This window comes from Pseudorhodoplanes sp. (assembly GCF_059499825.1).
This window is the reverse complement of sequence record NZ_JCABZI010000014.1, coordinates 55,831-168,668: the sequence shown is the minus strand read 5'-3', so window position 1 is coordinate 168,668 and position 112,838 is coordinate 55,831. Positions and strand designations below refer to the sequence as shown.

Genomic DNA, 112,838 nt, shown 5'->3' with positions numbered 1-112,838 from the left:
TCTCATTGTTTCGCTGGCGTAGCGCGTCGTATTCGGCGTCCGAAATTTTCGGCGCGTCTTTTTGATAATACAGCTTGTCGTTCTCGGCGATCAGCTTCGCCAGCCGCGCCAGTTCGCCCGCCGCCTGCTCCTCGGTCAGCTTGTCCGTCGGCGTGAAGGGAGATGCGCGCTTGGCCATGGTACTATCGTCATTCCGGGGCGTTCTTTCTGTCATTGCCCGCGAAAGCGGGCAATCCAGTTTTGCGACAGCGGGACGCCCTCGGATGCCCGGCCTTCGCGAGGCATGACACTGAAGTGCTATCCCGCCGCCTTGATCAGGCGCTCCGCCGCGGCGCGCGCTTCGTCGGTGATCTCGGCGCCAGCCAGCATGCGGGCGATCTCCTCGCGGCGATGGTCGGCGGCAACTTCGCTCACTCGGGTCGCCACGCGCTTGCCCCTGTCGAGCGCGCCCTTGGCAATCACGTAATGGCGGTCGGCCCGCGCTGCGACCTGCGGCGCGTGCGTGACCGCAATTGCCTGGACGCGCGCGGCGAGCTTGGCGAGCCGCACCCCGATTGCATCCGCAACTGCGCCTCCTACGCCGGTATCGATTTCGTCGAACACCAGCGTCGGCGCCGACCCGCGATCGGCGAGCACCACTTTCAAGGCGAGGAGGAAGCGCGCCAGTTCTCCCCCGGACGCCACTTTCATCAGCGGGCCGGGTCTGGTGCCGGGATTGGTCTGCACCCAGAACTCGACGCGGTCGAAACCGTGCGGGCCGGCAGCCTCGGGATCGGTCGCGATCGAGGTGGAAAACACCGCGCGCTCGAGCTTGAGCGGCTTGATCTCGGTATTGACGGCCTTGTCGAGCTTGCCGGCCGCCTTCTTGCGCAGATCCGACAATGCTGCGGCTGCCTTGCGAAAGCGCGCGTCGGTTTCGGCAGCAATCTTTTCCAGCGCGATCAGTTTCTCCGCACCGGCGTCGATCAACGCAAGCGCCACCGCATGGCGCTCGGCGAGCGCAGCAAGCTGGTCCACCGGAGTATTGTACTTGCGGGCCGCCGCGCGCAGCGAAAACAACCGCTCCTCGATCCGCTCGAGTTCGGCGGGATCGTAATTGGCGGCGCGCAATGCGCTTTCGAGGTGCGTCCGCGCCTCGTCGATTGCGGCCAGCGCCGCGTCCAGTGCCTTGATCGCAGGGTCGGCCAGGCCGGGGGCCTGTGCGCTGCGGCGCTCCAGCCGGCGAATCGCCGACGCAAAACCGGGAACTGGCGATGCGTTGCCTGCCACCGCGTCGTAAGCGTCGCGCAGATCGCCGGCAATCTTCTCGGCCTGCATCATGGCGGATCGGCGCTCGGCAAGCGCCGTCTCCTCGCCGGGCTCGGGGCGAAGCTTTCCCAACTCGTCGACCGCATGGCGGAGATAATCGGCCTCACGTTGCGCGCGCTCCACCTCGAGCCGGTGTGTCTCGACCGCCCGCGCTGCGGCATGGCACTCCTCCCACAACTGTGCGACGTCGGCGGCCTTGTCCTCGGCTCCGGCAAAGGCGTCGAGCAGCGCACGATGCGTGGCGGCATCGACCAGCGCGCGGTCATCATGCTGGCCGTGAATTTCGACCAGCGCGGCGCCGAGGCTTCGCAGCGCCTGCACCGATACCGGCTGATCGTTGATGAAGGCCCGGGTCTTGCCGTCGCGCGACTGGATGCGCCGCAGGATCAGATCCTCCTCCGCATCGATGCCGTGTTCACGCAGAAGCGTCCGCGCCGGATGGCGGGCCGGCACATCGAACACCGCAGTGACCTGCCCCTGCTCGGCGCCCTGACGCACGAGACCCGCATCGCCACGCGCGCCGAGCGCGAGCGCGAAGGCATCGAGCAGGATCGACTTGCCGGCTCCGGTCTCGCCCGTGAGCACAGCGAGGCCCTCGGCGAAGTCGAGATCGAGCTTGTCGATCAGGACGATGTCGCGGATGGACAGACGGACGAGCATGCGAAGTCTTTGTGAGAACCGGGTCAGCTGGGCGGCCAACGGCGCACCAAATCAGCACCGTTCTCGTTTTATTCTAGCACGATGCGACGCTTGGACAGCTGGAAAATTATCCAATCGCGCAACCGCTACGAACGGCCGTTTCCGGTCACCGGACGACCGGCGTACCGATCCGCACCTCGCCCGCAGGCTTTGGCTGGAACAACTTGCTGATCCAGGACTGCTTGTTTTCGGCCGGCTGGAGACCGCCGCTCTGAACCAGCTTGTAGGCGCTCTGGTACCATTGACTGTCCGGGAAATTGTGCCCGAGCACGGCGGCTGCGGTCTGCGCCTCCTGGACAATGCCGAGCGCCATATAGGCCTCGGTGAGCCGCATCAGCGCCTCCTCAACGTGGCGCGTGGTCTGATATTGCGTCACCACCAGCTTGAAGCGATTGATGGCGCCGGAAAAATCCTTCTTGGTCAGATAGAAGCGCCCGATCATCATCTCTTTGCCGGCAAGCTGATCGCGCGCAATGTCGAGCTTTTTCTTGGCGCTGGCCGCGTATTCGGTGCTCGGATAGCGGCGGATCACCTGCTCCAGCTCCCGCATCGCCTGTTCGGTACGCTGCTGGTCTCGCGTCACGTCCGGAATCACTTCGTAATAGGACGAACCGATCAGATATTGTGCGTAGGCGGCATCGGGGCTGCCGGGATGCATCGCCACGTAGCGTTTCGCGGCGGTGATTGAGTCGTCATATTCCTTGGCTTCGTAATAGGAATAGGCCTGCATCAGCAGTGCTTTGCGCGCCCAGTCCGAATAAGGGTGCTGACGATCGACCTCTTCGAACTTCTTGGCGGCGTCCTTGTATTGCTGCTTCTGCTGCAGCAGATACAGGCCTTCGTTGTAGAGCTTGTCGGCCGGCTCGTCGGGGATCGTCAGATCCTTGTCGCCGGCGCAGGCAGCCAAAGCAAAGGCAACCAGCGCAAGCGCCAGCGATCGCGACAGCACGCCGCCAGCCAGCCCTGCGGCCGGTCGGAGCCTCGCGAAGATGCCTGAACCCGCTGTCATACTCGCGCAACAATCCTCACAGGGGGCCGGATAGCGCCGATCGTGCAACCGGTCCGCCCTTCCTGACCCGGAATGCGGAGCCCCCCAAAGCAGAAACTCGCAGGCCGACAGTTCGTCGGCCGCTGTTGGTTTTTCTTACGATATTGGGCCGGGATTAAGGCGATGGTTGGCGTGCCAGTCAAGCCGGCGCACCAGTCAGGACGTACCCAAACAATTGCGTGTCAGGACACGTCCGGGCCGTAGGCCGGGGCGACCATCCCGGCCACCTCGGCATGCCCACGCACGCGGCGGGTTTCGCCGGCTTCGACCACCTCGTAAGCGGAGGGATCGGACATCAGCGCGACCAGCACTGCGTGGTTGAGACGGTGCCCGCCCCGGACCGAGCGGTAGGCTCCGATAATCGGGGCGCCGGCAAGCGCCAGATCGCCGACCGCGTCGAGCGCCTTGTGGCGAACGAATTCGTCGGCATACCGCAGACCTTCGCTGTTCAGAATGCGGTTGTCGCTCAGCACCAAGGTGTTTTCGAACGAGGCGCCGAGTGCCTTGCCCGCGCTCCAGAGCGCGGAAACGTCCTTCATGAAACCGAAGGTCCGGGCACGCGACAAGTCGCGGCGGAAGCTGTCGGCGGTGAGATCAATCGAGATCGACTGGCGACCGATCAGAGGCGATTCGAAGTTGATTTCGATGTCGAGTTGAAAGCCGCTGTCCGCGGGACGGAGCTCGCCGAAGGACTCGCCCTTGGCAACGCTGACCGGCTTCAGAATCTTGATATACCGCCGCGCCTTCGACAGCGTCTTGATACCGACCTGATCAATCGCATCGACGAACGAAGCCGCACTGCCGTCCATGATCGGCACTTCGGGACCGTCGATTTCAACGAGGGCATTGTCAACGCCGAGCCCACGGAGGGCGGCGAGAATATGTTCGGCGGTCGAGCAGAGCACACCCGATTCATCGCCCAGAACAGTCGCGAGCTCCGTTGCGGTTACGGCGCGGTAATCGGCGCGAACTTCACGCTCCCCGCCGTCGGCGTCGGTCCGCGAAAACAGGACGCCGGTGTCGGCATCTGCGGGATTGAGAGTAAGGTTAACAGGCAATCCGGAATGAACGCCGATTCCGGAAATCGTTACCTGTTCACGCAGCGTGGTCTGCCTTGCGGCTCTCATACGCTCGTCCCGTCTGTTTTTCGGCTGAACACCGCGCGATATGTTGCGCAGCGCAATCCCCCGAAGTGACCCCAATCGACAGACTTTTGCCCCGATCCCTTCCGGCAGGTAGTCTTAAGGACTATCCCCCCTGCCCGAATCTCCTGAGACGAAAACCTTCGTCGCATTCAGAGCTTAGACCCAGGTCCCCATCCTCCAAAGTCACGCTTTTTTACGTTTTGTTACCTTGATCCGGCCGCATTCGCGTCAGCACCCCGCCTCATTTTCCTACGCTCCGTTGCATTTCTGCAACTGCTTTGGCACGAATGCCATAGTGCAGTTTGCACCGCTTTCGCACCGCAAAATCTTTGATGAAAAATCAGTAACTTAGCTGCACTCGCGGCGACCACGAAAGGAAAAGCCCCGGCCAATGGCCAGGGCTCTCTTCGCATTCGTCCATCCGAAAACTGGTCAGTTGGCTTGCCGACGAAGGAAAGCCGGGATCTCCAGTTGATCGTCCTCTGCAGAATTATTCACAGGGGCCTGCCGACCGTGCATGTCCAAGCCTTGGGGCGCCTGCGGCGGCCGCCGAGCATAGTCGGAGACCGGATCGCGGCCATCCATCGGCCGCGCCGGCGGCCGCTGCGGCATCCGCTGCATCGGCTGCGGCGGTGCCATCGGATGCGGATCCTGACGCATCTGAGGCTCGTCGGACTCGGATTTCAGACCGAGGCCGGCCGAAGCGAGACGCTTCAAAAGCGACATGCGTTGCTTTTCGGGCTCTGGCGCCGCCAATTCCCCCCGCTGAGCCTGGATTTCGCGCTGCGCCTGCGGCGGCAATTCGTCAATCCGCGGCATACGAGGACGCTGAGGCACGCGCTCCGGATGCGGCGGAATGAAGTTGCCGAAGGTTTCCGACTGCGACGGGGGCGGCGGTGCGGACGGCTCGACGAACAGTGTCGGCTTGGGGGGCGTTGGGCGAATCGTGACGTCGTCGTCGAGCTCCGCATCCTGGAAGCCCATATCCTGGCCAAGCGCGGCGGCCACAGCCGCCGTGGCTGCGGCATCGATCGACGACACATTGTGCACGGCGGCCGGAGCCTGAACCGGCGCATGATGCGCTGGCGCCGCCGCGGCGATCGGCCTCGGCCGCTCGATCGGGCGCGGGGTTTCATGCACCACGCGCTTCACGGTCTCGACCGGGGGCTTCGCCGCCGCAGCCGGACGATCGACACCGGTTGCGACGACCGCAACGCGAATGATGCCCTCGAGGCTGTCGTCGAACGTCGCACCGACGATGATATTGGCGTCCTTGTCGACTTCCTCGCGGATACGGGTCGCCGCCTCGTCGACCTCATACAGCGTCAGGTCCTTGCCGCCGGTGATCGAAATCAGCAGGCCCTTGGCACCCTTCATCGTATTGTCGTCGATCAGCGGATTGGCGATCGCCGCTTCCGCCGCTGTGATGGCACGCTTCTCGCCGGAGGCTTCGCCGGTCCCCATCATCGCCTTGCCCATTTCGCGCATCACCGCGCGCACGTCGGCAAAGTCGAGATTGATCAGGCCTTCCTTCACCATCAAGTCGGTGACGCAGGCAACGCCGGAATACAGCACACGGTCCGCCATCGCGAACGCGTCGGCAAAGGTGGTCTTCTCGTTGGCGACCCGGAACAGGTTCTGATTCGGGATGATCAGCAGCGTGTCGACATTCTTCTGCAGTTCGGCGATGCCGGCTTCGGCATAGCGCATGCGCCGGTCGCCCTCGAACTGGAACGGCTTGGTCACGACGCCGACGGTCAGGATGCCCATGTCGCGCGCCACTTTGGCGATGACGGGTGCTGCGCCGGTGCCGGTGCCGCCGCCCATTCCGGCGGTGACGAACACCATGTGCGCACCGCTGAGATGATCCCGGACCTCGTCCATCACCTCTTCGGCCGCGGCCTTTCCGACTTCGGGCTGCGAGCCCGCACCGAGACCCTCGGTGACCTGGACGCCCATCTGGATCTTGCGCGGCGCCCGCGAGGAGGTCAGCGCCTGGGCGTCGGTATTGGCGACGACGAATTCGACGCCCTGGAGCCCGGCAGCGATCATGTTGTTGACCGCATTGCCGCCGGCGCCTCCGACCCCGAAAACGGTGATCCTGGGCCTCAGCTCGCGGATATCGGGAGCTGTGAGTGTCACTGTCATGGCTGCCTCTTCCATACGCGGGCGTGGATGATGTCCCCGCAAGGGCCGGTCCGCCGCCGGCCGTCCCGGAGATCCTGAATTGCTGCCATCAGAAGCTTTCCCGAAGCCATTGATGGACCTTGGTCAAATACCCGCCTGTCATCGCCTGCCGCGTTTTCCGCGGTTCGAAATGTTCGAGATGCGCCGCCTGCGGATAAACCAGAAGCCCCGCGGCGACTGCAAAGGCAGGCCCCTTGGCTGCATCCGGTAGTCCGGACAGACCGAGCGGCCTGCCCACGCGCACCTGCCTTCCAAGAATGCGCGAGGCAATGTCCGGCAAGCCGGCCAGCTGGCTCGCGCCACCGGTCAGAACCACAGTTCCCTGCGGCTCGGCAGCGAACGGAGACGTCGAAAGCCGATCGCGAATCATCTCCAGAATCTCTTCAACGCGCGGCCGGATGAAAGGCACCAGCGCAGCGCGGGAAACGACCTGCGGCGGCTCACGCGACTCCAAACCCACCGCGGGCACGGGAATCATATCGCGCTCGTCGCTCATTCCAGACACAACAGTGCCATAGAACGTCTTGATTCGCTCGGCATCTGCGACCCTCGCATTCAGTCCGCGCGCAAGATCCATGGTGACATGCGTGCCACCCACGGCGAACCCGTCGGCATGGACGAATCGCCCGCCGGAAAACACGGCGATGGTGGTGGTGCCGGCGCCCATATCGACCACCGCGGCCCCGAGATCGGCTTCGTCATCCGCCAAGGCCGATAATCCGGCCATGTACGGCGAGGCCACCATCGCCTCTATCGAGAGCTGACCGCGTTCGATCGCCAGCATCAGGTTGCGCGGCGCCGCCGCATCGGCGCAAACCACGTGCATGTCCAGACCGAATCGTCGCGCCAGCATGCCGCGCGGATCGCGAATGCCGTGCACGCCGTCTATGGCGTAGCCGAGCGGCAACGAATGCAGCACCACCCGCCCGTCACGGCCGGAATGCTGGCTTCCGGCCTGGAGCAGCCGGGCGATGTCGCCATCGCGGATCGAAGGCCCGACGACGTCCACCGACGCGGTGAAGCGCTCGCTGGAAAACCGGCCGGCCGATATCGAGACCGCGACCGATTCCAGATGCACGCCCGCCGCCTGCTCGGCGAGTTCGACCGCATGCCGGATCGCGTGATCCGCGGCCTCCAGATCGGCGACGCTGCCGGCCTTCATGCCGCGCGCCTCGGTATGGCCGAAGCCGATCACCTCGATCGAATGGCTCCTCCGCCGCAGCACATCGTTGCCGCCGCTCGGCTCCAGCCGCGCGATCATGCAGACAACCTTGCTGGTTCCGACATCGAGGGCCGCGACCAGCGCCGCGCGCTTGCGCGAAATCGGCTTCATCTTGGGCGCCACGCCGAATTGCAGGAGACTCATGCGTCGCCTCCCTTGCGCTTGCCGTTCTTGTCCTTCAGCGCCTCTGCGCGGGCGGCAGCGGCCTCGTCCGACAGCCGCACGGTGACGCGGTCACGGATGCGCAGATCGATCGCGGCGACGTCGCGGGACAAAAGCTTCTTGTCGCGATCGAGCGCGAGCAGCGACTCGATCGCTTCGGCCGGCTCGGCTTCCGGCAGCCGGATGTCGATGCCGTTCTTCAGCCGCAGGTTCCAGCGCCGCTCCGCCACCAGCACATAGGCGTAGACCTGGTCGCGCAGCTCGGGGTAGCCGTTCATCACCGTGAGAAAGTCGGCGGCCTTGGTCTGCGCGCCGTTACCGACGACCAGCGGCAGATGCGCGACATGCGGCGCCACGAACGGTTCGACCATGACGCCGTCACGCGAGATCACACCCACCCGGCCGTCCTTCTGCCACAGCGCAAAGGCGCGGCGCTCGGTGACGGCAATATGCAGGCGATCGGGAAACAGCTTCAGGATGGTGGCGTCGGCGATCCAGGCATTGGCCTTCAGCCGCGTCCGGGCCGCCTCGGCGTCGAGAAACAAAAGCGAGGCGCGGCCGGAAATGCTGGCGATATTGAGGATTTCTTCCCGGGTGAGTTGCTTTTCGCCGGTGAGGGCGATCGCGGAAATCTCGAAGCCGACGCTGTTTGCCGCTGCATCGCGAATTTCGGCCAGTTGCGCACCGATCGTCTCGGCGTGGCCGCCGCGGGCAACGCCATATCCAACGCTGGCGATGATGAAGGCAAATGCGGCAAGCGTTCCGGCGCCGCGCGGAAGCGTGCGTTCGAGTTTGGCCAGGAAACGCCGGCCGGGCCGCCCGCCGCGGCGGGCACTCGCCGTCCGCGTCACTGGTGCGAGACGCTGTCGTTCAGCCATTGAGAAACTCTTCAAACCCGATGCCGGCATGCGCCGGACTGGCGCGACTGCGCGACGGCCCGGTCATGCCCGCGATGGCACCGACTCGAAAACACGAAACCAACCTCCGTCCCCTCGCCGCCCCGTGGCGGCGAACCGTTGCGCGCCACGCCGCGACCGCCCGAAAGACAGCCTAGAACGCGTTACGCCAGTCGAGGTCAGTCTTCGGCTCGTTTAGTAAAGTTTTGGTAAAAGTTTAACGGATCGCGTTAAGGAACCTGTGGGTGGTGGGCGCGGATTCGAGGTGCAGAAACGAGCTGCGACCCTCGTTGAGCGCAGCACGCACGCCGAGCCAGTCGGTCCAATGTCTTTCATTCGCGCGGATCGCGTTGTAATCCTCGCTTGTACGCATGCGAAGCAGCGGCCCGGTATTGGCAGGGCCGTTTGGAAACCTGATGACCTTCCTCGACATTTCCTCTGACCTGAAGTCCCGCATGCCGGAATTGCGCGGGCGCCTGCTGGCCAACCAGCCGCTCGCCGAACTCACCTGGTTCCGTGTCGGCGGCCCGGCACAGGTGCTGTTCATGCCGGAGGACGAGACCGATCTTGCCTATTTTCTGAAGCACCTGCCGACCGAAATCCCCGTGATGGTCATCGGACTCGGCTCGAATCTGATCGTCCGCGACGCCGGCGTTCCGGGCGTGGTCATCCGGCTCGGTCGCGGCTTCAACGATGTGAAGGTGGAAGGCACGCGCATCCGCGCCGGCACCGCCGTACCTGATGTGAAAGTTGCGCGCGCAGCGCAGGAGGCCGGTATCGCGGGGCTATCTTTTCTGCGCGGGATCCCCGGCGGCATCGGCGGCGCGCTTCGCATGAATGGCGGCGCCTATGGTGGAGAAACGAAAGATGCACTGATCGAGGCACGGGGGGTCGACCGGCAGGGCAACATCAGCGTCTACAGCAATGCCGACATGCACTACACGTACCGACATTGCGGCGCGCCCGAAGACGTGATTTTCACGGAGGCGCTGTTCGAAGGCCAGCCTGGCGACCGGGCAACGATCGCCGCCGAAATGGAGAAAATCACCGAGTCGCGGGAGGCGACGCAACCGATCAAAAGCCGCACGGGCGGCTCGACCTTCAAGAATCCGCCCGGCAACAAGGCCTGGCAGTTGATTGATGCCGCTGGTTGCCGTGGACTGGCGGTCGGAGACGCGCAGGTGTCGGAATTGCATTGTAACTTTCTGATCAATCGCGGCAACGCGACCGCGGCCGATATCGAGACGCTCGGGGAGACCGTGCGCAGGCGGGTGAAGGAGAATTCGGGCGTGACACTCGAGTGGGAAATCAAGCGGATCGGAGTCGGCGCGTGACTGGCGGCCTTCCCATCATCGTCGTCGGCGGTGGACTGGGCGGCGCGATGACCGCACTGGCGCTTGGGCGCAAGGGCTTCGATGTTCTGCTGCTGGAGGAGGCCGAAGAGTTCGGCGTGATCGGATATGGCATCCAGCTCGGCCCCAATGTGTTCTGGATGCTTGATAGGCTCGGGGTTGCCGATGCGGTCCTCGCTGTTGCGCTACGGCCGAAATCGATGGTGATGTATGACTGGATCGATGGTGGCGTGATCGCACGGATACCTACCGGCGATTCTTTCCTGCGGCGCTTCAAGAAACCCTATGTCGTCATTCATCGCGTCGACCTGCACAAGGTGCTGCTCGATGCCTGCCGCGCCCTTCCCAACGTGCAGATGATCCCGAATACGCCAGTCAAATCGTTCGAGGACCTTGGCGATCGCGTGCGCGTCGACATTTCGGACGGCCGCCACTACGAAGGGGCAGCATTGATCGGCGCGGACGGCATCCGGTCGACCATCCGTCAGCAGATGACAGACGAAGGTCCTCCGCGCTCGCTGGGCTACGTCGCCCACCGCACCATCGTGCCGATGAGCGAGGTGAATTTCGACGTCGATACCGACAATGTGGTGATGTGGTCGGGCGATGGCTTCCATATCGTGCATTACCCGCTACGCGACCACAGTCTGTTCAATGTCGTGACCGTATTCAAGACACTGGATATGGCGCCGACCGACACCGACAGCCCGCATCCTGATCTCGCCCGCGTCTATCGCGACTCGCATCCGACCATGAAGAAACTCTGGGCGATGATGGACCTGTCCCGACGCGGCTGGGTCTCGGGCGATCGCGATCCGATCCGGCGCTGGAGCAGCGGCCGGGTCACGCTGCTCGGCGATGCCGCGCATCCGACGCTGCAGAGCCTGGCTCAGGGCGCCTGCATGGCGATCGAGGATGCGGTCTGCCTCGCTGAATTGCTCGACAGCACATCGGGCGACCGGGTCGAGGCTGCTTTCAAGCAATATGTCGATGCGCGATATCTGCGCACCGCCCGCGTCCAATACGAATCGCGTTATCTCTGGGACAATTGGTATCACGTCGGCGGGATCGAACGCGAAGTGATGCGCTCGACTTGGGAGAACAAGAGCGAGCAGGACATGTTCGATTGCGTCGCCTGGCTCTATGACGGGTTCCAGCTTCCCGCAAAGGCATGATGCCGAAAAGTTTGAAGCGGTTTTCGGACGACATCGTGCTTCTATTGAAACGAGAGACCGTATGACCAAGCATGTCGCATTCCTGATGGGTGGATGGTCGTCGGAACGCGAAGTATCGCTGAACTCCGGGAGGGCCTGCGCGGATGCCGCCGAGCGCGCCGGCTATCGCGTCACCCGCATCGACGTCGCGCGCGACATCGCGACCGTGCTCGACAAGCTCAAGCCGGATGTTGCTTTCAACATCCTGCACGGACGGCCGGGCGAGGACGGCACCATCCAGGGCGTGCTGGAAATCCTCGGCATTCCCTATACCCATTCCGGCGTGCAGGCCTCATCGCTGGCGATGAAAAAGGATGCGGCAAAGGTCATGCTTGCCGCCGGCGGCGTGCCGGTGCCGCAGGGCAAGGTGATCTCGCGGTTCGAGGCCGGCAAGGCGCATGCGCTGCCGCGTCCATATGTCATCAAGCCGATCGCGGAAGGGTCCAGCGTCGGCGTATTCATCGTCACCGACGCTCACGATCATCCGCCGCAGGAATTGTTTCGCGAGGACTGGGCGTTCGGCGAGGTCGTGCTGTGCGAGACCTATATCCCCGGCAAGGAACTGACCTGCGCGGTGGTGAAGGGCGAGGCCACCGCCGTGATCGAAATCGTGCCGAAGGTGAAGTTCTACGATTATGAGGCGAAATACGCGCCCGGCGGTTCGGAGCATGTGCTGCCGGCGGTGATCCCCGACGAGATCACGCGCGAAATCCAGCGGCTCACCGTGATGGCGCATGATGCGCTCGGCTGCCGCGGCGTGACCCGCGCGGATTTCCGCTGGGACGACACGCGCGGTGTCGACGGACTGGTGTGTCTCGAGGTCAATACCATTCCCGGCATGACCCAGACATCGCTGGTACCGGAACTGGCCGCCCATGCCGGAATGTCGTTCGAGCAGCTGGTGAGCTGGATGATCGAGGACGCGTCGCTGAACCGATAACTGCCGGCCCGCGAGCGATCAGCCCAGCGCCTGCAACTCGCCGGGCAGCGCATAGGCCCATTGCGTGATGTTTCCCGCGCCGAGGCACACCACCATGTCACCCGGCTGCGCAATGCCACGGATCATGGTGGCAAGCCGCTCCGAGCTTTCGAGTGCCGACACGTTGCGGTGGCCGCGCGCGCGAATGCCCATCACCAGATGATCGCGGTCGATATCCTTGATCGGCTGTTCGCCTGCCGAATACACATCGGCGACGATCACGGCGTCGGCATCGTTGAAGCAGGTGCAGAACTGCTCGAACAATTCCTTGAGGCGCGTATAGCGATGCGGCTGCACCACCGCGATGACGCGGCCCTCGTTCGACTCGCGGGCGGCACGCAGCACGGCCGAGATTTCAACCGGATGATGGCCGTAATCGTCGATGACGGTGACGCCGTTCCATTCACCGGTGCGGGTAAATCGGCGCTTCACACCACCGAATGAGGCGATGGCTTTGCGGATCTGTTCGTCCGGCACGAGCAGTTCATGCGCAACCGCGATAGCCGCGGTGGCATTGAGCGCGTTGTGGCGCCCCGGCATCGGTAACGTCAGTCCGTCGATCACATGCTCGGCCTGTGCGTCGCGGCCGCGGAACGCCACGGAGAAATGCGAGACGCCACCCTTGTAGTGGAGGCCGACAAGACGTGCATCGGCCTGCGGGTTCTCGCCATAGGTGATGATGCGCCGGTCCTCGATTCGGCCGACCAGCGTCTGCACCTGCGGATGGTCTGTGCACATCACGGCAAAGCCGTAGAACGGCACATTCTCGACAAACGCCTTGAACGCCTCCTTGACGGCCTCGAAGGTCTTGAAGTGATCGAGATGTTCGGGATCGACATTGGTGACGATCGCGACATCGGCCGGCAGCTTCAGGAAGGTGCCGTCGGATTCGTCGGCCTCCACCACCATCCACTCGCCCTCGCCGAGCCGCGCATTGGTTCCGTAGGCGTTGATGATGCCGCCGTTGATCACGGTCGGATCGAGCCCGCCGGCATCGAGCAGCGTTGCCACCATCGACGTCGTGGTGGTCTTGCCGTGAGTGCCGGCAATGGCCACCGCCGATTTCAACCGCATCAATTCGGCCAGCATCTCGGCACGACGCACGATCGGCAGCCGCTTTGCGCGCGCGGCGACCAGTTCCGGGTTATCGCGTTTGATCGCGGATGACACCACGACCACGCTCGCGCCGTCGACATTCTTCGCGTCATGACCGACGGTCACCTGGATGTTCTTCTCCCGCAAGCGCTTAACGTTGGCGCTCTCGGAGACATCGGAGCCGGTGACGGTGTAATCGAGATTGGCCAGCACCTCGGCAATGCCGCTCATGCCGATGCCTCCGATCCCCACGAAATGGATCGAACCAAGATCGCGCGGCAATTTCATGCATGGTCCCCGAGCATTGTTTTTGGCCACGTCACGGCCGAGCTTGTCCCGGCCATCACGTCTTAGCCCTAGACAAGAAAGACGTGGATGCCCGGCACAAGGTCGGGCATGACGGCGTATTCCACCTATGGCTAAGCCGCAACCTGGGCCACTCTCAGTACCAGATCGGCCAGCCGGTCGGCGGCGTCAAGCACCCCGATGCCTTTGGCCCGGGATGCCATGGTGGCAAGCTGGCCGGGATCGGCAGCCAGCGCGTCGATCTCGGAGGCCAGCCGGTCCGGCGTGAAATCCTTCTGCAGAATGCGGATCGCGCCGCCGGCCTTTTCCAGCACCAAGGCGTTGGCTGCCTGATCCTGATCCAGCGCGTGCGGCAGCGGCACGAGGATACCCGGCCGACCGATTGCCGACAGTTCCGCGACGGTCCCCGCGCCCGAACGTGACACCACGAGATGAGCGGCCGCCATCCGCGCCGGCAAATCGGTGAAGAAGGGCGCGATCTCATGGGCTACCTGCGCCCGCGTATAGATATCGCGCACCCGCGTCATATCCTCCTCGCGCACCTGCTGGACGATCTTCAGCCGCATCTGCAGATGCGGCGGCAGTTTCGCCACTGCCGGCGGCACGATATCGGCCATGATGCTGGCACCCTGGCTGCCCCCAAAGACGAGAATGTGGATTGGGCCGTTCGGCTCGATCGCCGGATAGGGCGTATCGGCCGCAGCGATCACCGCCGGACGCAGCGGATTGCCGATGCAGGTGGTCTTGATCTCCAGCGCCTTGTCCTTGTCGGTGACGCCTGCGAACCCGGTTGCGATCGCACTGACACGGGACGCCAGGAACCGATTGGCGCGGCCCATCACCGCGTTCTGCTCGTGCAGCAGGGTCGGGATTTTCATGATGCTCGCCATGAAGACCGGCGGCACCGAGGGATAGCCGCCGAAGCCGACCACGATCGACGGTCTGACCTTGCGCATCAACATCGCTGCCTTGCCGAGACCAACCGTCATCGTGACGGCGGTACGCAGGATAGATATTGGATCGCGTCCGCGCAGGGTGGCGCTCGGCACGACATGCAGCGACTTGAAATGGTCGCCGAACTTCGCCGCGCGATTATCGGTGGCGAGGACGGTACCGATGCCGCGCTTCGCCAACGCCGCGCTCAGAGATTCGGCTGGAAACAGATGTCCGCCGGTGCCCCCGGCGGCCACCATGACGAGAGGAGATGCGGGCGGGATGTTCTGGACGTCGGTCATGCCGCCACTTTAGAGGGCGTTTTGAGAATTCAGAAGCGCCGTCAGCGGATCGGATGGGTCAGGCGCGCGCCGGGCTGGTCGCGCCGAGCGCCTTCCCGCCAAGCGCATTCCCGCCATGCCGGCCGAACTGCTCGGCCTGCGGGCGCTCCCGGGTGAGCGCCAGCACCATCCCCATGCCATAGGCGAGCGAGAGCAGCGAGGAGCCGCCATAGGAGATGAACGGCAGTGTCATGCCCTTGGCCGGAATCAGGTGCAGATTGACAGACATATTGATGGCCGACTGGGTGCCGAACAGGATCGCGAGGCCGGCCGCGGCGTAGCGTGCGAACGGATCCTGCGCCGCCGCCGCGCGCGACAGCACCCGGATCACGATGAAGGCGAACAGCGCGACCACGATCAGGCAGAGCACGATGCCGAATTCTTCGGCCGCGACGGCGAAGATGAAATCGGCATGGCTGTCGGGCAGGATACGCTTCACCGTGCCCTCGCCCGGCCCCTGCCCAATCCACCCGCCGCGCAGGAAAGACTCCACCGCGTTGTCGACCTGGAAAGTATCGCCCGACGACGGGTCCATAAATCGCTTCAGGCGGCGCGCCACATGCGGCACCGTCATGTAGGCGGCGCCGAGACCCGCGACCGCGCCGCCGGCCAGTCCCGCGACCCAGATCAACCGCATGCCAGCCATGAAGAACAGCGAGCCCCAGACCATCGCGATCAGCATGGTCTGGCCGAAATCCGGCTGCATCATCAGAAGCGTGACCACCGCTCCGAGCAGCGCGAGGGCCAGCGTATTGGCGGGCATGTCGGGCTTGCGCGCGGATTCGGCGAACAGCCAGGCGATCAGGATCACGAAGGCGGGCTTGACGAATTCGGACGGCTGGATGTTGACGCCGAACAGGACGATCCAGCGCCGCGCGCCCTTGATCTCGGTGCCGAAAACTAGCGTTCCCGCCAGCATCACCATGCTGATAACAAACACGGCCAGCGCCAACCGCCGGATCTGATGCGGCGACAGCAGCGAGGTGCCGAGCATGATCGCGATCGCCGGCAGCAGGTACATAATCTGCCGGTTCACGAAATGAAACGGATCGAGCCCGAGCTTGCTGGCCACCGGTGAACTTGCCGCCAACAGGAGAATGATGCCGGCCAGCATCAATGCGCCCAGCGCGGCAAGCGTCAGCCGGTCAATCGTCCACCACCAGACCGCAAAAGGCGTCAGTCGCGTGCGCGAGATCATCAGGGCCCCCGAAGGATCAAAGTCCCCCGTCCGGGTTTAGGTTTGATTAATGAAGCGAGCGCGCCGCTTGTTGCTGTCGTCCCGCGAAGGCCGGGACCCATATTCCGGAGCCGTGGCTATGGATCCCCGCTTTCGCGGGGCGACCGAGAGAGAGTTGGAGATAGCTGACGGCTACAGCAGTCCCAGCACCACTTCGCGGAACCGGTCGCCCCGCACCTCGAAATTCGGGAACTGATCGAACGAGGCGCAGGCCGGCGACAGCAGCACAACGGCGGGTTTGCCGGCTTCGGCGGCATCGCGGGCGGCATGCTCCACCGCCACGTCGAGCGCATCGGAGATCTCGTACGGCGCCTTGCCATCGAGCGTGCGGGCGAAGTCCGGCGCTGCCTTGCCGATCAGATAGGCCTTGCGGATGCGCGGAAAGAATTCGGCGAGCCCTGCAATACCGCCCTCTTTCGGCAATCCGCCGGCAATCCAGTAGATGTTGTCGAACGAGGCCAGCGCCTTCGCCGCCGAGTCGGAGTTGGTGGCCTTTGAATCGTTGACGAACAGGACCGCACCTTTTCGGCCGACCTCCTCCATGCGATGCGCGAGACCGGGAAACGTGCGCAGACCCTCCTGCAAGGTCTTGTCGTCGACGCCCAGCGCCGAACACGCCGCGAAAGCGGCGACGGCATTCTGCATGTTGTGGCTGCCGCGCAGCGAACCGATGCCGGTCAGATCGGCGATGTCCTCGGCTTCGCTGGAGCCGGTCCGGTAGATGTTGCGTTCCCCCCCGACATAGCCATGCGGGATGATGCGATCGATCGATATCGGCACCACCGCGCGCTGCATGGCGGCGAGATTTTTTGCCATGCCGCGCCCGTAATCGTCGTCGACCCCGATGATGCGAACCTTCGCGCGACCGAGAATACGGCTCTTTACCGCCGCATAATGCTCGATGGTGCCGTGCCGGTCGATGTGGTCCGGGGTGACGTTGAGCATGATGCCGATGGCCGGATCGATCGAAGGCGCGAGGTCGATCTGGTAGGAGGAGCACTCGATCACGTAGTGACGCGCGGCAGTGAGCGGTTCGAGTTGCAGCACCGGCACACCGATATTCCCGCCCATCTGTACGTCGCGGCCAGCATGCAGCAGCAGATGCGCGATCAGCGCGGTGGTCGTGGATTTGCCGTTAGTACCGGTGATGGCGACGAACGGCGCATCGGGCGCTTGTTTGCGCCGCTCGCGGCAGAACAACTCGACATCGCCGATGATCTCGACGCCGGCCGCAGTCGCAAGCTTCGCCGACCAGTGCGGTTCCGGATGCGTGAACGGCACACCGGGAGTCAGGATCAGCGCAGCAACTTTGGACCAGTCGATGTCGTGCAAGTCGCCGGTGCCGACCTTCGCCTCCGCCGCCTTCGCAACCTTCTTCGCATCGTCGTCGAAGGCGATCACGGTCGCGCCGCCCTCGATCAGCGCGTGGCAGGTGGTAAGCCCGGACCCGCCAAGACCGAATACGGCAACGGTCTTGCCCGCGAAGGTGGTGACCGGGATCATCGCAGTTTCAGCGTCGACAGCCCGATCAGCGCCAGCATGATCGAGATGATCCAGAACCGGATCACGATCTGCGGCTCGGTCCAGCCCTTCTGCTCGTAATGGTGATGGATCGGCGCCATCCGGAACACGCGCTTGCCGAACAGCCGGAACGAGACCACCTGCACGATGACCGATACTGCCTCCAGCACAAACAACCCGCCGATGATCGCAAGAGCAATCTCGTGCTTGGTCGCGACCGCGATGGTGCCGATCAAGCCACCCAGCGCGAGCGAGCCGGTATCGCCCATGAAGATCGAGGCAGGAGGGGCATTGTACCAGAGAAAGCCGATGCCGGCTCCGATCACGGCGCCACACAGCACCGCCAGTTCGCCGGTGCCGGCGACATAATGGATCTGCAGGTAATCGGCGAACAGCGCGTTGCCGGCCAGGTAGGAAATCAGCCCGAAACTGAGCGCAGCAATGATCACCGGCACGATCGCGAGGCCATCGAGGCCGTCAGTAAGATTCACAGCATTGCCGGCGCCGACGATGATGAAGGCACCGAACACAACGAAGAACCAGCCGAGATCGACGATCAGGTCCTTGAAGAAAGGGAACGCCAGCGATGTCGCAAAAGCCGGCCGGCCAAGCTGCGCGATCGCAAGGCAGGCGAGGAGTGCGACGATCGTTTCGGCGGTCAGACGCAGCTTGCCCGAGAAAGCCGTATAGGCCTGCTGCTTCGTCACCTTCAGGTAGTCGTCGTAAAAGCCGATCATGCCGAATGCGACCGTGACGCCGATCACGACCCAGACATACGGGTTGTAGACATTGGCCCACAATATCGTCGACACCGTCACCGCGAAGATGATCATCAGCCCGCCCATGGTCGGCGTGCCGATCTTGCTCTTCAGATGCGATTGCGGACCGTCCTCGCGGATCGGTTGTCCCCTGCCCTGCGCGGCGCGCAGCCAGTCGATGATCGGCGAACCGGCGAGGAACATGAACAGGGCGGCGGTCATCAACGCGCCGCCGGTCCGGAACGAAATGTAGCGGAAAATATTCAGTGCCGGAAACGATTCGGAATAGTCGGCAAGCCAAGTGAGCATGCGGCAATCAACCTTGCGCTGCATCCATCGCGTCACGGTGCGCAAACCTGCGCTGAAGCGCTTTCACGATGGGTGTCATTCTCGAGCCGTTGGAGCCCTTGATCATGATGACATCGCCGCTCGATACCGCTTCGAGAACCCGCGGTTCCAGGGCGCCGGAGTCATTGGCATAGCCGCCCCGGCGATTGGAGGGAAGCGCCTCCCACAGATTTCGCATGCCCGGTCCAGCGCAAAATACCAGATCGACCCCATGATCCACAATCGGCTGCGCCAATACGGCATGCAGTTCAGCCGACCGCTCACCGAGTTCGAGCATGTCGCCCAGCACGGCGATCCGCCGTCCGCTCGAACCCGGTTCGGCCTGCCCGAGCAGCGCAAGGGCGGCGACCATAGAGACGGGATTGGCGTTGTAGCTCTCGTCGATCAGGAGCGCGTGACCACCGGGCATATCGAGCCTGATGCGGGTGCCGCGTCCGCTCGCCGGCTGCAGATCGGAGAGCGCGAGCGCCGAGACGGCCAGATCCGCACCGGCAATTTTCGCTGCAGCCAGTACGGCAAGCGAATTCATGACGAGATGCTTTCCCGGCGCGCCGAGCTTGTAGGTCACGTCATCGCCGAGAATGCTCGCCTGCACGGTGGACGTGTCGGCTTGCAGCATGCATTTGATCAGTCGCGCGTGGGCGCCGGATTCTTCGCCAAACCCCACCACCCGTGATACCCGCGCATCGAGCGCACGGTCACACAGCCGGTTGTACTGGTCGTTGTCGCGGTTGAGGATGGCGACCCCGTTCTCGACCAGCCCCCCGAAGATTTCGGCCTTGGCATCCGCGATGCCGTCGATGGATTCGAAGAACTCGATATGCACCGGCGCGATGGTGGTGATGATCGCGATATCGGGCTGCACCAGGCGCGACAGCGGGCCGATCTCGCCTGCGTGATTCATGCCGAGTTCGAACACGGCAAAATTCGCGTCCGCTGGGCAGCGCGACAATGACAGCGGCACGCCCCAGTGATTGTTGTAAGACGCTGCCGATGCGTGCGTCTTTCCCTGGCGCGACAACACGAGGCGCAGCGCTTCCTTAGTCGAGGTCTTGCCGACCGAGCCGGTCACCGCAATGACCTTGCCGGCAAAGCGCGCGCGCGCTGCGCGTGCAAGATCGCGCAAGCCCTCCAGTACATCGTCGACCACCAGCAGCGGCGCGTCGGCCGCAAACGCATCGCGCTTGGCCGCCGAAACAACCGCAAGGCCGGCGCCCGCTTGAAGAGCCGCATCAACAAAATCGTGACCGTCGCGGTTATCGCCGGCGATTGCAAAGAATGCATCGCCCGCTCCCAGCGTGCGACTGTCGATCGAAATGCCGCCGATCGATGCGGGCAGCGGTCCCTGGCGCCGCGCTTGCATCGCGGATGCCATCGCATCGAGAGCCCACAGGGCCTGCACGCTCATGTTGTCGTCCCCCGCCCGAAGTGTCATCGCCAGACGAAACTGACGTCATTCCTTCCGCGTCATCAACGCCGCCGCGACCGCATCGTGGTCGCTGAACGGCAATACCCGGTCGCCAATGATCTGGCCACTCTCGTGGCCCTTGCCGGCGATCACCAGCACGTCACCGCTCTGGAGTTCCGTAATCGCACTGCGGATGGCCTCGTTGCGGTCGGCAATTTCGATGGCACCGGGCGAGGCTTTGATGATTTCAGCGCGAATTGCGGCTGGATCCTCGTTACGCGGATTGTCGTCGGTGACGATCACACGATCGGCCTTTTCGGCGGCGATGGCCCCCATCATCGGACGCTTGCCGGCATCGCGGTTGCCGCCGCAGCCAAACACCACGAACAGCCGCCCCGTCACATAGGGGCGCAACGCCTCGAGCGTCTTGGCCAGCGCATCCGGCTTGTGCGCGTAATCCACAAAGATAGGCGCCGTACCCTTTCGGCCGACGAATTCCAGCCGGCCTTTAGCGCCTTCAAGGTCTTCCATGGCTTCGAACACGGCGTCCGGCGGCGTCCCGGTGACAATGGCAAGGCCCGCCGCAACCAGCGCATTCTCGATCTGGAATTCGCCGACCAAAGGCAGATGCAGTTCGTGCCGCCGCTGGTCGAATTGCAGCGTGATCTTCTGCGCATAGCCGTCGACTTTGCTTTTCACGACATGCAGATCGTCGCCGTCTCGACCGACCGTGAATACCCGCAAGCCGCGACGGGATGCAGCCTCGATCACGCGCCGCGCCTCGGCATGATCGGCGGACACCACCGCGGCGCCGTCCGGTGCGATCAGCTCCTCGAACAGGCGGAGCTTGGCGCGCAAATACGACTCGAGATCGGGATGGTAATCGAGATGATCGCGGCTGAGATTAGTAAAGCCGCCGGCCGCCACGCGAACGCCGTCGAGCCGGTATTGATCAAGCCCGTGCGAGGAGGCCTCCATCGCCAGATGGGTAACGCCTTCGCCCGCAAGTTGGTCGAGCGTGCGATGCAAGGCCACTGGATCGGGGGTCGTCAGCGACCCGTAGGTCTCGCCCGCCGGCGACACCACGCCGATGGTGCCGATACTGGCGGCCGCGCAACCGGCACTCTCCCAGATCTGCCGGGTGAACGCGGCCACCGACGTCTTGCCGCTGGTGCCGGTGATTGCAGCGATTGTCGCCGGCTGACGCGGATACAATTTAGCCGCCGCCAGCGAGAGAGCCCGGCGTGCATTGGGAACCGCAATCACGGGGATCGCGGCTGTGGCATCGCCGCGTTCGGCCAGGATGGCGGCAGCTCCGGCATTCACCGCATCCCCCGCAAAGCGCAGGCCATCGGCCTTGGCGCCTGAAATCGCCACGAACAGGTCGCCGGGCTTGACCGCGCGGCTATCGGCAGTGACGCCGCCGATGTCGATGGCGCCGGTTGCGGGATCGATGGTGGCGAGGCCGGAGAGGATGTCGGAGAGCTTCATCGCGGCGATGTTTCACGCCCCGGGCGGTGGGGCAAGGGGCCAGCAGAAAGAAATAAAGACGCCCTCTTCATGCCGGCATCAAGGTCTTGCCATGAAAGCGTGGATCGTCCGCCGGCCGTCATGGCGCGGCGAAGTTTCCTACCGCGCCCGGGCAGAGGCGGTCGCGGCCAGGATCTGCCGGTCCGCCGTGGGCAGGTCGAAACGCGGCGCGATTCCCAGCATCGGCGCAATCTTGGCGATAACCTTTCCAGTGGTCGGCGCGGCGTTCCACCCCGACGTGGCGTAGCCCTTGGTTTCCGCCGAGGGCTGCGGCTCATCCAGCATGATCAGGATGAGATAGCGCGGCTTGTCGGCCGGCAACACCGCGGTGAAACTCGTCAATAGCTTGGTCTTGGAATAGCGTCCGTTGATCACCTTCTCGGACGTGCCGGTTTTGCCGCCGACATAAAAGCCCTTTACTTCGGCCTTCTTTGCCGATCCGACCTCGGCGTTGAGCCGCATCAGGTAACGCATGCGCTCCGACGTCTCGGGCTTGATCACATGGCGCGCGAGCTTGTTCGCCTCCTCCTCGCTCCGTTTGAGGAAGGTCGGCGGGATCAGCTTTCCGCCGTTCATCAATGCGGAAATGCCCATCACAGCCTGCAGCGGTGCCACCGACAGGCCGTGGCCGAAAGCGATGGTGACGGTGTTGATCTCGCCCCAGCGTTTCGGCACCAGCGGTTCGGCGCTTTCCGGAATTTCGGTGCGCAGCCGGTCGAGCTGACCCATCTTCTTGAGATACGCCTTGTGATGCTCGACGCCGAGCCCGAGCGCCATTCGCGCGGTGCCGATATTCGAGGAATAAGTAAACACTTCGGGCAGCGACAATACGCGGCGCTGAGCGTGAAAATCATTGATCCGGAAGCGCCCATACTGGAGCGGCGCCCGCGCATCGAGCGCCGAGCCGAGCGTGTATTTGCCGGAATCGAGCGCCATCGCCAGCGTCAACGCCTTAAAGGTCGAACCCATTTCATAGACGCCGGTGGTCAGCCGGTTGATGCGGTCCTTGTCCAGCGCTTCGCGCGGATCGTTCGGATCGTAATCGGGCACCGAGACCATTGAAATGATCTCGCCGGTATTGACGTCGGTGACCAGGCCGGCCGCCGCCTTGGCCTTGTACTTCTCACGCGCGGCGAGCAGTTCGGTACGCACGGCATGCTGCACGCGCAGGTCGACGGCGAGTTCCACCGGCTTCTGCTGGCGGTCATTGGCGAAGCCAAGCGAATGCAGGTCAGCGAGACCGCTGCGGTCGAGCCATTTCTCGATCCCAGCGATGCCTTGGTTGTCGATATTCACATGGCCGATCACATGCGACACCGACGCGCCGTTTGGATAGACCCGCTTGTTCTCGGATCGGAAACCGATGCCGGGAATGCCCAGCCGGTGAATTTGCTCGCGCTGCGCCTTGGTGATTTCACGCTTCAACCAGACGAAGCCCTTCTTCGATGACAGCCGTTCTCGCAATTCGGTCGCGTCCATGTCTGGCATGGTGGCGGTCAGCAATTCCACCGCCTCGTCGACATCGATGATTCTGCGCGGCTCGCCAAAGAGCGAGGGCATGCGCACATCGGTTGCCAGAACTTCGCCGTTACGGTCGAGAATATCGGGCCGCGCGGTGGCAACGATATCGCCGCCGCTGCGTCGCCCGCTCTGCCCGTCCGAGGTCGAGGCGAGATAGACCAGCCGCCCCGAAATCACCATATACACACAGGCGAAGGCGACAATGACCAGTCCCACCCGGGCGCGGCTTTTGACCTCGCGATCGACATTCTGGCCGTAGAGCAGCCGCTGCATCAGCGGCTTTTTCGGTGCGGGAGCCGGAGCTGTTTGCGTCATTGGCCGCCCCGTTCGGTGATAGAGCCGGTCGGAACAGCGTCGCTCTCGCCGATCAGGGCGGCGATCGGATCGAAGGGCACTTCCGGTTCCGGTTTTTTCCGCTCCGGCAGGTTGGCCAGATCGTCGATCTGAGACGCTTCGAGCGGCTTCAGTTGCAGATGGCGCTGTGCGATGTCCTCGATGCGGCTCGGCGAAACGAGTTTCGCCCAGTCCGCACGCAATGCCGCGATCGCATCTCGCTCTCGCCTGATCTCGCCACGCAGCTTCGACAGCTGTTCGGCCTGCATGGTGGCCTCGAACTTGATGTCATAGACATAGCCCGCGGCCAGGATCAGCGCGACGATCACGAACAGATGCAGGATGCGCATGGTCATCGTCCCCGCATCGCCTCCGCAAGCGTGGGAATGCCGCGCACCATGTCGTCGGCCTCTGCATCACGCGCTGGCACATCGTTGCGCCGCGCTGCGCGCAGCTTGGCGGATCGTGCACGCGGATTGTCACTGATTTCCTGATCGCCTGCGACGACTGGCTTCCTTGTCAAAAGTGTGAAGGTTGGCTGCGGGCCCTCCGCCAAGGGGGCATGACGCGAACCGGCCACCATGCGGGTGCGGTCGGCGAAGAAAGACTTGACGATACGATCCTCCAGCGAATGGAACGATACCACCACCAGATTGCCGCCGGACTTGAGAATGCGTTCGGCCGCGGAGAGCGCGCCCGCGAGTTCGGCCAGTTCCTCGTTCACGAAAATGCGCAAAGCCTGAAAGGTGCGCGTGGCTGGATGAATCTGCCCTGGGCGCGCGTGAACGATGCGCTCGACGATCGCGGATAGCTGCCGGGTGGTGAGGATCGGCGCTTCCTCGCGCGCTCGAACGATCGCGCGGGCGATCGGCCGGGCGAACCGTTCTTCACCGAGCCGCGCGATAATGGCTGTGAGATTGCGCTCGGTCGCGACCGCGATCAGGTCGGCGGCACTCGGCCCGCTGCCGCCCATGCGCATATCGAGCGGACCCTCCTGACGGAACGAAAAGCCCCGCCCGGCCTCGTCGAGTTGCATCGACGACACGCCGACATCGAGAACCACACCGTCTACGGTGTCCTGACCAGCGCGCTGCGCCACGACATCGAGATTGGAAAAGCGATCCTCGACCAGCGTCAGGCGGCCGCCCGCGGCTGCAACGAGATCGGCGCCGCGTACAATCGCGCTCGGGTCGCGATCGATGCCGATCACCTTGCAATTGGCCGCATCCAGGATTGCGCGGGTATAGCCACCGGCGCCGAAGGTGCCGTCGATATAAACGCCGCCATCGCGGGGACCGAGATACTGGACCACTTCTGCGGCGAGCACGGGAATGTGCCGGACCAGTCCGCCATCGACGGCGTTTCCGCCGTCGCGGTCGGTCATCATTCCCGTGCCCCTTGCGGGTTCGCCGCACGCTCGGAGCCGAGCCGCTTCTTCAGCGCGCGCATCTTCCCGGTGGCCTCGGAAAGGCGTGTGCTGAAACGGTCCGGCGCCCAGATCTGGAATTTGTGGCCGAGCCCCACGAACGCGACCGCGTCCATGATCCCGGCATGGTCCTTGAGCTGATCGGAGAGGGTCACCCGGCCCTCGCCATCCATCTTCAAAATCTCGCTGGTGGCGTAGAGCGCGGTTGCGAATTGCTCGCGCTCCTCCGAAAACGGCGGAAACCGTTCCATCAGCGCCTCGATTTCCGTCATCAGGCTGCGTCCGCCCGCTTCCACCGCCGGCTGGTCGAGCGCGGGGTAGCAGAACAGACCCTCGCCGCCCTCTCGGGCCAGCACAGCGCGAAAGGATGCCGGCACCGAAACACGCCCCTTGGCGTCCAGCCGCAAAATGAAATGGGAAAAGAATCTGTCCACCGACGGTTCCAGTGTCCGCACTGCCGGACCACCCGTGCGGCCCGCAGCGCCTGTATGGGACGATTTGGGCTATCATGGGACACAATGGGCGTCAATGGAACCGGGATGGCGCGTCGCGAACCCCATTGAGCCTGCTTAACCTTAAGGAAGGTTAAAGCCGGGCGGACAAAAGCGTGCTGCCGGAGTTCGGTTCCGCAACGATATTCATGTGCCGGCGTTCCGGGGTCCGCCCGTTCAATGTCGCCTGCGCAGAGGCGTAAACAAAATTTTCGGAACGTCACCAGCGTCCATGCGTTCTTTTGGCAGTGCGGCTCGCGCCATGCGTTCAAGACCTGCGCAAGCCATTCACGCACACAAGTTTCAACCACAAAGGAGCAACACATGCTGCACAAGCTCATGATGACCACCGCCTTGACCGGCCTGATGATCGGCGGCGCGATGGCGCAGAACCCGACCACACAGCCGACGACTCCGACGCAGCCGCAGGCGGCACAGCCGGCGATGCCCGGTGTGAAAGCCGCCGAGCGCGCCGCGGACTCGAGCCCATCAATGCCTGCGGGTGATGCCAAGTTCATCAACGCGCAGGGTACCGATCAGTGGCTGTCGTCCAACTTCATTGGCGTTGACGTCGTTGGGCCCGATAATGAGAAGATCGGCGATATCACCGATATTCTGTTCGAGAAGAACGGCAATGTCGTCGGCTACGTGGTCGGCGTCGGCGGCTTCCTCGGCATCGGCGCCAAGAACGTGGCGCTGGCACCGACCTCGTTCGAGGTCGTAGCCGATACGGACCGCGCAACCACGGGATCCGCTGCGACCGCGGCGCGCGCCGACGATGTCAAGCTCAAGCTGAACATGACCAAGGATCAGCTCCAGCAGGCAGCCTCGTTCGAATCGAAGCGCGAGCAGGATTCCAAGGCGCGTGCGGCGTCGCAGCCAGCACCAGGCGGAATGAATAACCGCCCGGCGACTCAGCGCTAACAGCGGCATATTCAGCAGATTACGGCGGCCGGTCGATCCCTCGACCGGCCGCTTTTTGCGTGGCCCGTCCGCGGCAATCCAAGCTGATTTGCGTCGCTCGCAGGCGAACCGTTACAACGTCCTGAGCAACAGGGAATTCTGGACGCCGCAATGACTGCATTCGAACCGGACACCATGCTCGTAGACCGCGTGGTGCCCTCCCCTAACCATGGCGAGCGCGCCGGCAACCGTCTGCCGGACATGATCCTGTTGCACTATACCGGCATGCCGGACGCCGATAAGGCGCTGGAGCGACTTTGTTCGCCCGACAGCGAAGTGTCCTGCCATTACTTCATCACCGAAGACGGCCGTATCATCCAGTGCGTCCCGGAGGCGCGCCGCGCCTGGCATGCGGGCGAAGCGAGTTGGGCCGGCGAGACCGATATCAACTCGTGTTCGATCGGCGTTGAGATTGCCAATCCCGGTCATGATCACGGATATCCGGACTTTCCGAAACGGCAGATTGCGGCTGTCGCCGCGTTGTGTCGCGCCATCATGCGTCATCGCTATATCCGGCCCGAACGCGTGTTGGCGCATTCCGACGTCGCGCCCTCGCGCAAGTGCGATCCTGGTGAGAAATTTCCCTGGATGATCCTTCACCGCGCCGGGATCGGCCAATGGGCAAAGCCTGCCCCCATCGTGCCGGGACCGAGTTTCGAGTTCGGCGATTCAGGGGACGCGATCAAGAGTTTCCAGACGGTGCTTCGCGACTACGGCTATGGCATCCAGGCCGACGGCTATTTCGACCAGAATACCCGTGACGTGGTGGCCGCTTTCCAGCGGCACTTCCGCCCGGCCCTGATCGACGGCAAGCTCGATTCGTCTACATTGCTCACCCTGCGCGCCCTGATCGAAGCCTCGCGCTTCGGCCGCGCCTCCCATGCGAACCCGGCGGCGGACACGCAAACAGAACCGCAGACTTGACGTCGCGCGGTTTCGTCCCCATCCCATCGGTTGTCAGTCGACTGGACGGCCGCTCCGCCATTGTCCCGAAAGGGCGGCGGGGAGGAAAGTCCGGGCTCCACGGACGAACGGTGCCGGATAACGTCCGGCGGGGGCGACCCCAGGGAAAGTGCCACAGAAAAGCAGACCGCCGGCTTTTCGTCCCGCTTGCGGGGCAGCGAAGCCGGCAAGGGTGAAACGGTGCGGTAAGAGCGCACCGCGTCTCCGGCGACGGAGACGGCACGGCAAACCCCACCGGGAGCAAAACCGAATAGGAGCGGTGCGGAGCCAAGTCTCCGGGTTCGTCCGAACCAGCCGCTCGGGTAGGTTGCTTGAGGCGCCGGGTAACCGGCGTCCCAGATGAATGGCCGTCACGTCCGTCGCCTCGGCGGCGGGCCATACAGAACCCGGCTTACAGGTCGGCTGATGCGTATGATGAGGGCTCGGGGCGGACACGCTCCGGGCCCTCGCCACGTTATCGCGGCGGGTGCATAATCCGATGCGCGCCTCCTGCCGTCAGCGCCGGAAAACGATCATGAATGACCGGATCGACGACGCCCGCCGGTCAGGGATCCGGAACCTGCTCGGTCCCGGCCTCGTAACCGGCGCCGCCGATGACGATCCTTCGGGCATCGCGACCTATTCGCAAGCGGGTGCGCAATACGGCTACAGCCTGCTGTGGACGGTCTTCCTGACCACTCCGCTCATGATCGCCATTCAAATTGGTGAGCGCCCAAATCGGCCGGGTCACCGGCAAGGGGATCACTGCAAACGCCAGGGAGCTGTACGGCGCTTCCGGGGTTTCGGTGCTGATCGTACTTCTGGTGGTCGCCAATACGATCAATATCGCCGTCGATATCGCGGCCATGGCCGAAGCCCTGTTCCTGGTCGTCGGGGGCTTGAGGCACGAACATGCCCTGATATTTGCCGCGGTGTCCGTGCTGTTGCAGGTTTTCGTGCCCTACCGGCGCTATTCACCGATCCTGAAATGGCTGACCCTTGTCCTGTTCCTCTATGTCGGCGTGGTTTTCACCGTCGATATTCCGTGGCGCGAGGTCGCGGTTAAGACACTGCTTCCACAGGCGCAACTCACCCCGGACTATCTGATGCTTCTGGTCGCCGTACTGGGCACCACGATCAGCCCCTACTTGTTTTTCTGGCAAGCCTCTCAGGAGGTGGAGGAAATGCGACGGCAGAAGAAGTCGCGCCCGCTCAACAGGCTCTCCCGCGGTGGAGGCAGCGAAATGCAGCGCATCAAGTTCGATACAAGCATCGGCATGATTTTCTCGAACACCATTGCCTTTTTCATCATGCTCACCACTGCGGCCACGCTGCATGCAAACGGCGTGACGAATATCCAGACCGCAGCCGATGCCGCGAGCGCGTTGCGGCCGATCGCAGGCGAGTTTGCCTTTCTTTTGTTTGCGCTCGGCATCATCGGGACCGGCCTCCTGGCCATTCCTGTGCTCGCGGGTTCCGCGGCTTATGCGGTCGCCGACCTTTATCATTGGCCATCGTCGCTGGAAGCCAAGGTCCCGCACGCACTGGGCTTTTATGGGATCATTGCCGCGGCGACGCTGATCGGATTCGGCCTCACTTTCACACCATTCGATCCGATCCGCATGCTGATCTGGAGCGCTGTCATCAACGGCGTCGTCGCAGTTCCGATCATGGCGATCATGATGTTGATCGTGACCCGCCGAGAAGTCATGGGCCGCTTCGTCGCCAGCCGCCGCCTGAAGATCGCAGGCTGGGCGGCGACCGGATTCATGGCGACGGCTGTAACGGCGATGCTCGTGGCGATGCTTTGGTAGAAGCGCCGCCGCGCCTGCAACAGGCGCCAGTATTGTTAGTGGTCGGCGGCCCCTACGCCATCCGCCGGATGCCGGGGGGCTGCCAGGTGCCCGAACCCGCCGGCAGGATCGACGGCGCCGCCGTCTTCGGCCAGTACAGGCGCATCACCATGTAAATCGGCCCGTCGGGCGCGGGCAGCCAGTTGGCCTCCTTGTCGGCGCCGGGCGACTTGCTCTGGATGTAAATCGGCAGCGAGCCATCCGGATTGGTCTTCATGCCGGGCAGCATCGGCGAATTGATCAGGTAACGGTCGATCGGATTGTTGATCAGCAATTGCGATCTGCCGTCATACATCGTGATCGACCAGAACGAATTCACCGGCGGCAGCTGGCCCGCCGGGAAGGTCAGCACATAATTGTGCTTGCTGCCGTCGAGAGTCTGACCGTCGGCATCGACACGGGTGAAGGGGTACATCGCTTCTTCAGGACTGTTGCCGTAGATCCCGGCCTTGGCGGCAACCGCGCGCTTCATCCAGTCGCCATTGTAATGCGCAGCATCTCCCGGCAACCCACTCACACGCCAGCCGTTGATGGCTTGGCCGGCGTTAGCGACCGCCTCATCGACCTTTCGCTCGCCTTCCTTCATGCCGAGCCCGACCTCGAGTTTCTCCTCGAGCGTAAGGTCCTTGAAGTCGAAGGTCTTGCCCGGTCCGATGCCCATGCGCGCGAGCTGCGCACGGATCTCCTTCTCGTTCTCCTGCGCCGGTGCGAATTGCAGCGCGAAGTCGAGATAGCGGAAGAAATCCGTCTTCACGAGTTCCTTGTCGAATTTCGGAAAATCGACTTCGGCCGTGGAAGACGCGAGCATTGGCTGCTTCAGATAAGCCGACAATGGCTGAGCATGATAACCGGCCTGAACCTTGCGGACATTACCGATGTCAGCCGCATCGAAGAGCTGGGTGCGGAAGATCGCGAGCGACATTTGCGTGCTCGACCGGAACATCTGTTTGATGCCGGCCGGCATCGTGCCCTTCCAATCCGGGCCGACCACCATGTAATCGCCAGCGGCAATGCCGGTCGCCCGGCTACCGATATAGCCGTAATTGTACGTATTGCCGTCGACGAGTTGCACCGAATAATAGCGCTTGGGATCCATGGCCGGAACGGAAATAACCATCGGCTCGGCCCGCAGGTCGACCCACAGCATCGAATACGGCGTGTCGCTGTTCGGTGTCGGGACCGCCGTATCCTTGTAGGTGAATACGTTCGACTCGTTCTTGATCTGGTTGAACGGCGCCTTGTATTGCGACGAGTTCTTGTCGATGACGAACTCGTACATGACGCCGTAATTCATCACGATCGGCAGGCCGTAGATGAAGCCCTTCTCGGCAATGTCTTTGGCTTCAAGAAAGCGGGGACGGCCGCTTTGCGCGAACGCAAGATAGGGCTTTGCCACGGCGGTGGCGGCGGCGGCGCCTGCAGCCGAGCGCAAGAGGTCGCGTTTGGTCAGCATGAAATGCACTCCCAGGAAGGGTGATTGGATGGCCGGTCGCACGCGTCCCCTGAGTGCGGTGTCGCATCCTACATGACAGTGAGCGGCAGCACAGACCGCCCCATGAGTGTGACTGGCATTCCGCCGAACACATTTTCGCGACCGGCAATCCGGAGCACGGGGGCCGCATCCTGTAGATTAACGCGCCCCTCGGCACCTGCCATTTCGAGACAGAAACGCAAAAATTTCCGAAAGGTGATACCTTCGCAGGAGCCGTAACGGATTTTCCGATGTCGCATTTCGATCTCGCGCTGTCTGTCGCACTTGGCATTGTCCTGGCGGCATCGACAGGTTTCCGCGTCTTCCTGCCGATGCTGATCGCCAGCGGTGCGGCCTATACCGGCTACCTGCCACTGGCTGAAAACTTTGCCTGGCTCGCCACGCCACTCGCATTGACCATGCTCGGCGTGGCCGCGCTGGTCGAGATCGCCGCCTATTACATTCCCGGGATCGACAATTTGCTCGACACGCTGGCCGCGCCCGTGGCGCTGGTCGCAGGAACGGTACTGTCGGCCGCGGTGATGACCGATGTCCCGCCGATGGTGAAATGGACCGCCGCGATCATCGCAGGTGGCGGGGCCGCCAGCGTCACACAGCTGGTCACCACCATGCTGCGCGCGAAATCGACGATCTTCACCGGCGGGATCGGCAATTCGGCGGTTGCGACCGCTGAACTCGGCGGCGCTTTCATTCTGCCGCTGCTGGCACTCGCCGCACCACTGCTCGCCCTCGGACTTGTGTTGTTGTTGCTGTGGATGGCGCTCCGCTTGCTGCGACGGCTGCGCCAGAGCGGCAAAGGTCCGACCACAGCATCGCCGGACGGCAGCGGATGATGGCGTCGGACAGTAGTTTCGGCTGCTTCAACCCGCAGCCGCAAGGCGCTCGGCACGTTCCATGTCGCGGATCAACGTGTCAGCAAGCGCGGACGCGGCTTCGACATGGGCCATACAGGCTTTAGCGGCTGCGTCGCCGTCGCCCCTGCGGATTGCATCGACCACCGCCTGCATCTGGATCGGACCGGACCGCGAGCGCCCTGGCGTCTGGATGGTCAGCGCGCGCAAGTGATTGATGCGTGAATGCAGTGACGAGATGATGGTCCAGGCCACCGGCTTCCCGGCGCACTCAAACAGCAAGCGATAAAAACTGGTCGCCTCCGCGAGCACATCACTGGCCGAGCCCTTCTTATAGCCACGACGCATCCGTGAAAGGATCGTATCCAGAGCGTCAGCGATGTGCGGATCGCGGCTTTCGGCACAGGCGCGCGCGGCAAGGCTCTCCAGCGCACCGCGGATTTCGTAGATCTGCCGGGTCTCGGCGATCGTCGGCCGTGCCACCACCGGACCGCGCTGCCCCTGCGACTGCACCAGGCCTTCGGCTTCAAGGTGGCGCAAGGCTTCGCGCACCACCGTCCGGCTGACGCCAAGTTGCGTGCACAGATCGCGTTCCACCAGCCGGTCGCCCGGCCGGTAGCGCTGGCTCGCGATCGCCTCGCGCAATTTTTCGAGCGTCAATTCACGCAGTGTCTTGGCGCTCCGGTCGACCAGCATCGGTGAGTTCATGGCTCCTCCGCGCTCCTGTTAGCGGATTTCCCCGGCGCTCGCACCGCCCGGGTTGACTCGGTCCCCGCCCAGCCATAATTTTTATATTACGGTATACCAAAACGGATTTTAAGCCTAGATATGACCGACGCTGTCCGCAAGATCGTCACTTATATCGACGAAACCCTGATCGAGGGCGGCCGTACGGCGCCCAAGCCGTTGCAGCTGTTCGCGGTCGCCGCGGTGGTGCGCAATCCCTGGGCGGGCCGCGGCTTTGTCGACGATCTGGCGCCGGAGATCCGCCAACTCGCGCCGGTCCTGGGTGAGATCCTGACGACGCGCATTCTGTCGCTCGCGGGCTCGGGCGACGCGGTGGAAGGTTACGGCAAGGCCGCCATCGTCGGCACCGGCGGCGAAATCGAGCACGCGTCCGCTCTCATCCATACGCTGCGCTTCGGCAACATCTTCCGCAAGGCGGTCGGCGCCAAAAGCTATCTCAGCTTCACCAATGTGCGCGGCGGCCCCGGCTGCGCGCTGGCGATCCCGATGATGCACAAGCACGACGAGGGCATGCGTTCGCACTATCTCACGGTGCAATTCTCGATCGCCGACGCGCCGGCCCCGGACGAGATCGTGGTCGCGCTCGGCGCCTCGATCGGCGGCCGGCCGCATCATCGCATCGGCGACCGCTATCAGGACCTCAAGGAGCTTGGCGCGATCGATGCCTGACACCGTCACTGTCCCGCATACGATCGGCACAGCGCGCGAGCGCGGCACCACGCATGTCCGGCGCAGCGGTAAAGGCAGCCCCATCATCCTGCTGCACGGCCTCGGCATGCAGAACACCGTCTGGCAGCCGCAGATCGAGCTCCTGCAAAGCGAATTCGACGTCGTCACCTTCGATATGCTGGGCCACGGGCAATCGAGCCTGCCGCCGGAGAAGCCACAGCTCTCCGATTACGCCGACCAGGTGCTGAGCGTGATGGATGCGCTCGACATCACGTCCGCGCATCTCGCCGGACATTCGATGGGCGCGCTCATCAGCCTTGAATTCGCGCTCTCGTATCCGGACCGGGTCCGCGGCGTCACGCCGATGAACGGTGTCTATTGCAGATCGCCGCATCTTCAGCAGACTGCGGAGAACCGTGCGCGCGAACTCGAAGCCAATGGCGGCATCACCTCCCCTGATGAGACGCTGAAGCGCTGGTTCGGCGAACCGATCCCTTCCGAACTCGCAGAGGCCGCCACAATTTGCCGCCGCTTTCTCATGTCCGTGAACCCCGTCGGTTACATGCGGACCTACCGGCTGTTCGTCGAGAACGATCGGCGCCATGAGGGCCGGCTCGAAAGCCTGGCCGCGCCTGCGCTGTTCATGACGTCGGAGAACGATCCGCACTCGACGCCGGACATGTCGCGCGCGATGGCTGCGGCCACGCCCGACAGCCGCTGCATCGTGTTGCCGAAGGAACGCCACATGATGACGCTGACCGCGCCCGCCGAGGTCACAAAGCATCTGATTTCGTTTGTCCGGGAAGTCGAGGCGCGGACATCGCGCCAAACCCTCATGACGGAGACTGTGACATGAGCCTGTTCCGCTTTGCGCGACTTATTCCCGCCCTCGCTGCCACGCTCGTTGCGATCACCTTCGCTGCGACCGGCGCGCAGGCGGCCTATCCCGACCGCCCGATCCGACTGATCGTGCCGTATCCCGCAGGCGGCTCCTCCGATATCGTGGCGCGCAGCTTCGCCGAATATTTCGAACGCGCGATGGGACAGCCGATCGTGATCGAGAATGTCGGCGGCGCCGCCGGGCATAACGGCGCGATGCGCGTCGCAGGCGCGGCTCCCGACGGCTACACGCTGCTGATCGGCGCTGGCTCCGAACTGCTGATCCGCAATCTGCTGCAGCCCACGCCGACGGCCGAGCCGATGCGGCCCTATACGCCGATTTCTCTCATCGGCGCGGGTCCGATGGTGATCGTCGGCAAGCCGGACATCAAGGCCGCCGACCTGAAGGCCGTGATCGCACTCGCGGGCCAGCAAGCCGCCGGCCTCAATTACGGCAGCGCCGGTCACGGCTCCTTCATGCATCTGGTCGGCGAAGCCTTTAAATTCCAGACCAAAGCCAAGGTGACCCACGTGCCCTACAAGGGCGCCGCTCCGGTGATGACTGACGTGGTCGGGGGACATGTCGATCTCGGCGTCTCGTCGCTCGCCGCCGCGCTTCCCTTCATCAAGGGCGGCCAGGCACGCGCCTTCGCGGTCACCTCGGCCGGCCGCACCGAGTTTGCACCGGACGTCCCGACTCTTGCCGAAATGCCGGAGATGAAGGACTTCAGTCTCGAACTCTGGATCGGCCTGTTCGGACCGGCCGGCTTGCCCGCCGATGTGGTGACCAAGCTCGAGCAAGCCGCTCGTACCGCACTCGACGAGCCGGAGCTGAAGACCAAGCTTGCGCGAGCGTCGATTTCCGTCCGCAAATTGTCGGGCGCGGAGTTCAAGGCATTCCTCGATGCCGAGAACCAGAAATACAAGACGATCATCACCGATTCCGAAATCAAAGGGCAATGACGGCGGCTGGATTGAATAGAGCTGGCAGCGCCGTCAGAACAGCGTCGGCTGCCGGTCGTCCTTCTTCGCCTTGCGCGCAGGCTTGGCCGGTGGCGGCGTCTCGCTCGCGGGTGGCGCAGCATAGCGCGCGATCAGTTCCGGTCCGTCATGGATGGCGCGGTTGACCGCGGGCGCCACTTCGTAGACTTCCAGCTGATCGTCCTGCGCTGGCGCAATCAGCGCGGCCGCCATGGTCTGATCGACCCGCGCGGTATCGAGCCACATATCCCAGGCCTCCGGAGGCAGGATCACCGGCATCCGGTGATGGATCGACCTGATCAGCGGACTTGCGTCGGTGGTAACAATGGCGGCGGTGTCGAGTTCCTCGCCGTTGGGCCCGATCCAGGTTTCCCATAAGCCCGCAAAGGCCAGCGGGCCGCCATCCTTGCGCTGGATGAAATAGGGCCGGTTCAACGAACCATCGCGCTTCCATTCATAGAAGCCGTTGGCGGGGATCAGGCAGCGCCGCCGCTTCATGGCATTCTTGAACGCGGGGCGCTCGTTGACGGTTTCACCGCGGGCGTTGAACAGAAGCGAGATGGTCTTCGGGTCCTTCACAAAACCCGGGATCAGACCCCAGCGCATCAGCACGAATTGCCGCTCGCCATCGCACAGCCGCACCACCGGGATAGGCTGGCTCGGGGCCACGTTATAGCGCGGTGGAAAATCCGGCATCTCCTTGTACTCGAAGAGCTGCCGCATCGCCTCCGGCGCGGTGGTGATGGCATAGCGTCCGCACATCGTTGCAAGATAGTCTGGATCGGCGCGGGCGGAAGTCGAAACCGCCGCACGGCTGCTACAATTCGGTGGATGACAGTCATGGATGACCGTGCCTACCCGACGCGACCGTTTCTCGCGGCTAGCGCCGCCGTAATTCGTAACGGGAGGGTGCTGATCGTGCGCCGCGGCGGCACCTTCGGCCGCGGCATCTACACCCTGCCGGGCGGGGTGGTGGAAGCGGGCGAGACACTGACCGACGCCGTGATTCGTGAGGTGCGAGAGGAGACTCAGGTCGCGATCGAGCCGGTGGCGCTCGCAGGTTACCGGGAAATGATCATGCGCGACGATGGCGGAAAGACCGCACGGCATTTCGTGATCGTGTGCTTCGCGGCGCGCTGGATCGCCGGCGAGCCGGTGCCGGATGCGACCGAGATCGCCGAAGCCGCCTGGCGGCTGCCGGAGGAACTTGACTGCCTCAAGACCACCGACGGCCTGCGGGAGATCATCGCCGAAGCCATGGGGAAGCTGTGACCTCTGGCGGAGGACAACAGGGGAAATACGCGGGCGGCCGCCTTGCCCTCGCCGCAGAGCCGGCGCATATCAGCCGCGCAATGATCCGATCCCTGATCCTGTGTCTCGCCCTGAGTCTCCCGCTCGCCGCTCCCGCGCGCGCGGTCGACAGCGGCGCGCTGTTCGAAACCGAACTGGAGCGCCTGTCGGAAATTCTGGGCGCCCTCCACTACCTGCGCCCATTGTGCGGGGCGAAGGAAGGTCCGAAATGGCGCAATGAGATGCGGGCCTTGCTGGACGCCGAGGCGCAGGCTCCAGAACGGCGGACCAAGCTGATGGCCAGCTTCAACCGGGGTTACAACGGCTTCCAGCAGACCTACCGGTCCTGCACCGAAGCGGCCGATCTCGCGATCCGCCGGTATCTGGACGAAGGAACCAAGATTTCCCGCGAAATCACCGCGCGTTACACTAATTAGGGGCGAAATCTCCGGTCCCTAGCCGCGCCGGGCACTTGTCCCAGCCACGTTAACCTTTCCTAAAGACGATGGTTTGCTGACGGCACCTGCATGTTAACCTGCCGGCTCCTTGGGGCGGGCGCTGCGAAGCGCGGGAATTCGATTGCAATGACAACATTGACGCGCATGTACGCCGATCGTGATCCAATTCCGGATAACGAGCAGAAACAAGTCGCGCTTGGTTACGTGCACGAAGCCTGGGCGGAGGCCCGGCTCGATGGCGTCGATGGCGATTGCATGGCCCAAGCCTGCTTGTTCGCGGCGCTGATCGAGTTCGTATCGACCTATGGCGAAGATGCCGCCTCCGCCTTCGCGGAAGGGCTGCCCGCCCGCATCCGCAACGGCGAATTCTCGGCCGACCTGTCGCGGCAATAGGTCAGACGCGCGGGATATTCGCGTCCGCCACCACCTTGGTCCATTTGGCGACATCGTCCGCGACACGATCGCGGAAGCCCTGCGGCGTGGTCGGCACCACATCGCTGCCGAGCTTGCGCAAGCGCTCGATCACTTCCGGTTCTGCCAGGATCGCCTTGATCTCCTCGTTCGCCTTGGCAACGAAAGCCGGCGGCAGCCCGGCCGGGCCGGCAACGCCGAGCCATGAGGTGACGGTATAATCGGGTACCGTCTCCCCGATGGTCGGCACGCCGGGCAATAGGAAGAACCCCTTTGGCCCGGTAACCGCGATCGGCCGCAAGCGCCCGTCGGAAATAAACGGCATCAGCACCGCTGGCGTATCGACCTGGAAATCGACGCGCTGCGCTAGCAGGTCAGTGATGCCCTGCGGCGACCCGCGATAGGGAATGTGCTGGATCTTCGCCTTCGCCATCGCGGCGAACAATTCGAACGCCAGATGCATGCCGGTGCCGTTGCCGGCGGTGGCGCAGGTGAGCTTGCCGGGATCGGCCTGCGCCGACTTGATCACGTCCGCCACGGTCTTTGCCGGATGGTCCGGATAGGTCACGAGGATGAACGGGAAATCCGTCAGCATCGAAATAAAGGAGAAGCTGTCGACTGCGTTGTACGGCAGTTGCTTGTAGATCGCGGCCGACACCGCATGCCCGCCTGGCAAAATGGTAAGCGTGGTGCCATCCGGTTCGGCGCGTGCCACGGCGGCAGCCGACGTGGTGCCCCCTGCCCCCGGCCTCGGCTCGACCACGATCTGCCGATTGAGCCGCTTTCCGAGATGATCGGCGATCAGCCGCGCAACGATGTCCACATTCGCGCCCGGGGTGAAGCCGTGCATCATGGTGATGGTGCTGCCACCGCTCTGGGCAAAAGCGGGCACTGCTGCAAAGGCGGACAATCCGGCCAGCGCGGTGCGACGGGTAATCTGCGTGGTCATTCCAGTCTCCAGAACGTTCTGCTGATGCTCAGTGTGGCGCGGTCTCGACCCGATATCCAGCCTCCTTGAGGATGCGCTCGCCGGAGGCTGCCAGTTCTGCGAGACGGCGGCTGAGCACGTCGGCCGGGATGGTCAGCTTGCCATCCTTCTTGCGGACGATGCCATCGATGATCACGGTGTCGACATTGCCCGCGCCGGCAATCTCCACGATCGAGAAGATCGGATCGTAGACCGGCGCCATATTGATGTCGTTTGCGCGCAGCATCACGATATCGGCCTTCTTGCCCGGCGTGAGCGTGCCGATGCTGTCTTCCATCAGGAAGGCGCGGGCGCCCCCGATGGTTGCCCATTCCAGCGCCTCCCGCGAGCGCACCGGCAATTCCTTCAAAGGCGAATTTCCGCGCAGCGCGTTGTTGCGAACTTCCTTGCCGCGCGCGAACAGCAGCGCGGCCTGCATCTCACGGAACATGTGTCCCGAGCAGAATGGCTCGACATCGATGCCAAGCGACGGCAACCCGCCAGCTTCGCGGAACGCCGCAACCTGCGCATCGCCGATATGATGATGCAGTTCGACCAGCACCGTGGAGGTGAGCGAGGCGCCGTTGTCGACGATCAGCCTCAGGTCGGCATGTTTGTAGGTGGTGCCGTGCACCAGATTGTGGTCAGGCCCGAGCAACCCCTCCTTTGCCATCCGCGCATAGCCATCCGGCACCACGCAATGTTCCCGCGGACGCGTATGCGACGACGACACCAGACCGAATTCGCGTGCCATGCGGATATCGTGCTCGACCACTTCCCAGGCGCCCCAGTCCGGGCCGAGGATCGCCATGGCCAACGTGACGCGGCCGTCGTCGCTGGCGAGCCTGCCCTTGCGCAGCGCCTCGATCCGATCGCGCGGATGCGGCACATGGGTGAACGGGACCCCGCCCTCCTTGGTCGGCGGCTTTGCCGTGCCATGCGCGAACACAGCGCGAATGCCGCTGTCGACCAGGCCGTCGACGGCGCGCTCGGCCATCTCGAGGCTGGTGATGTTGTGGCACCAGTCGACCAGCGTGGTGACGCCGGCATCGATCTGCGCCAGCGCGCCGAGCAGATTCCCGAGGTAATTGTCCTCGGCGTTGTAGCGGGTGGCGAGATTGAGATGCATATGTTTGAGGTAATCCGGCGTGGTCCATTCGACGCCGATGCCGCGCAGCGCGGTTTCCCACGTGTGCATATGCGCGTTGACGAGCCCCGGCATCACGATTTTGTCGGTCGCGTCGATGGTTTCGTCAGCGGCGGCGTTCAGACTTTTTCCAACCGCCTCGATGCGATTGCCTTGAAGGAGGATTTCGCCGCCCTTGAAGTCGCCGATCGCCGGATCGAGCGTGACCAGCCAGCCGCATTTGATCAGAACGCGTTTCATCATTTCCATTCCATGCTTGAAATTGTTACGCGGTCAGCGTTTCGAGGAAGCGCACGCGCTCGCCCTGCGAGGGCGTCACGAGTTCGCCGTCCCACATCACGCGGCGGCCCCGCACGATCGTGCCCACTGGCCAGCCGACAACACTGACGCCGTGATACGGCGTCCAGCCGGCCTTCGATGCCATCCATTCGTTGGTGATGGTCTCGCGGCGCTTCATGTCCACAATCGTCAGATCGGCGTCATAGCCGACCGCGATCCGGCCCTTGCGCGCAATTCCGAACAACCGCGCCGGCCCCGCGCTCGACAGATCGACGAAGCGGGCAAGCGACAGCCGCCCGGCATTGACGTGGTCGAGCATCAGCGGCACCAGCGTCTGCACGCCGGTCATGCCGGACGGCGTCGCCGGATAGGATTTCGATTTCTCGTCGAGCGTATGCGGCGCATGATCGGAGCCGAGCACGTCGACGATGCCCTGCTCCAGTCCGTACCAGATGCCGGCCTTGTGCGCGGCGTCGCGGACCGGGGGATTCATCTGCGCTTTGGTCCCGAGCCGCTGGTAGCAATCCGGCGCTTCCAGCGTCAGATGATGCGGCGTCACCTCGACCGAGGCGACGCCCTTGTGATCCTTGAGGAAATCCATCTCCTGCGCGGTCGAGATGTGCAGCACATGCACGCGCGCGCCGGTTTCGCGCGCCACCCGTACCAGCCGCTCCGTCGCCATCATCGCGGCTTCGGCATCGCGCCAGACCGGATGCGACGATGCATCGCCCTCGACCCGCAACGACTTGCGCTCGTTCAGCCGCGCCTCGTCCTCGGCATGGAACGAGGCGCGTCGGCGGATCACCCTGAGGATGTTGCGGAGCCCCACCTCGTTGTCGACCAGCAACGAGCCGGTCGACGACCCCATGAAAACCTTGACGCCGCAGCAGCCCGGCAGCCTCTCCCATTCCGGCAGATGTTTATAATTATCGTAGGTGCCGCCAATGAAAAACGCATAATCGCAATGCATGCGATGGTGGCCGCGCCGGACCTTGTCGGCCAGTGCCTCCGGCGTGATCGTCAACGGATCGGTATTGGGCATCTCGAACACGGCGCTTACGCCGCCCATCACGGCGCTGCGCGACCCCGATTCCAGATCCTCCTTGTGGGTGCCGCCCGGCTCGCGGAAATGCACTTGGGTGTCGATAACGCCGGGCAGAACATGCAGGCCGGTGCAATCGACCACGTCCCCGGCGGAGGCTTTTGACAGGTCGCCCAGAGCGGCAATGCGGCAGCCGGTCACACCGACATCGCGAGCGCCCTCCCCGTCCTGGTTGACCACAATGCCGCCGCGAAAAATCGTGTCGAAGGTCTGTGTCATGGCATGTCCGGTATGAGGCTCTTGAGCGGCCCTGTCGAGCGCCTTACGTTTCGGATCGAAATCTGGCAAGACCCCGGCCATGAAAGCAGCCTTGCTCACAGATCGCGGCGTCCTGCGGGTTTCCGGCGAGCCCGCCCGCGCCTTCCTGCACAACCTGGTCACCGCGAATATCGAGACGCTGACGCCTGGACATGCCCGCTATGCAGCGCTGCTGACCCCCCAAGGCAAAATCCTTGTGGATTTTCTCGTGATAGAAGCGCCGGCCGCGGATGGCGGCGGGTTCTTCATCGATGCGCCAAAGGCACTGGTTCCGGACCTCGTCCAGAAGCTTACATTCTACAAGTTGCGCGCCAAGGTGACGATCGAACCGCTCGACTCGCTCGGCGTGCTCGCAGCGTGGGACGGCGTCGGCGCGACCGAGTACGGCCTCGACTATCGCGACCCACGGCTGCCGGCGCTGGGCCAGCGCCTGCTGGTTCCGGCCGACGTCGTCAGGGAGGCAGCGGCCGATCTCGGCGCCACGCTGGTGAATGAATCCGAATACGATGCGCACCGGATCGCACTCGGTGTGCCACGGGGGGGCGTCGACTTCATCTTCGGCGACGCGTTTCCGCACGATGCCAATCTCGACAAGCTTAGCGGCGTCGATTTCAAGAAGGGATGCTTCATCGGGCAGGAAGTGGTGTCCCGGGTCGAACATCGCGGCACGGCGCGCAACCGGATCGTGCCGGTCGCATTTGACGCGCACGCGGCCGAGGACGGCAGCACGGTCATGGCCGGCGACAAGAACGTCGGCACCATGGGTTCGTCCGCGGGCAATATTGGTTTGGCGATGCTGCGTGTCGATCGCGTTGCCGATGCGCGGGCCGCGGGCGTGCCGCTTCTGGCCGGCGGCATTCCGATGACGCTGCGCGAAGGCCGCATTGCGGATTTCATGAAGGACGCGAAGGGCTGATGAAAGCGATCACGCACGCAGACGGGCTCGTCCGCTGCCCGTGGCCGAAGGACGACCCGCTTTACGTCGCCTATCACGACACTGAATGGGGCGTGCCGGAATATGACGACCGCGCGCTGTTCGAAAAACTGATCCTCGACGGTTTCCAGGCCGGGTTGTCGTGGATCACGATCCTGCGCAAGCGCGACAATTTCAGGAAAGCCTTCGACGATTTCGACCCGCAAAAGATCGCGCGCTACACGCCGCGCAAAGTCGAAACGCTGATGCGGGACGCCGGCATCGTGCGCAACCGGCTGAAGATCGAAGGCACGGTGCGGTCGGCGCAATCCTGGCTCGACATTATGGACAAGGGCGGCGGATTCTCAAACCTGCTCTGGGACCATCTCGACGGACGGCCGAAGGTTAACACCTTCAAGACGCTGAAAGGCGTACCGGCAGAGACGCCGCTGTCGCAAGCGATCTCAAAGGATCTCGCCTCGCGCGGTTTCAAGTTCGTCGGCCCGACCATCGTCTACGCGTTCATGCAGGCGGTGGGGATGGTCAACGACCATCTGGTGACGTGCCACCGGCACGAGGAATGCGTGAAGCTGGCGCGGAAGGTGTGATGGACGTGAAGGCTTCGCGCTCATCCGCCAAACCGCGCGCGTGGCAGCGCATGCTGTCGGGGCGACGGCTGGATCTGCTCGACCCCTCCCCGCTTGATGTCGAAATCGAGGACATCGCGCATGGCCTTGCACGGGTACCGCGCTGGAACGGACAGACCAAGGGCGCACACATCTTTTCGGTCGCGCAACACACGCTGCTGGTCGACACCGTTGCACGCCAGCAGGGACCCCTCGATGACAAGCTGCGGCTTGCGATCATGCTGCACGACGCGCCGGAATATGTGGTCGGAGACATGATTACGCCCTTCAAGGCGGTGATCGGAGATTCCTACAAGGCGGTGGAGGCGCGGCTGCTCGCCGCCATCCATCTGCGGTTCGGCCTGCCGCCGCAGCTTCCCGCCGGGCAGCAAAAGACCATCAAAGCAGCCGACCGGGCCGCCGCCTATCTCGAAGCGACGCGGCTCGCCGGTTTTGCGGAGGATGAGGCGCGCAAGTTTTTCGGGGCGCCGCCGAAGCTTTCTCCGGCGCTGGAACGCGACTATCTCGCACCCTGGCCCGCCGAAACCGCCGAAGCCCGCTATCTGGAGCGGTTCGTGAAGCTTTGCGGGTGACACTTTTCCGTCCGGTACGGTGTGGTTATATCATTCCCGAATCGGACATTGCCCATGATCCACGTCTGTTCACTCGCCCGCCTGCATCCGACCGTCGCCGAGACCGGTGCGAAGCATGTCGTGACGCTGATGAAGGACGTCGCCATGGTGCAACGTCCGCCCTCGATCGAGGAGGCCAATCACCTTCTCCTCGACATGGACGATATCGTCACCGTCATGGACGGTTATGTGCCACCGAACGAAGCTCATATCGCCAGACTGATCGAGTTCGTCACCGGCTGGGACCGGAGCGCCCCGATTGTCGTGCACTGCTATGCCGGCATCAGCCGTTCGACCGCGGGCGCCTTCATCACCGCCTGCACGCTCAATCCGAACCGTGACGAAGAGGTATTTGCGCGCGCCATCCGCTCGTTCTCGCCCACCGCGCAGCCGAACATCCGACTGGTTTCTCTGGCGGACGAAATTCTTGGACGGGGCGGCCGCATGACGAACGCCATCCGCGCGATCGGGCCAGGCATCGCCGCCTATGAGGGCCATCCGTTTCGGCTCGACCTCGAGTGAGCGGCAACTTGCTGACGCCGATCGAAATCGGACTGACCACCGCGATCGTCGCGGTCACCAATGAGGAACCGCAGGTGCTGGTTGCCGGCGAGACCGGCGAAAAGCAGATGCCGGCCGGACTACCATCCGGACCGTTCGACCCGGTCGCGCATCGCACCTTCGAGATCGGCCTGCGTGAATGGGTGGCGGCGCAGACCGCATTGGAGGTCGGGTACGTCGAGCAGCTGTACACATTCGGCGATCGCGGCCGCCATGCGCGCGCCGACGACACCGATCCGCATGTGGTGTCGATTGGCTATCTCGCGCTCACGCGCGTTCCGGATAACGTGGCCGGCCTGCGCGAAGCGGGCGCCGGCTTCAGGCCCTGGTACCGGTTCTTTCCGTGGGAGGACTGGCGCAATGGTCGCCCGGCCATCATCGACGAAACGATCCTGCCGCCCCTGACCGACTGGGCAAAGAAAGGCCCGCGCCGCAGCGAGCGGCTGCGACTGTGTTTCGGGGGCGGTGGGATGAGCTGGGACGAGGAAAAGGTGCTCGAGCGCTATGAATTGCTCTACAGCGCCGGCCTGATCGAGGAAGCGCAGCGCGACGGCAGGGTCAAATCGCTGGAGCCGGTGCTCGGCAAGACGAGGCTTGGCGAATCGATGCGGCTCGATCACCGCCGTATTCTGGCCACCGCCATCGCCAGGCTGCGCGGCAAGCTGAAATACCGGCCGGTGGTGTTCGAACTGATGCCGAACGAGTTCACCCTCACCGAATTGCAGCGTACGGTGGAGGCGATTTCCGGCCGACATCTGCATAAGCAGAATTTCCGCCGGCTGGTGGAAGGCACCGAGTTGGTCGAGCCGACTGGAGAGATGGCGACCGCGACCGGAGGCAGGCCGGCCGCCCTCTTCCGCTTCCGCCGCGAGGTGATGCAGGAGCGGCACGCGCCGGGATTGCGACTGGGCGTGCGGCGCTGAAGGCCGGCGCTCGGGTAAGCTGCGGCGCACCAACAGAGCGGCCCCGGCCGTTTCGCGATTGACCTCATGAGGATAGAGTTCGCCCGCAAATCGGTGGGCGATTCTCATGGACTTCGTCGGCTTCATCGCGCTGGTCGCATTGCTTGTCATCGTCGTGCGAATGCGCAGCAGGCTCACGGCGCTGGAGACGGCGGTGGGCCGGCTCAATGCCTTGATCCCGCAAGCCGCAGCGCCTGCAAGTCCAGCGGTGCTCGAGCCCAAGGAGACGCCGCATCAGCAGAGCACTGCGGCGTCGCCAGTGCAGGCGTCCGGCGAACCGACCGAGGCAGACCGGATCACACCGCCGCCCGCGCAAGACATTGGTGGCCCGCCCGACCCGGCGACGGCATCCGCACCCGCCGGGCCTCGCGAATATGGCGATTTCGAACGCCGCTTCGGCACTCAATGGGTGGTCTGGGTCGGCGGGCTCGCGCTCGCGCTCGGCGGCATCTTCCTGGTGCGCTACAGCATCGAAGCCGGGCTTGTCGGACCCGGCATGCGCATCATTCTGGGCGGGCTGCTCGCGCTCGCGCTGGTCGGACTTGGCGAATTTACCCGGCGGCGCGAAGTCCCGACGGGGCTCGCGCGGTTCAACACCGCCCATATCCCGAGCGTGTTGACCGCGGCTGGAACCACCGTCGCCTATGCGGTGATCTATGCCGCCTTCGCGCTCTACAACTTCCTGTCTCCAGGACTCGCTTTCCTGCTGCTCGGCGCGGTGGCGCTGGCCACGCTCGCGGCAGCGCTGCTGCACGGACCTGCTCTGGCGGGGCTTGGTCTGGTCGGCGCCTTCGTGACGCCGGCCCTGATCGGATCGACGCAGCCGAATTACTGGGCGTTGTATCTCTATCTCACGGTGGTCACCGCAGCCGCCTTTCTGCTGGCCCGCGCCCGGCTGTGGCGCTGGCTGGCGATCACCGCATCGGTCTTCGCTCTGGTCTGGCTGATCCTGCCGCTCGGTGCGGGCGGCGAATTGTATCCGCAAATGGTCTACCTGCTCGCGGGCTTTGCGTTGGCATTGGCGCTGATCGCTAGCGGCGTTCTGTTTGGTCCCGATGCGGAACGCGGACGCTTCGACCTGGTCTCCAGCGGCGTGCTCGCCTGCTATCTGTTTGGCGCATTGCTGGTGGTGATTGCCAATCGCCACGGCAACCCGACGCTGGTGATGCTATTCGTGCTGTGCGCTGCGACCGTTGCCGCCGCCTGGCGCAGCGAAGCGGTCACGCTCGCGCTCGGTGCAGCCGCCCTCGCCGGAGTTCTGGTCGTCGCGCATTGGTCAGTCTCGGATTATTTCGTGCTGATCTCTTCTCCCGGCGGCCCCTATTCCGCCGTTCCGCCGGTCGCCAGACTGGAAGGCCTGCGCGCGCATTTGCTGTTCGGCACGGGTCTCGCACTGATGTTCGGCGCCGCCGGCTTTTTCGCGCAGGGGCGATCGCGTCATCCTTATGCGTCCATCATCTGGGCCGGAATGGCAGTGCTGACGCCGCTGCTGGTGCTGATCGCTCTGAATTTCGGCGTGGCGCAATTCGAGCGCTCGATCCCGTTCGCCGGTCTCGCGCTGTTGCTTGCGGCCGTATTCGGCTTCGCCACCGAAAAGCTGGACCGCCGGACGCTTGCACCCGGGGGCGCTGCGGCGACCGCGGTCTTTGCCTCGGGCACGGTCGCAGCGCTGGCCCTCGCCTTCACTTTCGCGCTCGAACGGGGCTGGCTCACGGTTGCGCTGGCGCTGATGGTACCGGGGATCGCATGGATCTCCGACAAGCGCCCCCTGCCGATGCTGCGCCAGCTTTGCATCGTGCTGGTCGGACTCGTGATCGCGCGCATCCTGTGGGACCCGCGCATTGTCGGCGAGGATGTCGGCACGACGCCGATCATCAACTGGCTGCTCTGGGGCTATGGCGTGCCGGCGCTCGCTTTCTGGACCGGCGCGATGATCCTGCGCAGGCGCAGTGACGACCTCGCCTCCCGCAGCGTGGAATCCGCGGCTATCACATTCACCGTGCTGGCCGTGATGCTGCAGATCCGGCATGTCATGAACGATGGCGACATCTATCGCCCGTCCGCCAGCCTCGCCGAAATCGGCCTTCAGGTCTCGACCCTGCTGGCCATGACAATCGGCCTCGAACATGTCCGCACCCGCACAGGCGGTGTCGTGCACGACGTAGCGGCTCGCGTCCTTGGCGCGCTGGCATTCCTTGGCGCGCTGATCAGTCTCGGCATCCATTTCAATCCGGTCGTAACCGGCGAGCCGACCGGTGGCGTATTCTTCAACGCGTTGCTGCTCGGCTACGGCATCCCGGCGGTGCTGATGGCGGTTCTCGCTCGCATGATCCGCGACTCGCGGCCGGCGCTCGTCTATCGTCTCGCCGCGGTAACAGCGATCGGATTCGCGCTCGTCTATCTCACGCTTGAAGTGCGCCGCATCTTCCAGGGGCCGGTGATTGCAGGCTTTGCGTCAAGCGACGCCGAGCAATACACTTACTCTGCGGTATGGCTCGCATTCGGGGTCGCGCTCCTGCTCGCCGGCATCGCGCTGAAATCGCAACCGGCGCGCTTCGCGTCGGCCGCGGTGGTGATCCTCACCGTCGCCAAGGTTTTCCTGTACGATCTCGCCGGCGTGCAGGGCGTATTCCGCGCGCTTTCGCTGATCTGTCTCGGGCTGACGCTGATGGGGATCGGCTGGCTGTACCAGCGGCTGCTGTTTCCGCCACGGCCGCGCGGGGAAAGCGCTGCCGCGCAGACGACATCATAATCAAGCTGGACTGTCCGGATGAACGACATCACCTACGGCGTCGTACCGATCGAAACGCTGCTGCAATATGACGGGCTCACATTCGTGCGCGGGCTTCTGACCGGGCAATTTCCTGCGCCGCCGATGACGCAAACACTCGGCTTTACGCTGACCGAGGCCGATACGGGCCGCGCGGTGTTTACCGGCGAGCCGCAATCCAGGCATTACAATCCGATCGGCTCAGTGCATGGCGGCTTCGCGATGACGTTGCTCGATTCCGCGCTCGGCTGCGCCATCCATACGACACTGGGCAAGGGCGAGACGTACACCACGCTCGAGATAAAGGTAAATCTGGTCCGTCCGCTGACGAAAGAAACGGGACCGGTTCGTGCAGAAGGCCGTGTGATCCACCGCGGCCGCACGGTTGCCACCTCGGAGGGCGACATCAGGGATTCAGGCGGCAAGCTCTATGCGCATGCCACCACCACCTGCATGATCTTTCCGGCGCGATAAGCGCTTTTGCCAAGAGGACAGAAATCGCCGGCATTGCCCGGCGATCGTGCAGCGCGGCTCAGTCCTTAGTGGAGCGCAATTCCAGCTTCTCGTCAGCAGCGGCTGAAACCTCGGCTTTGACTTCCACCGAGTTCGTGTCGGCGGATTTGATCTCAACCGGCTTGGTCGCGGCCGCGCTTAGTTCGACCGGCTTCGCCGCCAGAGCATTCGTCTCCACCGATGCCTTTGCTTCAATTCCCGCCTTGGCTTCGGCCGGGCTTGCGGCTGCTGCCTTTTCGTCATCCGGATTGTCGTCCACCGGCGGAAGATCGCTGCTATCGATCGGCTTGGGGAAGGCTGCCCGCGCGCTGCCGGTGTGCAATTCCATTGGCGCACCGGCACGGCCGCGCGGTTCCACCGACGCGACCATCGGACGATCGCGGCGCACGAAATCGCAATAGGCGAAGCCCATGCCCGAGACCGATCCGCGGAAGCTGTTATGCGAGGTCTTGATCAGATTGAAGCAGGGCTCGAACGGCACACCCTTGACCGACGCGCAGACACGATCGCCCACGACCCGGATGGTGTTATGCGGCAGCATCGCATAGCGGGTCGCACCGTTGCCACGGAACTGAACGGTTCCCGCGACCGCACCGCTTTCCATGATCCGGCCCGCCCCACGGGTTCCCTCGAAACATTGATAGGTGAAGAGCTTGCCAACGACGAAAGCGCGCGCCTCGCGTGCGCTCATTTGCTGTGCCTGTGCAGGCAGGGCCACGAAGGCCGACGCAGCGATCAAGGCTCCAATACGCAACATGCCGACCCCCAAAACCGAGACCAGGTCCTCTTAACCCGTCTCTTACCATAACAGCTGGTAAATCTGCCCGAACTTCGTAGCCAAATGCTGAAGAAGTTTACCCGATATTGACCACGATCCGCCCCCGGACACCGCCGCCGATGATCGATGGGGCTGTCTCAATAACGGCCTCCAGTGGAATGTCGGTGGTCATTGCGGCCAGTTTCTGGCGATCCAGATCGGTTTCCAGGCGTTTCCAGGCGACCACCCGCTTGTCGAGCGGGCACATCACGGAATCGATGCCCAAAAGCGACACCCCGCGCAAAATAAAGGGAGCGACGCTGGTCGGCAGATCCATACCCGCAGCAAGACCGCAGGCCGCCACTGCGCCGCCGTAGCGGGTCATCGATAGCACGTTGGCCAAAGTGGTGGACCCGACCGAGTCGATGCCGCCCGCAAAGCGTTCCTTGGCGAGCGGTTTCGCCGGACCCGCCAGATCCTTGCGATCGATGATCTCCGTGGCACCGAGGCTCTTGAGATAGTCTGCCTCTTGCGGCCGTCCTGTCGAGGCCGCGACCTCGAAGCCGAGCTTCGACAATAGCGCGACCGCGACCGAGCCCACCCCGCCGGCCGCACCGGTCACGATCACCGGCCCCGAGCCGGGCTTAACGCCCGCCTGTTCCAGCGCCATCACACAAAGCATCGCCGTGTAACCGGCGGTACCGATTGCCATCGCCTCACGCGCACTCATGGTCGGCGGCAGGCGGACCAGCCAGCCACCCTTGACGCGGGCCCTCTTCGCATAGGCGCCAAGATGGGTCTCGCCCAGTCCCCAGCCGTTGCAGATCACCTTGTCCCCGGCGGTCCAGTCCGGATGAGAGGATTGCTCGACGGTTCCGGAGAAATCGACGCCGGCGATCATCGGAAAGCGCCGCACCACCGGCGCCTTGCCGGTGATCGCGAGGCCGTCCTTATAATTGATGGTGGAGTGTTCGACGCGGACGGTGACGTCACCATCCATCAGGTCATTTTCGTCGAAATCCCTGAGCGCGACCTTCTGGCCGGACTCGGCCTTGTCGATCACAATAGCTTTGAATGTGGGCACGGTCTTTCCCCCCGGTCATGCGCGGCATCGTCATAAGGCCTGTCATCCGCGCACTCACCTTCTTGGTTAGAGGATTGTTTGATCGATGGATCGCCGGGTCAAGCCCGGCGGTGACATCAGGCCGCCGCCGGTACCGGACGCGCCACCGGCTGCTCCTTGATCGGCAGGTTGATGATTGCCGACAGGAGACCGAGCAGGATGAACAGCCACCAGATCGCATCGTAGGAACCGGTGCGCTCGAACATGAGGCCGCCGAGCCAGACTCCGAGGAAGCCGCCGACCTGGTGGCTGAAAAACGCAAACCCGGCGAGCATGGTGAGCCAGCGGGTACCGAACATCACCGCCACCAGCGCGTTGGTCGGCGGGATCGTCGACAGCCACATCAGGCCCATCACCGCGCCGAAGACGATCGAGGTGGTCGGGGTCGCCGGGATCGAAATAAAGACGGTGACCGCGACTGCGCGGATGAAATAAATGCCCGCAAGAATATAGCGCTTCGGCATCACGTTGGAGAGATAGCCGGCGGCGATCGAACCGACGATGTTGAACAGCCCGATGGTCGCGATGACGAACGCGCCAAGATCGGCCGACAGACCACGGTCGACCAGATAGGCCGGCAGGTGCACGGTGACGAAGAACACCTGAAATCCGCAACTGAAATAGCCCAGCACCAGCAGCACGAAGCTCGGATGACCGAGCGCCTCGCGCAAAGCGGCGCCGACCGATTGCTGCGCAGCTCGTTGGGCTGGCGTTTCGAGCGATTTCGGCGCCGCCAGCGCAAGCGACAGCGGCATGATCAGAAGCACGACGCCAGCGAAGATCAGCAGCGTCGTGTGCCAGTCAAAGACCGTATTGAGCGCCACCGCGAGTGGCGAAAACAGGAACTGACCGAACGAACTGGCCGCGGTGCCGACACCGAACGAAAATGATCGCCATTCCGGCGGCAGCAGCTTGCCGAACGCTCCGATCACGACCGTGAACGACACACCGGCAAGGCCGAAGCCGACCATCATGCCGCCGGACAGATACATCTCCGTCGGCGACGCGGCGAAGGTCATCCAGGCAAAGCCGAGTGTATACAGCACCGCGCCAATGCTTAGCACCAAGACCGGACCGAAGCGGTCGGCGATGGCGCCGACGAAGGGCTGCGCGGCGCCCCAGACCAGCATCTGGATCGCAATGGCGAGCGCGAACACATCGCGGCCCCAGCCGTTGGCGGTGGACATCGGCGTCAGGAAGAAACCCAGCGTGGAGCGCGGACCGAAACCCAGCATCGCGATCAGACAACCGCAGAGGATGATCAGCGGGATCGACTGCCACGCCGCGCGCTGCAGCCCGGCGCTCATGACGCTGCCCGGGCTTCGGATATTGCTGTTGCTGACGACCGTTTCACCGGCTCCTCCACGATGGGAAGATTGATGATAGCCGATGCTACCCCAAAGGCGATCGAGAGAATCCAGACCGGGGTATAAGAGCCTGTCATCTCATAGGCGATGCCGCCCAGCAGGACTCCCAGGAAGCCGCCGACCTGGTGACTGAAAAACGCGAAACCGAACAGCATCGCAAGCCAGCGCGTCCCGAACATCAGCGCGACCAGCCCCGACGTCGGCGGAACCGTGGATAGCCAGGTCAGCCCCGTCGAGACACCGAACAGGATCGCGGAGGTCGGCGACAGCGGAACCATGATGAAGATCGCAATCGACACCGCACGCGCGAAATACAGGAAGGCGAGAATGTAGCGCTTTGGCATCCTGGATCCGGCCCATCCGGCGGCCAGCGATCCCACGATGTTGAACAGGCCGATGGTCGCAATCACCCAGCCACCGACCTGGACCGTCAGCCCACGGTCGACCAGATAGGCCGGCAGATGCGCGGTGATGAAAGCGAGCTGAAAGCCGCAGGTGAAAAAGCCGAGCACCAGCAGCACATAGGAGCGGTGCGCGAAGGCTTCGGACAAGGCGTGGCGAAGCGATTGCGGCGCATCCGCACCGGGATCGGTCCTGGTGGCGGCGGGCGCGGTCGCCAGCGCAAGCGAGAACGGGATTATCAGCATCACGGCAGCCGCAAACACGAACAGTGCGAAGGCCCAGCCGTAATTCGCGATCAGCGCGGCCCCGAGCGGTGCGAAAAGGAATTGTCCGAACGATCCCGCGGCCGTTCCCGCACCGAAGGCGAGCGAACGCAGGTGATCGGGCACGAGTTTCCCGAGTGCGGCAACCACGAGATTGAAAGAGCAACCCGACAGACCGAAACCGATCATTACGCCGACGGTAATGTTGAACGAGAGCGGCGTGGTCGAATACGTCATCAGCACAAGGCCGACCGCATACAGCAGGGCGCCCCCGCACAGAACGCGCAGCGTGCCGAACCGGTCGGCAATAGCGCCCGCGAATGGCTGGCCCAATCCCCAGAGCAGGTTCTGCACCGCGAAAGCGAGCGCAAACACGTCGCGGCCCCAGCCATTGGCGTCGCTGATCGGCTGCATAAACAATCCGGTCGCTGAGCGCGGACCGAAAGAGATCATCGAGATGACACAGCCGGCCAGGATGACAACGAGCGGCGTGCGCCAGGACATGCGGCCGCCCGGGGCAGCGCGTATTGTATCGTGCATTGCGACCCTTCCGGCGATCGGCGCAAGCCGCGCCATGCCGGCGCGGCGAACGGCGAAAATAGGGCCCGGACGCGCACGGCCCTAACGAAACTTGGTGATGGGAGCGATACACTGGCGGAATGGCTCGGATGGCGTGTCACACCCCGGCGGGATCAGCCGCTTTCGTGATAATCTTGGCGAATCGACAATTGGGGGTCTGAAATGATGACGCATGCCAAATCGCTCCGCCGCGGGATTTTCGTAGCCGCAATGCTGACAGCCGTCGGAACCATGACGCCGGCCGCGGCCCAGGGCACGATTGCCCAGCGTGAGGCATGCGAAGGCGATGCCTTCAAATTCTGCAGCAATTTCATTCCGATGGTGCACGCCATCGAGAATTGCCTGTATCAGAATATGCGCAACCTGACGCCGGCTTGCCGAGTTCAGATGAAGGGCGGCGCTGCCGCCACGACGACGCGGCGGCGGTAGGCGCGACATCGCGCCGCTACTCGCCGGCTTTTATTGCTTCGCCGGGGTGGTCAGCGGCGGCGGAAAGTGCTACATTCTTTTGCTCACGATGAGAATAAAGGTCGCGTAGCCTTGTTCTCATCGTGGAGTGGAATTGACCGGCACCTTGTGCCGGCTAATTTTGTGCCTAGATATGCTCATACTGAGCATATAGTTCGCTCGATAGTCGATCGAGTTTGGGAGGCCGCCATGCCGCTCCTTGAATTGCAGGGTCCTGCGAAGGGATTACCGCCGGTACCGGCTTCACTGCCGCGCAGCTCGGATGCGGCCGCGCGCAAGTTCGGCGTGCTCCCCATCCCCAAGCTCGAATGGAACGACGAGGTCGCACGCGAGACCGCGCATCTCTACGAGCGCATCAAGACCGTCATTCCGGCGGTCGAATGGCCGGTCTTTGCGCCCTACGTGAAGGCGATCAACGAGCTGAAGCGGCAGCGCAATGCCGTCATTCTCGCGCATAACTACCAGACGCCGGAAATCTATAATTGCGTCGCCGATTATGTCGGCGACTCGCTGCAACTCGCGCGCGAAGCCACCAAGGTGAAAGCGGACGTGATCGTGCAGGGCGGCGTGCATTTCATGGCCGAGACCTCGAAGATCCTGAACCCGGAAAAAACCGTGCTGATCCCGGACATGCGCGCCGGCTGCTCGCTTGCCGAAGCCATCACCGGTGAGGATGTCCGCCTGTTGCGCGCGCGCTATCCGGGCGTACCGGTGGTCGCCTATGTCAACACCTCTGCTGAGGTGAAGGCGGAAGTGGATATCTGCTGCACCTCGTCGAACGCACTGCAGGTGGTCGAAAGCCTCGACGCCGACACCGTCATCTTCCTGCCGGATCAGTATCTGGCGAAGTATGTCGCTTCGCAGACCTCGAAAAAGATCATCGCCTGGAAAGGCGCGTGCGAGGTGCATGAGCGTTTCACCGGCGACGAATTGCGCATGTATCGCGAGACCGATCCCAATCTGCAGATCATTGCGCATCCGGAATGCCCGCCGGATGTCATCGCGGAAGCCGACTTTACCGGCTCGACCGCGCATATGATCGACTGGGTCCGCAACAAGCGTCCCAAGCGCGTGGTCATGGTCACCGAATGCTCGATGGCCGACAATGTGCAGGCGGAATTGCCGGACGTCGAGTTCGTGCGGCCGTGTAATCTGTGCCCGCATATGAAGCGGATCACCCTGCCGAAGATCCTCGAAAGCCTCGTCTATATGAAAGAGGAAGTCGTGATCGATCCGATGATCGCCGAGAAGGCGCGTCGCTCGGTCGAACGCATGATCAACCTGAAGAACTAGAGGGCAACCGCGATGCTCAATCCCATGCGCCGCTTCAGCGTCGCGGCTTCTGCGTCGTCGCTCTATTGCCCCGACGCCTTCATCTCGCCGCTCGAGATCGACGATGCGGTGATGCGCGCGCTCGCCGAGGACTTGGGCCGCGCCGGCGACGTCACCTCGGTCGCGACCGTACCGGAGGACGCGCAGGCGCGCGCCATCGTGGTGGCGCGTGCAGCCGGCCGCATCGCCGGTCTGCCGCTGGTCGAGGCGGTGATGCTGAAGCTGGCTCCGGACGCGCAGATCGTTCCGCATGCCCGCGACGGGGATACCGTCGAGAAAAAGACTGCGCTGATGACCATCACCGGCAACGCGCGCGCCGTGCTCGCAGCCGAGCGCACGGCGCTGAACTTTGCCGGGCATCTGTCCGGCGTCGCTACTGCGACCGCCTCGCTGGTCGACAGGCTCAAGGGCACCAGCACCCGCCTGGTCTGCACCCGCAAGACCACGCCGGGGCTGCGGTCTTTGCAGAAATATGCCGTGCGTTGCGGCGGCGGGTTCAACCACCGCTTCGGTCTCGACGATGCGGTGCTGATCAAGGACAACCATATCGCCGTCGCAGGCGGCATCCGGGCCGCGCTGGAGCGCGCCAAGTCGGTCGTCGGACATCTGGTCAAGATCGAGATCGAGGTCGATACCATCGAGCAATTGCGTGAGGTGCTCGCTACCGGCCTGGCCGACGTGCTGCTGGTCGACAACTTTTCAGTGCCGATGCTGAAGGAAGGAGTGGCGCTTGTCGGCGGACGGATGGTGATCGAAGCCTCGGGCGGCATCACCCATGACAACGCGGCGGAGATCGCGGCGACCGGCGTTGACTATGTGTCATCCGGCGCGATTACGCATTCGGCGCCAAATCTCGATATCGCACTCGATATCGAGGTGTGACGGCGCCAGGAGCGCAACGCGCCAACTCTCCCCGCCTGCGGGGAGAGTTATTCAGCCGCCCGGCAAATCAATCGGCTCGACCGGGTCGAAGATCGAACGCCGCGCCGGTGCTGCCGGCTGCGCTTCGGCGCGCTTGTCGTCGTTCTTCTTTTCCGGAATCGCGGGGGAAGCCGCGCGTTTGATCGAACCGGTAACTTCGAGTTTGTCGCCCCAGACCGGAATATCCTCGCCATCGCCCCAGCGCTTCGGCCGATAGAAGATGTGGATGCCAAGCTTGGTGTGCTTGGTCATCGTACGCACCCACCACGGATTGACATAGGTCGCGTGGTAATGGGTCGCCTTGCCTACTTCCGGCAGCCAGAATTTGCCATCGAGTGCGTCGTCGGCAATGCGGGTCGCCACCTCCCAGGCCTTCTGATCGCGTACGACATCCTTGTGGTTGTCGCAGGCAAAGGTGAACTGGCAGGCCAGCTTGCGATGCGCGTTCTGGTAAACCACGTCACAGACGCTACCCGGGTAATAGCCGGTGAAAACGCGATTGAGCACCACCTGCGCCACCGCCATCTGACCGCGCTCGACCTCACCGCGCGCCTCGAAATAGATCGCATTGGCAAGGCATCTCGCATGTTTGGTGCGAGAGGCCCCGACCAGACTGAGCCGCTCGGCCGGCGTGCGCGGACGCTGGCCCTCGCCAGTAACTTCGCCCTTCGGCGCGATGGTCTCGCCGCCCTTTTCGGTCTCGGGGTCGGCGACAGGATCGAGGGCTGCCCGCTTGATTTCGGTATCGACATGCGGAGGCGCGAGAACCGTCGGACCTTCACCGGGGTCCCAGGCTTCCCATTCGTTGCGTCCGACGCCAAGCTCGCGTGTGCCGAAAAACACGCGGTTCTGCGCGGCGGGCTTGGCGAACTGCGCAAGCTGCTCGGCCGCATGCGCGTTGAAGCGATCCGGAGTCTTCTCCGGCGTGGGCGACGCCACCGCTGCAACCTCCGGGGCACCGGCAGGCTCAGCAACCGCAATCGGCGCGCGCGATGGCTGGGACAGGCTCGCCGCAACCTGAACGTCCGGCTCGGGTGCGACAACCGCAAGGTCTGACGTGGGTGATTCGAATGTGGGCTCTTCGAGGCTGGCTCGCTCGGGCTCGGTTGGTTCAGGCTTGGTATCGCGAGGCTGGGGCGCAGGTGCGAGTTGCGCGACGTCGGGAGCCGGCTCCGCCGCGCGCGGAGGCACGATCGGACCTTTGAGATCGGCACGCTGCGATTCGAGGTCGGCCGTTTCCGCCGAAAGCAGGCGCGCACGCCGGGCTTCGCTCTCGACGTGCTTAAGGTACTGGGCCGCAAGACCCGCGCGACGCAGCGTTTTGTCAGCGACCGGTTCAACCGGGGCTGCAATCACCATCGGCATCCGCGGCGTCGTGCGCAGGACGCGCTTCGCCAATGTTTTCTGGCCGGCGGCAAGACCAGCGCGACGCACCCCCTTGTCAGCAACCGGCTCGACCGGGGCCGCAACCACCACCGGCATCCGCGGCATCGTGCCCAGCACGCGCTTGGCCAGCGTGCCCTGCCCCGCCGCAACTCCACCAATGCGGTGGCTCGGGGCGCGCGCCACGTGCGCAATTTCCACGTCGGAAGGCGCAAGACGGTCACCCTTCGGCGCGGGCTGTGACCTGGCGACGTCCGGCACGGATTGTGACCGATCATCAGCGGATGGCGATTCCGGAAACGGCGGACGGCTCGCCATGTCCTTGGACTTGGATGGCCTGGTCAATTGTGGCTGCGGCGACTGAGGCTGAGTTGGCCCCGGCTTCACGGTCAGCCGGTCGCCTTTCAGGCGGCGCTCGACCACCGGAAAATCATAGGTGGGCGCCGCGACCATGGGATCGATCGGAACATTCAACGGGATCGAACCGGTTGCCTCGAGTGCGCGCGGATCGAGTGCTGCAAGCTGCGTGAAATAAGGGTCGGGAATCGATGCGCCGACCAGACGGGGGAAACTCAGCGAGGCAGCGTGGATCGTTCCGAATGTTGAATTGCGCACATGCGCCCGCCACCGCTCGGTCACGGCGGGCTGACGTGCAATCAACGCAGCGAGGTCCTGATGACCGATCGAGTTCGGCATCGCGGTAACCACGCAAAGGACAAGGCCGAAGGGACGGCGAAATGCGCCCTTCGGCCTCTTACGCGAAGCTTTCATACTGACGCTCACGCAACGCAACCGACGCAACGCAACTGAACTCAACGGAACTCAACGAAGCGGCGTGAATCGCCGCTCACGTAAAATTGTCGGAGTATCGTTGCGATCGGGTTAACCTTGCTGGCGCGTTTACACGTGCGTCGGTATCCGCGTGCTTCACCCGGTATTAACGTAAAGAAATGGTCAACGGCTTTTGCACGCGCCTCAAAAGACAACGGCCCCGCATCGGGGCCGTTGAGATTTCAATTTTGCGGTGAGCGTCACTCAACAAGCGTCGTTGTTACATCTTCGCGCCGGCTTCCTTGAAGTACTTTTCCGCACCAGGGTGCCAGGGAATGGTGGTGTTCGCCTTGGTCTGGGTGTCGAGCACGATCGCCTTTGCCTCACCATGCGCGAGGGCGATGTCGTCGCGCTTTTCGAACAGCGTCTTGACGATGTCATAGACCTGCTTCTCCGGCATCTTCGCATCCGCGACCAGAATGTTCTGCACCACCGAAATCTGGTTGTCCTTGTCCTGTCCCGGATAGGTCTTGGCCGGGATCACACCCTTGCTGTACAGACCCGCGCCATATTTCGCATTCATCTTCTCGACCACGTCGGAGTGATCGATCAGCTTCAGTTTGACGCCAGGCGTCGCGCCAAGATCGGTGACCGCCGCGGTCGGCAGTCCGCCGACCCAGAAATACGCGTCGATCTTGCCGTCCTTCAGCGCATTAGTGGATTCGGCGACGCCAAGCCGCTCACGTTTCATGTCCTTGTCGCGATCGAGCCCTGCCGCCTCGATCACGCGGAACGCCATCACCTCGGTCGCGCTGCCGGGCGATCCGGTGGAAACACGCTTGCCTTTCAGGTCTGACATCTTGTCGATGCCCTTGCCCTCGACCGAGACCACATGCATGCGGTTCGGGTAGAGTATCATCAGGGTACGCAGTTCGATCTTGTTGCCCTTGAACTTGTCCTCGCCCTGCAGCGCGTCGCGAGCGGCATCGACCATGGTGAAGGCCACTTCGCTTTGGCCGGAACCGACGAGTTTCAGATTGTCGACCGAGCCGCCGGTCACGCGCGCGGTCGCATTGATCCCGGGCAGATGTTTCGACAGCACGTTCGCCATGCCGCCACCCATCGGATAATAAACGCCGCCGGTCCCGCCGGTGGCGATGGCGATATTTTGCTGCTGCGCCAGCGCAACCCCGCCGACGGCGGCGCCAAGCGCGATCACGGCAAGTGTAAGACCCAGTCGTTTGGACATGCTTGCATTCCTCCCTTTTGTCTTGCGTTCTGTCATATCTATTGACCGGTGGCCTGGATTTGCGGCTCCGGTTGCAGACGCTGTTTCAACAATACTATGGCAAACAGGACGACGCCAATTGCGGCGGTGTAGCTGATGTCGCGGCCGATCGCCGCCTCCAACAGGCCTTCAAGAAGGCTGGGAAAGATCAGGAACAAGCCCGCCAGGATCAGCAAGATGCGCTCCAGCGCCGTGGTCCGCCGGAACGCCCAGCCCTGGGCAGCGCAGGCCAGCGCGCCAAGGCCAACCGTCGCTTTGGCGGTGATCAACACGACATCAACCCAACTGCCGCCGGCCGGAATTTTCAAGAGAAGCCCCAGCCCCTGCGGATCCATCACGAACACGAACGGTACGAGGAAGGCAGGCAGCGTATACTTCCAGGCCTGCAGCGTCGTCTTGTACGGATCGCCGCCGGTGATCGCCGCCGCCGCAAAAGGTGACAACGCGGTCGGGGGAGAAACCTCCGACAGCACCGCGTAGTAGAAGATGAACATATGCGCGGCCACGTCTGGCACGCCGAGCTTGATCATGGCCGGCGCTGCGATCACGGCGCAGATGATGTAGGAGGCGGTGACCGGCACTGCGAGCCCGATGATCCAGACGATCAGCGCCGTGTAGATCGCGGTCAGCAGCAGATTGCCGCCGGCATAGTCGATTACGATCGATGAGAATTTCAGGCCAAGGCCGGTCAGCGTGACCACGCCAACGATGATGCCGGCGGTGGCGCAGGTGGTGGCGGCGGTGAGTGACTGCAGCGAACCGTCAGCCAAGGCGCGCACGAGCTTCTTCGGCGTCAACGCGGTCTCGCGCGTGATGTAGCTCATCAGCGCGGTCATGCCGATGGCGTAGAGGACGGAGGTCGTCGGCGAATAGCCCCAGACCATGAAGATGACGATGGAGACCAGCGAGACGAAATGAAAGCCGTAGCGCCGCGTCAGTTCCCAGAGCGAATATTCGGGAATGAAAGGCTCGCCGCGGACGCCGTAGCGCTTGCCGTCGAGTTCGACCATGAAGAACAGCGACAGGTAATAAAGGATGGTCGGAATTGTCGCCATCCAGATCACGTCGAGATAACTGATCTTTAGGAACTCGGCGATCAGGAAGGCCGCGGCTCCGAGGACCGGCGGCGATATGATGGCGCCCAATCCGCCCGCCGCCAGCAGGCCACCGGCGGCATTCTTCTCGAAGCCGGCTCGCTTCATCATCGGATAGGCGACAGCACCGATCGTCACCGTGGTCGCCACGCCCGAACCCGACGGCCCGCCCAGCAGGAATGACGACAGCACGACCGTGCGTCCGGCCGCATTGGTCGAGCGCCCCATTAGCGTCATTGAGAAGTCGATGAAGAACTTGCCGGCGCCGGATTGCTGCAGGAAGGCGCCGAAGATCGTGAACAGCACGATCAGGGTGGCGGAAACATCGACCGGGATACCGAAAATGCCTTCCAGCGTGATGAACAGATGCCCGACCAGCGCGTCCAGCCCGTAGCCGCGGTGGTTCCATGGCGCAGGCAGCCACGGCCCTGCCCATGCGTAAGCGATGAACAGCAAAGCGATGACCGGTACGATGGGACCGATGGTGCGCCGGGTCGCCTCGATCAGAAGAACGATGAAGATAACGCCAAGGATGACGTCGAGGTGATTGGGCGTGGTGGCCCGGTCGGTGAACTCCTCGCCGCCGGCGATTGCATAGACGAGAATGCCGACACAGGTCAGCCCCGCGATCGCATCCCACCAGCGGATGCGGTCGCGAAATCGAGCGGCGGCCGGAAAAACCAGAAATGCCAGCAGCAGCACGAACGCGACGTGGGTATAGCGAAGTTCCTGCGTCGGAACGATTTCATAGGCGGCGTAGAGATGGAATAGCGACATCGCGACCGCGATGACCGTGACGGTGACCCCGGCCCAGCCGAACAGCCGATTGGCGGCGCCCTCTTCCTGCTCGATGAATTCCTCGGCCTTGCGCAGCCGCTCGGATTCGCTGACGTCCTGGCCGAAATCCGGCTCCGGTTCCCCCGCCATCCGCCCCCCGTAGCTTTTTTATCGGTCCGTCCGCGCTCGACCCGTGCGCGGACAGCCTCCCTCGGTTGAGGCTAGCACGCAAAGCCGGCGCTGGAATACCCGTCGGCGGACAAAACAAGCTTCAGTTAACCATGCGGAAAGCGCCAGCCTTTATGAGTCATGCCGACATTTGTCGAATGGGGTCGGGAATGCTGGACACCATGCTCGGACCAATCGCACCTGCGCTTGGCGTCCCCCTTGCGATTGGCTTGATCGTCATGCTCGGCGTGCTGATGATCGTCGGGCTCAAACTGCGGCGGCAAAACAGGCGGCTGACACTCGCCCTCAGCAATACGCCTCAGGGCCTTTGCATGTGGGATCCGGCCGCGCGCCTGCTCGTCTGCAACGATCGCTATGTCGGCATGTACGGTATGTCGCCGCAGGTCGTGCGACCGGGCCGCACCCTTCGCGACATCCTGAAACACCGGGCCGATATCGGTTTGTTCAACGGCGATGCTGATAAATACATCGCGGATATTCTGAAGCGCGTCGCCGAGGGTCAGGCCACCACGCAGACATTCACCACCCATACCGGCCGGGTGATCTCGATTTCCGAGCAGCCGATGCCGGACGGAAGCTGGGTCGCAACGCATCAGGATGTCACCGAGCAGCATTCAATCGAGAAAGAGCGCGCAACCCATGCCGCGGAGGAGAAGCGGCGCGCGATGATCGAAGGCGCCATCTCCACCTTCCGTCAAAGTATGGAAAGCGTGCTGCGCAGCGTCAACGAAAGCGCGGAGGCGATGAAGCTGACCGCGAGCTCGCTGTTCGCGGCATCGGGCCAGACCTCGCAGCGTGCCGAAAGCGCGGTGCAGGCGTCCAATGAAGCCTCGACCAATGTCGCAACGGCCGCGACGGCTGCCGACGAGATGGCGTCATCGATCGGCGAGATCAGCCGCCAGTTGGTCCAGACCACAAATGCAGTGCGTATTGCCGTTCATGAGGCACAGGCGACGAATGAGGGGATCAAGGGGCTCGCCGACGCAGCGCAGAAGATCGGCGACGTGGTCGAACTGATCCGCACCATCGCCGGCCAAACCAACCTGCTCGCGCTGAATGCAACGATTGAAGCCGCGCGCGCGGGCGAGTCCGGCCGCGGATTCGCAGTGGTGGCGTCCGAGGTCAAGTCGCTTGCGGTGCAAACCGCGAAAGCGACGGAAGAAATCTCCAGTCAGATCATGTCGGTTCAGGCATCCACCGGCAATGCGGTCGACGCGATCGCGCGAATCACCCAGCGCATGCAGGGCATCGAACAATATACGTCAGCGGTGGCAGCGGCCGTCGAACAGCAGAATGCGGTGACCGGCGAGATTTCCCACAACGTCTCGAGCGCGGCGAACGGCACCCAGGACATCGTCGTGGTGCTCGATCAGGTCGCGCGCGCGGCGACCGATACACGCGCGACCGCCGAAACGGTGCTGCGCAATTGCAGCCAGGTCGAGCGCGCGGTCGCCAACATGCGTGACGAAGTCGACAATTTCCTGAAAAAAGTAGCAGTTTGAAATGGCATCTCCCGACCGCAAGTCCGATCGTCCGGCACTCAAGTCCACGGAAGTCTACCGTCCCCGTCTCGGCACCCAGCGCGAGCCGCTGTCGCGAACCACCATGTCGGAAATGCGCGCCTGGCGGGAGGCGTCAGCGCAGACCGCCAACGCCGATCCCGAGCGGCCCCGCCAGACGGCCTAAGCCTGGCTCGCCACTTCCTTGCCGAGCGCCGCCTGCGCCGCGGCAAGCCGCGCGATCGGCGTGCGGAACGGCGAGCAGGATACGTAGTCGAGATTGACCTCGTGGCAGAACGCCACCGAGGCGGGGTCGCCGCCATGCTCGCCGCAAATCCCGACCTTGAGATCGGGGCGTACCCGCCGCCCGCGCTCGACGCCGATGCGCACGAGTTCGCCGACGCCGTCGCGGTCGATCGACACGAACGGATCGACGGCGAGGATCCCCCGCGCGGTGTAGGTCGCAAGGAAGCTCGCCGCATCGTCGCGGCTGATGCCGAAGCAGGTCTGGGTCAGGTCGTTGGTGCCAAACGAGAAGAACTCCGCCCCGCCCTCACCTTCTGCGATCTTGTCCGCCATCAGCGAGGCGCGCGGCAGTTCGATCATGGTGCCAACCTGATAGTCGAGCGTCACGCCCTTTTCCTTCGCCACCGCCTCCGCCATCGCATCGATACGCGCCTTGACGATGTCGAATTCAACGCGCGTGGCAATCAGCGGCACCATCACTTCTGGCACCACCGGCTTGCCGGTCTTCTTGCCCGCCTCGGCCGCGGCTTCGAAGATGGCGCGCGCCTGCATTTCGGCGATCTCCGGATACGCGATCGCGATACGGCAGCCACGGAAGCCGAGCATCGGATTGAATTCGGCAAGCTCCGCCGCGCGATGCTTGATCTTCTGCGGCTCGGTGCCGAGCGCCTTTGCGACGTCGGCAATCTCGGCGTCGCCATGCGGCAGGAACTCGTGCAGCGGCGGATCGAGCAGCCGGATGGTGACCGGCAGGCCCTGCATGATCTCGAACAATTCGGCGAAGTCGCTGCGCTGCATCGGCAGGATCTTCGCCAATGCCGCGCGACGGGCTTTTTCGTTATCGGCGAGGATCATCTCGCGCACCGCGAGAATGCGGTCGGCCTCGAAGAACATATGTTCGGTGCGGCAAAGCCCGATCCCCTCAGCGCCGAACTTCAGCGCAGTGCGGGCATCGGCCGGCGTATCGGCATTGGCCCGCACGCCAAGCTTGCGCACCTTGTCGGCCCAGGACATCAGCGTCCCGAACTCGCCCGACAATTCCGGCTCGATCATGCGCACCTGGCCGAGCAGCACCTGGCCCGTGGAGCCGTCGATGGTGACGATGTCGCCGCGCTTCAGGGTGTTGCCGGCAACCGTCAAGGTTCCAGCATTGTAGTCGATGCGAACCGAGCCCGCGCCCGAGACGCAAGGCTTGCCCATGCCGCGCGCCACCACAGCCGCATGCGAGGTCATGCCGCCGCGGGTGGTGAGAATGCCCTGCGCGGCATGCATCCCATGAATGTCTTCCGGACTGGTTTCGACACGGACCAGGATGACCTTGCGGCCCTTCTCCTTAAGCGCCTCGGCATCCTCGGACGTGAACACGATCTCGCCCGACGCAGCGCCCGGTGAGGCGGGGAGTCCGGTGGCGACGATCTTGCGCTCGGCCTTCGGATCGATGGTCGGATGCAGGAGCTGATCGAGCGAGCCCGGATCGATCCGCATCACGGCTTCTTCCTGGGTGATCAGGCCTTCGCTCGCCAGTTCGACCGCGATCCTCAGCGCGGCCTTGGCGGTGCGCTTGCCGGACCGTGTCTGCAGCATCCACAGCTTGCCCTGCTCGATGGTGAATTCGAGGTCCTGCATGTCGCGGTAGTGCTTTTCAAGCGCGCCATAGATGCGGGTCAGTTCCGCAAACGCCTCCGGCATCGTGCTTTCGAGCGAGGGCTTGTCCGAGCCGGCTTCCTTGCGCGCGGCCTCGGTGATCTCCTGCGGCGTACGGATGCCGGCGACCACGTCTTCGCCCTGGGCGTTGATCAGGAATTCGCCATACAGCGTCTTGTCACCGGTCGAGGGGTTGCGGGTGAAGGCAACGCCGGTCGCAGAGTCGTCGCCCATATTGCCGAACACCATGGCCTGCACATTGACCGCGGTGCCCCAGCCTTCCGGAATATTGTGCAGACGCCGATAGGTCTTGGCGCGGGCATTCATCCAGGAACCGAACACGGCGCCGATCGCCCCCCAGAGCTGCTCTTTCGGGTCCTGCGGAAATGGCTTGCCGGCCTCTTCGTCGACCTTTTGCTTGTAGAGTCCGACGAGCTTTTTCCAGTCTTCTGCGGTCAGTTCGGTGTCAAGACTGTAGGCGTTGGCATCCTTGTGCTCGGCCAGGATGTCCTCGAACAGGTGATGCTCGATGCCGAGCACCACATTCGAATACATGGTGATGAAGCGGCGATAGGAATCGTAGGCGAAACGCGGGTCGCCGGATCGCTTGGCAAGCGCCTCCACGGTCTCGTCATTGAGGCCGAGATTGAGCACGGTATCCATCATGCCGGGCATGGACGCGCGTGCACCCGAGCGAACCGAGACAAGCAGCGGGTTGGTCCTGTCGCCGAAGCCCTTGCCGGTGATCCGGCCGATCTGCGCGAGCGCCGCGTCGACCTCGGCGGCGAGTTCATTCGGATAGCTCTCGCCATTGGCGTAGTAGTACGTGCAGACCTCGGTCGTGATGGTGAAACCGGGGGGCACCGGCAGACCCAGATTGGCCATCTCGGCGAGGTTCGCACCCTTGCCGCCGAGCAGGTTTTTCATCTCCGCCTTGCCTTCGGCCTTGCCACCGCCGAAGCCGTAAACCCATTTCGCCATCTCGACGTCCTAAACAAAAGCCCGAAAACCGGCCCGTGCGGGCCGGCCTGGGCGGGATCTTGGCCGGTTCTTGGCCGGTTTCCGCGTCCGATTCAACCGCGACAAAGGGCTGCCGCGGGACGTGGTCGGGGCGACCGAAAAACCCCTACTTGAACAGGCCGAGCCCAAGCAGGCCGATCGCGATCAGGTAGATCGCCACGATGAAGTTCAACAGCCGCGGCATGATCAGGATCAGAACGCCGGCAATCAGGGCGATGATCGGCTGAAGGTGCCCGATAGTGATCGTCATGTCAGTCTCCGTTGGGTGGCGGAACAAGTCGGATCGTCGAGACCGGTTCCAAAAGATGGCAGTGGGTTACGCAGACGCTTGCCTTGACTCGTCGTGGGTGGCGCGGTCCGCTCCGCGCTTCGCTTCGGCCTGAATCAGGGGAGACATCATGCCGAATCTCAACGCGCCCTCACGGGTGGTGTTTCTTATATCGCTGGCGCTGGCGATTCTCGCCCTGCTCGGCGCCCTGGTCATCATTCCGGTCATCACCCAGTACGCATTCTGGCTGGCGATCCTGGCCTATGTAGTGCTCGCGCTCGGCACCATTATGAAGGGAATGTAGCGCGAGTCGCGTCCGTCAGCCTTCTATCTTGGAAAAATCCGCCACGGTGCGGGTCGCTTCGCGGATCCGGTTTAGCAGGATCAGCCGGTTCTCGCGCAGCGCCTTGTCGTCGGCATTGACGGTGACCTTGTCGAAGAAAGCGTCGACCGCCGGCCGCAGCTTCGCCATCGCCGCCATGGCGCCGGCGAAATCTTCGTTGGCGTAGGCTGCGCCCGCTTCCGGCGCGATTGCGACCATCGCCTCCGCCAACGCCCTTTCTTCCGGCTCCTTCAACAGCGACGGATCAGGATCGCCGTCATAGCTCCGGCCATCCTTCTTCTCCTCGATCCGCAGGATATTGGCCGCGCGCTTGGTGCCGGCGAGCAGGTTCTTGCCGTCGTCGGTTTCGAGGAATTTGGCCAGCGCCTCGACACGCCGTACGATGGTGACGAGATCGTTCTCGCGCTCGACAGCGAGAACCGCATCGGCGAGATCGTGCCGCGCGCCCTGCTCGCGCAACTGCACCTTCAGGCGGTCGGCGAAGAAGTCGCGCAGATCCGAGCCGGTCATCGCGTCATAGCTCAACTTGAGCGCTGACAGGTCATCGGCGCCCTTCGAGGCTTCGCCGACGAATTCCTTCATGAAGGACTTGCCCTGCTCGAGATAGCCCTCGGTCGCGAGGGCAAACAACTCGCTGAGATTGAGACGCAGTTCGTTCGAAAGGATGATGCGGATGACGCCCAGCGCGGCGCGGCGCAGCGCATAGGGGTCCTTCGAGCCGGTGGGCTTTTCGTCGATCGCCCAGAACCCGACCAGGGTATCGATCTTGTCGGCGAGCGCGACGGAAATCGAAACCGGATCGGCGGGAACGAGATCGCCCGGTCCGACCGGCTTGTAATGATCCTCGCAGGCATGGGCGACGGCATCATCTTCGCCTTGCGCCAGCGCGTAATACTTCCCCATCAGCCCCTGCAATTCGGGGAATTCGCCGACCACCTCCGTCAGCAGGTCGGCTTTCGCGAGCGTGGCAGCGCGCTCCGCCTTGACCGGATCGGCATTGATCATCGGCGCGATCAATCCCGCGAGCCGCACGATGCGCGCAATGCGTTCGGCCTGGGTGCCGAGCTTCTGATGGAACACGATCTGCGCGAATTTCGGCAGCCGGTCTTCCAACCGCGTTTTCAGATCGGTCTCGTAGAAGAATTTCGCGTCCGACAGCCGCGCGCGGATCACGCGTTCGTTGCCGGCGACGATTTCCTTGCCACCATCCACCGCTTCCATGTTGGAGACGAGAATAAAGCGCGGCGCGAGTTTCGCGCTTTGCGGATCGCGCACCACGAAGCACTTCTGGTTGTTGCGGATGGTGGTGCGGATCACCTCCGGCGGGATCGCGAGGAAGCTCGGATCGAATGAGCCCATCAGCACCACCGGCCATTCCACCAGACCGGCAGTTTCGGCCAGCAGGCCTTCGTCCTCGATCAGCTCATGGCCCTGCGCGAAGGCGAGATTTTTTGCTTCGGTCGAGATGATTTCGCGGCGCCGCTCCGGATCGACGATGACCTTGCCCTTCTCGAGCTTCGTCATCCAGTCGTCCTGGCGGCGCACTTCGATCGGGCCCGGCGACAGGAAGCGGTGGCCGTAGGTGACATTGCCGGACGTCACATCGCCCAGCGTGAACGGGATGACCTGCGGGTCCTCGGTCTCGGGTCCGAAGGTGGCGACGATGGCATGCAGCGGCCGCACCCAGGTGAGCGCCCCCGGTTGCGCGGATTGCCGCCCCCAGCGCATGGATTTCGGCCAGGGAAACTTGCGGGCGATATCCGGCAGGATATCCGACAGCACCTCGATCGCATCGCGGCCGGGCTTCTCGATCACCGCCACATAGAACTCGCCCTTCTTCGGGTCCTTCTCGATCTTGGCCTGGTCGAGCGAGGTCAGCCCCGCGCTCTTCAGGAAGCCCGCGACTGCCGCCTCCGGCGCACCGACACGCGGCCCCTTCTTCTCCTCGCGGATATCCTTCTGCCGCGCGGGCACACCATGGACCGCCAGCGCAATCCGGCGCGGGGTCGCGAAAGCCTTCGCGCCCTCATAGACGAGGCCTTCCTCGACCAGCCGGTCGGTGACGAGCTTCTTCAAATCCTCCATCGCGCGCTGTTGCATGCGCGCGGGGATTTCTTCGGAAAAGAATTCGAGCAGAAGATCGGGCATGTGACTATTGTTCGCTCGATAAGCGTTTCTGAATCGCGGTCTGATACAGGCCGATCAGTTCTGCGACGCTGATGCTGAAAGCGCCCGCGCCATCGGAAGCGATCGAGGACAGCCAGTTTTTGCGCAGCTGTTCGAAACTCGCGGTGGGCTCCGACGAGCCGACATTTTCCAGAAGGCAGGCATCGAGCCCCTCCGGCATCATCGGCGCATGATCGATCCCAAGTATTTGCGTGCCGCCGCTCGCGGGATCGCGGACCGGCATGCCGGTGACCCAGATCGAGACGATCAGACCGAGTCCCTCCACATCATCCAGCGCCCCGATGATCGTGCGCGATTCCGGAAGCGGCGCATCCGCGAAGGTCCAGACCTGACCGACCGCATAGCGGCTGTCCGTCAGCATTGCGGTCATGCCCCGCCGGCTTCGGTGGCGAGCCAGGCGGCGCCGCAGGCCTTTGCCAGTTCGCGCACGCGCAGGATGTAGCTCTGCCGTTCGGTGACGGAGATCACGCCGCGGGCATCAAGCAGATTGAAGACGTGGCTTGCCTTGATGCATTGGTCATAGGCAGGCAGCGCCATCAGGTGCCGGCTTCGGTCACCGTCCGCCCATCCCGCATCGAGGTATTTCTGACAGGCCGCTTCCGCCATCCTGAATTGCGCGAACAGCATGTCGGTATCGGCGTGTTCGAAATTGTGCCGCGAATATTCCTGCTCGGCCTGCAGGAACACGTCGCCATAGGTGACCTTCTTGTCGCCGCTCTGCCCGTTGAAATTGAGGTCATAGACCCGCTCCACGCCCTGCACATACATGGCAAGCCGTTCGAGCCCGTAGGTCAATTCACCTGCAACGGGTGCGCATTCAAAACCCGCGACTTGCTGGAAGTACGTGAACTGGCTCACCTCCATGCCGTCGCACCAGCATTCCCAGCCCAATCCCCAGGCGCCCAGCGTCGGGCTTTCCCAGTCGTCCTCCACGAAGCGGATGTCGTGGACCTTCGGGTCGATGCCGATGGCATAAAGCGATTTCAGGTAGAGGTCCTGCAGGTCGTCGGGCGACGGCTTCAGGATCACCTGGAACTGGTAATAATGCTGCAGTCGGTTCGGGTTTTCGCCGTAGCGGCCGTCCTTCGGCCGCCGCGACGGCTGCACATAGGCCGCGTTCCAGGGCTTTGGCCCGAGCGCCCGCAGCGTGGTCGCCGGGTGGAAAGTCCCCGCGCCGACTTCCATGTCATAGGGCTGCAGGATCACGCAGCCATGATCGGCCCAGTAACGCTGGAGCGCGAGAATGAGGCCCTGAAAGGAGCGCGTAGGCTCCGAGGCCAAAGCTGTATCGGAGACGGACATTTCGGGCGGAATCCGAGGGGTTTTGTGCTGCGCGGTTGTCCTATCGGCCGGGCCGGAACCGGTCAAGGAATTCACCGGATCAAAGCCGCCAAAGCCAGCCAAATACTGCCGTAAACCATTGAAATAGAGGGTCCGGTTCGTCATGGTGGCGAGCTGGCGGATGTTTGGGGGGCTGCGGCCCGCCGGTGGGGGGTCAATGGCAAAGCCGACTGTCATTATCGTGGGTGCCGACAAGGGTGGCGTGGGCAAAACCACGGTCTCGCGCACCATTCTTGACTATTTTACCGCCCGCAACGTGCCGATCCGGGCCTTCGACACCGAATACCCTAAAGGGACGCTGAAGCGCTTCCACCCCGACATCACCGAGGTTGTGGACGTGACCCAGGTCCCCGACCAGATGAAGATCTTCGACACCCTGTCGGACGCCAAGGTAACGCTGATCGACGTGCGGGCCGGCCTGCTCTCGACCACGCTGGCGGCGCTGCGCGATATCGGCTTCCTTGAAACCGTCAAGCGCGGGCAGATCGCGCTCGGCGTCGCCCACATCGTCGGCCCCTCGATCGCCTCGCTGAACGAGATCGCCGACATCGCGCCGTTCGTGACCGACGGCAAATATTATCTGGTCAAGAACTTCATCAACGAGACCAGCTTCTTCGACTGGGACCAGACCACCTACGACACCTATTTCAAGAAGGTGAAGGACGCGGTCGATATCACGATCCCGAAGCTTAACGAGATGGCCTACGAGCAGGTCGAGCTTGCGTCGGTCCCGTTCGTCACTTTCGTCGCCAATAAGGGTCCGCGCGACGCGCCGGCGAATTACTCCTTCGTGCTGCGTGGCTATGTCCGGCACTGGCTCGGCAATGTGTGGGCCGAATTCGACCGGGTAAAGCTGGCGGACCTTGTGGGTCCGGCCATCACGCCCGCCGGCAAGGCGAACGAAAAAGGGCTTGCCGGCCGCGCCGCAGCGATCCACGACCAGTCACGCAGCGAGCGAAGCTGACGGCGCGCGCTCCTCGCTACAGGGGCGGCACTATCCCGGTACGTCCGCGGTGAGTTCCTTGTCATGTCGTCGCGGCAAAAAGCCATCTATATCGTCTGCTCGCCACGCCAGCGCGTTGGCAAGACGTTGGTCGCACGGGCGCTGACCGAATTCATCCTCGCGGACGGGCGCGCCGCAATCGCCTTCGACGTCAATCCGAACAACACCGCGCTGTACGGCTTCCTGCCGCGCAACACCGCGCGCGCGGACCTCGACACCACCCGCGGCCAGATGGCGCTATTCGACGAACTGATCGCCGAGGACGAGGTGGTCAAGGTCATCGACCTTGGCGATCAGGCGTTCGAGAAGTTCTTCACCCTGCTGCGTCAGATCGGACTCACCGAGGAGGCGCAGCGTCGCGGTATCAACGTGGTGACGCTGTTCATCGGCGATCCCGACCCTCGCTCCGCGAAAAGCTATGCGCGGACCTATGAGAGCCTGCCGCAAATGGCGCTGGTGCCGGTGCACAACGAATTCGTCGCGAACATGCAGGATTACATGCGGGACTTTCCGAGCCCGGTGCCGCGGGAGCGGCCGGTTCGCTTTCCGGTGCTCAGCCCGTTCCTGAAGTCGGTCGTCGAACGGCCGGGCTTTTCATTCGACGATTATCTCGATCGCCACACCGGCCCGCGCACCGAACTGCACGAATGGATCGACCGCGTGTTCGTGGAATTCCGCGAACTGGATTTGCGGCTGCTGCTGCGCGAATTGAAATCGTCGCTCGTGCCGCCGCGATGATCCGGGCGAAGGCCCCTGCCCGCTTTCGATCAATGTCCCTCGAACGAGACCAGCGTGCGCACCGTTACATCGAGCGCGCGCAGCTTCGCGGCGCCGCCGAGATCGGGCAGATCGACCATGAACACTGCGGCGACAACTTCCGCTCCCATCTGGCGCAGCAGCTTCACCGCGCCTTCCGCCGTGCCGCCGGTCGCGATCAGGTCGTCCACGAGAATGACGCGCTCACCCTTCGTCACCGCATCCTCATGCATCTCCATCTCGTCGATGCCGTATTCCAGCGAATAGGCGACGCGCACGCTCTTGTGCGGCAGCTTGCCCTTCTTGCGGATCGGAATGAAGCCGGCGGAAAGCTGATGCGCGATGGCGCCGCCGATGATGAACCCCCGCGCCTCGATGCCGGCGATCTTGTCGATCTTCAGGCCGGCCCAGGGCTGCACCAGTTCGTCGACGGCGCGGCGAAACGCACGCGCGGACCCAAGCAGGGTCGTGATGTCGCGAAACATGATGCCGGGCTTGGGATAATCCGGAATGGTCCGGATCGCGGCCTTGAGGTCATTTTCGAGCACGGGGCTGTTCATGTCGGTATCGGTCTCTTTGAATGGTCTCGGCGGGCGGGCGCAATGTGACCAAGCCGGGCGCCATGCGCAACCGGCTTGATCCGCCGAGACGCCGATGGCTATTCCCGCAACTTGGCCAGGATGGCGCCGATGACGTTGGAATAATCATCGGTCCAGACCCATTGGTCCTCGTCGGCCTCCTGCTCGACCCATTTTTCGTTCTTGGCGAGCGAGCCGAAATCCTCGTCGCGGCGCGCCACCGCCACCACCAGCGAGCCGAAAATGTGGTTCTCGTCGTCATAACCCTCGTCGGAATCGCCGGCGCGGGACACCAGGTCGTTCGCCTCCGCGACCCCGGCGACCACCGGAGCGAGCGTCATATGCTTGTTCGAGATGTGCATCAGGATCATGCCATCCGGCTTGATCTTGTCCTTGAAGATCGCCATCGCTTCCTTGGTCAGGAGATGCGTCGGGATGGCGTCAGACGAAAACGCGTCAATGATCAGGATGTCGTATTGGCCGTCCGGCGAATCCGCGAGCGTGAGCCGCGCGTCGCCGATCACGATTTTCGCGTCCGGCGCGCATTCGGACAGGAACGTGAAGCGCCTGGTGTCCTTCGCGATCTGTACGACCGTCGGATCGATTTCGTAATACGTCAGTTGATCGCCCGGCTTCATCTGGCAGGCCAGCGTGCCAGTGCCGAGGCCCACGACCGCAACATTGATCGGCCCGCCGCGCTTCTCGCGTGCCGCCACGAGGCCCTGCGCCATCGGTGAAAGGTCGTGGTAATAGGTGATCGGCGTCGGTCGTCCGGTTACCGGGCGGCCATCGGGGTGACGGATACGCTGGGCACCGTGCTCGATGGTGCCGTGCTTCAGAATCCGGAACTGGCCGGCGTCCGATTCCATCACCTTGTGCACGCCGAAGAAACTGCGCACGAAATCGCGCTTGCCTGCATCGGCGCCGAACAGCACCACGAACATCAGCGACGCTGCGATCAGTCCGGCAAAGGTCAGCACATAGTGCGAGAAGCCGAATGCCAGCACCAGCAGCGCGGCGACCCAGAGATTGAAGGCGCTTTCGGTGAATTCGTATCGCCAGACATACGAGGCAAACAGTGCGAATGCCGCTCCGGCGATGATCAGCACCCAGGTTACGATCTCTAGCTTGCTGCGCGGCCAAGCGAGGCCCGGCCGGCACAACGCGGCGAGGATGATGAGCAACGGATATTCCGCGACCCATGAGAACAGATGCTGGGCGATCAATCCCGCGAAGATGCCGCCAATCACTCCGCCCAGCGACAGGTAGAGATAGAACGAGGTCAGATAGCGCGCCGGCGGGCGTCGCCGCGCCAGTTCGCCGTGGCACATCAATGCCAGAACGAAGAAGCCGACGAGGTTGAGCGCAATCAGCACCACGATTTGATCGGCGGCCCCGAGCGCAAGCGACACCACCAGCATGATCACCGCAAGCGGCGCGATGAAGGTCACGAACCTGTGCGGCAGGATCGGTCGCGACTGGAACGCGATCACGAAGGTCGCGAGATAGAGCGCCAGAGGTACCACCCACAGGAACGGCGCAGCCGCTACGTCGGTCGATATATGCGCCGTGATGGCGATCAGGAGCGCAGATGGCACCGCGGCAAGCGCGATCCAGATCAGCGCATCGCGGAACGTCGGCGGCGCGGCGTCGTCGGTCGCGATGTCCGGCAGCGCATCGCGCGAGCGCAACAGGAACACGCCACACAGGGCGATCAGCAGGATCAGCGCATAGAAGCCGACCGTCCACCCCATCGTCTGCTGAGGCAGGCGCGTGAACGGCTCGATCGCGAACGGATAGGCCAGCAATGCCAGGAAGCTGCCGACATTGCTCGCGGCGTAAAGGAAGTAAGGGTCTTTCGCCTGCGGATGGCCGGTGCGCGCGAACCAGGCCTGAAGCAGCGGCCCGTTGGCGGACAACGCGAAGAACGGCAATCCGATCGAGGCGGCGAACAGGCCGAGCAGCCAGAATTCCTGGCCGGCGGCCGGCGGGCGGCCCCAGCCCGCGGCGATCCCGAGCGGCAGCGCGAACACCGCCACCACCATCACCACCAGATGCACCGCGACCGAAACCCGGCCCGGCACCAGCCTTGTCAGCGCATGGGCATAGGCATAGCCGGCCAGCAGCATCGCCTGGAAGAAGACCATGGCCACCGACCAGACCGCGGGCGTGCCGCCAAGCTTGGGCAGCACCATCTTGGCGAAGAGCGGCTGGACCGCGAACAACAGCGCGGCGCTGACGAAAATCGCAGCCGTGTAGGTGACAAGCAGAAGCCTGAAGGAGGACGTGTTGGCCGGCATGGGGAATGCTCTGAGACGGGCGAGGGTTCAGTTCCATCCGGGTGTCGCCGGCCGGACGGGGACTTATAGCGTACCGAAACCTGCACGCCTCATGAATTTGCCGTTCACCGGTTCAGGATTCGCGCAGCCACGGCGTCGAGCTTCTTCACGAGTGCCGGATCGCGTGCATCGGGGGCGGTGATGATGGCGGAATCCAGCGCCCGGTCGGAACCGATCGGACAGGGCTCATGCTCACGTGGGAAGTCGCGGGCGAGCCGCCCGACCAGACGTTTCGCCTTCTCCGCATTGGCGGTCAGCACTGCGATGATATCGGACACGGTGACGGCATCGTGGTCGCGATGCCAGCAGTCGAAATCGGTCACCATGGCGACGCTCGCGTAACAAATCTCGGCCTCGCGGGCGAGCTTCGCCTCCGGCATGTTGGTCATGCCGATCACCGAATAGCCGAGTTGCTGATAGGTCAGGCTCTCGGCCAGCGTCGAGAATTGCGGTCCTTCCATGCACAGATAGGTGCCGCCGCTCACCGGTAAGATTCCTTCGGCGCGCGCCGCCGCATCGATCCGGTTGAGCAGGTTCGGCGACACCGGATGCGCCATCGACACATGCGCGACCAGTCCCTTGCCGAAGAAGGAACTCTCGCGCTTGTAGGTCCGGTCGACGAACTGGTCGACCAGCACGAAGGTGCCGGGCGGCAGCGTTTCCTTGAACGATCCGCAGGCGGAGAGCGACACCAGATCGGTCACGCCTACGCGTTTCAGCACGTCGATATTGGCGCGATAGTTTATGTCGGACGGCGACAGCCGGTGACCCTTGTCGTGCCGCGGCAGAAACACCACGGGCAGGCCCTCGATCTCGCCGATCCGCAGCGCGCCGGACGGCTCGCCCCAGGGAGACGCAACACGTTCTTCGCGCGCATTCTCGAGCCCCGGCAGATCATAGATGCCGGAACCGCCGATAATGCCGAGAACGGATTTGGTCATGGTGCTTTCGGAAAAGTGAAAGGCCCCGTTTAGGGGCCTTTCGTCAGGATACCGGGCGCTTGTATTCGGTCGGCGCGCGCTTCTCCTCGAGAATTTCGGGATGCGCCTTCACCGCGGCCCAGACCTTCTTCTTGGTGAAGTACATCAGGCCGGCGAGCACGATCAGGAACAGCATCACCTGCAGACCGATACGCTTGCGCGCTTCCATATGCGGCTCGGCGGCCCACATCATGAAGGCGGTCACGTCTTTCGCATATTGCAAAGCCGTCTGCGGCGAGCCGTCTTCATAGGTGACTTGGTCATCGCTCAACGGGTTCGGCATGCCGATGGCATGTCCAGGGAAATACTTGTTGTAGTGCGTGCCGTCCGGTAGCGCGAAACCCTTCGGCGCCTCGACATATCCGGTCAGCAGCGCCGTAAGGTAATCGGGCCCCTGCTCCTGATATTGCGTGACCAGATCGAGCAGGAACCAGAGACCGCCGCGTTCATAGGTGCGGGCCTTGGCGATCACCGAGAGGTCCGGCGGCAGCGCGCCGCCATTGGCTGCACGGGCGGCATTGTCGTTCGGGAACGGCTTCGGGAAACGGTCGGCGAGACGACCCGCGCGGTCGAACATTTCGCCGGCATCGTTCGGTCCGTCCTTCACCTGGTACTCGGCCGCGATCGCCGCGGCCTGCCGCGTGGTAAAGCCTGGCCCGCCGGGCTCGGCGAGGTTGCGGAAAGACAGCAGGGACAGGCTGTGACAGGCCTGACAAACCTCGCGATAGACCTTGAAGCCGCGCTGCAGCTGACCGCGATCGAATTTGCCGAACGGGCCCGAGAACGACCATTTCTGCTTCGGCGGCATTTCCGCGTCGCCGGCTGCGAAGGCCGGCACCGAAAGACCTGCGACCAGCGCAAGAGCGATGAGAGAGCGTTGTATCGTCATGTGCGTGCGTCTCCTGCCGCTCAATGTCGCGTCGGCGCCGGTGCCTGGGCGCCAATCGGGACGCCCTCCTTCAGCACCGATTCCGCGATCGAGTTCGGCAGCGGCTTCGTTTTCTCGAACCGCGAGAGCAGCGGCAGGATGATCAGGAAGTGCGCGAAATAATAGAAGGTCAGGATCTGCGAGGCGATCACGTAGCCGCCTTCCGCGGGCTTGGCGCCGAGATAGCCCAGACCAAGGCAGACCGCGACGAAGATCCAGAAGAACTGACGGAACAGCGGCCGGTAACGCCCCGAGCGGACCTTCGAGGAGTCCAGCCAGGGCAGGAACACGAGGATCCCGATCGAGGCGAACAGGGCGATCACGCCGAGCAGCTTGTTCGGGATCGCGCGCAGGATCGCGTAGAACGGCAGATAGTACCATTCTGGCACGATGTGAGCCGGGGTCACGGCCGGGTTGGCCGGGATGTAGTTGTCTGCATGGCCGAGATAATTCGGAATGTAGAACACGAAATAGGCGAAGAACAGCATGAAGCAGACCATGCCGAAGCCGTCCTTGATGGTCGCATACGGCGTGAACGGCACTGTGTCCTTGTCGCCCTTGGGCTCGACGCCGGCGGGATTGTTCTGGCCGACCACATGCAGCGCCCAGACGTGAAGGACGACCACGCCGGCGATCACGAAGGGCAGCAGATAATGCAGCGAGAAGAAGCGCTGCAGCGTCGGATTGCCGACCGAATAACCGCCCCAGAGCCAGGTGGTGATGGTCTCACCGACCAGCGGAATCGCCGAGAAGAAGTTGGTGATGACGGTCGCGCCCCAGAAGCTCATCTGGCCCCAGGGCAGCGTGTAGCCGAGGAAGCCGGTCGCCATCATCAGCAGATAGATGATGACGCCGAGGATCCAGAGCACCTCGCGCGGCGCCTTGTAGGAGCCGTAATACATGCCACGGAACATGTGGATGTAGACCGCGATGAAGAACATCGAGGCGCCGTTCTGGTGCAGGTAGCGCAGCAGCCAGCCGTAATTGACGTCGCGCATGATGTGCTCGACGGAATTGAAAGCGAGCGATTCATGCGGCGTGTAATGCATCACCAGCACGATGCCCGTGATGATCTGCACCGCCAGCATGAACGACAGGATGCCGCCGAAGGTCCACCAGTAATTGAGGTTACGCGGCGTCGGATACGCGATGAACGAGGAATGGACCAGACCCGCGATCGGTAGCCGCGCTTCCATCCACTTCATGAATGCGTTTTGCGGCTGGTAGGTCGAATGTCCGCTCATCGGAGAAGCCTTCTAGGGAGAATCTTCAGGGACGTCGTGTTGGCGTCAGCCAATCCTGATTCTGGTGTCGGTGAGAAATTCGTACGGCGGAAGCGCGAGGTTGCTCGGCGCGGGGCCCGAGCGGATGCGGCCCGACGTATCGTAGACCGATCCGTGGCAGGGGCAGAAATACCCATTATACTCGCCGGAATGCGCGATCGGAATGCAGCCGAGATGGGTGCAGATGCCGATCAGGACCTGGAAATTGGCGTGTCCCGCCTTGACCCGCGCGGAGTCCGGTTGCGGGTCCGGCAGGCTCCGCAGATTGACGTCCTCGGCTTCCTTAATCTCTTTCGGCGTGCGGTGATTCACGAAGATCGGCTTGCCGCGCCAGAACACCTTGATCACCTGCCCTTCGGCGATGGGCGTGAGGTCCACTTCCACCGGCGCACCGGCGGCGATTGTGGAGGCGTCGGGGTTCATCTGGAAAATCAGCGGCCATGCCGCGAAGGCGGCGCCGACGGCAGCGACCGACCCTGTCGCCACGTAAAGGAAGTCGCGGCGCGTGTGGGCCGCCGATGATGCAGTTGATGCCACGGTGAAAGTCCCTCTTCCGTCGTGCCGGGAGCCTGCGCGTGCTGCAAACCATCGAGGGCTCTGCCGCTTCGTCCGACCCTCGGGTGGCGAGCAAACCGGCCACGTCCGACCCGTGGGAAGGCCATCAGTGGCGATCCGGCGGCGTGTTATTGGCACCCTTACCGGGGGAGTGCAAGTGTGCCATTGCAACTCTGATAAAAAGTCGCACAAGTCCTTAGCCGAACGTCGTATTTCAGTGCGCTGGAGCACGGATTTTTGATCTGTCTCAATGTCCCCGCCATCGCGCTCTTCGAGCCGGACATCCCGCAGAATACGGGGACGATTCTCCGTCTCTGTGCCTGCTTCGGAATCACCGCCCATCTGATCGAACCGGCCGGCTTCCCGGTCACCGATCGCGCCTTCCGGCGCGCGGGCATGGACTATCTCGATCAGGTGACCATCGAGAGGCATGCCTCGTGGGCCGCATTCGATGCGTGGCGGCGCGAGAACGGGCTCGGGCTCACCCTTTTCACGACACGCGGCGCCGGCAGCTATCTCGACCATGACTACCGTCCGCCGCAGGTGCTTTTGTTCGGGCGGGAATCGGCGGGCGTGCCGAAGCCGGTGGTCCAGGCGGCGGACGCGCGGCTCGTGATCCCGATGCGGGCCGGCATGCGCTCGCTGAATGTGGCGATGACCGTCGCGATGGCCGCAGGCGAGATGCTCCGGCAGCGGCAACCGGTCCCGTAGCGGCTCATGCAGGGCCGAGTTCCGGCACCCACGGCACCTCAAGCACTTAATCCGAACAACCGTCCGCGACCGGCGTTACATTGGACCAAGGTCAACTCGTCATCGGTTCCAGAAGCCTGCCATGCCTTTCAATCCCGACTACACAAGCAACGAGCCGCAACGCGCCGACATCGATGGCCTTGCCGGTCCGGCGGTTCTCGAATTCGGCAGTGCCTATTGCGGTCATTGCCGCCGCGCGGCTCCTCTCATTGAGCAAGCCTTCGACGGGCATGCGGACGTCCGTCACATCAAGATCGAGGATGGCAGTGGGCGCCCGCTCGGCCGCTCGTTCCGGGTGAAGCTGTGGCCGACACTCGTCTTCCTCAGAGACGGCCGGGAGGTCGGCCGGCTGGTCAGACCGGCCGAGGGCCGCGAGATCGCCGCGGCGATGGAAGAGATCGACGCCCGCGATCCGAACCCATCCGCCTAGCGTGTCTCTCGGCCTCGCAACGTTTCTGGGTCTGGCAGCAGCGGCTTTGACGACCATCGCGAACGTGCCGCAGGTCTGGAAGGCGTGGCGCACCGGGGAAACCCGGGATCTTTCGCTCGCGATGACGCTCATTCTCGCCGCCGGGCTCGGATTGTGGGTCGTCTACGGCGTCCTGAAGTCCGACCCGGTCATCATCGTCGCCAACGCCATCGCCATGTTGCTCGCACTGGCCCTAGCCGGGTTGAAGCTGCGCCACGGATGAGACCTGGATGATGACCCTTGGACCGAGCGCTCAATTCATTTTTTGCGGCGCCGCCGTCGCTGTTCTTGTATAGGTTCCGCGGTCAGCGACCGGGCTGCAGGGAGGATGGATGTACGATCTGACGCCGACACGGCGGGCCGTGATGCTTGGGCTGCTCGCCGCACCCTGCGCCGGCGCTTTCCCGCGTGCCATCGCCCAGGACGCGCCCGACCTCTCGACACTGAAACCCGGACAATTCATCTGGGCGCCCGAGCGCGCGCCGACCGGGCCGGTCGTGGTCCTGGTCTCGATCCCTGACCAGCGCGTCGCGGTCTATCGCGACGGCCGCCTGATCGGCGCCTCGACCTGCTCTACCGGCAAGCCGGGGCACACCACTCCGGCCGGCGTGTTCGTGATCCTGCAGAAGGACAAGAACCACCATTCCTCGACCTACAATAACGCTCCGATGCCTTATATGGAGCGCCTCACCTGGCAGGGCGTGGCGCTGCATGCGGGTAACCTGCCCGGCTATCCGGCAAGCCATGGCTGCATCCGTCTGCCGCTGGAATTCGCCAAGCTGCTGTTCGGGGTCACGACCCTCGGCACGCCGGTGATTGTCGCCGACAGCAAGACCGCAACTGCCGATATCCGCCATCCCGGGCTGCTGATCTCCGGCCATCTGGAGGACATGGCGCGCTCTGCCGTGCAGCAGACCGCGGCCAAACCGCATCACCCCGAAACTGCCACCGTGCAGACCCACGAAGCCGCCGCCTTCGTGATTTCGACCGCCGACCGCAAGCTGATGGCGTTCGTCAACGGCAACGAAGTCTTCAGCGCCCCGGTAACCCTGAAGGCACCGGAGGCATCCTACGGAAATCACGCCTTCACCCTGACCGGCCCGGATTCGGATCCGCGACACATGAAGTGGATGGCGATCGGGCTGGACGCGGCGCATACGCGCGACTCCGACCAGATCGTGGCCTCGACCCTCAACCAGGTCGACTTGCCACCCGATGCGGCCAAGCGCGTGCTCGCGCTGATGCATCCCGGCTCGACCATGGTGATCACCAACAGCCCTGCAACCGCCGCGAACCGCACCGGTCCCGGCTTTACGATCATCACCCATGACGACGCCTGACCCCGCACGGATAGACCGCACCGCAGTCACCGGCGCACTCCCGCCGCTCGAGGCCGATCCGGCGCTCGTCGAGGCCCGCAAGGCGAAAGCGCGCGCGTGGTTCGAATCGCTGCGCGATCAGATCTGCGGCGCGTTCGAACGGCTCGAGGACGACCTTCCAGCCGGTCAGCCGCAATCCGGCATGGCGCCCGGGCGGTTCGTCCGCACGCCCTGGAACCGCACCGACCACACCGGTTCGCCGGGCGGTGGCGGCGTCATGTCGATGATGAAGGGTCGCGTTTTCGAGAAGGTCGGCGTTCATTGCTCCACAGTCTTCGGCGAGTTCGCGCCCGAATTCCGCAAGGAAATTCCGGGCGCCGACAGCGACCCGCGGTTCTGGGCCTCCGGCATTTCGCTGATCGCGCATCCGTGGAATCCGAATGTCCCGGCCGTGCATATGAATACCCGCTTCGTGGTCACGACGAAGTCGTGGTTCGGAGGCGGCGCCGACCTGACACCGGTGCTCGATGCGCGCCGCAATCAGCAGGACCCGGACACCGTCGCTTTTCATGCGGCGATGCAGAAGCCTTGCGATGCTCATGCCGCCATCGCGCCCTATGAAAAATACAAGGCGTGGTGCGACGAGTATTTCTTTCTGAAGCATCGCAACGAGCCGCGGGGGATCGGCGGAATTTTCTACGACTGGCACAATAGCGGCGACTGGGATGCCGACTTCGCCTTCACCCAGGATGTCGGCCGCGCCTTCCTTGAGGTCTATCCGCGGCTTGTGCGGGGGAATTTTTCCAAATCCTACGGCGAGGCGCAGCGCGAGGAGCAGCTGGTGCGGCGCGGCCGTTATGTCGAGTACAATCTGCTCTACGACCGCGGCACGATCTTCGGATTGAAGACCGGCGGCAATGTCGAATCGATTCTGTCTTCGCTGCCGCCCATCGTGAAATGGCCCTGACCGCGACGCGTTGTACGAATTACGTGGCGGTCATCGCACGGCCTTGAGGTCGGCCGGCGAAATCAGAACGCCGAAATGCTCGCACCAGATCACGACGCTTGGATATTTGCCGGCGTCTAGCCCCGCTGGAATCGCGTAGCGCTGGCTGCCCTTGAACGAACGCAGCCGCCCCAGATCGACGAACATCGACTTCGTCACCTGCTCTTCCCTTCGCACATTCGCGGCAGGGACGAGATAGACGTGATATTTGGGTCCAGGCCCGACTTCGAAATCCGACTCGAGAAAAACTGCGCTTTCGTAGACGCTCACCTTGCCCCGCCCCCAGTGAATCGGGTCGGCCGGATTCGCGTGGATGAAGGTTCCGTTAGCCACATTTGCAATCCGGTCCGTTTCCAGAAGCATCTCGGCGGCCGGTGGCGGTGGAAAAACATAGGGGAACAGGAAGAAACCAAGCGCGACTCCCGCACCTGTCCCCAGCAAACCGCCGAGCAGAAAAAGAAGCAAACCGGGCGAAAAACCGCGCATTTTAGGCTCCTTTTATTGTTTTTTGGCCGGTTCCCAAAGGGAACCGCTAAGTGTCTGAAGTTCCGACCTTTTTATCGGTATGGTTATGGGTCCGTTATTTGTGACATCTGCGACACACTGGGCAGAGATCGCGCTCCAAGGCACGATTGTGGCAGATTTTTAGACACTTCTGCCGTAATTGGTCCGTACACGCGTTGCGGGACGGCACACTTGGTACGTCTTCGTGACACACACACCCAAGAAGGAAATGGGGGAGCTCATATGCGTAACTTCACAATCGCCGCGATCGCGGCCACCGGCATCGCGCTCGGTGCGGTTCAGTCGGCCTCTGCAGCCGACATCGCCCGTCCGGTCTACAAGGCAGCGCCGGTCGTCATGGCCTACAACTGGAGCGGTTTCTACATCGGCGGCAACGTCGGCTACGGTTGGGGCAAAGGCGACTTCGACAATCTCGGCACTTCGGCGTCCACCTGGAATCAGGATGGCGTCTTCGCCGGCGGCCAGATCGGCTGGAACTGGCAGGCACCCGGTTCGAACTGGGTTTGGGGTATCGAGGTCGATTCGCAGTGGGCCAACCTTGAAGACAGCGTGACCGTCGCCGGTGGCGGCGTTGTTGCTAACGCCTTCTCGGAACTGACCTACTTCGGCACCGCGCGCGGCCGCATCGGCTATGCTTGGGATCGTGCGATGCTCTACGCCACCGGTGGTGTCGCGTGGGGTACCAACGAAGTCGGCGTCAGCATCGCCGCTCCCGGCTTCTTCGCCGCTGGAACGGCTTCCGACACGCATGTCGGCTGGACGGTCGGCGCAGGCCTCGAGTGGGCGCTGCTCGACAACTGGTCGGCCAAGGTTGAGTACCTGTATCTCGACCTCGGCAATGCGCAGTACCTCGGCGGCCCGGCCGCTGGCGGCTTCGATGTCGACCTGACCGCGCACACCGTGAAGGTCGGCCTCAACTACCGTTTCGGATACAGCAAGGCTCCGGTTGTTGCTCGCTACTGATCGGCTCCGAGCTCTCTCCTAAACTCGAAAGCCCCGGCGAAAGCCGGGGCTTTTTTCATGTCCGGCTTCAGGGCTGCTTGATCGTCAATCCCGGTGATTCGCTGCCGCATCGCCTGCGATCGCCGAAACCGCCTCGGGATCGGACGGGAAATCGGCCGCGATCCATGAGGCCTCCGCATCGCGCAGCGCCGCACCGAGCGCCGGGCCCTTCGCCACACCGCGCGACATCATCTCGGCAGCCCCGATGGGAAACGCCGGCGGCTGCCAGCGATCGGGCAAAGCCAGAAGCTCGCGCCAGCGCGAATCGTCCGGCGCGTCCTGCGACCGGCTCCAGGCGAGGAGCACGCGGTCCGCATATCCGGCCGGACCGAGCCAGTAGAGCAGCGCGCGAGCAGCCCGCGGCGTCAGGTCTGCCCCGACACGCCACCACCCGTCCGCCATCACCTGCAACCGGTCCCGCTCCGCATTCGAGAGGCGAAGCCGCTCGAACAGACGTTGCGCATCCTCTTCGACGAGCACGGCAAGCGCACCGATCCTGCGCACGGCGTCGAGCTGCTCGCCGGACGCAGCCTCGATCGCGGTCATTTTTTCGAACGGCCGCAAATGGGGAACCCCGCCCAGAAGCGCCACCAGCAGGCCGGCTTCAGTCATGACGCCGACCGCCGCAGCCGCGCGGCGCGTAACCAGCAGCTTCAGCAGTTCCATCCGCACCCGCTCGCGCGACAGCGAGGCAAGACCGTCGCGCGCGGCGATGCAGGCATGCAGCGCGGCCGGATCGGGTTCGCCGTCGCCATAGGCGGCGTGAAACCGGAAGAAGCGGAGGATACGCAGATAATCCTCGGCGATGCGGGCCGCGGCATCGCCGATGAAGCGAACGCGCCGCAGGTCGAGATCGGCAAGCCCGCCGACATAGTCATGCACCGCCCCGTCTCGCGACGCCGACAGGGCGTTGATGGTGAAATCGCGCCGCTCCGCATCGCGCCGCCAGTCACGGCCGAACGCCACCTTCGCCTTGCGGCCATAGGTTTCGACATCCTCGCGCAAGGTGGTGACTTCGAACGGAACGCCGTCGCAGACGACCGTCACCGTACCGTGCTCGATCCCGGTCGGGACGACGCGCAAATGCGCGGCCTGTGCGCGCCGCACGACCTCATCCGGGCGAGCGGTGGTGGCGATGTCGATTTCGCCGACCGGCTCACCGATCAGCGCATTGCGGACCGCGCCACCGACCACGCGCGCCTCTTCGCCATCGCGATCGAGCAGACCAAGAAGACGGGCCAGCGATCCCCCGGTCAGCCACGCGGCATCCCGAAGATGCGGCCGCTGCCCGCTCATTTGAAATGCCCGGGGATGAGCTTTCCGTCTTCCATGTGAGGCGGGACATAGGTCGAGCCGGCAGGCTGATAGCCGATTTGCCCGAGCATGACGAAGCCCGCGATCATCAGAATCACCGCTGCGGCCGTCAGCCAGCCGACGGTTTTGGCCGGCCAGGATTCCGCCTGCAGAACGCCGGCGCGCGTTGCGTACAGGAACAGCGCGTAGACCGCGAACGGCGTCAGGAAAAGCACGATTTCAGTCAGGATCGGCCGAATCATGCGCCGTACACCTTGTCACGGAGGCTGCGGAAAATGCCCGCAGTCACGCCCCAGATATAGCGCTCTCCGAACGGGATCGCATAATAGCTGCGCATCATGCCCTGCCATTCCCGGCTGTGGGTCTGGTGGTTCGACACTTCCATCATGAACGACAGCGGCACCTCGAAGGCATCCTCGACTTCGCCGGGATTGAGCGTCAGCGTGAAGCCCGGACGAACGCGCGCCACCACCGGCACGATCCGGTAGCCGAGCGTCGTCATGTAGACGTCGAGATATCCGAGCGGTTCGACCTCACTCGGAGCGAGACCGACCTCCTCGTTCGCCTCGCGCAACGCAGCCGTCAGCGGACTCGCATCGGTGGCGTCGATCTTGCCGCCCGGAAACGCGATCTGCCCGGCGTGCTGCTTCAGATGGGCCGTGCGCTGCGTCAGCAGAACCATCGGCTCGTCGCGGTCGATCACCGCGATCAGCACGGCGGCCGGCTTGATCGGCCGCACTGCCGCCATCGCCTTCACCACCGGGTCGGCGTCATGGTCGCCGCGCAGCGGCAGCGAATCGGGATCGGTGAGACCTTGAGGTGGATCGAGCGCCAGAACGGCGCGTGCGCGTTCGAAGAAGTCGCTGCGCGGCATTATCTCTGAAGCGGTATCCGTCATTCGTTCAGCTCAAGTCATCGAGTGCGTCGGCCCGGGTCATCGGAAAGAACGCATCACCCGACGCCACCCCAAACTTACGCTCGCCGCCAATGTCGCGCTCCTCGCCGAGTTCGACCAGATCATAAAACAGGGCGCGCGTGACCTTGGCCCACAGGTCGCGCCGCACGTGAATGTAAGGCTTCAAACCTCCCGAGCCTTCCTCGCGCTCGAAGCGCATCGCATGCGCCGCGTCGCACGCGATCCAATCATCAACATTGGTCCGGAAATGCAAGCGCGGCCCCGACGCCGTGTCTTCACGCCGCATCTCCACGGCAAGGAACGGCGCGTCATCGACCACGATGCCGATCTTCTCGACCGGGGTAACCAGGAAGTACTTTTCGCCTTCGCGCTTCAGCACCGAGGCAAAGAGGCGCACCAGCGCCGCGCGCCCAATCGGCGTGCCGAGGTAGAACCAGGTTCCGTCGGAGGCAATGCGGATATCGAGGTCGCCGCAGAAGGGCGGGTTCCACAGATGCACCGGGGGCGCCCCCTTGTCCGCGGTCTCCAGGACGGCCGCGGCGATACCGTCCAGTCCCAAGGTATTGTCCTGCCTTCGCTTTGCCATGGTTTGAACTGAGCCTGACCGATGATGCCCGATAGCGGGTGTCAACGCGCAATAGTGATCGGGGCACCATAGCCTGACACCGGAAAAAATAGCGTAAGCTCGGCTGGTTTCAGCCTCGCCGTCCGCCGATTCGACGGTGTGTTTACGATCCGCCTGAAGAACACCTTGGCGCAGTTGTTGCATCGGTTTCGATGGATATATGGCCCTTGACGGGCGACGGACGATGGAAGGAACGAAAACAATGCCGGCAGCCGGCGAAAGCATTGAAAAGCTGGAAGACATGATTGTCCGCGCGGCGGAATTGACCGCGAGCCATGCCCGGGCAGCAAAAGATGCGATCGGCTCCGTCATCTTCGGTCAGGAGCGTGTGATCGAGCAGGCGCTGATCACGATTCTGTCAGGCGGCCACGGCCTTCTGGTCGGCGTGCCCGGTCTCGCCAAGACCAAGCTGGTGGAGACCATGGGCACGGTGCTCGGCATGGACGCGCGCCGGATCCAGTTCACCCCGGACCTGATGCCCTCCGATATTCTGGGATCGGAGATTCTGGAGGAAGCAGCCGACGGCAAGCGCAGTTTTCGTTTCCTGCCGGGTCCGATCTTCGCGCAATTGCTGATGGCCGACGAAATCAACCGCGCCAGCCCGCGCACCCAGTCCGCGCTGCTGCAGGCGATGCAGGAATTGCATGTCACCGTCGCGGGCCAGCGCCACGACGTGCCGAAGCCGTTCCATGTGCTCGCGACCCAGAACCCACTCGAGCAGGAAGGCACCTATCCGCTGCCGGAAGCACAGCTCGACCGGTTCCTGATGCAGATCGATGTCGACTACCCGGATCGTGACGCCGAACGGCGCATGCTGTTTGACACCACCGGTGCCGACGAAGCGAAACCGAAAGCGGCCATGAGCGCCGAGGATCTGATTGCAGCGCAGCGGCTCGTGCGGCGCCTGCCGGTCGGCGAGTCGGTGGTCGAAGCCATTCTCGCGCTGGTGCGCTCGGCGCGTCCCGAGAAGGACGACCAGGATGCCACCCGCAAGCTGATCGCATGGGGACCCGGCCCGCGTGCCAGCCAGGCGCTGATGCTCGCGGTGCGCGCCCGCGCGTTGCTCGACGGACGGCTTGCGCCCTCGATCGACGATGTGGTGGCGCTCGCCATTCCGGTGCTCAAACATCGTATGGCCCTGACCTTCCAGGCGCGCGCCGAAGGCGAGACCGTCGATGCCGTGATCGGCCGGCTGCAGTCGCGTCTCGGCTGACGCGATGGCAAGCGAGCCGGACGCCCTCAAGCCAGAAGCCGACGCGGTCCGCCACGCCAGCGGACAATCGCGGACGCTTGCGGCCAGTCTGCCGCGTCTGATGCTCGAGTCGCGCCGGATCGCCGCGACGGTGATCCACGGTTTGCACGGACGTCGCCGCTCCGGCTCCGGCGAGAATTTCTGGCAATATCGCCGTTTCATGTCGGGCGAGCCCGCGCGCCGCGTCGATTGGCGGCGTTCGGCGCGTGACGATAATCTTTATGTGCGTGAGCAGGAATGGGAGGCCGCGCATACGGTCTGGATCTGGCCGGACCGCTCACCGTCGATGACCTTCGCATCCTCGCTGGCAGTCGAAAACAAGCTTGAGCGAACGCTGGTGATCGCGTTCGCGCTGGCGGAAATCCTGGTCGAAGGCGGCGAACGCGTCGGCGTGCCGGGGCTGATGCGGCCGACCGCGAGCCGCAACGTCATCGACAAATTGGCAACGGCGATCCTCCACGACACCGCCGAACGGTCCAGTTTGCCGCCCGGCTTTGCGCCAGCGCCGCTGTCGGAAGTCGTGCTGCTGTCCGACTTCTGGAGCCCGATCTCCGATTTCAGCCAAACGCTCGCGCAATTGTCCGGCGCGCATGCGCGCATCCATGTGGTTCAGGTCGTCGATCCGGCGGAGGAGACCTTCCCCTATTCGGGACGCGTCGAGTTTCTGGAGCCGGAAGGCTCCGGCAGCGTCACCGCCGGCCGCGCCGAGACCTGGCGCAGCGATTACTTCGAAAAACTGACTGCTCATCGCGCCGCAATGCGCGAGGAAGCGCAGCGGGTGCGGGCCAGCTTCATTATCCACCGGACCGACCGTCCAGCCAGCGAACTGGTTCTCGCCTTGCATGCCCGGATGGGCGAAGGCGGCAACGTGCCGGTCGTCGCGGCTTCGCGTGCGGCGCAAGCGGAGGCCGGCGCATGATCGGCGGATTGCCGCTCGGTTTCGCCCAGCCGCTGGTGCTGCTCGGCCTGCTCAGCCTTCCGGCGCTGTGGTGGCTCCTCCGGATGATTCCGCCGCGCCCGCGCCGGATCGAATTTCCGCCGGCCCGTCTGCTGTTCGACATCGCACCGAAGGAAGAGACGCCGTCGCGCACGCCATGGTGGCTGACGCTGCTTCGGCTTTCGCTCGCCGCCCTGCTGATCATCGCGGCGGCCGGACCGATGTGGAACCCGCCGGCCGCAACGTCGGGCGGATCGGGGCCGCTGGTATTGCTGATCGACGATGGGTGGGCCGCGGCCTCGACCTGGGACACCCGCATCCGCACCGGCGACGATCTGCTGGCGCGGGCGGAGGCGGACGGCCGTGCGGTGGCGCTCCTTCCGCTCTCGGAAACAGGCCGCGCCGCAACTCTGCAGACCGCTGCGGCCGCGCGCGTGCAACTCCGCAACATGACCCCGAAGCCACATGCGGTCGAACGGGCCGACGCGCTGCCGGCGCTGACGCGATTTCTGGGCGCGACGCCCAGTGCCGAACTGGTGTGGCTGTCGGACGGGACGCAGCTTGGCCGCGCGGGTGAGTTCGTCACCGGTCTCGCCGGCATTCTGGATAGACGCGCGATCACCGTCATCCAGGGCGGCGTCTCCCAGGCACTGGCATTGAGCGCGGCCGACAACAATGCCGGCGCGCTGACGGTCAAGGTACTGCGCGCCGCCTCCGGCGGAGAACGCGCAGGAAGCGTGCGCGCCTACGATCTCAAGGGATTGCTGCTCGGCGAGGCGCCGTTCGCGCTGAAGGCCAGCGAGCGCGAGACCGAAGCCATGTTCGATCTGCCAGTCGAACTGCGCAACGATATCGCCCGGCTTGAAATTGCCGGCGAACGCTCCGCTGGCGCCGTGCAATTGCTCGACAAGCGCTGGCGCCGCCGCACCGTCGGCGTCATCACCGGCGCCACCGCCGACACCGCCCAGCCCCTGCTCGCCTCCACCTTCTATCTCCAGCGTGCGCTCGGCCCGTTCGCGGACATTCGCATGGGCGAGCGGGTTTCGCCCTCGGACATGGTGGTGCGTTTCATCGACCAGAATGTGCCGATGCTGATCCTCGCCGATGTCGGCAACGTCGTCGGCGCCGCCCGCGAACGCCTGGCCAAATGGGTCGAGGATGGCGGCGTGCTGGTGCGTTTTGCCGGCCCGCGGCTTGCGGCGTCGGATGACGATCTGGTGCCGGTGCGGCTGCGCCGCGGCGGCCGCACGCTCGGCGGCTCGCTATCGTGGGAAAAGCCGCAGCCCCTTGCCGGCTTCTCGCGCGAAAGTCCATTCGGCGGCATGCCGGTGCCGGGCGACGTGACGGTCAACCGTCAGGTGCTGGCGGAACCCGATTCCGGCCTGGCCGAACGCAGCTGGGCCACCCTCGCCGACGGTACGCCGCTGGTGACCGGGACGCGGCGCGGCAAGGGCATGGTGATCCTGTTTCATGTGACCGCCGACACCCGCTGGTCCGACCTGCCGTTGTCAGGCTCTTTCGTCGAAATGTTGAAACGTCTGGTGGCGCTTGCGGGCTCGACCGCAACCGCAGAACAGGCCAGCGCCGAGCGTGACCGCGAAGCACTGGCGCCCGCGCGGACTCTCGACGGCTTTGGCGTTCTCAGCGCGCCGCCCGGCAGCGCCAAGCCGGTACCGGCCAACTACGTCAACCGCGCCACATACGATCACCCGCCCGGCTTTTACGGGCCACCGGAAGGTCTGCTCGTCGTGAACACCCTCACCGCAACCGACAAGCCGGATGCCTTCGACATCTCGCCGCTGAACGCGCGGCGTGACATTTTCCGCCTGAGCGAACCGCTTGATTTGCGCGGCCCGATCTTCCTTGCGGGACTGGCGCTGTTGCTGCTCGATGCGTTGATCGTGTTCTGGCTCGCGGGTGGATTGAGCCGGCTGACACGAACGCGGCGGCGCGCGACAGTTACCGGGCTTGCACTGGTCCTCGCAGTCGCAGGCCTCGGTTTTGATGATGCGGCGCAGGCGCAGACGGTTGTCCAGCAGCAGCGGACCGCGGCAGCTACCGCCGCCACCAACGCGTCCGACGACTTCGCGATGAAGGCCGCAAACGAAACCAAGCTCGCCTATGTGATCACCGGTGACGCGGAGACCGACGCCATCAGCAAGGCCGGCCTGAGCGGACTGACGATCTTCCTCGTGCAGCGCACCGCCCTCGAGGGCGGCGAGCCGATTGGGCTCGACATCACTCGCGACGAACTCAACTTCTTCCCGCTGATCTACTGGCCAATCGTGCCCGGCGCGGCAAAGCCCTCTCCCGAGGCGCTGGCGCGGATCGATGCGTATATGAAACAGGGCGGCACGGTGCTGTTCGATACCCGCGACGCGATCATGGCGCCGCCCGGCCCCGGCGGCGAAGCACGCACGCCCGGCATGCTGGCGCTGCGTGACATCCTGTCGTCGCTCGATATTCCGGAACTCGAGCCGGTGTCGAAAGATCACGTGCTGACCAAGACGTTTTTCCTGTTGCGCGATTTCGCCGGCCGCTTCAACACCGGCCAGCTCTGGGTGGAAGCGCTGCCCGCGCAGCAGGATCTCGACGACGACGAGACAAGGCGTCCGGCGCGCGCTGGCGACGGTGTCTCCTCGCTGCTGATCACATCGAACGATCTGGCCGGCGCCTGGGCGATGCGGCCCGACGGCCAGCAGATGCTTCCGATGGTGTCGACCGAACCGCGCCAGCGCGAAATGGCCTTCCGCGCCGGCGTCAACATCGTGATGTACACCCTGACCGGTAACTACAAGGCCGACCAAGTGCATATTCCGGCCCTGCTGGAGCGGCTGGGACAATGAATTTCGGCATCTCCTTCGCACCCCTCGTTCCCGCCTATCTGATCTGGGCGGCGGTGGCCGTTGCGGTGATCATTTCGGCGCTGCTGCTGTTCATCGGCAGCCGCGGCGCGCTGTTGCGGGCCACGGCGATGGCCTTCCTGATCCTTGCGCTCGCCAACCCCTCCTTCACGCGCGAGGACCGCGAGCCTATTCCGTCCGTCGTCGCGGTCGTGATCGACAAGAGCCCGAGCCAGAATTTCGGCAACCGGGCGAAGCAGACCGAAGAGGCACGCGTGGCGCTGATCGAACGGTTGGCGCGCATTCCCAATCTCGACGTGCGTGTGGTGGATGCCGGAGCGGCCGACGGCGAAACCGACGGCACGCGACTGTTCAGCGCCCTCGGCGCGGCGCTGTCGGACGTGCCACCGGACCGGATCGCAGGCGCCTTCGTGATCACCGACGGGCGCGTGCATGACGTGCCTCCGGACGCCTCGCAACTCGGCTTCTCTGCGCCGCTGCATGCGCTGATCACCGGCGAAGCCAACGAACGCGACCGCCGGGTGGTCCTGACCACCGCACCGCGCTTCGGCATCGTCGGACAGTCGCAGTCCGTCGTATTCCGCGTACAGGATGAGGGCGTCGGGCCCTCGACCGCACGCGTCACCATCCGCCGCGACGGCGAGCAGATCGAAACTCGCAACGTCACCACCAACACTGCGGTTCGCGTCCAGATCCAGATCCCGCATGCGGGCCCGAACATCGTCGAGATCGAGGCGTCTCCGCTGGAGAACGAACTGACGCCGGTCAACAACCGCGCCGTAGTCTCGATTGATGGCGTGCGCGACAAGCTGCGCGTGCTTCTCGTCTCCGGCGAACCGCATGCCGGCGAACGCACCTGGCGCAACCTTCTGAAGTCGGATGCCGCCGTCGACCTGGTTCACTTCACCATCCTGCGGCCGCCGGAAAAGCAGGACGGCACCCCGATCAACGAATTGTCGCTGATCGCCTTTCCGACCCGCGAACTGTTCCAGCAGAAGATCGGCGAATTTCACCTGATCATCTTCGATCGCTATGCGCGCCAGGGCGTGCTGCCGATCGTCTATTTCGACAACATCGCGCGCTACGTGCGTGACGGCGGCGCGGTGCTGATCGCGGCCGGTCCCGATTATGCGAGCCCGACGTCGCTGTGGCGCACGCCGCTCGACGTGGTCCTGCCGGCCGAGCCGAGCGGCAAGATGATCGAGACGCCCTATCACGCGCGGCTGAGCGATCTCGGCAAGCGCCATCCGGTGACCCGCGCGCTCGAGGGTGGCGCCAACGAGCCGCCGCACTGGAGCCGCTGGTTCCGGCTTGTCGACGCCAAGGTCGGCCAGGGCTCCTCGGTCATGGAAGGGCCGGATGGCAAGCCGCTGCTGGTGCTGTCGCGCGAAGGTGAAGGCCGCGTCGCACTGCTGCTGTCAGATCACATCTGGCTGTGGGCACGTGGCTTCGAAGGCGGCGGCCCGCATATCGATCTGTTGCGACGGCTCTCGCATTGGCTGATGAAACAGCCAGATCTTGAAGAAGAGGCGCTCCGCGTCACGACGCGCGGAAGCGACCTGTCGATCGATCGTCAGACCATGGCCGAGGCAGTCGATCCGGTGATCGTGACAACGCCGTCCGGCGAGACCCGAAGCGTGACGCTGCAGCAGGCCGAACCGGGCCTGTGGCGCGGATCGACGCCCGCGAACGAACTTGGATTGTGGCGGGCGAGCGACGGCAAACTGACCACGCTGGTCAATGTCGGACCGATCAACCCGCGCGAATTTGCCGAAGTCACCTCTACTCCGGACGCGCTGCGCTCGGTGACCGCCGCGACCGGTGGCGATGCGCGGCGTCTCGACGATGGCGGCCGCGTCAACGTCCCGCGCATCGTTGGCGTGCGGTCGAGCGAGACATTCCGCGGCGAAGACTGGATGGGGCTGAAGCTGCGAGATGCCAGCGTCCTGCGCGGCATCGGCGTGCTGCCGATCTTTGCAGGCATCCTCGGCCTGCTCTTGCTGATCGGCTCGCTGGCCGCGACCTGGGCGCGCGAGGGACGGTAGGCTTCCGTCGTCCGGATGACCGCGGCGAAATCAGGGACGCCCCTGCATTTCGCTGTGCTCATGCGGGCTACAGCTACGAAACCTCGGCCCAATCGGGCCTGACCGCGCCGCTGACGCCCTCGAATGCGCCGTCGGCCAGTTCGGTCACCAGGAGCCGCGCCGGATCGACGGGCCCCGGCATCTTCACGCGCCCGCGCGGAACCCGCTTGAAGCCGACACGCGCGTAATAGGGTTCGTCCCCGACCAGGATCACCAGGCGGTGCCCGCGGTTCCGCGCGTCGGTGAGCGCGCGCTGCATCAGGGCCATGCCGATGCCGCGGTCGCGGAACGGTGGCTCTATCGTGAGCGGGCCCAGCAGCAGCGCCGGCGTGTCCCCGATCCGCACCGGTGAAAGCCGCAGCGAGCCGACCAGCAGCGTTCCGACGCGCGCGGTATAGGACAAGGCGGGGCCATGTCCGATCCCTTCGCGGATGCGGTAGGCGGTGCGGGCATAGCGCCCCGGACCGAAAGTCCGCTCATGCAGGCGCTCAATCGCCAGCGCGTCGTCTTCGGTTTCCGGCAGAATGGTGATGGACAGATCGGTCATTGCGTAAGGAAGCGGCCAAAGGCGGACCGGACGCCGATTAGCACTTGCGGGCGGCAAAATCCATGGCCCGCCACCCTAATTTGCCACTCGCAGGGCTGTCGCAACAAACGGGTTTTTCCGCACGCCGTTTCGTGCTGCGATGCGCCCGGGAGACGAACCATAACCGCCATAACAAGGAGCAGATCATGCCCCGCACTCTGAAACGCGGCCTGTCCGCCAATGCCGTCGAAGCCGCCGATGCCAAAGTGCGCGCCACAGTGGAAGGCATCCTGTCCGATGTGAAGGCGCGCGGCGATGCGGCCATTCGCGAATTGTCGAAACAGTTCGACAATTGGGAGCCGGCCAATTTCCGGCTGAACGAGCAGGATATCGAGCGCTCGATTGCGCAGGTGAGCAAACGCGATCTCGACGACATCCGCTTCGCCCAGGAACAGGTCCGCAACTTCGCGCAAAAGCAGCGCGACACCCTGCAGGACCTGGAGGTCGAGACCCTGCCCGGCGTGATTCTCGGTCATAAACATGTCCCGGTGAACGCAATCGGCTGCTACGTCCCAGGCGGCCGCTACCCGATGGTGGCGTCGGCGCATATGTCGATCGTCACCGCGCGCGTCGCCGGGGTGAAGCGCATCATCGCCTGTGCGCCGCCCTATCGCGGCGGACCGCACCCGGCGATCGTTGCCGCGATGCATTTTGGCGGCGCCGACGAAATCTATGTGCTGGGCGGCGTGCAGGCGGTAGCGGCCATGGCGCTCGGCACCGACACCATCGATCCGGTGGACATGATCGTCGGCCCCGGCAATGCCTATGTCGCCGAAGCCAAGCGCCAGCTATTCGGGCGCATCGGCATCGACCTGCTGGCCGGCCCGACCGAAACACTGATCATCGCCGACGATTCCGTGGATGCGGAAATCTGCGCGACCGACCTGCTCGGCCAGGCCGAGCACGGCCCGACCTCGCCTGCGGTGCTGATCACCAATTCGGAAAAGCTCGCGAAGGAGACCATGGCCGAAGTCGAGCGGCTCCTCGCAATCCTGCCGACGGCGGATGCCGCAGGACAGGCCTGGAAGGATTATGGCGAGGTGATCGTCTGCGACTCTCTCGACGAGATGGTGGCGGAAGCCGACCGCGTCGCCTCCGAGCATGTGCAGGTGATGACCCGCGATCCGGATTATTTCCTCAATAACATGACCAATTACGGCGCGCTGTTTCTGGGCCCCCGCACCAACGTGGCCTATGGCGACAAGGTGATCGGCACCAACCATACGCTGCCGACCAAGAAGGCCGCGCGCTATACCGGCGGGCTGTGGGTCGGCAAATTCCTCAAGACCTGCACCTACCAGAAAGTGATGACCGACGAAGCCTCCGCCATGATCGGCGAATATTGCTCGCGGCTCTGCGTGCTGGAAGGATTTCTTGGCCATGCCGAACAGGCCAATATCCGCGTGCGGCGTTATGGCGGGCGCAATATCGCCTATGCGACGGCGGCGGAGTGAGCGCCCGGATGCAACCGCGGCGCGGTGATCCCGTAGCTTGTGGGCCGGTTACAGGAAACGGGATGTCCCATGCTGACCATAGTGCCCATCTATGCGGCCATTCTTGCCGTCATGTTTGTTGCGCTGTCGATCCGCGTCATCGCGTTGCGCCGGGCGAGCAAGCTTCCGCTCGGCTTTCAGGGCGACGTCGCGCTCGAACGGCGAGTACGGGCGCAGGGCAATTTCGCAGAATATGTGCCGCTCGCACTGCTGCTGCTGGCGTTTGTGGAAATGCGGGGGGCACCGGCCTGGCTGGTGCATGCCATGGCGCTGGTGCTGATCGCCGGCCGTCTCAGCCACGCCTATGGCGTCAGCCAGCTGCGCGAGAGCTTCGCATTCCGTGTGAGCGGCATGGCGATGACGTTTACTGTCATCCTCAGCGCTGCGCTCGCAATCTTGATTCAATCGCTTAGGTAGGGCCGATCTTATGAGTGCACCGCTTCCGGTAACCCCCTCTTTCCGGCTCGACGGCAAGCGCGCGCTGGTCACCGGCGCCGGCCGCGGGATCGGACTTGCGGCCGCGGCTGCGCTGGCGGATGCCGGCGCACATGTCACGCTGGTGGCGCGCTCGAAGGGGGAGATCGAAACGGCGGCGGAAGAGATCGGCAAGCGCGGCGGCAAGGCAAGCGCAATGCCGCTCGACGTCATCGATATCGACGCGGTCCGTGCCTTCGTCGCGAAGGCCGAGCCGTTCGACATCCTGGTCAACAACGCCGGCTCCAATCGCCCTGCTTTTCTGGTCGATGTCACGGTCGAGGACTTCGACGCGATCATGACCCTGAATGTGCGCTCGGCCTATTTCGTGGCGCAGGCGGTGGTGCGAAGGCTTGTCGAGGCGAAGAAGCCCGGCTCGATCATCCACATCTCCTCGCAGATGGGCCATGTCGGTGGCGCGCGCCGCACCGTCTATTGCGCCAGCAAAGCCGCGCTCGAGGGGCTGACCAAGGCGATGGCGGTGGAGCTCGGCCCGCATGGCATCCGCGTCAATGCGTTGGCACCGACCTTCATCGAGACACCGATGACGCGGCCGTTCTTCGCCGACGAAAACTTCAAGCGCTCGGTGCTCGACAAGATCAAGCTCGGCCGGCTCGGCCAGGTCGAGGACCTGATGGGCGCGATCGTGTTTCTCGCATCAGATGCATCGGCGTTGATGACCGGCGCATCGCTGCTGGTGGATGGCGGCTGGACGGCGGAGTAACTACGCCCCCGGGGCGAACACCGCCGAATTGATGCAGTTCGGCGGCAGCCGGCCTTCCGCAATCGCCGCGATATTGTCGACCACGACATGCGCCATGCGCTCGCGCAGTTCCATCACCGCGCTGCCGAGATGCGGCGTCAGCACCACGTTGTTCATGGTCAACAGCGCGCGTTCGATCCTCGGCTCGTGCTCGTAGACATCAATGCCGGCCCCCGCGATCCGGCCCTCGGTCAATGCCTGCGCCAGCGCCTTCTCGTCGATGATGGGCCCGCGCGAGGTGTTGATCAGAAACGCACTGCGCTTCATCAGCGCGAATTGCCGCGGACCCATCAGATGATGCGTTTCGTTATTCAGCTGCGGATGCAGCGAGATGAAGTCCGACTGACCGAGCAATTCCTCGAAACTCACCGACCGCAATCCGAGCTTCTGCTCTTCTTCCACGGGCAGTCCGCGCGGATCGCAATAGAGGATCGTCATGTCGAAGCCGCGCGCCCGCCGGGCCATCGCCTGCCCGATCCGGCCCATGCCGACGATGCCGAGCGTCTTGCCGCTCACGGCCGCGCCCGCGAGATGGTTCGACTGCGAACCGGGAAATGCGCCGGAGCGCGTGACCTTGTCGCCCTCGACGATCCGCCGCGCCACTGCGAGCAGCAAGCCGAAGGCGATGTCGGCGGTGGCGTCGGTCACCACCGCCGGAATGTTGGTGACGATGATCTTGCGGGTGGTGGCCTCGGTCACATCGATCCGGTCGGGCGTGATCGTCATCGAGGCGATCGCCTTCAGGTTCGGATTGGCGGCCAGCACCTCGCGGTCGATGGTGTCGTGCAGGAGGCACAGGATGATGTCGGACCGCTTAGCCGCGTCGATCAGCTTGTCCTTGACCGGGATGCGGCTGGAATCCTCGTTGAGCTCGACCTCGGCAATCTCCCTCAGACGCAGCAGCGCGCTTTCGGCGATCGGCTGGGTGACATAAACGCGCGGACGCATGCAACTCCCCTGATCCTCACGGGTCTACCGCCCGCGCCTGAAGCCATATAGTAACGGACGGGCGCGGCCAAGAACGCGAAGGCGCGCAACAACGGAGGTTTCAGGTGGCGGCAGGAGCGAAAGGCATTGTAGGCATTATCGGCCTTGGCATCATGGGTGGCGCGTTCGCGCGCAACCTGATCGCCGACGGATGGATCGTGGCGGGCGTCGACCCCGATCCGAAGCGGCGCAAGGAGATGACGAAAGCCGGCGTTTCCGTTTCCGACAGTGTGAAAGAACTGGTCGCCGAGGTGCCGGCCGTCATCACCAGCCTGCCGAGCCCGGCGGCGTTGCACGCCGTGGTCGCGGAGATCGCGGCGGCGAAAGTCAAGCCGCGGATCGTGATCGAGGCGTCGACCTTCACGCTCGACGACAAGCTCGCGGCCGAAAAGGTGCTGCGCAAGGCCGGCCATACGATGCTCGACTGCCCGGTCTCTGGGACAGGCGCACAGGCCGCGGTCAAGGATCTGGTGGTCTATGCCAGCGGCGACAAGAAGGCGATCGAGAAGGTGATGCCGGTCTTTGCCGGCTTCTCGCGCAAGACCGACAATCTCGGCGTGTTCGGCAATGGCAGCAAGATGAAATATGTCGCGAACCTCCTGGTCGCGATTCACAATGTCGCCGCCGCCGAAGCCATGGTACTGGGCATGAAGGCCGGTCTCGATCCGGAACAGATCTTCAAGTTCGCCAATGGCGGTGCCGGCCAGTCGCGCATGTTCGAAATCCGCGGACCGATGATGGTCAACGATGACTACTCGGTGCCGACCATGAAGAATTATCTGTGGCAGAAGGACATGACGGTGATCGGCGAATTCGCCAACAAGCTCGGCGTGCCGACGCCGCTGTTTTCCGCGACGCTGCCGATCTATGCCTCGGCGCTGTCGGTCGGCTACGCCGATCAGGATACCGGCGCGGTCTGCGGCGTGCTGGAGAAGATGGCCGGCGTGAAGCGCAAGAAAGCGAAGAGCAAGGGCAAGAAGAAGAAATAGCCCTCGCGACTTGCACCGTTCGCTACCGCGGAAGCGGGAGTCCAGTCCTGGGCTCTGGGTCCCCGCTTTCGCGGGGACGAACGGGGGACGATGCAGCGACGCTCTCAATCACGCGTACAGAAAATCCAGCGTCGCCGTCTCTTCCAGCACCGCCTCCGCGACTGAATGGCGTGCTGCCAAAGCCGCCTCCTCGCTGCTGCGCGCGGCCTGCAGATAGGCGCCGAGATGGCGCGCGCGCTGCACCATGCGCAGCCCTTCCTGCAGCCGCTGCGCCTGGTATTGCCCAAGCGCCGACGCGAAATCCTCGGTGCTGCCAAGCGCCCTCACCAGCGCCGCCGCATCGCCGGCGGCCTTGGCGACGCCGGCGCCGACATGCGGCCGTGCCACAAAGGCCGCATCGCCAATGATCGCGATCCGGCCGAACGCGATCCGGCCCGAGACCAGATCGAAGATCGGTTGCAGGATCGGCTGGTCGACAAGCCCCACCGCCTCGACGAATTGCGGCGCGAGCAGCCGCGCAGCCGCGTCCCGCATCGCCGCGATCGATGCGCGGCTGATCAGCGGTGGCGGAATCGACACCGAATGCCGGGTCCCGTTCTCGTCGGTGAGCAGCGCAGCAAGCTCGGTCTGCTCATCGGCGGGCCGGTACCAGATCATGTTGTAGCGCCGGTGACCTGGCCGGATGTCGTCATCGGGACCGGCGACCGGATAGCCGAGCATCTGTTCGCCCGGCGGCAGGCAGAAGGCCATGGCCGGAAAGATATCGCGGTGCACCTGCGGCGGCATGGCAGCTTCGGCGATCAGCGCGCGCCACGCGGCATAGCCGGCATAGAGCGGCTGGGTTTCAGGGGCGCACATCCCTCGCACGGTCGAACGGATTCCGTCGGCGCCGATCAAGACATCGCCGGTCATCCGCTCGCCATCGGCGAACGTTGCGGTCACGCCATTGCCGTCCTGTTCGACCGCCGTCAGCGCGCGCCCGCGATGGTAATGCGCGGGCGGAAAGGCGTCGCGCAGGATCCGGTACACCCGTTCCCAGGCGGTCATGACCTGCGGGCAATCGCGTTCCAGCGCCAGCCGCCCGGTGGCGTCGAACAGGCGGCGCTTCTGCACCGGCACGCCGAGGTCAGCGGTTGCCACACCCAGATCCCGCAGCGCGGCCAGAATCTCCGGCTGCGCCACAATGCCCGCGCCGCGACCGGACAACTCGCCTTCCACCTTCTCGTAAATCTCGACCTGCCAGCCCGCCCGCAACAGCATCAGGCCGGCGAACAAACCGCTCATCGAACCGCCGATGACGATTGCGTGGCGCTGACGTTGGGGGTGCATTGCAGAGCGCGCCATTTCGCTGGAACCCGGAAGCTGCTATATTAGGGCATACACGTCACAGGAGGAACCGCCATGGCAATGTCCATGATGGACAAGACGGCGCTCAAGACCGACCACTCGGCATGGCCGGAGGCGATCGCAAAGGAATTCGAGCGCGAACGCGCCAACCCGAACCCCTGCGTGGGTTCCCGCCTTCTTTCAGAGAATGAAAGAGTGCGGGTGTGGGAAATTCGCCTGCAGCCCGGCGAGCGGATCGGCTTTCACCGCCATGTGCTCGATTATTTCTGGACCTCGGTGTCCGGCGGCCGTGGACGTCAGCATGTGCACGACGGCACGACGGTCGAGTATACCTACCAGCCCGGCGAGACCCGTCACGAGACCTATGGCGCCGGCGAGTTCAAGGTCCACGATCTTGAAAACCTCGGCGACAAGGAGATGGTCTTCATGACCATCGAGTTCGTGAATTCGGCGAACAAGCCGATGGCGCTACCGGACCAGGTCCGAAAGGCGGCGGCTTAACCGCTCCTCGTTTCACGATGCAGAAAGCCGCCGCGCCTTAGCCGGCGGCTTTTTCGTGTCTGCGACCGACCGCATCAGCTCGGCGGCATTCACGTAAAAGCGCTCGACGATCTGGGTGACGGTTCCGGGCACGTCGCTTGGACCCCCGACATTGTAGACCCACTTGCGCAGGCCGATGTAGAAAATGCTGCCGTGCAGCGACCACATAAGTTCGATCTCCGGCTCGCTCAGGGGTTCGGCCGCAAGGTCCTGTCGCCCGAATTCATGGCGCAATTCGTCGACCACGCGCGCATAGACCCGATTGGTCACCATGCGCGCGAAGCGTTGTGCAATTCCGGCGCCGCCCAGACCGGAATAGAGGTAGATGCGGCCCCATTCGTAATCGTGCAGCATCTGCGAATAATCGAGGTAGAATTCGATCAGACGCTCGCGCAGGTCGCGTGACCGGTTGCCGAGAATCTCGTCCCATTCCGGTTTCCAGCGCCCTTCGAATAGGGTTTCGTAGATGCGGTCGATCAGCGCGTCCTTGGTCGGAAAATAGCGAAACAGAAGTCCGGTCGAAATGCCGAGCTGTTCGGCAAGGTCTCGCGTTTGCCCCTGGAATCCGCGCTCCGCAAAAAAGCGGATTGCACCGCGCAGGATCAGATCGCTGCGCGCCTCCGGGCTAAGGCGCATTCGCTTGATGCCGCGCTTGGCCCGCGGAACGGTTCGTTCTGGCTTTGCGCTGCGCTTGGCGCGCGCCGGCGGGGGTGATCGTTTCATCGTCCGGACCACCGGGTTCAAGGCAAACCCGTGCCAGAATGCCTACCAGAACTTGCGTCTTGCACAAGCTGCCACACCGCCAGACGACCCGCGCCTTGACATATTGAGCACATGGTCAATAATATTGATCAAGTGCTCAATTAGACCAATCAAAAGCATCACGGGAGAAAGCACCAATGGAAAGCCTGCCCCGCTCCGGCCTTCGCCGCGAAGACATGCTCAAGCGCGTGGCCCGCTTCAAGGATCTGAAGGGCTATAATGGCGGACTGCCGGACAGCGATTACGATAGCGCGGTGCGCACGCTCTACAACGTGATCGGGTTCCAGCCACCGAAGGGCGAAGGCGGCGCGGTGACATCGCCGGTCGGCGAAGACGCCGCACGCATGGCGGCCATCAAGATCTCGGAAGGGTTCAATCTCGGCTATTGCCGCGCCAAGCCCGGCAAGGGTCCGATGATGCACAATCACGACACCAACGAAACCTTCATCCCGATGACCGGCACATGGCGCTGCTCGTGGATCGATGAAAAGGGCAATGTCGATTATGTCGACGCAGAACCCTTCGACGTGGTGTCGTTCCCGCCCGGATGCGCGCGCCGCTTCGAGAATGTCACGGAGGGCGATCCGAACGAGGAATCCATCTTGATGTTCGTGATCGGCGGCGACGGTCCGCGTGCGGAATTTACCGACGAATCCATGCGCGAGTTGGAACAAGCCGGCGTCTGGCCGAAGAAATAGCGATGGCTCGCACGAGGGCGGCCGGCGCCTCTGCGGCAACGGACAGACCATGGGACCTGAGCGCCTCGATCGCTGACGCAACGATCGCCGGCGAGGTCTGGCCGTATATCGATACGGGTGCCGACGGCCCGGCGCTGATCATGCTGCCGGGCTCGGTCGGCACCTGTGAGATGTTCTACAAGCAGATTGCAGCACTCGGCCAGAAGCTGCGCATCGTCTCGGTCAGCTATCCGGCTTTGGCAGATCCGTCACGGCTGGCCGATGGCCTTGCCGGCCTGATGGATCATCTCGGGATCTCGCGCGCCAGTGTCCTCGGGTCGTCCTTCGGCGGATACTGGGCGCAATTCTTCGCGCTTCGCCATCCCGCCCGGCTCGACCATCTGTTTCTCGGCAACATCTTCGTCACGCCGGACGAATTGTTCGCGAACCCGCTGTTCGATCCGGCGTTCATCGCCGCAACCGGCGCGAAAGAGCTGCAGACGACCTGGCGGCAGCGCGTCGAAAAGGCGCGCGACGGCGAACTGAAGGCAATCCAGCTCGCCATGCTGTCCGGACGCCAGAGTGCGGAGAACCTGAAGGCGCGCTTCGAAGGCGTGGCGGCCGCTTCGGCATGTCCGCCGCTGTCCATTCCGCCCGAACGCATCACCGTGATCGATTGCGAGGATGACCCGATCATTCCGCCGCGGTCCCGGCAGGCGGTCCGCGATCGTTATGCCGGCGCGCATCTGCACACGCTGCAGACCGGCGGCCACTACCCGCACATCCTGAATCCGCATGCCTACAACGCGGTCATTACCGGCCGCCTGTTCGATTGATCAAGCCGGACCAACACGGCGAACCCAGGGAGACCATGTCCATGATCGGTAAACTCATGCGCGGAATGCGCATCACACTGGCGGCTGCCGGCGCGCTTTGCGCCGCAAGCTCCGCGATGGCCGCAGAGCCCATCAAGATCGGCTTCAGCATGGCGCTGACCGGCGGCCTCGCGGCCAACGGCAAGGCCGCACTGCTCGCGATGCAGATGTGGGCCGACGACGTCAACAAGAAGGGCGGGCTGCTGGGTCGGCCGGTGAAACTCATCCACTATGACGACCAGACCAACCCGGCCACGGTGCCAAGCCTTTACACCAAGCTGATCGATCTCGACAAAGTTGACATCGTGGTGTCGCCCTACGGCACCAACCTGATCGCGCCCGCGATGCCAGTCGTCATGCAGAAGGGCATGACGATGATGAGCCTGTTCGGCGTCGGCGTGAACAAGCAGTTCAATTACGACCGCTATTTCCAGATCATGCCGCTCGGCGTGGAATCCGGGCACGCGATCCCGAATGCGTTCTTCGAAGTCGTAAAGACCCTCAATCCGAAGCCGACGTCGATCGCAATCGTCGGCGCGGATGCGGAGTTCGGCAAGATCACCTCGGACGCGGCCCGCGACATTGCCAAAAAGATGGGCCTCAAGATCGTCTACGATCGCTCTTACCCGCCGTCGACGGTCGATTTCGCGCCGATCGCACGCGCGATCCAGAACGCCAATCCCGATCTCGTCTTCGTCGCGTCCTATCCGATCGACTCGGTCGGCCTGTACCGCGCCATCAACGAGATCGGTCTGAAGGCAAAACTCCTCGGCGGCGGCGCGGTCGGCCCGCAATTCACCGCCATCAAGGCGCAACTCGGCCCGTTCCTCAACAATGCGCTGGGCTACGAACTCTATGTTCCCTCAAAGACCATGAACTTTCCCGGCATCCAGGACTTCATCGCCCGCTACCAGAAGGAGGCAACGGGACAGGGCGTCGATCCGCTCGGCTTCTACGTTCCGCCGTTCATTTATGCGGCGATGGAGGTGGTCGCCCAGGCGGTGGAAAAGACCAAATCGCTGGATCAGAAGGCGCTCGCCAAGACGATTCACGACAATGAATTCTCGACCATCGTCGGCAAGATCAAGTTTGCGCCGAACGGCGAATGGACCGAACCGCGCGTGCTGATGGTCCAGTATCGCGGCATCGAAGGGAACGGCGTCGATCAGTTCCGCGAGGCCGATCGCTACACCATCCTCTATCCGCCCGCCTTCAAATCGGGCGACGCGGTTGTGCCTTATCGCTGAGCAGATTGTCGCAGCCAGCCGCCGGGCGAACATCGCCCGGCGTCCATGTCGGGCTCTGGGTGAGAGAACGCTGGCCACGGCTATCAAAGGACTAGCCAAGCGTTGCTGCTTGCGGCAATACTCATCCGCAAAGCGCAGCTGGGGTGGCCGCCGGGATGGCGATCGCCCGAAACAACCAACAAGCGCGGGCGGGGAGAGACATGGCGTTCCATATCCGGCGTACCGGGCCTTCGTGTTGAGAGGAGCCCCGGCATGGATTTTCCCGTTGAACTTTTCATCAATGCGCTGATCGCCGGCATCTTGCTGGGCGGTTTCTATGCCGCGGTGACGGTCGGGATTTCGATCTCGTTCGGCATTCTCGACATCGTCAATATCGCGCATCCGGCCTTCATCATTCTCGGGTCGTATATCGCCTATATCGCCAACCAGCGGCTCGGGCTCGACCCGATCCTCGTCAGTATCCTGGTGCTGCCGGCCTTCTATTATCTCGGCTCGCTGATCTACCAGGTCTATTACGTTTCATTCGAGAAACGCGGGCAGGAAGCGCTGCGCGGGCTCGCCTTCTTCTTCGGCCTCTTGTTCGTCACCGAGGTCGTGCTGATCCTCGTGTTCGGCGTCGACTACCGCTACGTGCAGGCCGGCTACATCGACACCACGCTGCGCTTCTCCTTCCTCGACTTGCCGATGCGCATGGTGGTGCCGTTCGTGATTTCCATGCTGCTGGTGTTCGGGCTGCAGCTGTTCCTGACCAAGACCTTCACCGGCCGCGCCATCATGGCCGTCGCGCAGGACCAGCTGGCGCTGTCGCTGATGGCCGCCGACCCGATCCGCATCAAGCGCATCGCCTTCTCGATCTCGATCGCGACCGCCGCGATTGCGGGCGCGCTGCTGATCATCATCCAGCCGGTCGAGCCGTCGGTCGGACGCGAATATATCGGCCGGGTGTTCGCGATTTGCGTTCTCGGCGGCATGGGCAGCCTGCCCGGAACCGTGATCGCCGCGATCCTGCTCGGGATCGTGGAAAGCATCACCTCGACCTTCTACGGGCCCTCATGGGCACCTGCGGTCGCGTTCGGCTTCCTGCTGATCACGCTCGCCGTGCGGCCCTCCGGCATCCTGGGTCGATAATGCGCACCTGGCAGTTCTTCCTCGTCTCCCTCGCCGTTGCGATCGCGTTCTTTTTCGCGGCGCGACTTGCACAGAACGACTACCTGTTCTTCGCTGGCTATGTGGTGCTGCAATTCATCGTGCTGGCAACCGCCTGGAACATTCTCGGCGGCTATTGCGGCTATGTGAATTTCGGCTCGGCGGCCTTCTTCGCCATCGGCGCCTATACGACCGTGGTGATGACCAAGCTGCCGGCCTTTGCCAATCGTCATCTGCCCGAGGAGATCGCGGCGCTGGTCGGCATACCGCCGATCCCGGTGCTGATCGTGCTCGGCGGCATCATCGCCGGACTGGTCGGGCTTGGCACCGGCTACCTGACGCTGCGGTTGCGTGGCGTGTTCTTCGCCATTGCCACGCTGGCGCTCGCGGTCGTGCTGCAAACCCTGATCGTGAACTGGGACTTCGTCGGCGGTTCGCGCGGCGCCTATGTCATCCGGCCGGCCACGGTGCCGCTGCTCGGCATCAACTATATCGAATATCTGTTCCTGGTGATGCTGCTCCTCGTGGTGGTCGCGCTGACCACCGCGCGCGCGATCGAACGATCGCGCCTCGGCTATGGCTTCGCCACCATCCGCGACGACGAACTCGCGGCCGAGGCATCGGGTGTTCCCACGCTGAAGCTGAAACTCGTCGCGACCACCCTGTCCGGCGCGTTCATGGGCATGGCGGGAGCCCCCTTCCCCTATTACATCGGCTTCCTCGAGCCATCCTCGGCCTTCGGCCTCGCCTATGCGGTGAACGCCATCGCCATGCCGATGATCGGCGGCACCACCAGCTGGGTCGGTCCGCTGCTCGGCGCCATCCTGCTTGGCTCGCTGCAGCAACTGGCCACGGTCACGATCTCGTCGGCGGTCAGCCTGCTGATCGTCGGTCTGCTGCTGGTGTTCTTCGTCATCATCGCGCCGAACGGCCTGATCGGTCTCTGGCATCAGTTTTTCGGCCGCAAGAGCAGCGCCGATATCGAAACGCCCGAAATCCCTGAAGCATCCAAACCCGCGGTGAAGACGCCATGACCGCGCCGCTCCTCAAGGTCGACAATGTCAGCAAGCGCTTCGGCGGCTTCGTCGCGCTCGACGGCATCAATCTCGACGTCGCCCGCGGCGAACGCCTCGGCCTGATCGGACCGAACGGCTCCGGCAAGTCGACGCTGGTCAATTGCATGTCCGGGACGTTGCACAACGAGACCGGCACCGTGACCTTCGACGGCAAGCCGATGAACGGCCTGGTGGCCCACCAGCGTACGCATCTGGGCCTGGCCCGCTCGTTCCAGCTGCCGCGCCCGTTCCACAGCCTGACGGTCGCACAAAACCTGCGGGTGCCGCTTCTCTACACCGTGGGCATCCGCCGCGACGTGCCGCACACCAAGGAGGAGATGGACCATCGCTGCCACGAGGTCCTGAGCCTGGTCTCGCTCGAGCACAAGGCCAACAAGCTGCCGAAGGACCTGACCCAGGTCGAGATGCGCAAGCTCGAGCTCGCGCGCGCCATGGCGGCCGACCCCAAGCTCCTGATCGCGGACGAGGCGATGGCCGGGCTGTCGGGTTCCGAGGTCAAGGATATCGTCGCGCTGCTGATCCGTCTGAACGAGCGCGGCATCACCATCATCCTGATCGAGCACATCATGGCGGCGGTGATGAGCTTCTCGCAGCGGCTGGTGGTGCTGGTCAGCGGCAAGAAGATCGCCGAGGGCGATCCGCAGGACGTGATCCGCGACAAAGAGGTGGAGAGGGCGTATCTTGGCCAATAGCCTCACCATCCAGAACATCCATGCCGGGTACGGCGCCGTCCGCGTCATCGAGGACGTGTCGATGGACGTGGCATCCGGCAAGACCGTGGTGCTGCTGGGCACCAACGGCAACGGCAAATCCACGCTGATCAAATGCATCATGGGCCTGTGCCGCCCCAACGAAGGCTCCATCACCGCCGAAATTGACGGCGTGAAGCACGATCTCGTCGGCAAGAGCGTCGAGGAGATCGTCGACCTCGGCATTGCACTCGTGCCCGAGGGCCGGCGGTTGTTTCCGAAGCTGACGGTGGAGGAAAATCTGCTGCTGGGCGCGTTCCGGCAGAAGGCGCGCGAGCAGCTCAAGCGCAACCTCGATTTCTGCTTCGAGACCTTCCCGCGTCTTGCCGAACGCAAGAGCCAGCTCGCCGGCTCGATGTCCGGCGGCGAACAGCAGATGCTCGCGCTCGCGCGTGCGCTGATGCTGGCGCCGAAAATCCTGCTGGTCGACGAGCCCTCGGTGGGATTGTCGCCGCTCCTGGTCAGCCACACCATCGACACCATTCGCGAACTGAAAGCGAAATATCAGCTCACCGTCCTGATGGCCGAGCAGAATTTCAACCAGGCGATCCGCATCGCCGATTCGGGCTACGTGATCGTGCACGGCAAGATCGCATACGAGGGCAAATCGGCCAGCGACTTGCACAACAACGACCTGATCCGGAAGCTGTATCTCGGGATTTGAATGGTTGTCGTCCCCGCGAAGGCGGGGACCCATAACCACCGCTCTGGAACATGGGCCCCCGCTTTCGCGGGGGCGACGCTCCGTGATGCAGCGTAACTACTTCGTAAATTCGCCGCCCTCGACCATGATGGTCTCCACCTCGCCCGCACCGCTCCTGCGGAACGCGGCTGCATCGTCGTATTCCTTCGAGGTGAAACAGGCGACGCCCTGTTCGAAGGTCGGAAACTCGATCACCACAAAGCGCTGGAACTTGTCCGGACCTTCCATGATCTGAAATTTTCCGCCGCGCGCCAGCACCTTGCCGCCGTATTTGGCGATGATGCCGGGCACTAGGTCCGTATATTTCTTGTATTCGACAGGATCGTAGATCACCGAACGCGCGACCCAATAGGCAGGCATAGTTTCCTCCGCGGTCATGCCCGGGCATAGTCGTCGAAGACGGCGTCGTTGACGCCTCTTGACCCGGGCATCCATCCATTGATTGCATGACGTCACTTGAGATGGATCGCCGGGTCAAGCCCGACGATGACGCCGGAGGAAACAGAAACCATGTCCCGCAAGATCATCGACATATCCGTGCCGCTCGAGAACGACGTCGCCGCCGATCCTCCGGGCTATGGACCGAAGATCGATTACCTCAATCATCGCGACACCGCGCCCGACATCTGCAAATTCTTTCCCGGCCTGAAGGAAAGCGATCTTCCCGACAGCGAGGGCTGGGGCTTCGAATGGGTGAAGCTGTCGACGCATTGCACGACGCATCTCGATGCGCCCTGGCATTTTGCCTCCACCATGGACGGAGGCAAGCGCGCCATCACCATTGACGAGGTTCCACTCGAATGGTGTTTCAATCCCGGCGTGAAGCTCGACTTCCGGCATTTCCCGGACGGCTATGTCGTCACCGCCGCCGATGTCGAAGCATCGCTCGAGGCGATCGGCCACACGCTTTCACCATTTGAAATCGTCGTCATCAACACTGCCGCTGGCAAGGCCTATGGCCAGCCCGATTACGTATCGAAAGGCTGCGGCATGGGCCGCGAGGCTACGCTCTACCTGCTTGAGCGCGGGGTGAAAATCACCGGCACCGATGGATGGAGCTGGGATGCGCCATTCGTGCACACCAAGGAGAGATACGCGGCAACCGGCGATGCGAGCCTGATCTGGGAAGGTCACAAGGCCGGCCGCGACATCGGCTATTGCCACATCGAGAAACTCCACAATCTCGAAAATCTGCCACCCACCGGTTTCACGATTGCCTGTTTTCCGGTCAAGGTCCGTGGCGGCTCCGCCGGATGGACGCGCGCAGTCGCGATCATGGATTGAAGGCCGGATTGATACTCGACCTCGCCGGACTGAGCCGCTAGGCTTCGACCACAAAAAGCGGTGCCACGTGAATGGACGCCGCACACAAGGGAGAAGCCTCATGGATCGACGTCAATTCGTCGCGGGCTCCACCGCGGCCATCGCAGCCCTCTCAACACAGTCCGTTTTCGCGCAGGATGCCTACCCGTCGCGCCCGGTCACGCTGATCAATCCGTTCCCGCCCGGCGGCGCTGCGGACGTGGTCGGCCGCCCGTTCGCCGCAATGCTGGAGCCGATCATCAAGCAGCCGGTCGTGATCGAGACCAAGGCAGGCGCCGCCGGCGCTGTCGGTGCACAATTCGCTGCCAACGCCAAGCCGGACGGCCACACGCTACTGGTTCACATCGTGTCGATTTCGGGTTTCGCCGAGGTCGACAAGCTGTTCGGGCGGCAACCCAAATTTACGCGCGCCGACTTCATACCGATCGCACGTTTCACCGAAGGGCCGATGGTGCTCGTGGTCAATGCCGAGACGCCCTACAAGAGCGTCAAGGATCTGGTCGACGACGCCAAGAAAAACCCCGACAAGATCGTGTTCTCGTCGTCCGGCCTCTATGGTGCGCTGCATCTGCCCGCCCAGCTGTTCATGAATGCAGCCGACATCAAGATGCGGCATCTGCCGACCAATGGCGGCGGCCCCGCATTGACCGCGATCCTCGGCAACAATTCGCAGGTCCTGGCGTCGTCGATCGCGGCTGCGAACGCACACATCAAGAGTGGTAAGCTGCGCGCGCTGGCAAGCTATTCGGACAAGCGTGCGGCGTCCCTGCCCGACGTCCCCACCCTGAAGGAACAGGGCTTCGACGTCGAGTTCTATCTCTGGGTTGGATTGTTCGCACCCAAGGGCACACCGGAAGCGATCGTCAAGTCGATCCGCGAATCCGCCAAGGCCGCGGTCGCGACCGACAAATTCCAGACCTCGATCCAGAATCTCGGCGACACCGTCCGCTACATGGACCAACCCGATTTCGCGAAGTTCTGGGACGAGGACGCCAAGCGGGTCGAGGCCGCGGTCAAGTCCATCGGCAAGGTTGAAGGTTGATCGCAGCGGACCCGCATATGAATCTCCGCGCCGATTACGTGGCCGGGGGCGCGTTCATCGCCCTCGGCATCGTTGTTTTCATCCTGGGCGCCGATCTGCCGTTCGGCCGGATTTCTGCGCCCGGAGCCGGCATGCTGCCGAAATTCCTGGCCGGCATGATGATCGCGCTCGCAGCCGCGATCATCATCGCCGGTAGGCATGGCGAGACGCTTGCCGAGATCCCCTGGAGCGACTGGAGCCACGCCACCCTCGTGATCGCAATCGCCGCGATCTCGACCTGGCTCTACAGCCGGCTTGGATTTCTCGTGACCATGCCGCTACTGATCTTTTCCCTGCTGGCCCTGGTCGAACGCCGCAATCTGGTTGCTGCGGCGGTTTATGCCGTGGGCCTGACCCTGTTCGCGTATTGGCTGTTCGCGATCGCGCTCCACGCTCCGCTTGAGCGCGGCTCGCTGTGGTCCTGACGCTGTGGAAGTTCTCTCAAGCCTCGCGCTCGGCTTCTCGGTTGCATTGCAGCCCGATGTCCTGCTCTACGCCTTTATCGGCTGTCTGGTGGGCACACTGGTCGGCATGCTCCCCGGCATCGGCCCGCTCGCCGGCATCTCGATCCTGCTGCCGCTGACCTTCGGGCTCGATCCGACCAAGGCGATCATCATGCTGGCCGGCATCTATTACGGCTCGCAATATGGCGGCTCGACCACCTCGATCCTGTTGCGCATTCCAGGCGAAGCCGCCTCGGTGATGACCTGTATAGACGGCAACGCCATGGCCAGGAAGGGCCGCGGCGGCGCCGCGCTATGCATCGCCGCGATCGGCTCTTTCGTCGCCGGCACATTCGGCGTGATCATGCTGACGCTGATTGCGCCGCCCCTTGCAACATTCGCGCTGCGCTTCGGCCCGCCCGAATATACCGCGCTGCTGGTGCTGGGCCTGATCTTTCTCGCATACATGTCGACCACCTCGCTGGTCCGCACTCTTCTCATGGCGACGCTGGGCCTGCTGTTCGGCATGATCGGCATCGACGTCGTGTCCGGCCATTTCCGTTTCTCGTTCGACATCCCCGAACTCGGCGACGGCATCGGTATCGTTCCGGTGGCGGTCGGCCTGTTCGGGCTGGGCGAGATCCTGTCGACGCCGAGTCGCGACGTGAACAACGATGTCCGGGCGCCGAAATTCCGCGAATTGCTGCCGACCGGCGAGGAGATGCGTCAGTCGGTCTGGCCGATCGCGCGCGGCTCGGTGCTGGGCTTCTTCGTCGGCATCATCCCAGGCTCCGCCCATATCATTTCGAGTTTCGTGTCCTATGCGATCGAGCGGCGGATATCGCGGCACCCGGAGGAGTTCGGCAAGGGCGCGGTCGCCGGCGTTGCCGGACCGGAATCGGCGAACAACGCCGCCTCGACCGGCGCCTTCGTGCCGATGCTGTCGCTCGGCATCCCGACCGGCCCGGTGATCGCGGTGCTGATGGCAGCCCTGCTGATCCACGGCATCCCGCCGGGGCCGTCACTGGTCAACGAGCAGCCGAAACTGTTCTGGGGCTTCGTCGCCTCGATGTATGTGGGCAATCTGATGCTGCTGTTGCTGAACCTGCCACTGGTGGGCGTGTTCGTCAGCATCCTGCGCATCCCTTACGCCTATCTCTATCCGATGATAATCATGTTCTGCATCATCGGCGTCTACGAGGTGAACAATTCGGTTGTGGATGTCTGGATCATGCTGATCTTCGGCGTGATCGGCTATCTGCTGAAAAAGTTCCGGTTCGACCCGGCGCCGCTGGTGCTGGGCCTCGTGATCGCACCGATCTTCGAACTGTCGCTTCGTCAATCGCTGATCATGTCGGGCGGTTCGTTCGCGATCTTCTATCAGCGCCCGATTGCGCTGGTGCTGTTCCTGATCAGCGCGCTGCTGCTCGGACTGGCCGCTTGGGGCGCATTCGTCGCGCGCCGCGACTGGCGCGCCAAGATGGCCGAGGAAGCGGGCGAGCAGGCGTAGCTACATGGGCGGAGCGGCGGCTTGCGGTGCCTCTACTTCCCCGCGGCCCAATGCGCCAGCGCCGCGAGTTCATCGTCGCGCAGGCCGAAGATCGAAGCCGTCATCGCGGTATCGGCGCCGGTGCGGCTGTCGGTGAGATACTGCTTCATCGCGTGGATCATGTAGTCGATGCGTTGTTTCGCCAGCCGCGGCATCTGCTGCTGGCCGGCGAGCGACGGCAGATGGCAGGACTCGCAGCGGCGTTGCGTCGCGATCTTGGCGCCGCGCTCGGCCAGTGCCGGATCGATCGTCTCGCCACTCGGCTTCGGCGGCAGCTTCTCGTAATGCTCGGCCAGTGCCTGAATTTCGGCGTCCGTCAAACCCTTCACGAACGGCGCCATCGCCTCCACCTTGCGTACGCCCTCGCGCATCAGGATGAGCGCATTCAAAGTAAAGAAGGACGGCTGACTGGCCAGCGAGGGAATGTTTTCCAGCTTTGAATTGCCGTCATCGCCGTGGCAGGTGCCACATTGCTCGAGGCGTTCGGGAAGCGACAGGCTTTGTGCCTGCGCCCCTCCCCAAAATGCAAGGGCGGCCGCGAGCCCCAGTGCCAGCGACCGCCCGATCCGCAAGTGAGACTGCATTCCGCCTCGTTTTACTTTTTGTTCGGCGCCGCGGCAGGTGCCGCGGTCTTCGCATCGTAGGAAATGCGATAGGTTGCGCCGTTCTGCTCGTCCGATACCAGCAACGATCCGTCCTTCATCTGGAACAGATAGGTCGGGCGGCCGAAGAACTCGTTGGCCTTGGTATCCAGCAACCCGGTCATGAACGGCTCGATCTTGGCCTTGCCGTCGGGCGTGGTGCGCGCCAGCACGACGTCATAGCCCGTCTTCTGCGCCTTGTTCCACGAGCCCCGGCGCGCGATGAAGGCCGTGTTCTGGTAGCCCTTCGGGAACATCTCGCCGGTGTAGAACAGAATTCCGAGCCCCGCCGTATGCGGACCGGTCAGTGCCGCCGGCATCACTACGCCGGCACAGGCATTCGGTATCTTGATGTCAGGATCGGCGATTCCGTTGGCGTGACAATAGGGGAAGCCGTAATTGGCGCCCTCCTGCCCTTTCGCGACCCGGTTCAGTTCATCCTCCGGTCCGGCATCGCCGGCCCAGTCGCGGCCATTGTCGGTGAACCACAATTCCTTGGTCACCGGATGCCAGTCGAAGCCGACGGTGTTGCGCACGCCGCGCGCCACGATCTCCATGCCGGAGCCATCCGGATTGTAACGGCGGATCTGGCCGTGAATGCCCGGATTGATCTCGCAGATATTACAATTTGCGCCGACCTGGATGTAGAGCTTACCGTCCGGTCCGAACGCCGCGTATTTCCAGTTGTGGTGGATTTCCGGCGGCAGGTTGAATTTGTCGGTGAGATCGACACCCTCGCCCGGATTGTCGAGCTTGTTCTCGATATCGTCGAAACGCAGCACCTTGTTGATCGCCAGCACGTAAAGGGCGCCATCCTTCATGGCGAGGCCGCTCGGCTGGGTCAGTCCTTGTAGCAGGGTGCGCACCTCGCGCTTGCCGTCCTTGTCGGTGATCGCATAGACGCGCCCGAGCAG

General features: G+C 63.7%; 105 protein-coding genes, 1 other RNA gene and 2 pseudogenes (2 of these 108 only partly in view). 55 read left to right on the top strand and 53 right to left on the bottom strand.

The genetic code is table 11. The features are described from left to right. The 7 genes from ligA to AC5I5I_RS20535 all read right to left on the bottom strand — a co-directional run. Positions 1-178 carry the 5' portion of an NAD-dependent DNA ligase LigA gene (gene ligA / locus AC5I5I_RS20565; protein ID WP_495976106.1) on the bottom strand. The gene continues 1,952 nt to the left of window position 1, outside the view, so the window shows 178 of its 2,130 coding nt (coding positions 1-178); it begins with the start codon at positions 176-178; its stop codon lies off the left edge, out of view. 119 nt (positions 179-297) lie between these two features. Further along, positions 298-1,968, bottom strand: coding sequence for a DNA repair protein RecN (gene recN / locus AC5I5I_RS20560; RefSeq protein ID WP_495976105.1), 1,671 nt, complete (start codon positions 1,966-1,968; stop codon positions 298-300). 145 nt (positions 1,969-2,113) lie between these two features. Further along, positions 2,114-3,016, bottom strand: coding sequence for an outer membrane protein assembly factor BamD (locus tag AC5I5I_RS20555; protein ID WP_495976103.1), 903 nt, complete (start codon positions 3,014-3,016; stop codon positions 2,114-2,116). A gap of 221 nt (positions 3,017-3,237) precedes the next feature. Continuing rightward, complete coding sequence (lpxC, locus tag AC5I5I_RS20550) at positions 3,238-4,182, bottom strand: UDP-3-O-acyl-N-acetylglucosamine deacetylase (protein WP_495976101.1); 945 nt, start codon at positions 4,180-4,182, stop codon at positions 3,238-3,240. Positions 4,183-4,632: 450 nt separating this feature from the next. Beyond that, positions 4,633-6,348, bottom strand: coding sequence for a cell division protein FtsZ (gene ftsZ / locus AC5I5I_RS20545; RefSeq protein WP_495976099.1), 1,716 nt, complete (start codon positions 6,346-6,348; stop codon positions 4,633-4,635). 88 nt (positions 6,349-6,436) lie between these two features. Continuing rightward, complete coding sequence (ftsA, locus tag AC5I5I_RS20540) at positions 6,437-7,753, bottom strand: cell division protein FtsA (protein WP_495976097.1); 1,317 nt, start codon at positions 7,751-7,753, stop codon at positions 6,437-6,439. Continuing rightward, positions 7,750-8,649: a cell division protein FtsQ/DivIB gene (locus tag AC5I5I_RS20535; protein WP_495976095.1), complete on the bottom strand. Its 900-nt coding sequence runs from the start codon at positions 8,647-8,649 to the stop codon at positions 7,750-7,752. The genes ftsA and AC5I5I_RS20535 overlap by 4 nt, the downstream gene beginning before the upstream one ends. Before the next feature lie 434 nt (positions 8,650-9,083). Between AC5I5I_RS20535 and murB the strand changes: the two genes are divergently transcribed. The 3 genes from murB to AC5I5I_RS20520 all read left to right on the top strand — a co-directional run bounded on the left by murB (position 9,084) and on the right by AC5I5I_RS20520 (position 12,173). Next, a complete protein-coding gene (murB, locus tag AC5I5I_RS20530) occupies positions 9,084-10,001 on the top strand; it encodes a UDP-N-acetylmuramate dehydrogenase (protein WP_495976093.1) in 918 nt (305 codons plus the stop codon). Continuing rightward, entirely contained in the window at positions 9,998-11,194 is a 1,197-nt protein-coding gene (locus AC5I5I_RS20525; RefSeq protein WP_495976092.1) for an FAD-dependent monooxygenase, read from the top strand. Before murB ends, AC5I5I_RS20525 begins: the two co-directional genes overlap by 4 nt. A gap of 61 nt (positions 11,195-11,255) precedes the next feature. After that, on the top strand, positions 11,256-12,173 hold the full coding sequence (locus AC5I5I_RS20520; RefSeq protein WP_495976090.1) for a D-alanine--D-alanine ligase: 918 nt from the start codon (positions 11,256-11,258) through the stop codon (positions 12,171-12,173). A gap of 18 nt (positions 12,174-12,191) precedes the next feature. Here AC5I5I_RS20520 and murC read toward each other — a convergent pair whose 3' ends face one another. The 11 genes from murC to AC5I5I_RS20465 all read right to left on the bottom strand — a co-directional run bounded on the left by murC (position 12,192) and on the right by AC5I5I_RS20465 (position 25,403). Then, positions 12,192-13,595, bottom strand: coding sequence for a UDP-N-acetylmuramate--L-alanine ligase (murC, locus tag AC5I5I_RS20515; RefSeq protein WP_495758386.1), 1,404 nt, complete (start codon positions 13,593-13,595; stop codon positions 12,192-12,194). 131 nt (positions 13,596-13,726) lie between these two features. Then, complete coding sequence (gene murG, locus AC5I5I_RS20510; protein ID WP_495976088.1) at positions 13,727-14,848, bottom strand: undecaprenyldiphospho-muramoylpentapeptide beta-N-acetylglucosaminyltransferase; 1,122 nt, start codon at positions 14,846-14,848, stop codon at positions 13,727-13,729. 58 nt (positions 14,849-14,906) lie between these two features. Next, on the bottom strand, positions 14,907-16,085 hold the full coding sequence (gene ftsW / locus AC5I5I_RS20505; protein WP_495976086.1) for a putative lipid II flippase FtsW: 1,179 nt from the start codon (positions 16,083-16,085) through the stop codon (positions 14,907-14,909). A gap of 171 nt (positions 16,086-16,256) precedes the next feature. Continuing rightward, positions 16,257-17,627 carry a UDP-N-acetylmuramoyl-L-alanine--D-glutamate ligase gene (gene murD, locus AC5I5I_RS20500; protein WP_495976084.1) on the bottom strand — a complete coding sequence of 457 codons (1,371 nt, stop codon included), beginning with the start codon at positions 17,625-17,627 and terminating at the stop codon, positions 16,257-16,259. After that, positions 17,624-18,712, bottom strand: coding sequence for a phospho-N-acetylmuramoyl-pentapeptide-transferase (gene mraY / locus AC5I5I_RS20495; RefSeq protein ID WP_495976310.1), 1,089 nt, complete (start codon positions 18,710-18,712; stop codon positions 17,624-17,626). The genes murD and mraY overlap by 4 nt, the downstream gene beginning before the upstream one ends. Before the next feature lie 7 nt (positions 18,713-18,719). Next, on the bottom strand, positions 18,720-20,159 hold the full coding sequence (locus AC5I5I_RS20490; protein WP_495976082.1) for a UDP-N-acetylmuramoylalanyl-D-glutamyl-2,6-diaminopimelate--D-alanyl-D-alanine ligase: 1,440 nt from the start codon (positions 20,157-20,159) through the stop codon (positions 18,720-18,722). A gap of 45 nt (positions 20,160-20,204) precedes the next feature. Beyond that, complete coding sequence (locus tag AC5I5I_RS20485; RefSeq protein WP_495976080.1) at positions 20,205-21,650, bottom strand: UDP-N-acetylmuramoyl-L-alanyl-D-glutamate--2,6-diaminopimelate ligase; 1,446 nt, start codon at positions 21,648-21,650, stop codon at positions 20,205-20,207. A 138-nt stretch (positions 21,651-21,788) separates the two neighbouring features. Continuing rightward, positions 21,789-23,525 carry a peptidoglycan D,D-transpeptidase FtsI family protein gene (locus AC5I5I_RS20480; RefSeq protein WP_495976078.1) on the bottom strand — a complete coding sequence of 579 codons (1,737 nt, stop codon included), beginning with the start codon at positions 23,523-23,525 and terminating at the stop codon, positions 21,789-21,791. Continuing rightward, positions 23,522-23,893 carry a cell division protein FtsL gene (gene ftsL, locus AC5I5I_RS20475; protein ID WP_495976076.1) on the bottom strand — a complete coding sequence of 124 codons (372 nt, stop codon included), beginning with the start codon at positions 23,891-23,893 and terminating at the stop codon, positions 23,522-23,524. Before ftsL ends, AC5I5I_RS20480 begins: the two co-directional genes overlap by 4 nt. 2 nt (positions 23,894-23,895) lie before the next feature. Beyond that, positions 23,896-24,927, bottom strand: a complete 1,032-nt coding sequence (rsmH, locus tag AC5I5I_RS20470; protein ID WP_495976074.1) for a 16S rRNA (cytosine(1402)-N(4))-methyltransferase RsmH — start codon at positions 24,925-24,927, stop codon at positions 23,896-23,898. Then, on the bottom strand, positions 24,927-25,403 hold the full coding sequence (locus AC5I5I_RS20465; RefSeq protein WP_495976072.1) for a division/cell wall cluster transcriptional repressor MraZ: 477 nt from the start codon (positions 25,401-25,403) through the stop codon (positions 24,927-24,929). The genes rsmH and AC5I5I_RS20465 overlap by 1 nt, the downstream gene beginning before the upstream one ends. Positions 25,404-25,640: 237 nt before the next feature. On the opposite strand from AC5I5I_RS20465, the gene AC5I5I_RS20460 reads away from it, so the two are divergent. From AC5I5I_RS20460 to AC5I5I_RS20445, 4 genes and pseudogenes are all read left to right on the top strand, one after another. Beyond that, on the top strand, positions 25,641-26,384 hold the full coding sequence (locus tag AC5I5I_RS20460) for a PRC-barrel domain-containing protein (RefSeq protein ID WP_495976071.1): 744 nt from the start codon (positions 25,641-25,643) through the stop codon (positions 26,382-26,384). Between the two features lie 150 nt (positions 26,385-26,534). After that, positions 26,535-27,347, top strand: coding sequence for an N-acetylmuramoyl-L-alanine amidase (locus tag AC5I5I_RS20455; protein ID WP_495976069.1), 813 nt, complete (start codon positions 26,535-26,537; stop codon positions 27,345-27,347). 33 nt (positions 27,348-27,380) lie between these two features. Then, positions 27,381-27,796, top strand: an RNA gene (rnpB, locus tag AC5I5I_RS20450) — RNase P RNA component class A. Between the two features lie 104 nt (positions 27,797-27,900). Next, a pseudogene (locus AC5I5I_RS20445) lies at positions 27,901-29,179 on the top strand (NRAMP family divalent metal transporter). A 52-nt stretch (positions 29,180-29,231) separates the two neighbouring features. On the opposite strand, the gene AC5I5I_RS20440 reads toward AC5I5I_RS20445, so the two are convergent. Then, positions 29,232-30,671 carry a DUF1254 domain-containing protein gene (locus AC5I5I_RS20440; RefSeq protein ID WP_495976067.1) on the bottom strand — a complete coding sequence of 480 codons (1,440 nt, stop codon included), beginning with the start codon at positions 30,669-30,671 and terminating at the stop codon, positions 29,232-29,234. 269 nt (positions 30,672-30,940) lie between these two features. Between AC5I5I_RS20440 and AC5I5I_RS20435 the strand changes: the two genes are divergently transcribed. Then, the gene (locus tag AC5I5I_RS20435; protein ID WP_495976065.1) at positions 30,941-31,543 is read left to right on the top strand and encodes a DUF4126 domain-containing protein; all 603 of its coding nucleotides are present in this window, start codon (positions 30,941-30,943) and stop codon (positions 31,541-31,543) included. Between the two features lie 27 nt (positions 31,544-31,570). Here AC5I5I_RS20435 and AC5I5I_RS20430 read toward each other — a convergent pair whose 3' ends face one another. Further along, positions 31,571-32,269 (bottom strand): GntR family transcriptional regulator, encoded by a 699-nt coding sequence (locus tag AC5I5I_RS20430; protein ID WP_495976063.1) that lies wholly within the window; start codon positions 32,267-32,269, stop codon positions 31,571-31,573. 120 nt (positions 32,270-32,389) lie between these two features. On the opposite strand from AC5I5I_RS20430, the gene AC5I5I_RS20425 reads away from it, so the two are divergent. The 3 genes from AC5I5I_RS20425 to AC5I5I_RS20415 are packed head-to-tail and all read left to right on the top strand — an operon-like array spanning position 32,390 to position 34,819. Continuing rightward, positions 32,390-32,977, top strand: coding sequence for an amino acid synthesis family protein (locus AC5I5I_RS20425; protein WP_495976061.1), 588 nt, complete (start codon positions 32,390-32,392; stop codon positions 32,975-32,977). Then, on the top strand, positions 32,970-33,833 hold the full coding sequence (locus tag AC5I5I_RS20420; protein WP_495976059.1) for an alpha/beta fold hydrolase: 864 nt from the start codon (positions 32,970-32,972) through the stop codon (positions 33,831-33,833). The genes AC5I5I_RS20425 and AC5I5I_RS20420 overlap by 8 nt, the downstream gene beginning before the upstream one ends. Continuing rightward, positions 33,830-34,819 (top strand): Bug family tripartite tricarboxylate transporter substrate binding protein, encoded by a 990-nt coding sequence (locus AC5I5I_RS20415; RefSeq protein WP_495976057.1) that lies wholly within the window; start codon positions 33,830-33,832, stop codon positions 34,817-34,819. The genes AC5I5I_RS20420 and AC5I5I_RS20415 overlap by 4 nt, the downstream gene beginning before the upstream one ends. Positions 34,820-34,852: 33 nt before the next feature. On the opposite strand, the gene AC5I5I_RS20410 is transcribed toward AC5I5I_RS20415, so the two are convergent. Continuing rightward, positions 34,853-35,599: an SOS response-associated peptidase gene (locus tag AC5I5I_RS20410; protein WP_495976055.1), complete on the bottom strand. Its 747-nt coding sequence runs from the start codon at positions 35,597-35,599 to the stop codon at positions 34,853-34,855. 78 nt (positions 35,600-35,677) lie between these two features. Between AC5I5I_RS20410 and AC5I5I_RS20405 the strand changes: the two genes are divergently transcribed. From AC5I5I_RS20405 to AC5I5I_RS20395, 3 genes are all read left to right on the top strand, one after another. Then, positions 35,678-36,109: an NUDIX hydrolase gene (locus AC5I5I_RS20405; protein ID WP_495976053.1), complete on the top strand. Its 432-nt coding sequence runs from the start codon at positions 35,678-35,680 to the stop codon at positions 36,107-36,109. Between the two features lie 80 nt (positions 36,110-36,189). Beyond that, positions 36,190-36,564: a TIGR02301 family protein gene (locus AC5I5I_RS20400; RefSeq protein WP_495976052.1), complete on the top strand. Its 375-nt coding sequence runs from the start codon at positions 36,190-36,192 to the stop codon at positions 36,562-36,564. A 165-nt stretch (positions 36,565-36,729) separates the two neighbouring features. Then, positions 36,730-36,978: a hypothetical protein gene (locus AC5I5I_RS20395; RefSeq protein ID WP_495976050.1), complete on the top strand. Its 249-nt coding sequence runs from the start codon at positions 36,730-36,732 to the stop codon at positions 36,976-36,978. A gap of 1 nt (position 36,979) precedes the next feature. On the opposite strand, the gene AC5I5I_RS20390 is transcribed toward AC5I5I_RS20395, so the two are convergent. Genes AC5I5I_RS20390 through AC5I5I_RS20380 form a run of 3 tightly spaced genes read right to left on the bottom strand, consistent with a single transcriptional unit; the run spans position 36,980 to position 40,710 of the window. After that, the gene (locus tag AC5I5I_RS20390; protein WP_495976048.1) at positions 36,980-37,945 is read right to left on the bottom strand and encodes a Bug family tripartite tricarboxylate transporter substrate binding protein; all 966 of its coding nucleotides are present in this window, start codon (positions 37,943-37,945) and stop codon (positions 36,980-36,982) included. 28 nt (positions 37,946-37,973) lie between these two features. Then, a complete protein-coding gene (locus AC5I5I_RS20385) occupies positions 37,974-39,350 on the bottom strand; it encodes an amidohydrolase family protein (protein ID WP_495976046.1) in 1,377 nt (458 codons plus the stop codon). A gap of 25 nt (positions 39,351-39,375) precedes the next feature. After that, positions 39,376-40,710 (bottom strand): dihydroorotase, encoded by a 1,335-nt coding sequence (locus AC5I5I_RS20380; protein WP_495976045.1) that lies wholly within the window; start codon positions 40,708-40,710, stop codon positions 39,376-39,378. A gap of 79 nt (positions 40,711-40,789) precedes the next feature. On the opposite strand from AC5I5I_RS20380, the gene ygfZ reads away from it, so the two are divergent. The 7 genes from ygfZ to AC5I5I_RS20345 all read left to right on the top strand — a co-directional run bounded on the left by ygfZ (position 40,790) and on the right by AC5I5I_RS20345 (position 47,687). Beyond that, a complete protein-coding gene (gene ygfZ, locus AC5I5I_RS20375; RefSeq protein WP_495976043.1) occupies positions 40,790-41,665 on the top strand; it encodes a CAF17-like 4Fe-4S cluster assembly/insertion protein YgfZ in 876 nt (291 codons plus the stop codon). Further along, positions 41,665-42,270: a DNA-3-methyladenine glycosylase I gene (locus AC5I5I_RS20370; protein ID WP_495976041.1), complete on the top strand. Its 606-nt coding sequence runs from the start codon at positions 41,665-41,667 to the stop codon at positions 42,268-42,270. The genes ygfZ and AC5I5I_RS20370 overlap by 1 nt, the downstream gene beginning before the upstream one ends. Beyond that, on the top strand, positions 42,270-42,881 hold the full coding sequence (locus AC5I5I_RS20365) for a YfbR-like 5'-deoxynucleotidase (RefSeq protein WP_495976039.1): 612 nt from the start codon (positions 42,270-42,272) through the stop codon (positions 42,879-42,881). The genes AC5I5I_RS20370 and AC5I5I_RS20365 overlap by 1 nt, the downstream gene beginning before the upstream one ends. 54 nt (positions 42,882-42,935) lie before the next feature. Beyond that, positions 42,936-43,442, top strand: a complete 507-nt coding sequence (locus tag AC5I5I_RS20360; RefSeq protein ID WP_495976037.1) for a tyrosine phosphatase family protein — start codon at positions 42,936-42,938, stop codon at positions 43,440-43,442. Further along, on the top strand, positions 43,439-44,404 hold the full coding sequence (locus tag AC5I5I_RS20355; protein WP_495976035.1) for an NUDIX hydrolase: 966 nt from the start codon (positions 43,439-43,441) through the stop codon (positions 44,402-44,404). Before AC5I5I_RS20360 ends, AC5I5I_RS20355 begins: the two co-directional genes overlap by 4 nt. 106 nt (positions 44,405-44,510) lie before the next feature. Then, the gene (locus AC5I5I_RS20350; protein WP_495976033.1) at positions 44,511-47,195 is read left to right on the top strand and encodes a DUF2339 domain-containing protein; all 2,685 of its coding nucleotides are present in this window, start codon (positions 44,511-44,513) and stop codon (positions 47,193-47,195) included. Between the two features lie 18 nt (positions 47,196-47,213). Continuing rightward, a complete protein-coding gene (locus AC5I5I_RS20345) occupies positions 47,214-47,687 on the top strand; it encodes a PaaI family thioesterase (protein WP_495976031.1) in 474 nt (157 codons plus the stop codon). Positions 47,688-47,745: 58 nt separating this feature from the next. Here AC5I5I_RS20345 and AC5I5I_RS20340 read toward each other — a convergent pair whose 3' ends face one another. The 4 genes from AC5I5I_RS20340 to AC5I5I_RS20325 all read right to left on the bottom strand — a co-directional run bounded on the left by AC5I5I_RS20340 (position 47,746) and on the right by AC5I5I_RS20325 (position 52,178). After that, positions 47,746-48,417, bottom strand: coding sequence for a hypothetical protein (locus tag AC5I5I_RS20340; protein WP_495976029.1), 672 nt, complete (start codon positions 48,415-48,417; stop codon positions 47,746-47,748). Between the two features lie 163 nt (positions 48,418-48,580). Next, entirely contained in the window at positions 48,581-49,567 is a 987-nt protein-coding gene (gene acuI / locus AC5I5I_RS20335) for an acrylyl-CoA reductase (NADPH) (RefSeq protein WP_495976027.1), read from the bottom strand. Positions 49,568-49,683: 116 nt separating this feature from the next. Continuing rightward, positions 49,684-50,913 (bottom strand): MFS transporter, encoded by a 1,230-nt coding sequence (locus AC5I5I_RS20330; protein ID WP_495976025.1) that lies wholly within the window; start codon positions 50,911-50,913, stop codon positions 49,684-49,686. Beyond that, positions 50,910-52,178: an MFS transporter gene (locus tag AC5I5I_RS20325; RefSeq protein WP_495976023.1), complete on the bottom strand. Its 1,269-nt coding sequence runs from the start codon at positions 52,176-52,178 to the stop codon at positions 50,910-50,912. The genes AC5I5I_RS20330 and AC5I5I_RS20325 overlap by 4 nt, the downstream gene beginning before the upstream one ends. Positions 52,179-52,379: 201 nt before the next feature. Here AC5I5I_RS20325 and AC5I5I_RS20320 point away from each other — a divergent pair, with 201 nt between their 5' ends. The 3 genes from AC5I5I_RS20320 (at position 52,380) to nadC (ending at position 54,899) form a co-directional block, all read left to right on the top strand. Beyond that, a complete protein-coding gene (locus AC5I5I_RS20320; protein ID WP_495976021.1) occupies positions 52,380-52,646 on the top strand; it encodes a hypothetical protein in 267 nt (88 codons plus the stop codon). Positions 52,647-52,874: 228 nt separating this feature from the next. After that, positions 52,875-53,978, top strand: coding sequence for a quinolinate synthase NadA (nadA, locus tag AC5I5I_RS20315; RefSeq protein WP_495758307.1), 1,104 nt, complete (start codon positions 52,875-52,877; stop codon positions 53,976-53,978). 12 nt (positions 53,979-53,990) lie between these two features. After that, complete coding sequence (gene nadC / locus AC5I5I_RS20310; protein WP_495758306.1) at positions 53,991-54,899, top strand: carboxylating nicotinate-nucleotide diphosphorylase; 909 nt, start codon at positions 53,991-53,993, stop codon at positions 54,897-54,899. Positions 54,900-54,950: 51 nt separating this feature from the next. Here nadC and AC5I5I_RS20305 read toward each other — a convergent pair whose 3' ends face one another. The 3 genes from AC5I5I_RS20305 to AC5I5I_RS20295 all read right to left on the bottom strand — a co-directional run bounded on the left by AC5I5I_RS20305 (position 54,951) and on the right by AC5I5I_RS20295 (position 60,401). Continuing rightward, positions 54,951-57,092: a cell wall hydrolase gene (locus AC5I5I_RS20305; protein ID WP_495976018.1), complete on the bottom strand. Its 2,142-nt coding sequence runs from the start codon at positions 57,090-57,092 to the stop codon at positions 54,951-54,953. Positions 57,093-57,372: 280 nt separating this feature from the next. Next, positions 57,373-58,341, bottom strand: coding sequence for a TAXI family TRAP transporter solute-binding subunit (locus AC5I5I_RS20300; RefSeq protein WP_495976016.1), 969 nt, complete (start codon positions 58,339-58,341; stop codon positions 57,373-57,375). A gap of 38 nt (positions 58,342-58,379) precedes the next feature. Beyond that, a complete protein-coding gene (locus AC5I5I_RS20295) occupies positions 58,380-60,401 on the bottom strand; it encodes a TRAP transporter permease (RefSeq protein ID WP_495976014.1) in 2,022 nt (673 codons plus the stop codon). Between the two features lie 188 nt (positions 60,402-60,589). Between AC5I5I_RS20295 and AC5I5I_RS20290 the strand changes: the two genes are divergently transcribed. Next, positions 60,590-61,942 carry a PAS-domain containing protein gene (locus AC5I5I_RS20290; protein WP_495976012.1) on the top strand — a complete coding sequence of 451 codons (1,353 nt, stop codon included), beginning with the start codon at positions 60,590-60,592 and terminating at the stop codon, positions 61,940-61,942. Between the two features lies 1 nt (position 61,943). After that, positions 61,944-62,126 carry a hypothetical protein gene (locus AC5I5I_RS20285; protein WP_495976010.1) on the top strand — a complete coding sequence of 61 codons (183 nt, stop codon included), beginning with the start codon at positions 61,944-61,946 and terminating at the stop codon, positions 62,124-62,126. On the opposite strand, the gene ppdK is transcribed toward AC5I5I_RS20285, so the two are convergent. Both ppdK and AC5I5I_RS20275 read right to left on the bottom strand, forming a co-directional pair. Further along, positions 62,123-64,810, bottom strand: coding sequence for a pyruvate, phosphate dikinase (gene ppdK / locus AC5I5I_RS20280; RefSeq protein WP_495976008.1), 2,688 nt, complete (start codon positions 64,808-64,810; stop codon positions 62,123-62,125). The genes AC5I5I_RS20285 and ppdK overlap by 4 nt on opposite strands. A gap of 145 nt (positions 64,811-64,955) precedes the next feature. Then, complete coding sequence (locus AC5I5I_RS20275; RefSeq protein ID WP_495976006.1) at positions 64,956-65,099, bottom strand: DUF3096 domain-containing protein; 144 nt, start codon at positions 65,097-65,099, stop codon at positions 64,956-64,958. Between the two features lie 148 nt (positions 65,100-65,247). Here AC5I5I_RS20275 and AC5I5I_RS20270 point away from each other — a divergent pair, with 148 nt between their 5' ends. Beyond that, the gene (locus AC5I5I_RS20270) at positions 65,248-65,421 is read left to right on the top strand and encodes a hypothetical protein (RefSeq protein WP_495976004.1); all 174 of its coding nucleotides are present in this window, start codon (positions 65,248-65,250) and stop codon (positions 65,419-65,421) included. A 15-nt stretch (positions 65,422-65,436) separates the two neighbouring features. Here the strand turns inward: AC5I5I_RS20270 and glyS are convergent, their stop codons facing one another. Genes glyS through AC5I5I_RS20255 form a run of 3 tightly spaced genes read right to left on the bottom strand, consistent with a single transcriptional unit; the run spans position 65,437 to position 68,949 of the window. Then, positions 65,437-67,608 (bottom strand): glycine--tRNA ligase subunit beta, encoded by a 2,172-nt coding sequence (glyS, locus tag AC5I5I_RS20265; RefSeq protein WP_495976002.1) that lies wholly within the window; start codon positions 67,606-67,608, stop codon positions 65,437-65,439. Between the two features lie 4 nt (positions 67,609-67,612). Then, positions 67,613-68,017, bottom strand: a complete 405-nt coding sequence (locus tag AC5I5I_RS20260) for a hypothetical protein (RefSeq protein WP_495976000.1) — start codon at positions 68,015-68,017, stop codon at positions 67,613-67,615. Continuing rightward, positions 68,014-68,949, bottom strand: a complete 936-nt coding sequence (locus AC5I5I_RS20255; protein WP_495975998.1) for a glycine--tRNA ligase subunit alpha — start codon at positions 68,947-68,949, stop codon at positions 68,014-68,016. The genes AC5I5I_RS20260 and AC5I5I_RS20255 overlap by 4 nt, the downstream gene beginning before the upstream one ends. 196 nt (positions 68,950-69,145) lie before the next feature. Between AC5I5I_RS20255 and AC5I5I_RS20250 the strand changes: the two genes are divergently transcribed. Together AC5I5I_RS20250 and AC5I5I_RS20245 are read left to right on the top strand one after the other, a co-directional pair. Further along, entirely contained in the window at positions 69,146-69,952 is an 807-nt protein-coding gene (locus AC5I5I_RS20250) for a P-loop NTPase family protein (protein WP_495975996.1), read from the top strand. Between the two features lie 63 nt (positions 69,953-70,015). Next, positions 70,016-70,729 (top strand): P-loop NTPase family protein, encoded by a 714-nt coding sequence (locus AC5I5I_RS20245; RefSeq protein ID WP_495975994.1) that lies wholly within the window; start codon positions 70,016-70,018, stop codon positions 70,727-70,729. A 29-nt stretch (positions 70,730-70,758) separates the two neighbouring features. Here AC5I5I_RS20245 and AC5I5I_RS20240 read toward each other — a convergent pair whose 3' ends face one another. From AC5I5I_RS20240 to petA, 5 genes and pseudogenes are all read right to left on the bottom strand, one after another. Next, entirely contained in the window at positions 70,759-71,307 is a 549-nt protein-coding gene (locus AC5I5I_RS20240) for an adenine phosphoribosyltransferase (RefSeq protein ID WP_495975992.1), read from the bottom strand. Between the two features lie 98 nt (positions 71,308-71,405). Next, positions 71,406-73,625: a fused MFS/spermidine synthase gene (locus tag AC5I5I_RS20235; protein WP_495975990.1), complete on the bottom strand. Its 2,220-nt coding sequence runs from the start codon at positions 73,623-73,625 to the stop codon at positions 71,406-71,408. A gap of 104 nt (positions 73,626-73,729) precedes the next feature. Then, positions 73,730-74,605 carry an S-methyl-5'-thioadenosine phosphorylase gene (locus tag AC5I5I_RS20230; protein ID WP_495975988.1) on the bottom strand — a complete coding sequence of 292 codons (876 nt, stop codon included), beginning with the start codon at positions 74,603-74,605 and terminating at the stop codon, positions 73,730-73,732. A gap of 115 nt (positions 74,606-74,720) precedes the next feature. Next, positions 74,721-76,816 (bottom strand): annotated as a pseudogene (locus AC5I5I_RS20225) (cytochrome c1); the annotation flags it as partial. A 45-nt stretch (positions 76,817-76,861) separates the two neighbouring features. Next, positions 76,862-77,392: a ubiquinol-cytochrome c reductase iron-sulfur subunit gene (petA, locus tag AC5I5I_RS20220; protein ID WP_495975986.1), complete on the bottom strand. Its 531-nt coding sequence runs from the start codon at positions 77,390-77,392 to the stop codon at positions 76,862-76,864. Between the two features lie 255 nt (positions 77,393-77,647). Between petA and AC5I5I_RS20215 the strand changes: the two genes are divergently transcribed. From AC5I5I_RS20215 to hemF, 5 genes are all read left to right on the top strand, one after another. Then, entirely contained in the window at positions 77,648-78,121 is a 474-nt protein-coding gene (locus AC5I5I_RS20215; protein ID WP_495975984.1) for a tRNA (cytidine(34)-2'-O)-methyltransferase, read from the top strand. 121 nt (positions 78,122-78,242) lie between these two features. Then, complete coding sequence (locus AC5I5I_RS20210; RefSeq protein ID WP_495975982.1) at positions 78,243-78,590, top strand: thioredoxin family protein; 348 nt, start codon at positions 78,243-78,245, stop codon at positions 78,588-78,590. Position 78,591: 1 nt separating this feature from the next. Then, a complete protein-coding gene (locus tag AC5I5I_RS20205; RefSeq protein ID WP_495975980.1) occupies positions 78,592-78,852 on the top strand; it encodes a SemiSWEET family sugar transporter in 261 nt (86 codons plus the stop codon). Between the two features lie 109 nt (positions 78,853-78,961). Then, positions 78,962-79,969 carry a L,D-transpeptidase gene (locus AC5I5I_RS20200; protein ID WP_495975978.1) on the top strand — a complete coding sequence of 336 codons (1,008 nt, stop codon included), beginning with the start codon at positions 78,962-78,964 and terminating at the stop codon, positions 79,967-79,969. Further along, positions 79,956-80,915: an oxygen-dependent coproporphyrinogen oxidase gene (gene hemF / locus AC5I5I_RS20195; protein WP_495975976.1), complete on the top strand. Its 960-nt coding sequence runs from the start codon at positions 79,956-79,958 to the stop codon at positions 80,913-80,915. The genes AC5I5I_RS20200 and hemF overlap by 14 nt, the downstream gene beginning before the upstream one ends. Positions 80,916-80,945: 30 nt before the next feature. On the opposite strand, the gene AC5I5I_RS20190 is transcribed toward hemF, so the two are convergent. After that, on the bottom strand, positions 80,946-81,440 hold the full coding sequence (locus AC5I5I_RS20190) for a DM13 domain-containing protein (RefSeq protein WP_495975974.1): 495 nt from the start codon (positions 81,438-81,440) through the stop codon (positions 80,946-80,948). 261 nt (positions 81,441-81,701) lie between these two features. Here AC5I5I_RS20190 and AC5I5I_RS20185 point away from each other — a divergent pair, with 261 nt between their 5' ends. Beyond that, positions 81,702-82,442 carry an outer membrane protein gene (locus AC5I5I_RS20185; RefSeq protein ID WP_495975972.1) on the top strand — a complete coding sequence of 247 codons (741 nt, stop codon included), beginning with the start codon at positions 81,702-81,704 and terminating at the stop codon, positions 82,440-82,442. A gap of 84 nt (positions 82,443-82,526) precedes the next feature. Here the strand turns inward: AC5I5I_RS20185 and AC5I5I_RS20180 are convergent, their stop codons facing one another. The 4 genes from AC5I5I_RS20180 to AC5I5I_RS20165 are packed head-to-tail and all read right to left on the bottom strand — an operon-like array spanning position 82,527 to position 85,297. After that, positions 82,527-83,777, bottom strand: coding sequence for a CCA tRNA nucleotidyltransferase (locus AC5I5I_RS20180; RefSeq protein WP_495975970.1), 1,251 nt, complete (start codon positions 83,775-83,777; stop codon positions 82,527-82,529). After that, positions 83,774-84,037 (bottom strand): DUF6111 family protein, encoded by a 264-nt coding sequence (locus tag AC5I5I_RS20175; RefSeq protein ID WP_495975968.1) that lies wholly within the window; start codon positions 84,035-84,037, stop codon positions 83,774-83,776. Before AC5I5I_RS20175 ends, AC5I5I_RS20180 begins: the two co-directional genes overlap by 4 nt. Beyond that, positions 84,034-84,693 (bottom strand): CoA pyrophosphatase, encoded by a 660-nt coding sequence (locus AC5I5I_RS20170; RefSeq protein WP_495975966.1) that lies wholly within the window; start codon positions 84,691-84,693, stop codon positions 84,034-84,036. Before AC5I5I_RS20170 ends, AC5I5I_RS20175 begins: the two co-directional genes overlap by 4 nt. A 4-nt stretch (positions 84,694-84,697) precedes the next feature. Next, on the bottom strand, positions 84,698-85,297 hold the full coding sequence (locus tag AC5I5I_RS20165; protein ID WP_495976308.1) for a DUF1285 domain-containing protein: 600 nt from the start codon (positions 85,295-85,297) through the stop codon (positions 84,698-84,700). Positions 85,298-85,538: 241 nt separating this feature from the next. Here AC5I5I_RS20165 and AC5I5I_RS20160 point away from each other — a divergent pair, with 241 nt between their 5' ends. Genes AC5I5I_RS20160 through AC5I5I_RS20145 form a run of 4 tightly spaced genes read left to right on the top strand, consistent with a single transcriptional unit; the run spans position 85,539 to position 92,434 of the window. Then, on the top strand, positions 85,539-86,549 hold the full coding sequence (locus AC5I5I_RS20160) for an AAA family ATPase (RefSeq protein ID WP_495975965.1): 1,011 nt from the start codon (positions 85,539-85,541) through the stop codon (positions 86,547-86,549). Positions 86,550-86,553: 4 nt separating this feature from the next. Beyond that, positions 86,554-87,507 carry a DUF58 domain-containing protein gene (locus AC5I5I_RS20155; protein WP_495975963.1) on the top strand — a complete coding sequence of 318 codons (954 nt, stop codon included), beginning with the start codon at positions 86,554-86,556 and terminating at the stop codon, positions 87,505-87,507. Beyond that, positions 87,504-90,371, top strand: a complete 2,868-nt coding sequence (locus tag AC5I5I_RS20150; protein ID WP_495975961.1) for a DUF4159 domain-containing protein — start codon at positions 87,504-87,506, stop codon at positions 90,369-90,371. Before AC5I5I_RS20155 ends, AC5I5I_RS20150 begins: the two co-directional genes overlap by 4 nt. Continuing rightward, positions 90,368-92,434 (top strand): hypothetical protein, encoded by a 2,067-nt coding sequence (locus AC5I5I_RS20145; protein WP_495975959.1) that lies wholly within the window; start codon positions 90,368-90,370, stop codon positions 92,432-92,434. The genes AC5I5I_RS20150 and AC5I5I_RS20145 overlap by 4 nt, the downstream gene beginning before the upstream one ends. Before the next feature lie 73 nt (positions 92,435-92,507). Here the strand turns inward: AC5I5I_RS20145 and AC5I5I_RS20140 are convergent, their stop codons facing one another. Next, positions 92,508-93,020 (bottom strand): GNAT family N-acetyltransferase, encoded by a 513-nt coding sequence (locus tag AC5I5I_RS20140; RefSeq protein WP_495975958.1) that lies wholly within the window; start codon positions 93,018-93,020, stop codon positions 92,508-92,510. Positions 93,021-93,205: 185 nt separating this feature from the next. On the opposite strand from AC5I5I_RS20140, the gene hisD reads away from it, so the two are divergent. From hisD to AC5I5I_RS20125, 3 genes are all read left to right on the top strand, one after another. After that, positions 93,206-94,513, top strand: a complete 1,308-nt coding sequence (hisD, locus tag AC5I5I_RS20135; protein WP_495975956.1) for a histidinol dehydrogenase — start codon at positions 93,206-93,208, stop codon at positions 94,511-94,513. A 69-nt stretch (positions 94,514-94,582) separates the two neighbouring features. Continuing rightward, complete coding sequence (locus AC5I5I_RS20130) at positions 94,583-94,969, top strand: MAPEG family protein (protein ID WP_495975954.1); 387 nt, start codon at positions 94,583-94,585, stop codon at positions 94,967-94,969. 10 nt (positions 94,970-94,979) lie between these two features. Then, on the top strand, positions 94,980-95,750 hold the full coding sequence (locus AC5I5I_RS20125; RefSeq protein ID WP_495975952.1) for an SDR family NAD(P)-dependent oxidoreductase: 771 nt from the start codon (positions 94,980-94,982) through the stop codon (positions 95,748-95,750). Here the strand turns inward: AC5I5I_RS20125 and AC5I5I_RS20120 are convergent, their stop codons facing one another. Further along, positions 95,751-96,737 (bottom strand): 2-hydroxyacid dehydrogenase, encoded by a 987-nt coding sequence (locus tag AC5I5I_RS20120; protein ID WP_495975950.1) that lies wholly within the window; start codon positions 96,735-96,737, stop codon positions 95,751-95,753. Between the two features lie 47 nt (positions 96,738-96,784). Here AC5I5I_RS20120 and AC5I5I_RS20115 point away from each other — a divergent pair, with 47 nt between their 5' ends. Further along, entirely contained in the window at positions 96,785-97,765 is a 981-nt protein-coding gene (locus AC5I5I_RS20115) for an NAD(P)-dependent oxidoreductase (protein WP_495976306.1), read from the top strand. Positions 97,766-97,873: 108 nt separating this feature from the next. On the opposite strand, the gene AC5I5I_RS20110 is transcribed toward AC5I5I_RS20115, so the two are convergent. Further along, positions 97,874-99,094: an FAD binding domain-containing protein gene (locus tag AC5I5I_RS20110; RefSeq protein WP_495975948.1), complete on the bottom strand. Its 1,221-nt coding sequence runs from the start codon at positions 99,092-99,094 to the stop codon at positions 97,874-97,876. A gap of 72 nt (positions 99,095-99,166) precedes the next feature. Here AC5I5I_RS20110 and AC5I5I_RS20105 point away from each other — a divergent pair, with 72 nt between their 5' ends. Continuing rightward, on the top strand, positions 99,167-99,613 hold the full coding sequence (locus AC5I5I_RS20105) for a cupin domain-containing protein (RefSeq protein ID WP_495975947.1): 447 nt from the start codon (positions 99,167-99,169) through the stop codon (positions 99,611-99,613). A gap of 12 nt (positions 99,614-99,625) precedes the next feature. Here the strand turns inward: AC5I5I_RS20105 and AC5I5I_RS20100 are convergent, their stop codons facing one another. After that, positions 99,626-100,288, bottom strand: a complete 663-nt coding sequence (locus AC5I5I_RS20100; protein WP_495975945.1) for a TetR/AcrR family transcriptional regulator — start codon at positions 100,286-100,288, stop codon at positions 99,626-99,628. Between the two features lie 263 nt (positions 100,289-100,551). Between AC5I5I_RS20100 and AC5I5I_RS20095 the strand changes: the two genes are divergently transcribed. The 7 genes from AC5I5I_RS20095 to AC5I5I_RS20065 all read left to right on the top strand — a co-directional run bounded on the left by AC5I5I_RS20095 (position 100,552) and on the right by AC5I5I_RS20065 (position 106,848). Further along, entirely contained in the window at positions 100,552-101,112 is a 561-nt protein-coding gene (locus AC5I5I_RS20095) for a cupin domain-containing protein (protein ID WP_495975943.1), read from the top strand. A gap of 2 nt (positions 101,113-101,114) precedes the next feature. Then, positions 101,115-101,927 (top strand): alpha/beta fold hydrolase, encoded by an 813-nt coding sequence (locus AC5I5I_RS20090; protein ID WP_495975941.1) that lies wholly within the window; start codon positions 101,115-101,117, stop codon positions 101,925-101,927. A gap of 41 nt (positions 101,928-101,968) precedes the next feature. Then, entirely contained in the window at positions 101,969-103,213 is a 1,245-nt protein-coding gene (locus AC5I5I_RS20085; RefSeq protein ID WP_495975939.1) for an amino acid ABC transporter substrate-binding protein, read from the top strand. Positions 103,214-103,465: 252 nt separating this feature from the next. Next, positions 103,466-104,341: a branched-chain amino acid ABC transporter permease gene (locus AC5I5I_RS20080; RefSeq protein ID WP_495975937.1), complete on the top strand. Its 876-nt coding sequence runs from the start codon at positions 103,466-103,468 to the stop codon at positions 104,339-104,341. Then, a complete protein-coding gene (locus AC5I5I_RS20075) occupies positions 104,341-105,393 on the top strand; it encodes a branched-chain amino acid ABC transporter permease (RefSeq protein WP_495975936.1) in 1,053 nt (350 codons plus the stop codon). Before AC5I5I_RS20080 ends, AC5I5I_RS20075 begins: the two co-directional genes overlap by 1 nt. Next, positions 105,390-106,127, top strand: a complete 738-nt coding sequence (locus AC5I5I_RS20070) for an ABC transporter ATP-binding protein (RefSeq protein ID WP_495975934.1) — start codon at positions 105,390-105,392, stop codon at positions 106,125-106,127. Before AC5I5I_RS20075 ends, AC5I5I_RS20070 begins: the two co-directional genes overlap by 4 nt. Then, positions 106,117-106,848, top strand: a complete 732-nt coding sequence (locus AC5I5I_RS20065) for an ABC transporter ATP-binding protein (RefSeq protein WP_495975933.1) — start codon at positions 106,117-106,119, stop codon at positions 106,846-106,848. The genes AC5I5I_RS20070 and AC5I5I_RS20065 overlap by 11 nt, the downstream gene beginning before the upstream one ends. A gap of 96 nt (positions 106,849-106,944) precedes the next feature. Here AC5I5I_RS20065 and AC5I5I_RS20060 read toward each other — a convergent pair whose 3' ends face one another. Then, the gene (locus tag AC5I5I_RS20060) at positions 106,945-107,247 is read right to left on the bottom strand and encodes a DUF1330 domain-containing protein (protein ID WP_495975932.1); all 303 of its coding nucleotides are present in this window, start codon (positions 107,245-107,247) and stop codon (positions 106,945-106,947) included. A gap of 150 nt (positions 107,248-107,397) precedes the next feature. On the opposite strand from AC5I5I_RS20060, the gene AC5I5I_RS20055 reads away from it, so the two are divergent. The 4 genes from AC5I5I_RS20055 to AC5I5I_RS20040 all read left to right on the top strand — a co-directional run bounded on the left by AC5I5I_RS20055 (position 107,398) and on the right by AC5I5I_RS20040 (position 111,244). Continuing rightward, positions 107,398-108,171, top strand: coding sequence for a cyclase family protein (locus AC5I5I_RS20055; RefSeq protein WP_495975930.1), 774 nt, complete (start codon positions 107,398-107,400; stop codon positions 108,169-108,171). A 100-nt stretch (positions 108,172-108,271) separates the two neighbouring features. After that, positions 108,272-109,252, top strand: a complete 981-nt coding sequence (locus AC5I5I_RS20050) for a Bug family tripartite tricarboxylate transporter substrate binding protein (RefSeq protein WP_495975929.1) — start codon at positions 108,272-108,274, stop codon at positions 109,250-109,252. A 17-nt stretch (positions 109,253-109,269) separates the two neighbouring features. Then, positions 109,270-109,716, top strand: a complete 447-nt coding sequence (locus tag AC5I5I_RS20045; RefSeq protein WP_495975927.1) for a tripartite tricarboxylate transporter TctB family protein — start codon at positions 109,270-109,272, stop codon at positions 109,714-109,716. A 4-nt stretch (positions 109,717-109,720) separates the two neighbouring features. After that, a complete protein-coding gene (locus AC5I5I_RS20040) occupies positions 109,721-111,244 on the top strand; it encodes a tripartite tricarboxylate transporter permease (protein ID WP_495975925.1) in 1,524 nt (507 codons plus the stop codon). A gap of 32 nt (positions 111,245-111,276) precedes the next feature. Here AC5I5I_RS20040 and AC5I5I_RS20035 read toward each other — a convergent pair whose 3' ends face one another. Next, the gene (locus AC5I5I_RS20035) at positions 111,277-111,867 is read right to left on the bottom strand and encodes a c-type cytochrome (protein ID WP_495975924.1); all 591 of its coding nucleotides are present in this window, start codon (positions 111,865-111,867) and stop codon (positions 111,277-111,279) included. An 11-nt stretch (positions 111,868-111,878) separates the two neighbouring features. Further along, positions 111,879-112,838, bottom strand: partial view of a PQQ-dependent sugar dehydrogenase gene (locus tag AC5I5I_RS20030; RefSeq protein ID WP_495975922.1) — the 3' portion only. The gene runs 312 nt beyond the window's last position; 960 of the gene's 1,272 nt are visible here — the last part of the coding sequence; its start codon lies off the right edge, out of view — the gene reads right to left on this strand; the stop codon is at positions 111,879-111,881.

Excerpts from the sequence above, each read along its gene's own strand:
- recN (WP_495976105.1), bottom strand. The coding sequence starts at position 1,968 with ATGCTCGTCCGTCTGTCCATCCGCGACATCGTCCTGATCGACAAGCTC.
- AC5I5I_RS20555 (WP_495976103.1), bottom strand. The coding sequence starts at position 3,016 with ATGACAGCGGGTTCAGGCATCTTCGCGAGGCTCCGACCGGCCGCAGGG.
- lpxC (WP_495976101.1), bottom strand. The coding sequence starts at position 4,182 with ATGAGAGCCGCAAGGCAGACCACGCTGCGTGAACAGGTAACGATTTCC.
- ftsZ (WP_495976099.1), bottom strand. The coding sequence starts at position 6,348 with ATGACAGTGACACTCACAGCTCCCGATATCCGCGAGCTGAGGCCCAGG.
- ftsA (WP_495976097.1), bottom strand. The coding sequence starts at position 7,753 with ATGAGTCTCCTGCAATTCGGCGTGGCGCCCAAGATGAAGCCGATTTCG.
- AC5I5I_RS20535 (WP_495976095.1), bottom strand. The coding sequence starts at position 8,649 with ATGGCTGAACGACAGCGTCTCGCACCAGTGACGCGGACGGCGAGTGCC.
- murB (WP_495976093.1), top strand. The coding sequence starts at position 9,084 with ATGACCTTCCTCGACATTTCCTCTGACCTGAAGTCCCGCATGCCGGAA.
- AC5I5I_RS20520 (WP_495976090.1), top strand. The coding sequence starts at position 11,256 with ATGACCAAGCATGTCGCATTCCTGATGGGTGGATGGTCGTCGGAACGC.
- murC (WP_495758386.1), bottom strand. The coding sequence starts at position 13,595 with ATGAAATTGCCGCGCGATCTTGGTTCGATCCATTTCGTGGGGATCGGA.
- murG (WP_495976088.1), bottom strand. The coding sequence starts at position 14,848 with ATGACCGACGTCCAGAACATCCCGCCCGCATCTCCTCTCGTCATGGTG.
- ftsW (WP_495976086.1), bottom strand. The coding sequence starts at position 16,085 with ATGATCTCGCGCACGCGACTGACGCCTTTTGCGGTCTGGTGGTGGACG.
- murD (WP_495976084.1), bottom strand. The coding sequence starts at position 17,627 with ATGATCCCGGTCACCACCTTCGCGGGCAAGACCGTTGCCGTATTCGGT.
- mraY (WP_495976310.1), bottom strand. The coding sequence starts at position 18,712 with ATGCTCACTTGGCTTGCCGACTATTCCGAATCGTTTCCGGCACTGAAT.
- AC5I5I_RS20490 (WP_495976082.1), bottom strand. The coding sequence starts at position 20,159 with ATGAGCGTGCAGGCCCTGTGGGCTCTCGATGCGATGGCATCCGCGATG.
- AC5I5I_RS20485 (WP_495976080.1), bottom strand. The coding sequence starts at position 21,650 with ATGAAGCTCTCCGACATCCTCTCCGGCCTCGCCACCATCGATCCCGCA.
- AC5I5I_RS20480 (WP_495976078.1), bottom strand. The coding sequence starts at position 23,525 with ATGACGCAAACAGCTCCGGCTCCCGCACCGAAAAAGCCGCTGATGCAG.
- ftsL (WP_495976076.1), bottom strand. The coding sequence starts at position 23,893 with ATGCGCATCCTGCATCTGTTCGTGATCGTCGCGCTGATCCTGGCCGCG.
- rsmH (WP_495976074.1), bottom strand. The coding sequence starts at position 24,927 with ATGACCGACCGCGACGGCGGAAACGCCGTCGATGGCGGACTGGTCCGG.
- AC5I5I_RS20460 (WP_495976071.1), top strand. The coding sequence starts at position 25,641 with ATGTCGCCTGCGCAGAGGCGTAAACAAAATTTTCGGAACGTCACCAGC.
- AC5I5I_RS20455 (WP_495976069.1), top strand. The coding sequence starts at position 26,535 with ATGACTGCATTCGAACCGGACACCATGCTCGTAGACCGCGTGGTGCCC.
- AC5I5I_RS20440 (WP_495976067.1), bottom strand. The coding sequence starts at position 30,671 with ATGCTGACCAAACGCGACCTCTTGCGCTCGGCTGCAGGCGCCGCCGCC.
- AC5I5I_RS20435 (WP_495976065.1), top strand. The coding sequence starts at position 30,941 with ATGTCGCATTTCGATCTCGCGCTGTCTGTCGCACTTGGCATTGTCCTG.
- AC5I5I_RS20430 (WP_495976063.1), bottom strand. The coding sequence starts at position 32,269 with ATGAACTCACCGATGCTGGTCGACCGGAGCGCCAAGACACTGCGTGAA.
- AC5I5I_RS20425 (WP_495976061.1), top strand. The coding sequence starts at position 32,390 with ATGACCGACGCTGTCCGCAAGATCGTCACTTATATCGACGAAACCCTG.
- AC5I5I_RS20420 (WP_495976059.1), top strand. The coding sequence starts at position 32,970 with ATGCCTGACACCGTCACTGTCCCGCATACGATCGGCACAGCGCGCGAG.
- AC5I5I_RS20415 (WP_495976057.1), top strand. The coding sequence starts at position 33,830 with ATGAGCCTGTTCCGCTTTGCGCGACTTATTCCCGCCCTCGCTGCCACG.
- AC5I5I_RS20410 (WP_495976055.1), bottom strand. The coding sequence starts at position 35,599 with ATGTGCGGACGCTATGCCATCACCACCGCGCCGGAGGCGATGCGGCAG.
- AC5I5I_RS20405 (WP_495976053.1), top strand. The coding sequence starts at position 35,678 with ATGGATGACCGTGCCTACCCGACGCGACCGTTTCTCGCGGCTAGCGCC.
- AC5I5I_RS20400 (WP_495976052.1), top strand. The coding sequence starts at position 36,190 with ATGATCCGATCCCTGATCCTGTGTCTCGCCCTGAGTCTCCCGCTCGCC.
- AC5I5I_RS20395 (WP_495976050.1), top strand. The coding sequence starts at position 36,730 with ATGTACGCCGATCGTGATCCAATTCCGGATAACGAGCAGAAACAAGTC.
- AC5I5I_RS20390 (WP_495976048.1), bottom strand. The coding sequence starts at position 37,945 with ATGACCACGCAGATTACCCGTCGCACCGCGCTGGCCGGATTGTCCGCC.
- AC5I5I_RS20385 (WP_495976046.1), bottom strand. The coding sequence starts at position 39,350 with ATGAAACGCGTTCTGATCAAATGCGGCTGGCTGGTCACGCTCGATCCG.
- AC5I5I_RS20380 (WP_495976045.1), bottom strand. The coding sequence starts at position 40,710 with ATGACACAGACCTTCGACACGATTTTTCGCGGCGGCATTGTGGTCAAC.
- ygfZ (WP_495976043.1), top strand. The coding sequence starts at position 40,790 with ATGAAAGCAGCCTTGCTCACAGATCGCGGCGTCCTGCGGGTTTCCGGC.
- AC5I5I_RS20370 (WP_495976041.1), top strand. The coding sequence starts at position 41,665 with ATGAAAGCGATCACGCACGCAGACGGGCTCGTCCGCTGCCCGTGGCCG.
- AC5I5I_RS20365 (WP_495976039.1), top strand. The coding sequence starts at position 42,270 with ATGGACGTGAAGGCTTCGCGCTCATCCGCCAAACCGCGCGCGTGGCAG.
- AC5I5I_RS20360 (WP_495976037.1), top strand. The coding sequence starts at position 42,936 with ATGATCCACGTCTGTTCACTCGCCCGCCTGCATCCGACCGTCGCCGAG.
- AC5I5I_RS20350 (WP_495976033.1), top strand. The coding sequence starts at position 44,511 with ATGGACTTCGTCGGCTTCATCGCGCTGGTCGCATTGCTTGTCATCGTC.
- AC5I5I_RS20345 (WP_495976031.1), top strand. The coding sequence starts at position 47,214 with ATGAACGACATCACCTACGGCGTCGTACCGATCGAAACGCTGCTGCAA.
- AC5I5I_RS20340 (WP_495976029.1), bottom strand. The coding sequence starts at position 48,417 with ATGAGCGCACGCGAGGCGCGCGCTTTCGTCGTTGGCAAGCTCTTCACC.
- AC5I5I_RS20330 (WP_495976025.1), bottom strand. The coding sequence starts at position 50,913 with ATGAGCGCCGGGCTGCAGCGCGCGGCGTGGCAGTCGATCCCGCTGATC.
- AC5I5I_RS20325 (WP_495976023.1), bottom strand. The coding sequence starts at position 52,178 with ATGCACGATACAATACGCGCTGCCCCGGGCGGCCGCATGTCCTGGCGC.
- AC5I5I_RS20320 (WP_495976021.1), top strand. The coding sequence starts at position 52,380 with ATGATGACGCATGCCAAATCGCTCCGCCGCGGGATTTTCGTAGCCGCA.
- nadA (WP_495758307.1), top strand. The coding sequence starts at position 52,875 with ATGCCGCTCCTTGAATTGCAGGGTCCTGCGAAGGGATTACCGCCGGTA.
- nadC (WP_495758306.1), top strand. The coding sequence starts at position 53,991 with ATGCTCAATCCCATGCGCCGCTTCAGCGTCGCGGCTTCTGCGTCGTCG.
- AC5I5I_RS20305 (WP_495976018.1), bottom strand. The coding sequence starts at position 57,092 with ATGAAAGCTTCGCGTAAGAGGCCGAAGGGCGCATTTCGCCGTCCCTTC.
- AC5I5I_RS20300 (WP_495976016.1), bottom strand. The coding sequence starts at position 58,341 with ATGTCCAAACGACTGGGTCTTACACTTGCCGTGATCGCGCTTGGCGCC.
- AC5I5I_RS20295 (WP_495976014.1), bottom strand. The coding sequence starts at position 60,401 with ATGGCGGGGGAACCGGAGCCGGATTTCGGCCAGGACGTCAGCGAATCC.
- AC5I5I_RS20290 (WP_495976012.1), top strand. The coding sequence starts at position 60,590 with ATGCTGGACACCATGCTCGGACCAATCGCACCTGCGCTTGGCGTCCCC.
- AC5I5I_RS20285 (WP_495976010.1), top strand. The coding sequence starts at position 61,944 with ATGGCATCTCCCGACCGCAAGTCCGATCGTCCGGCACTCAAGTCCACG.
- ppdK (WP_495976008.1), bottom strand. The coding sequence starts at position 64,810 with ATGGCGAAATGGGTTTACGGCTTCGGCGGTGGCAAGGCCGAAGGCAAG.
- AC5I5I_RS20275 (WP_495976006.1), bottom strand. The coding sequence starts at position 65,099 with ATGACGATCACTATCGGGCACCTTCAGCCGATCATCGCCCTGATTGCC.
- AC5I5I_RS20270 (WP_495976004.1), top strand. The coding sequence starts at position 65,248 with ATGCCGAATCTCAACGCGCCCTCACGGGTGGTGTTTCTTATATCGCTG.
- glyS (WP_495976002.1), bottom strand. The coding sequence starts at position 67,608 with ATGCCCGATCTTCTGCTCGAATTCTTTTCCGAAGAAATCCCCGCGCGC.
- AC5I5I_RS20260 (WP_495976000.1), bottom strand. The coding sequence starts at position 68,017 with ATGACCGCAATGCTGACGGACAGCCGCTATGCGGTCGGTCAGGTCTGG.
- AC5I5I_RS20255 (WP_495975998.1), bottom strand. The coding sequence starts at position 68,949 with ATGTCCGTCTCCGATACAGCTTTGGCCTCGGAGCCTACGCGCTCCTTT.
- AC5I5I_RS20250 (WP_495975996.1), top strand. The coding sequence starts at position 69,146 with ATGGCAAAGCCGACTGTCATTATCGTGGGTGCCGACAAGGGTGGCGTG.
- AC5I5I_RS20245 (WP_495975994.1), top strand. The coding sequence starts at position 70,016 with ATGTCGTCGCGGCAAAAAGCCATCTATATCGTCTGCTCGCCACGCCAG.
- AC5I5I_RS20240 (WP_495975992.1), bottom strand. The coding sequence starts at position 71,307 with ATGAACAGCCCCGTGCTCGAAAATGACCTCAAGGCCGCGATCCGGACC.
- AC5I5I_RS20235 (WP_495975990.1), bottom strand. The coding sequence starts at position 73,625 with ATGCCGGCCAACACGTCCTCCTTCAGGCTTCTGCTTGTCACCTACACG.
- AC5I5I_RS20230 (WP_495975988.1), bottom strand. The coding sequence starts at position 74,605 with ATGACCAAATCCGTTCTCGGCATTATCGGCGGTTCCGGCATCTATGAT.
- AC5I5I_RS20210 (WP_495975982.1), top strand. The coding sequence starts at position 78,243 with ATGCCTTTCAATCCCGACTACACAAGCAACGAGCCGCAACGCGCCGAC.
- AC5I5I_RS20200 (WP_495975978.1), top strand. The coding sequence starts at position 78,962 with ATGTACGATCTGACGCCGACACGGCGGGCCGTGATGCTTGGGCTGCTC.
- hemF (WP_495975976.1), top strand. The coding sequence starts at position 79,956 with ATGACGACGCCTGACCCCGCACGGATAGACCGCACCGCAGTCACCGGC.
- AC5I5I_RS20190 (WP_495975974.1), bottom strand. The coding sequence starts at position 81,440 with ATGCGCGGTTTTTCGCCCGGTTTGCTTCTTTTTCTGCTCGGCGGTTTG.
- AC5I5I_RS20185 (WP_495975972.1), top strand. The coding sequence starts at position 81,702 with ATGCGTAACTTCACAATCGCCGCGATCGCGGCCACCGGCATCGCGCTC.
- AC5I5I_RS20180 (WP_495975970.1), bottom strand. The coding sequence starts at position 83,777 with ATGAGCGGGCAGCGGCCGCATCTTCGGGATGCCGCGTGGCTGACCGGG.
- AC5I5I_RS20175 (WP_495975968.1), bottom strand. The coding sequence starts at position 84,037 with ATGATTCGGCCGATCCTGACTGAAATCGTGCTTTTCCTGACGCCGTTC.
- AC5I5I_RS20170 (WP_495975966.1), bottom strand. The coding sequence starts at position 84,693 with ATGACGGATACCGCTTCAGAGATAATGCCGCGCAGCGACTTCTTCGAA.
- AC5I5I_RS20165 (WP_495976308.1), bottom strand. The coding sequence starts at position 85,297 with ATGGCAAAGCGAAGGCAGGACAATACCTTGGGACTGGACGGTATCGCC.
- AC5I5I_RS20160 (WP_495975965.1), top strand. The coding sequence starts at position 85,539 with ATGCCGGCAGCCGGCGAAAGCATTGAAAAGCTGGAAGACATGATTGTC.
- AC5I5I_RS20155 (WP_495975963.1), top strand. The coding sequence starts at position 86,554 with ATGGCAAGCGAGCCGGACGCCCTCAAGCCAGAAGCCGACGCGGTCCGC.
- AC5I5I_RS20150 (WP_495975961.1), top strand. The coding sequence starts at position 87,504 with ATGATCGGCGGATTGCCGCTCGGTTTCGCCCAGCCGCTGGTGCTGCTC.
- AC5I5I_RS20145 (WP_495975959.1), top strand. The coding sequence starts at position 90,368 with ATGAATTTCGGCATCTCCTTCGCACCCCTCGTTCCCGCCTATCTGATC.
- AC5I5I_RS20140 (WP_495975958.1), bottom strand. The coding sequence starts at position 93,020 with ATGACCGATCTGTCCATCACCATTCTGCCGGAAACCGAAGACGACGCG.
- hisD (WP_495975956.1), top strand. The coding sequence starts at position 93,206 with ATGCCCCGCACTCTGAAACGCGGCCTGTCCGCCAATGCCGTCGAAGCC.
- AC5I5I_RS20130 (WP_495975954.1), top strand. The coding sequence starts at position 94,583 with ATGCTGACCATAGTGCCCATCTATGCGGCCATTCTTGCCGTCATGTTT.
- AC5I5I_RS20125 (WP_495975952.1), top strand. The coding sequence starts at position 94,980 with ATGAGTGCACCGCTTCCGGTAACCCCCTCTTTCCGGCTCGACGGCAAG.
- AC5I5I_RS20120 (WP_495975950.1), bottom strand. The coding sequence starts at position 96,737 with ATGCGTCCGCGCGTTTATGTCACCCAGCCGATCGCCGAAAGCGCGCTG.
- AC5I5I_RS20110 (WP_495975948.1), bottom strand. The coding sequence starts at position 99,094 with ATGCACCCCCAACGTCAGCGCCACGCAATCGTCATCGGCGGTTCGATG.
- AC5I5I_RS20105 (WP_495975947.1), top strand. The coding sequence starts at position 99,167 with ATGGCAATGTCCATGATGGACAAGACGGCGCTCAAGACCGACCACTCG.
- AC5I5I_RS20100 (WP_495975945.1), bottom strand. The coding sequence starts at position 100,288 with ATGCGCCTTAGCCCGGAGGCGCGCAGCGATCTGATCCTGCGCGGTGCA.
- AC5I5I_RS20095 (WP_495975943.1), top strand. The coding sequence starts at position 100,552 with ATGGAAAGCCTGCCCCGCTCCGGCCTTCGCCGCGAAGACATGCTCAAG.
- AC5I5I_RS20090 (WP_495975941.1), top strand. The coding sequence starts at position 101,115 with ATGGCTCGCACGAGGGCGGCCGGCGCCTCTGCGGCAACGGACAGACCA.
- AC5I5I_RS20085 (WP_495975939.1), top strand. The coding sequence starts at position 101,969 with ATGATCGGTAAACTCATGCGCGGAATGCGCATCACACTGGCGGCTGCC.
- AC5I5I_RS20080 (WP_495975937.1), top strand. The coding sequence starts at position 103,466 with ATGGATTTTCCCGTTGAACTTTTCATCAATGCGCTGATCGCCGGCATC.
- AC5I5I_RS20075 (WP_495975936.1), top strand. The coding sequence starts at position 104,341 with ATGCGCACCTGGCAGTTCTTCCTCGTCTCCCTCGCCGTTGCGATCGCG.
- AC5I5I_RS20070 (WP_495975934.1), top strand. The coding sequence starts at position 105,390 with ATGACCGCGCCGCTCCTCAAGGTCGACAATGTCAGCAAGCGCTTCGGC.
- AC5I5I_RS20060 (WP_495975932.1), bottom strand. The coding sequence starts at position 107,247 with ATGCCTGCCTATTGGGTCGCGCGTTCGGTGATCTACGATCCTGTCGAA.
- AC5I5I_RS20055 (WP_495975930.1), top strand. The coding sequence starts at position 107,398 with ATGTCCCGCAAGATCATCGACATATCCGTGCCGCTCGAGAACGACGTC.
- AC5I5I_RS20050 (WP_495975929.1), top strand. The coding sequence starts at position 108,272 with ATGGATCGACGTCAATTCGTCGCGGGCTCCACCGCGGCCATCGCAGCC.
- AC5I5I_RS20045 (WP_495975927.1), top strand. The coding sequence starts at position 109,270 with ATGAATCTCCGCGCCGATTACGTGGCCGGGGGCGCGTTCATCGCCCTC.
- AC5I5I_RS20035 (WP_495975924.1), bottom strand. The coding sequence starts at position 111,867 with ATGCAGTCTCACTTGCGGATCGGGCGGTCGCTGGCACTGGGGCTCGCG.